The 115,343-nt window shown below is 38.4% G+C and carries 100 protein-coding genes, 1 tRNA gene, 1 pseudogene and 1 riboswitch (2 of these 103 cut by a window edge); of the genes and pseudogenes, 74 read left to right on the forward strand and 28 right to left on the reverse strand.

Translation table 11 applies throughout. The annotated features are described in order from the left end of the window. From WNY98_RS01420 to WNY98_RS01435, 4 genes are all read left to right on the forward strand, one after another. Window positions 1-516 carry the 3' portion of a hypothetical protein gene (locus WNY98_RS01420; RefSeq protein WP_342876918.1) on the forward strand. Its footprint begins 18 nt before the window's first position, so only the last 516 of its 534 coding nucleotides appear in the window; the start codon falls outside the window, past its left edge; its stop codon occupies window positions 514-516. A gap of 456 nt (window positions 517-972) precedes the next feature. Next, complete coding sequence (locus WNY98_RS01425) at window positions 973-1,479, forward strand: hypothetical protein (protein WP_342876919.1); 507 nt, start codon at window positions 973-975, stop codon at window positions 1,477-1,479. A 2-nt stretch (window positions 1,480-1,481) separates the two neighbouring features. Further along, on the forward strand, window positions 1,482-1,994 hold the full coding sequence (locus tag WNY98_RS01430) for a hypothetical protein (RefSeq protein ID WP_342876920.1): 513 nt from the start codon (window positions 1,482-1,484) through the stop codon (window positions 1,992-1,994). Window positions 1,995-2,089: 95 nt separating this feature from the next. Then, on the forward strand, window positions 2,090-2,596 hold the full coding sequence (locus tag WNY98_RS01435; RefSeq protein ID WP_342876921.1) for a hypothetical protein: 507 nt from the start codon (window positions 2,090-2,092) through the stop codon (window positions 2,594-2,596). 35 nt (window positions 2,597-2,631) lie between these two features. Here the strand turns inward: WNY98_RS01435 and coaD are convergent, their stop codons facing one another. Next, window positions 2,632-3,123, reverse strand: a complete 492-nt coding sequence (gene coaD / locus WNY98_RS01440; protein ID WP_170071792.1) for a pantetheine-phosphate adenylyltransferase — start codon at window positions 3,121-3,123, stop codon at window positions 2,632-2,634. Window positions 3,124-3,321: 198 nt separating this feature from the next. On the opposite strand from coaD, the gene WNY98_RS01445 reads away from it, so the two are divergent. Then, window positions 3,322-3,975 carry a TetR/AcrR family transcriptional regulator gene (locus WNY98_RS01445; protein WP_007581663.1) on the forward strand — a complete coding sequence of 218 codons (654 nt, stop codon included), beginning with the start codon at window positions 3,322-3,324 and terminating at the stop codon, window positions 3,973-3,975. Window positions 3,976-4,071: 96 nt separating this feature from the next. Then, on the forward strand, window positions 4,072-5,529 hold the full coding sequence (thiI, locus tag WNY98_RS01450; protein WP_024598607.1) for a tRNA uracil 4-sulfurtransferase ThiI: 1,458 nt from the start codon (window positions 4,072-4,074) through the stop codon (window positions 5,527-5,529). Between the two features lie 10 nt (window positions 5,530-5,539). Here the strand turns inward: thiI and WNY98_RS01455 are convergent, their stop codons facing one another. Both WNY98_RS01455 and WNY98_RS01460 read right to left on the reverse strand, forming a co-directional pair. Beyond that, the gene (locus tag WNY98_RS01455; RefSeq protein WP_342876922.1) at window positions 5,540-6,457 is read right to left on the reverse strand and encodes a 2-dehydropantoate 2-reductase; all 918 of its coding nucleotides are present in this window, start codon (window positions 6,455-6,457) and stop codon (window positions 5,540-5,542) included. After that, a complete protein-coding gene (locus WNY98_RS01460; protein WP_076923583.1) occupies window positions 6,450-6,803 on the reverse strand; it encodes a VanZ family protein in 354 nt (117 codons plus the stop codon). The genes WNY98_RS01455 and WNY98_RS01460 overlap by 8 nt, the downstream gene beginning before the upstream one ends. A gap of 152 nt (window positions 6,804-6,955) precedes the next feature. Between WNY98_RS01460 and WNY98_RS01465 the strand changes: the two genes are divergently transcribed. The 3 genes from WNY98_RS01465 to WNY98_RS01475 all read left to right on the forward strand — a co-directional run bounded on the left by WNY98_RS01465 (window position 6,956) and on the right by WNY98_RS01475 (window position 10,509). Further along, window positions 6,956-7,438: a YajQ family cyclic di-GMP-binding protein gene (locus WNY98_RS01465; RefSeq protein ID WP_024598605.1), complete on the forward strand. Its 483-nt coding sequence runs from the start codon at window positions 6,956-6,958 to the stop codon at window positions 7,436-7,438. Between the two features lie 159 nt (window positions 7,439-7,597). Then, window positions 7,598-8,383, forward strand: coding sequence for an ABC transporter substrate-binding protein (locus WNY98_RS01470; protein ID WP_076923582.1), 786 nt, complete (start codon window positions 7,598-7,600; stop codon window positions 8,381-8,383). 98 nt (window positions 8,384-8,481) lie between these two features. Then, a riboswitch (cobalamin riboswitch) is annotated at window positions 8,482-8,646 on the forward strand. A 36-nt stretch (window positions 8,647-8,682) separates the two neighbouring features. After that, window positions 8,683-10,509, forward strand: coding sequence for a TonB-dependent receptor (locus WNY98_RS01475; protein WP_342876923.1), 1,827 nt, complete (start codon window positions 8,683-8,685; stop codon window positions 10,507-10,509). Between the two features lie 77 nt (window positions 10,510-10,586). On the opposite strand, the gene msrA is transcribed toward WNY98_RS01475, so the two are convergent. The 3 genes from msrA to WNY98_RS01490 form a co-directional block, all read right to left on the reverse strand. Beyond that, a complete protein-coding gene (gene msrA / locus WNY98_RS01480; RefSeq protein ID WP_342876924.1) occupies window positions 10,587-11,123 on the reverse strand; it encodes a peptide-methionine (S)-S-oxide reductase MsrA in 537 nt (178 codons plus the stop codon). A gap of 85 nt (window positions 11,124-11,208) precedes the next feature. Then, entirely contained in the window at window positions 11,209-14,307 is a 3,099-nt protein-coding gene (locus WNY98_RS01485) for an efflux RND transporter permease subunit (protein WP_342876925.1), read from the reverse strand. Window positions 14,308-14,310: 3 nt separating this feature from the next. Next, window positions 14,311-15,363 (reverse strand): efflux RND transporter periplasmic adaptor subunit, encoded by a 1,053-nt coding sequence (locus WNY98_RS01490; RefSeq protein WP_024598600.1) that lies wholly within the window; start codon window positions 15,361-15,363, stop codon window positions 14,311-14,313. Window positions 15,364-15,609: 246 nt separating this feature from the next. Here WNY98_RS01490 and WNY98_RS01495 point away from each other — a divergent pair, with 246 nt between their 5' ends. The 6 genes from WNY98_RS01495 to WNY98_RS01520 all read left to right on the forward strand — a co-directional run bounded on the left by WNY98_RS01495 (window position 15,610) and on the right by WNY98_RS01520 (window position 21,048). Beyond that, window positions 15,610-16,314 (forward strand): DUF2982 domain-containing protein, encoded by a 705-nt coding sequence (locus WNY98_RS01495; RefSeq protein WP_024598599.1) that lies wholly within the window; start codon window positions 15,610-15,612, stop codon window positions 16,312-16,314. A 22-nt stretch (window positions 16,315-16,336) separates the two neighbouring features. Continuing rightward, window positions 16,337-16,669: a hypothetical protein gene (locus tag WNY98_RS01500; protein ID WP_342876926.1), complete on the forward strand. Its 333-nt coding sequence runs from the start codon at window positions 16,337-16,339 to the stop codon at window positions 16,667-16,669. Window positions 16,670-16,738: 69 nt separating this feature from the next. Further along, window positions 16,739-18,388, forward strand: coding sequence for a DUF1566 domain-containing protein (locus WNY98_RS01505; RefSeq protein WP_342876927.1), 1,650 nt, complete (start codon window positions 16,739-16,741; stop codon window positions 18,386-18,388). A 9-nt stretch (window positions 18,389-18,397) separates the two neighbouring features. Then, on the forward strand, window positions 18,398-18,916 hold the full coding sequence (locus WNY98_RS01510) for a DUF1566 domain-containing protein (RefSeq protein ID WP_076923575.1): 519 nt from the start codon (window positions 18,398-18,400) through the stop codon (window positions 18,914-18,916). 165 nt (window positions 18,917-19,081) lie between these two features. Then, complete coding sequence (locus WNY98_RS01515) at window positions 19,082-19,999, forward strand: AAA family ATPase (RefSeq protein ID WP_024598595.1); 918 nt, start codon at window positions 19,082-19,084, stop codon at window positions 19,997-19,999. Between the two features lie 11 nt (window positions 20,000-20,010). Then, on the forward strand, window positions 20,011-21,048 hold the full coding sequence (locus WNY98_RS01520) for a general secretion pathway protein GspB (RefSeq protein WP_342876928.1): 1,038 nt from the start codon (window positions 20,011-20,013) through the stop codon (window positions 21,046-21,048). 53 nt (window positions 21,049-21,101) lie between these two features. Here the strand turns inward: WNY98_RS01520 and WNY98_RS01525 are convergent, their stop codons facing one another. Together WNY98_RS01525 and putA are read right to left on the reverse strand one after the other, a co-directional pair. Then, the gene (locus WNY98_RS01525; RefSeq protein ID WP_342876929.1) at window positions 21,102-22,295 is read right to left on the reverse strand and encodes an HD-GYP domain-containing protein; all 1,194 of its coding nucleotides are present in this window, start codon (window positions 22,293-22,295) and stop codon (window positions 21,102-21,104) included. 117 nt (window positions 22,296-22,412) lie between these two features. Further along, window positions 22,413-26,216 (reverse strand): bifunctional proline dehydrogenase/L-glutamate gamma-semialdehyde dehydrogenase PutA, encoded by a 3,804-nt coding sequence (putA, locus tag WNY98_RS01530; RefSeq protein ID WP_342876930.1) that lies wholly within the window; start codon window positions 26,214-26,216, stop codon window positions 22,413-22,415. 169 nt (window positions 26,217-26,385) lie between these two features. Between putA and WNY98_RS01535 the strand changes: the two genes are divergently transcribed. Further along, the gene (locus WNY98_RS01535) at window positions 26,386-26,868 is read left to right on the forward strand and encodes a winged helix-turn-helix transcriptional regulator (protein ID WP_024598591.1); all 483 of its coding nucleotides are present in this window, start codon (window positions 26,386-26,388) and stop codon (window positions 26,866-26,868) included. 78 nt (window positions 26,869-26,946) lie between these two features. Here the strand turns inward: WNY98_RS01535 and WNY98_RS01540 are convergent, their stop codons facing one another. The 7 genes from WNY98_RS01540 to WNY98_RS01570 all read right to left on the reverse strand — a co-directional run bounded on the left by WNY98_RS01540 (window position 26,947) and on the right by WNY98_RS01570 (window position 34,765). Further along, window positions 26,947-27,936 (reverse strand): sensor domain-containing diguanylate cyclase, encoded by a 990-nt coding sequence (locus WNY98_RS01540; protein WP_342876931.1) that lies wholly within the window; start codon window positions 27,934-27,936, stop codon window positions 26,947-26,949. Between the two features lie 183 nt (window positions 27,937-28,119). Continuing rightward, entirely contained in the window at window positions 28,120-28,500 is a 381-nt protein-coding gene (locus WNY98_RS01545; protein WP_121954205.1) for a DP-EP family protein, read from the reverse strand. A gap of 20 nt (window positions 28,501-28,520) precedes the next feature. Next, the gene (locus WNY98_RS01550; protein ID WP_342876932.1) at window positions 28,521-31,775 is read right to left on the reverse strand and encodes a winged helix-turn-helix domain-containing protein; all 3,255 of its coding nucleotides are present in this window, start codon (window positions 31,773-31,775) and stop codon (window positions 28,521-28,523) included. Between the two features lie 162 nt (window positions 31,776-31,937). Continuing rightward, window positions 31,938-32,774: a mechanosensitive ion channel family protein gene (locus WNY98_RS01555; protein ID WP_024598766.1), complete on the reverse strand. Its 837-nt coding sequence runs from the start codon at window positions 32,772-32,774 to the stop codon at window positions 31,938-31,940. 38 nt (window positions 32,775-32,812) lie between these two features. Continuing rightward, window positions 32,813-33,556 carry an LrgB family protein gene (locus WNY98_RS01560; RefSeq protein ID WP_024598765.1) on the reverse strand — a complete coding sequence of 248 codons (744 nt, stop codon included), beginning with the start codon at window positions 33,554-33,556 and terminating at the stop codon, window positions 32,813-32,815. After that, window positions 33,549-33,902, reverse strand: coding sequence for a CidA/LrgA family protein (locus WNY98_RS01565; protein WP_342876933.1), 354 nt, complete (start codon window positions 33,900-33,902; stop codon window positions 33,549-33,551). The genes WNY98_RS01560 and WNY98_RS01565 overlap by 8 nt, the downstream gene beginning before the upstream one ends. 71 nt (window positions 33,903-33,973) lie before the next feature. Beyond that, window positions 33,974-34,765 (reverse strand): crotonase/enoyl-CoA hydratase family protein, encoded by a 792-nt coding sequence (locus WNY98_RS01570; protein ID WP_197184697.1) that lies wholly within the window; start codon window positions 34,763-34,765, stop codon window positions 33,974-33,976. 368 nt (window positions 34,766-35,133) lie between these two features. On the opposite strand from WNY98_RS01570, the gene WNY98_RS01575 reads away from it, so the two are divergent. The 3 genes from WNY98_RS01575 to WNY98_RS01585 are packed head-to-tail and all read left to right on the forward strand — an operon-like array spanning window position 35,134 to window position 36,817. Next, window positions 35,134-35,454 carry an HI1450 family dsDNA-mimic protein gene (locus WNY98_RS01575; protein WP_007581697.1) on the forward strand — a complete coding sequence of 107 codons (321 nt, stop codon included), beginning with the start codon at window positions 35,134-35,136 and terminating at the stop codon, window positions 35,452-35,454. Between the two features lie 42 nt (window positions 35,455-35,496). After that, on the forward strand, window positions 35,497-36,309 hold the full coding sequence (locus WNY98_RS01580) for a DUF481 domain-containing protein (protein WP_024598762.1): 813 nt from the start codon (window positions 35,497-35,499) through the stop codon (window positions 36,307-36,309). A 25-nt stretch (window positions 36,310-36,334) separates the two neighbouring features. Continuing rightward, window positions 36,335-36,817 carry a hypothetical protein gene (locus WNY98_RS01585; protein ID WP_342876934.1) on the forward strand — a complete coding sequence of 161 codons (483 nt, stop codon included), beginning with the start codon at window positions 36,335-36,337 and terminating at the stop codon, window positions 36,815-36,817. Window positions 36,818-36,860: 43 nt separating this feature from the next. Here the strand turns inward: WNY98_RS01585 and WNY98_RS01590 are convergent, their stop codons facing one another. After that, window positions 36,861-37,346 carry a peptidylprolyl isomerase gene (locus tag WNY98_RS01590; RefSeq protein ID WP_007581704.1) on the reverse strand — a complete coding sequence of 162 codons (486 nt, stop codon included), beginning with the start codon at window positions 37,344-37,346 and terminating at the stop codon, window positions 36,861-36,863. Window positions 37,347-37,358: 12 nt separating this feature from the next. Next, window positions 37,359-38,270 carry a folate-binding protein YgfZ gene (locus tag WNY98_RS01595; protein ID WP_024598760.1) on the reverse strand — a complete coding sequence of 304 codons (912 nt, stop codon included), beginning with the start codon at window positions 38,268-38,270 and terminating at the stop codon, window positions 37,359-37,361. A 164-nt stretch (window positions 38,271-38,434) separates the two neighbouring features. On the opposite strand from WNY98_RS01595, the gene WNY98_RS01600 reads away from it, so the two are divergent. Together WNY98_RS01600 and WNY98_RS01605 are read left to right on the forward strand one after the other, a co-directional pair. Beyond that, on the forward strand, window positions 38,435-38,686 hold the full coding sequence (locus tag WNY98_RS01600) for a succinate dehydrogenase assembly factor 2 (RefSeq protein ID WP_024598759.1): 252 nt from the start codon (window positions 38,435-38,437) through the stop codon (window positions 38,684-38,686). Window positions 38,687-38,741: 55 nt separating this feature from the next. Further along, window positions 38,742-39,098, forward strand: a complete 357-nt coding sequence (locus WNY98_RS01605) for a hypothetical protein (protein ID WP_342876935.1) — start codon at window positions 38,742-38,744, stop codon at window positions 39,096-39,098. Here the strand turns inward: WNY98_RS01605 and nadB are convergent. After that, window positions 39,073-40,683 (reverse strand): L-aspartate oxidase, encoded by a 1,611-nt coding sequence (gene nadB, locus WNY98_RS01610; RefSeq protein ID WP_342876936.1) that lies wholly within the window; start codon window positions 40,681-40,683, stop codon window positions 39,073-39,075. The genes WNY98_RS01605 and nadB overlap by 26 nt on opposite strands. A 246-nt stretch (window positions 40,684-40,929) precedes the next feature. Between nadB and rpoE the strand changes: the two genes are divergently transcribed. The 10 genes from rpoE (at window position 40,930) to pdxJ (ending at window position 49,635) form a co-directional block, all read left to right on the forward strand. Then, entirely contained in the window at window positions 40,930-41,511 is a 582-nt protein-coding gene (gene rpoE / locus WNY98_RS01615) for an RNA polymerase sigma factor RpoE (RefSeq protein WP_002958721.1), read from the forward strand. 1 nt (window position 41,512) lies between these two features. After that, window positions 41,513-42,127 (forward strand): RseA family anti-sigma factor, encoded by a 615-nt coding sequence (locus tag WNY98_RS01620; protein WP_342876937.1) that lies wholly within the window; start codon window positions 41,513-41,515, stop codon window positions 42,125-42,127. A 4-nt stretch (window positions 42,128-42,131) separates the two neighbouring features. After that, window positions 42,132-43,082 (forward strand): MucB/RseB C-terminal domain-containing protein, encoded by a 951-nt coding sequence (locus WNY98_RS01625; protein WP_024598755.1) that lies wholly within the window; start codon window positions 42,132-42,134, stop codon window positions 43,080-43,082. Between the two features lie 19 nt (window positions 43,083-43,101). Next, a complete protein-coding gene (locus WNY98_RS01630; RefSeq protein WP_024598754.1) occupies window positions 43,102-43,551 on the forward strand; it encodes a SoxR reducing system RseC family protein in 450 nt (149 codons plus the stop codon). Window positions 43,552-43,826: 275 nt separating this feature from the next. After that, window positions 43,827-45,614, forward strand: a complete 1,788-nt coding sequence (gene lepA / locus WNY98_RS01635; protein WP_008134818.1) for a translation elongation factor 4 — start codon at window positions 43,827-43,829, stop codon at window positions 45,612-45,614. Between the two features lie 16 nt (window positions 45,615-45,630). Beyond that, window positions 45,631-46,566 carry a signal peptidase I gene (lepB, locus tag WNY98_RS01640; protein WP_342875715.1) on the forward strand — a complete coding sequence of 312 codons (936 nt, stop codon included), beginning with the start codon at window positions 45,631-45,633 and terminating at the stop codon, window positions 46,564-46,566. A gap of 2 nt (window positions 46,567-46,568) precedes the next feature. Beyond that, window positions 46,569-47,246 carry a ribonuclease III gene (gene rnc, locus WNY98_RS01645; protein ID WP_024598752.1) on the forward strand — a complete coding sequence of 226 codons (678 nt, stop codon included), beginning with the start codon at window positions 46,569-46,571 and terminating at the stop codon, window positions 47,244-47,246. Next, window positions 47,236-48,168: a GTPase Era gene (era, locus tag WNY98_RS01650; RefSeq protein ID WP_024598751.1), complete on the forward strand. Its 933-nt coding sequence runs from the start codon at window positions 47,236-47,238 to the stop codon at window positions 48,166-48,168. Before rnc ends, era begins: the two co-directional genes overlap by 11 nt. A 20-nt stretch (window positions 48,169-48,188) precedes the next feature. Continuing rightward, window positions 48,189-48,881: a DNA repair protein RecO gene (gene recO, locus WNY98_RS01655; protein WP_024598750.1), complete on the forward strand. Its 693-nt coding sequence runs from the start codon at window positions 48,189-48,191 to the stop codon at window positions 48,879-48,881. A gap of 22 nt (window positions 48,882-48,903) precedes the next feature. Then, on the forward strand, window positions 48,904-49,635 hold the full coding sequence (gene pdxJ / locus WNY98_RS01660) for a pyridoxine 5'-phosphate synthase (protein WP_076923564.1): 732 nt from the start codon (window positions 48,904-48,906) through the stop codon (window positions 49,633-49,635). Between the two features lie 79 nt (window positions 49,636-49,714). Here pdxJ and barA read toward each other — a convergent pair whose 3' ends face one another. Next, entirely contained in the window at window positions 49,715-52,489 is a 2,775-nt protein-coding gene (barA, locus tag WNY98_RS01665) for a two-component sensor histidine kinase BarA (RefSeq protein ID WP_342876938.1), read from the reverse strand. A gap of 109 nt (window positions 52,490-52,598) precedes the next feature. Here barA and rlmD point away from each other — a divergent pair, with 109 nt between their 5' ends. The 5 genes from rlmD to eno all read left to right on the forward strand — a co-directional run bounded on the left by rlmD (window position 52,599) and on the right by eno (window position 60,260). Beyond that, complete coding sequence (gene rlmD, locus WNY98_RS01670; RefSeq protein WP_076923562.1) at window positions 52,599-53,924, forward strand: 23S rRNA (uracil(1939)-C(5))-methyltransferase RlmD; 1,326 nt, start codon at window positions 52,599-52,601, stop codon at window positions 53,922-53,924. A gap of 8 nt (window positions 53,925-53,932) precedes the next feature. Further along, window positions 53,933-56,089: a GTP diphosphokinase gene (gene relA / locus WNY98_RS01675; RefSeq protein WP_076923561.1), complete on the forward strand. Its 2,157-nt coding sequence runs from the start codon at window positions 53,933-53,935 to the stop codon at window positions 56,087-56,089. Window positions 56,090-56,091: 2 nt separating this feature from the next. Then, window positions 56,092-56,889, forward strand: a complete 798-nt coding sequence (gene mazG, locus WNY98_RS01680; protein ID WP_342876939.1) for a nucleoside triphosphate pyrophosphohydrolase — start codon at window positions 56,092-56,094, stop codon at window positions 56,887-56,889. Window positions 56,890-57,051: 162 nt separating this feature from the next. After that, window positions 57,052-58,686, forward strand: coding sequence for a CTP synthase (locus WNY98_RS01685; protein ID WP_154903495.1), 1,635 nt, complete (start codon window positions 57,052-57,054; stop codon window positions 58,684-58,686). A 275-nt stretch (window positions 58,687-58,961) separates the two neighbouring features. Continuing rightward, a complete protein-coding gene (gene eno / locus WNY98_RS01690; protein WP_024589994.1) occupies window positions 58,962-60,260 on the forward strand; it encodes a phosphopyruvate hydratase in 1,299 nt (432 codons plus the stop codon). 276 nt (window positions 60,261-60,536) lie between these two features. Here the strand turns inward: eno and mutH are convergent, their stop codons facing one another. Then, complete coding sequence (gene mutH, locus WNY98_RS01695) at window positions 60,537-61,208, reverse strand: DNA mismatch repair endonuclease MutH (protein WP_101217577.1); 672 nt, start codon at window positions 61,206-61,208, stop codon at window positions 60,537-60,539. 530 nt (window positions 61,209-61,738) lie between these two features. Here mutH and rppH point away from each other — a divergent pair. From rppH to WNY98_RS01855, 32 genes are all read left to right on the forward strand, one after another. Continuing rightward, complete coding sequence (gene rppH, locus WNY98_RS01700; protein ID WP_002958704.1) at window positions 61,739-62,257, forward strand: RNA pyrophosphohydrolase; 519 nt, start codon at window positions 61,739-61,741, stop codon at window positions 62,255-62,257. A gap of 30 nt (window positions 62,258-62,287) precedes the next feature. Continuing rightward, window positions 62,288-64,552 carry a phosphoenolpyruvate--protein phosphotransferase gene (gene ptsP / locus WNY98_RS01705; RefSeq protein WP_076923556.1) on the forward strand — a complete coding sequence of 755 codons (2,265 nt, stop codon included), beginning with the start codon at window positions 62,288-62,290 and terminating at the stop codon, window positions 64,550-64,552. A gap of 90 nt (window positions 64,553-64,642) precedes the next feature. Continuing rightward, window positions 64,643-65,452 carry a sulfite exporter TauE/SafE family protein gene (locus WNY98_RS01710; protein ID WP_024598744.1) on the forward strand — a complete coding sequence of 270 codons (810 nt, stop codon included), beginning with the start codon at window positions 64,643-64,645 and terminating at the stop codon, window positions 65,450-65,452. 13 nt (window positions 65,453-65,465) lie between these two features. Beyond that, the gene (gene lgt / locus WNY98_RS01715; RefSeq protein WP_024598743.1) at window positions 65,466-66,269 is read left to right on the forward strand and encodes a prolipoprotein diacylglyceryl transferase; all 804 of its coding nucleotides are present in this window, start codon (window positions 65,466-65,468) and stop codon (window positions 66,267-66,269) included. A 10-nt stretch (window positions 66,270-66,279) separates the two neighbouring features. Next, entirely contained in the window at window positions 66,280-67,131 is an 852-nt protein-coding gene (locus tag WNY98_RS01720) for a thymidylate synthase (RefSeq protein ID WP_182197707.1), read from the forward strand. A gap of 23 nt (window positions 67,132-67,154) precedes the next feature. Further along, window positions 67,155-68,033, forward strand: coding sequence for a UTP--glucose-1-phosphate uridylyltransferase GalU (galU, locus tag WNY98_RS01725; RefSeq protein WP_342876940.1), 879 nt, complete (start codon window positions 67,155-67,157; stop codon window positions 68,031-68,033). Between the two features lie 650 nt (window positions 68,034-68,683). Next, window positions 68,684-69,367: an SPOR domain-containing protein gene (locus tag WNY98_RS01730; protein ID WP_342876941.1), complete on the forward strand. Its 684-nt coding sequence runs from the start codon at window positions 68,684-68,686 to the stop codon at window positions 69,365-69,367. A gap of 161 nt (window positions 69,368-69,528) precedes the next feature. Further along, window positions 69,529-70,083: an SPOR domain-containing protein gene (locus WNY98_RS01735; RefSeq protein ID WP_342876942.1), complete on the forward strand. Its 555-nt coding sequence runs from the start codon at window positions 69,529-69,531 to the stop codon at window positions 70,081-70,083. 115 nt (window positions 70,084-70,198) lie between these two features. Next, window positions 70,199-70,801 (forward strand): DUF4402 domain-containing protein, encoded by a 603-nt coding sequence (locus tag WNY98_RS01740; RefSeq protein ID WP_197116633.1) that lies wholly within the window; start codon window positions 70,199-70,201, stop codon window positions 70,799-70,801. Between the two features lie 3 nt (window positions 70,802-70,804). Next, window positions 70,805-71,287, forward strand: coding sequence for a DUF4402 domain-containing protein (locus WNY98_RS01745; protein WP_007583135.1), 483 nt, complete (start codon window positions 70,805-70,807; stop codon window positions 71,285-71,287). Between the two features lie 9 nt (window positions 71,288-71,296). After that, on the forward strand, window positions 71,297-72,127 hold the full coding sequence (locus WNY98_RS01750) for a fimbria/pilus periplasmic chaperone (RefSeq protein ID WP_342876943.1): 831 nt from the start codon (window positions 71,297-71,299) through the stop codon (window positions 72,125-72,127). 34 nt (window positions 72,128-72,161) lie between these two features. Continuing rightward, a complete protein-coding gene (locus tag WNY98_RS01755) occupies window positions 72,162-75,059 on the forward strand; it encodes a hypothetical protein (RefSeq protein WP_342876944.1) in 2,898 nt (965 codons plus the stop codon). A 10-nt stretch (window positions 75,060-75,069) separates the two neighbouring features. Beyond that, on the forward strand, window positions 75,070-75,699 hold the full coding sequence (locus WNY98_RS01760) for an SPOR domain-containing protein (RefSeq protein ID WP_342876945.1): 630 nt from the start codon (window positions 75,070-75,072) through the stop codon (window positions 75,697-75,699). Between the two features lie 56 nt (window positions 75,700-75,755). Further along, window positions 75,756-76,349, forward strand: coding sequence for a FlgO family outer membrane protein (locus WNY98_RS01765; protein ID WP_007583140.1), 594 nt, complete (start codon window positions 75,756-75,758; stop codon window positions 76,347-76,349). 13 nt (window positions 76,350-76,362) lie between these two features. Next, window positions 76,363-77,055, forward strand: a complete 693-nt coding sequence (locus WNY98_RS01770; protein ID WP_024598733.1) for a FlgO family outer membrane protein — start codon at window positions 76,363-76,365, stop codon at window positions 77,053-77,055. Window positions 77,056-77,062: 7 nt separating this feature from the next. Next, entirely contained in the window at window positions 77,063-77,731 is a 669-nt protein-coding gene (locus WNY98_RS01775) for a FlgO family outer membrane protein (protein WP_342876946.1), read from the forward strand. A 72-nt stretch (window positions 77,732-77,803) separates the two neighbouring features. After that, window positions 77,804-77,878: transfer RNA gene (locus WNY98_RS01780), tRNA-Arg, on the forward strand. A 259-nt stretch (window positions 77,879-78,137) separates the two neighbouring features. Beyond that, on the forward strand, window positions 78,138-79,376 hold the full coding sequence (locus WNY98_RS01785) for an integrase domain-containing protein (RefSeq protein WP_342876947.1): 1,239 nt from the start codon (window positions 78,138-78,140) through the stop codon (window positions 79,374-79,376). Between the two features lie 10 nt (window positions 79,377-79,386). After that, entirely contained in the window at window positions 79,387-80,229 is an 843-nt protein-coding gene (locus tag WNY98_RS01790) for a DUF6387 family protein (RefSeq protein ID WP_342876948.1), read from the forward strand. A gap of 128 nt (window positions 80,230-80,357) precedes the next feature. Further along, window positions 80,358-80,558 carry an AlpA family phage regulatory protein gene (locus tag WNY98_RS01795; protein WP_342876949.1) on the forward strand — a complete coding sequence of 67 codons (201 nt, stop codon included), beginning with the start codon at window positions 80,358-80,360 and terminating at the stop codon, window positions 80,556-80,558. Then, complete coding sequence (locus WNY98_RS01800) at window positions 80,558-80,938, forward strand: hypothetical protein (RefSeq protein ID WP_342876950.1); 381 nt, start codon at window positions 80,558-80,560, stop codon at window positions 80,936-80,938. The genes WNY98_RS01795 and WNY98_RS01800 overlap by 1 nt, the downstream gene beginning before the upstream one ends. A gap of 8 nt (window positions 80,939-80,946) precedes the next feature. Next, entirely contained in the window at window positions 80,947-81,831 is an 885-nt protein-coding gene (locus WNY98_RS01805) for a hypothetical protein (RefSeq protein ID WP_342876951.1), read from the forward strand. Window positions 81,832-82,272: 441 nt separating this feature from the next. Then, on the forward strand, window positions 82,273-84,747 hold the full coding sequence (locus WNY98_RS01810) for a DEAD/DEAH box helicase family protein (protein ID WP_342876952.1): 2,475 nt from the start codon (window positions 82,273-82,275) through the stop codon (window positions 84,745-84,747). Window positions 84,748-84,864: 117 nt separating this feature from the next. Then, window positions 84,865-86,337 (forward strand): N-6 DNA methylase, encoded by a 1,473-nt coding sequence (locus WNY98_RS01815; RefSeq protein WP_342876953.1) that lies wholly within the window; start codon window positions 84,865-84,867, stop codon window positions 86,335-86,337. After that, window positions 86,337-88,133, forward strand: a complete 1,797-nt coding sequence (locus tag WNY98_RS01820) for a restriction endonuclease subunit S (protein WP_342876954.1) — start codon at window positions 86,337-86,339, stop codon at window positions 88,131-88,133. The genes WNY98_RS01815 and WNY98_RS01820 overlap by 1 nt, the downstream gene beginning before the upstream one ends. Before the next feature lies 1 nt (window position 88,134). Next, window positions 88,135-89,805 carry an AAA family ATPase gene (locus WNY98_RS01825; protein ID WP_342876955.1) on the forward strand — a complete coding sequence of 557 codons (1,671 nt, stop codon included), beginning with the start codon at window positions 88,135-88,137 and terminating at the stop codon, window positions 89,803-89,805. Continuing rightward, window positions 89,802-90,659, forward strand: coding sequence for a hypothetical protein (locus WNY98_RS01830; RefSeq protein WP_342876956.1), 858 nt, complete (start codon window positions 89,802-89,804; stop codon window positions 90,657-90,659). Before WNY98_RS01825 ends, WNY98_RS01830 begins: the two co-directional genes overlap by 4 nt. Window positions 90,660-90,676: 17 nt before the next feature. After that, window positions 90,677-92,710 carry an AAA family ATPase gene (locus WNY98_RS01835; protein WP_342876957.1) on the forward strand — a complete coding sequence of 678 codons (2,034 nt, stop codon included), beginning with the start codon at window positions 90,677-90,679 and terminating at the stop codon, window positions 92,708-92,710. A 42-nt stretch (window positions 92,711-92,752) separates the two neighbouring features. Continuing rightward, window positions 92,753-94,099 (forward strand): McrC family protein, encoded by a 1,347-nt coding sequence (locus WNY98_RS01840; RefSeq protein WP_342876958.1) that lies wholly within the window; start codon window positions 92,753-92,755, stop codon window positions 94,097-94,099. After that, on the forward strand, window positions 94,089-97,388 hold the full coding sequence (locus tag WNY98_RS01845; RefSeq protein ID WP_342876959.1) for an ATP-binding protein: 3,300 nt from the start codon (window positions 94,089-94,091) through the stop codon (window positions 97,386-97,388). Before WNY98_RS01840 ends, WNY98_RS01845 begins: the two co-directional genes overlap by 11 nt. Beyond that, complete coding sequence (locus tag WNY98_RS01850) at window positions 97,375-98,052, forward strand: DUF4433 domain-containing protein (protein ID WP_342876960.1); 678 nt, start codon at window positions 97,375-97,377, stop codon at window positions 98,050-98,052. Before WNY98_RS01845 ends, WNY98_RS01850 begins: the two co-directional genes overlap by 14 nt. An 18-nt stretch (window positions 98,053-98,070) precedes the next feature. Then, on the forward strand, window positions 98,071-99,105 hold the full coding sequence (locus tag WNY98_RS01855) for a macro domain-containing protein (protein WP_342876961.1): 1,035 nt from the start codon (window positions 98,071-98,073) through the stop codon (window positions 99,103-99,105). Window positions 99,106-99,475: 370 nt separating this feature from the next. Here WNY98_RS01855 and WNY98_RS01860 read toward each other — a convergent pair whose 3' ends face one another. From WNY98_RS01860 to WNY98_RS01880, 5 genes and pseudogenes are all read right to left on the reverse strand, one after another. Beyond that, window positions 99,476-101,203: an AIPR family protein gene (locus WNY98_RS01860; protein WP_342876962.1), complete on the reverse strand. Its 1,728-nt coding sequence runs from the start codon at window positions 101,201-101,203 to the stop codon at window positions 99,476-99,478. A 346-nt stretch (window positions 101,204-101,549) separates the two neighbouring features. After that, window positions 101,550-101,789, reverse strand: coding sequence for a hypothetical protein (locus WNY98_RS01865; RefSeq protein ID WP_342876963.1), 240 nt, complete (start codon window positions 101,787-101,789; stop codon window positions 101,550-101,552). Window positions 101,790-102,192: 403 nt separating this feature from the next. Continuing rightward, window positions 102,193-102,789, reverse strand: coding sequence for a DUF4303 domain-containing protein (locus WNY98_RS01870; RefSeq protein WP_342876964.1), 597 nt, complete (start codon window positions 102,787-102,789; stop codon window positions 102,193-102,195). Between the two features lie 121 nt (window positions 102,790-102,910). Continuing rightward, window positions 102,911-103,843: an exopolyphosphatase gene (locus tag WNY98_RS01875; RefSeq protein ID WP_342876965.1), complete on the reverse strand. Its 933-nt coding sequence runs from the start codon at window positions 103,841-103,843 to the stop codon at window positions 102,911-102,913. A gap of 146 nt (window positions 103,844-103,989) precedes the next feature. Then, window positions 103,990-104,142: pseudogene (locus WNY98_RS01880) on the reverse strand (dihydrolipoyl dehydrogenase); the annotation flags it as partial. Window positions 104,143-104,962: 820 nt separating this feature from the next. Between WNY98_RS01880 and WNY98_RS01885 the strand changes: the two are divergent. Together WNY98_RS01885 and WNY98_RS01890 are read left to right on the forward strand one after the other, a co-directional pair. Beyond that, window positions 104,963-106,636: an FMN-binding glutamate synthase family protein gene (locus WNY98_RS01885; protein WP_220490830.1), complete on the forward strand. Its 1,674-nt coding sequence runs from the start codon at window positions 104,963-104,965 to the stop codon at window positions 106,634-106,636. Beyond that, entirely contained in the window at window positions 106,636-108,348 is a 1,713-nt protein-coding gene (locus tag WNY98_RS01890) for a thiamine pyrophosphate-dependent enzyme (protein ID WP_165723556.1), read from the forward strand. Before WNY98_RS01885 ends, WNY98_RS01890 begins: the two co-directional genes overlap by 1 nt. A gap of 206 nt (window positions 108,349-108,554) precedes the next feature. Here WNY98_RS01890 and WNY98_RS01895 read toward each other — a convergent pair whose 3' ends face one another. Continuing rightward, the gene (locus tag WNY98_RS01895; RefSeq protein WP_024598729.1) at window positions 108,555-110,003 is read right to left on the reverse strand and encodes a dihydrolipoyl dehydrogenase; all 1,449 of its coding nucleotides are present in this window, start codon (window positions 110,001-110,003) and stop codon (window positions 108,555-108,557) included. A gap of 82 nt (window positions 110,004-110,085) precedes the next feature. Beyond that, complete coding sequence (locus WNY98_RS01900) at window positions 110,086-110,814, reverse strand: glutathione peroxidase (protein ID WP_342876966.1); 729 nt, start codon at window positions 110,812-110,814, stop codon at window positions 110,086-110,088. Between the two features lie 112 nt (window positions 110,815-110,926). Here WNY98_RS01900 and WNY98_RS01905 point away from each other — a divergent pair, with 112 nt between their 5' ends. Then, complete coding sequence (locus WNY98_RS01905) at window positions 110,927-111,826, forward strand: LysR substrate-binding domain-containing protein (protein WP_342876967.1); 900 nt, start codon at window positions 110,927-110,929, stop codon at window positions 111,824-111,826. Here WNY98_RS01905 and WNY98_RS01910 read toward each other — a convergent pair. Further along, window positions 111,823-113,016, reverse strand: coding sequence for a flagellar assembly protein FlgT (locus WNY98_RS01910; protein ID WP_342876968.1), 1,194 nt, complete (start codon window positions 113,014-113,016; stop codon window positions 111,823-111,825). The genes WNY98_RS01905 and WNY98_RS01910 overlap by 4 nt on opposite strands. 130 nt (window positions 113,017-113,146) lie before the next feature. On the opposite strand from WNY98_RS01910, the gene WNY98_RS01915 reads away from it, so the two are divergent. The 3 genes from WNY98_RS01915 to WNY98_RS01925 all read left to right on the forward strand — a co-directional run. Continuing rightward, window positions 113,147-113,605 (forward strand): flagellar biosynthesis protein FlgP, encoded by a 459-nt coding sequence (locus WNY98_RS01915; RefSeq protein WP_342876978.1) that lies wholly within the window; start codon window positions 113,147-113,149, stop codon window positions 113,603-113,605. Between the two features lie 130 nt (window positions 113,606-113,735). Next, window positions 113,736-114,443: a transglutaminase-like cysteine peptidase gene (locus tag WNY98_RS01920; protein WP_024589974.1), complete on the forward strand. Its 708-nt coding sequence runs from the start codon at window positions 113,736-113,738 to the stop codon at window positions 114,441-114,443. Further along, window positions 114,443-115,343, forward strand: partial view of a LapD/MoxY N-terminal periplasmic domain-containing protein gene (locus WNY98_RS01925; protein ID WP_342876969.1) — the 5' end (the start) only. The gene runs 1,055 nt beyond the window's last position; 901 of the gene's 1,956 nt are visible here — the first part of the coding sequence; its start codon is at window positions 114,443-114,445; the stop codon falls past the right edge of the window. The genes WNY98_RS01920 and WNY98_RS01925 overlap by 1 nt, the downstream gene beginning before the upstream one ends.

Here is a 115,343-nt window from a genome sequence, read left to right on the forward strand (position 1 = left end):
TTTGGTTTTTTTTCGCTATCAGCTTTTGCCTCGTGGGGCTTCTTGATGGCATTCTTTTTTAATGTTTTTGTTTTTTCATTAGGCATAAAAAGAAATACAACTTTATTGCTCAGTTCTTTAATTATGATGTTTTCTTATTCAGCATCAGACTATTTTTTTTCATGGTTATCAGTCGAAAGCTCACTTTATCTTGATTGGGCACTTTATGATTATGCTACTGTGAGTGCCTTATTATTAGTTTATTTACTATTAAAAAAAACAACTCCTTCATTTATGTATTTATTAATAGGTCTTATAGTTAATTCATTATTGAGTTTGTGTATGTACTTAGATATGTATGTTTACAATAACAGGGAACCTTGGTTTTTATGGGACTTGTATACATTTTCAGTCAATATAATCGACCTTATAATGATTGTTATTTTGATTGTAGATAGGGACTTACTTGGTCTTCATAAATTAAAAAACAAGCTCCTTAATTACTTCAAGCCAAACGATACCCACAAAGTCACTTAGCTTTAATGTACGTTACTGAACCCCTGATGATTTATGTAAAAGCCTTCACTCAGTGGGGCTTTTTAATGGCCTTCCTGTACTGTTTGGCCTCTACGATAAATAAAGAAAATAAGTCTCCTGTTTATTTATCTGCCCTTATGCTGTGCTCATATGTTTTTAGTGGTTATATAGACTTATTAGAAAGTCTATATTTAAACTCGATGCTCTACGATTTTATTACAATTTTAGCTTTATTAATTTTAGATCATTTAAAAGTACTTCACCGTTCTATAGCCTTTCAGTTCATCATCTTTGCGTTAACAATAAATGCTGTACTCACCTTAATATTACATTACGATCTATACGTTTTATATAACTATGAGCCTTGGTGGTATTGGAGTGTTTATTCTGTTGGCGTTAATATGTTCGATGTTTTAATGATTCTGTCACTAGTATTCAATAAAAATCTCAAAAATAATGGATAATATTCTAGTTAATCCAGCAATTTCTTTTTACATAGGTGCATTTGTACAGTGGGGCCTTTTAATGGCCTTTTTGTACTCATTAGTTGTAAGTATTAACACACCTAAAAAAGAAGCTGTATGGTTATCATTTGTTATGTCAATTTCTTACTCCTCAAGTCTGTTTATCGATATACAACACATATCGTACCTTCAGCTCTTTTTGTTTGATATAGCAACTATTTTAGCCATCTTTATTTTAAGGTTTTTCATTATTGAAAATCTTATATCGATCTACTTGTTGTTAGGGTTGACTATAAACTCATCATTATTTCTTGGTATGTATATAGATGTGTCAGTTTTTAATAATTACGAACCTTGGTGGTTTTGGTTTTTTTATTCAATTGTTGTTAATTTAGCCGACTTCATGATGGTAGCTATATTTTTTATAAACAAAGATTTTTTAGCTTTAGCTGCAATTAAAACATGGTTCCACAATAGTATTATGAAAAGGAATAAATAGTAGTGGCTGACATACTATGGGCTCTGGTAGATTTAGGGTATAACGTAGCAATACTATTTACATGGTTCTTCCTAATCGCATTTTTATATAACCTATCAGCGAGTATTAATAAAAATGATAAAAGTAGAACGCATCTTTCATTTATAATGATGGTCTCATATATATCTAGTCTTTTTATGGATCCACTTATTGAAAATCCTCATCTAAATTACTTCTATTATGATCTTGCTACTATTAGCGTCCTGATACTTTGGCGGTTTATATATAAAAAATTAGTACCAATTACTTTTTACTATTTAATTGTTGGGCTTTTTATTAATGCATGTTTATTTTTAGGCATGCATTACGATATTGAAATTGCAGGTACTCTTTACTATTGGTGGTTTTGGACTGTTTATATTTTTGGAATGTACTTTGTCGATTTTACAATGGCATTGGTATTAATCATCAATAAGGATGTTTTAGGCTTAAACAAGCTCTTAAAGAGTTTTAAAAAGTTATATTTAAATGGGTGAGGCGGTAAAGTTCAACTGAATACAACAGTGGTTTTATGCCTTTTTGATGTTGCCGTAAAGCGGCATAATTTTTATTTATCTAGTGTTGGAGTAAGATGGTTGAGCTACTTTTAAATACAAATATCTCTTTTTATATAGGTGCTTTTGTACAGTGGGGCTTTTTGATGGCTTTTTTATATTCTTTAGTAAGCTCTATAAATAGCGCAGATAAAAGCATTGTTTGGCTATCTTTCATCATGGCACTTTCTTACTCTTCTAGTATTTTTATTGATATGGATGCGATAACTTACTTCGATTTTTTCTTATTCGATATTATTACTCTATTTGTTATTATTTTATCTGGCTTTTATATAAAGGTTAGCGGTGTATACATTTATTTATTATTTGGTTTAGGTATAAACACCTTACTATTTTTTGCAATGTATATAGATAATGATGTTATGCACCATTATGAATTTTGGTGGTTCTGGTGGGTGTACATAGTAGGTATGAATTTTACAGATTTGACCATGGTTTTGGTTTTCTTTATAGGTAAAGATGTTTTAAAACTTGCTTGGTTAGAAGGAAAGCTAAATAAAGTGTTTAATAAAAGGACCTATTAGTAATGGTTTTCAGTGCTAACAGGCCTTATTTATTATTAACTGGCACCACAGCCCAGTTTAGTTTTTAGAGCTTTAACAATTACAGGGTTTACAAATTCGCTTACGTCACCATTATGGCGAGCGACTTCTTTAACTAGTGTTGATGAAATAAATGAATTTTGCTCTGCGGGTGTTAAAAATACGCTTTCTAAATCAGGGTTTAGGCGGCGGTTCATATTCGCTAATTGAAATTCATAGTCAAAATCAGATACAGCTCTAATACCGCGAATAAGCACATTAGCATTGTGATCGCGGGCAAGGTCAGCCAATAAACCAGAAAAACCAATTACCTTAACATTGTCTAAGTGGTTTAAAATAGTGTTTGCAAGTTCAACACGTTCTTCAAGGCTAAAGCAGGGTTTTTTACTTGGATTATTAGCAACAGCAACTAATACGGTATCAAACATTTTAGCCGCACGTTGAATAAGGTCTGTGTGCCCGTTAGTTAATGGATCAAAGGTGCCTGGGTAAATTGCAATAACTTTCATAATATTCACTGTTTATTATTTTAGCGCTAGTTTAACAGTGTTTTTGCCACAAAGCAGCCTAGCTAAAAAACCATATAAACACTTACTTTCTTTATACAGGTCAGTCCATGGTGGGAGTGTTTTAATGATTCATATTTGTTTATACTGTTTACCTCTTTTGAGTGTAATGTAGCCTATAGATAATTTGAGTATTAGCATATGAATACCAAGGATAAAATAATACACACCAGTATTTTGTTGTTTAACGAAAATGGTGAGCGTGCAATAACGACAAATCATATTGCATCAAACTTAGGGATGAGCCCGGGTAATCTTTATTATCATTTTAAAAATAAAGAAGACATTATCCGTCATATTTTTGCGTTGTATCGCGATCATTTAAATACTCACTTTAAACCAATAAATAAAGATGATGATGCATTTAATCATTTAACGGCTTACCTAGATTCGTTATTTGAGCTGATGTGGCGCTATCATTTTTTTTACGACAATCTCGGTGATATTCTCTCTAGAGATGCTGATTTAAAACAAGCTTATATTGATTTTCAACTCGAATTACTAGAGCAAGTTCGTAAAATTATTTTAGGACTTCGCGACAGTGAAATGATTGCTATTGATGAGCAGGATGTCATTGATTTAGCACATACACTAAAGTTAACGGTTAGTTTTTGGACACCTTATATTAAAGCCCGTAGGCCAAGTGGTACGCTTGCTGAGCAAGATATATATCATGGTATTTTAAAAGTACTTACATTATTTAGAGCGTACAGTACCGATAAAAGCATTGATAAAATGAACCTGCTACGTGAAAAATATACTGAATTAGCACAACAAGCCCCAACTGTTGTTTAGCCTTTGCTCTTGGTTGTTTCCTAGGCGCTGAATTTTTTGCTATAATCCCGCGCCAAATGCCTGGGAGCGCGAATTCCCGCAGTCTAAGAGTGAACTATGCTTAAATTTATCGTCAAACTACATCCTGAAATAGCCATTAAAAGCCGTTCGGTCCGTAAACGCTTTACTAAAGTGTTAGAAAATAACATTAAAATTGTATTGCGACGTGTTGACGAAAAAGTACAAGTAAGAAATAACTGGGATAACATTTCAGTTGTTACGAAACTTGAAGACGCACAAGTTCGTCTTGATTTTATCGATAGCCTTAAACGCATCCCTGGCATTGTTCAATTTATTGAAGTAACCGAAACACAATTCGAAACTCTTGATGATATCTACCAAAAAACAATAGCGTTAGTTGGTCATACAATTGTAGGTAAAACCTTTTGTGTTCGTGCAAAGCGTATAGGTCAACACGACTTTACCTCAACTGATTTAGAGCGTTATGTTGGTGGTGGATTAAATCAACATATCGAAGGTGCAAGCGTAAAGCTTAGCCGCCCAGAAGTAACAATACGCTTAGAAGTAAAAGATGATAAAGCTTACATTGTTTCGCAAACACATTTTGGTATGGCTGGTTTTCCGCTGCCAACGCAAGAAGATGTGCTTTCGCTTATGTCGGGTGGTTTTGACTCTGGCGTAGCAAGTTACCAAATGATTCGTAAAGGCGCGCGCACACACTTCTTATTCTTTAACCTTGGTGGCGCAGCCCACGAAATTGGCGTTAAGCAAGCAAGTTACTACTTATGGAAAAAATACAGCTCTACGCATAAAGTTAAATTTGTAACGGTTGATTTTGAACCTGTTGTTGCTGAAATATTAGAAAACGTTGAAAACAGCCAAATGGGTGTTGTACTTAAACGTATGATGATGCGCGCGGGAAGTGTAGTTGCCGAAAAGTTAAACATTCAGGCACTTGTCACTGGTGAAAGTATTGGCCAAGTATCTAGTCAGACATTAGCGAATTTAAGCGTGATTGACCGTGTTACTGAAACGCTTATCTTACGTCCGCTTATTCAACACGATAAGCAAGAAATTATTAATATTGCTCGCCAAATAGGTACCGCCGAAATGGCAGAAACAATGCCTGAATACTGTGGTGTTATTTCTAAAAAGCCAACGGTTAAAGCCAAAATAGACGTTATTCTTGGTGAGGAAGAGAAATTCGACTTTGATGTGCTTGATACTGTTGTAAATAATGCACGTATAATGGATGTGCGTGATATTGATGTAGAAGCCAAGCAAGAACTTAAAGAAGCTGAGTCGGTTGCTGATTTACCTATAGGCTCTGTAGTAGTTGATATTCGCTCTCCTGAGGAAGAAGAAGCTGCACCCTTAGAAATTGATGGTATTGAAGTGGTGCATTTACCGTTCTTTCGTCTGGCGACTAAGTTTGGTGATTTACCAAAAGACACTGACTATTATTTATATTGTGATAGAGGTGTAATGAGCCAACTACAGGCACTTATGCTGCACGAACAAGGCTTTGAAACTGTAAAAGTTTATCGTCCGTAAAGTAAAAAACTTATATAAGCGTGGTTAATACCACGCTTTTTTTTGCCTGAATTTTAGCAAATAACTCATCGTTGTAAGGTGTAGGAATACTGTGAAGTTTACCTTGTTGGCTAATATAGCCACATATAGCTGATATTTCAGTTTCTCTGCTATGCGCTACGTCTTGCTGCATTGAAGAGTAATTGTCAGACGTTAATTCCATTATTTTATAAGCGGTATTAAGTGCTTTAATCAATGGGATATTAAGCCCTTGTACCTTTGCTATATTGCATGCTTCAGTGAGTGCATTAAAAATTATAGCGTTGTACTTAGGCGCGCGTAATTCACCATTTTTTACATTATTTAAAGCGCTTAATGGGTTAATGGCAATATTTACGAGTAGTTTTTCAAAGCGAAGCTGCTGAATGTTATTAGTAAACTTTAGGTTGGGTATTACTTTAAAAATATCAGCTATTGGCGCACTATTTTGAAAAGCTAATTCATTACAAGCACCAATCACGCTTTGCCCTTCACCAGTGTGCTGCACAATGTATTGGTTTGATTTAAAGCCCGCTATGCTTGTAGTTAAAAAGTAGAGCGCTTGGTGAGTGCTTAGTTGGCTATTTACCTCATCAACATTACCCATTCCATTATGCGAAAGTACAACAGAGCAATGATTTGGTAAAAGCGGCTTTATTTGTGAAAATGCATCAAGTACTTGAAAGGCTTTAACGGTAAATAAAACAACATCAAATTCAGCTGCTTTATTTAGCTGATTTAATGAAATAAATTGTGCGTCAATTTTTTTAGATGCGCTTTTACCTCGACTATAAAAGCGGGTATTTGTTGGGCTCTTGCGAGTTAAAACACTGACATTATGCGACGCGCTTAGAAAATGGCTAAGTAACAAGCCAATAGCACCATCGCCAACAATTAAAATATTAGCCATATGGGTTCTTTTTTCGAGGTGTAAAAATTACTCTAAGTAAAAAGTAGCTTGCAGCACCTGCAAAATCAGCAAAAAAATCACCGAGTGATGCTTGCCTATATGGAAGTGCATCTTGCATTATTTCTATAGAAGCGCCATAACCAGCCAATAAAAGTATTTGCGCATATAAAGGAAGCTTAAACGCTTTATCCATTATTATGGCTAGTATAAAAAAAATCCCAAAATGGGCGACTTTATCAACATGAGGAAATAAATTTACAACGCCACCTTTTACTTCTTTGGCAAATAAAAAGGTAAAAGCTACTATGCTGATTAAAAAAATTGCTTGATAAACACGCCTTGTCACGACAAATCCTAAAATCGCTTAAAAAAGAAACTGGATTATATCAAACTAAATTAGTATCGCACCTGAACAAGATGCAGAAAAATGTAAATATTTATAATTTTAGCGTTATAATTGCGACATAAAATTAAGATTAAATAGTTAGGAGCAAACCAATGCCTTCATTTGATATTGTATCTGAAGTAGAAATGAACGAAGCTAAAAACGCAGTTGATAATGCAAATCGTGAGCTAGAGACCCGCTTTGACTTTAGAGGGGTTGATGCATCTATTGAGCTAAATGATAAAACAATTAAGCTTAAAGCTGAAGCAGACTCTCAGGTTATGCAATTATTTGATATTTTAGCAAGCAAGATATCTAAGCGTGGTATGGATGTATCAAGCTTGGAGCTTCAAGATATTAGCCGTGCAGGTAAAAATGTTTTTCGTAATGTGGGCTTAAAACAGGGCATCGAAAAAGATATGGCTAAAAAAGTAGTTAAAGCCATTAAAGACTCTAAAGTTAAAGTTCAAGCTGCTATTCAAGGTGAAGAAGTACGTGTAACGGGTAAAAAACGTGACGATCTTCAAGAGGCTATGCAAGTAGTACGCAGCGCTGAGCTAGGTCAGCCTTTTCAGTTTAAAAATTTCCGCGATTAATAAAGCTTTATAAGCTTTGTAATAAAGCGCGCTTTGATTTTTTACTTTTGATTAAAGCCGCTTTATATATTCCCTTCTAAAGACCTTTCTTCGATTGATCCGCTTTTTAGTATTTAAGCTACTATATTTATTACATGTGATTTTTATACAAGGTATTAAATGAAAGCCTATCAATTATTTTTGCTATTTCTGTTAGCTCTATTTACGCAGCCTAGTTTATCAAAAGCAATTGATATTAATATATTGGTTGAAGATGGCTATTTCCCGATTGTTATTGATGCACAAACACAACGGGGGCTTGCACCTGAGTTTATAAAAATATTGAATGACTCACAGAGCGAATTTAACTTTATACTCAATTCCTTACCTGTTAAAAGGCTATCAAAGTCTGTTGAACAGGGGCATTTTGATGTTCTATTCTTAATGGCATTGCAATGGATCCCGCAATCTATGCGCTCGAATGTGATGCAAAGTAGTTTTTATATGATTACAAAAAATGAGTTATATGCGCTTAAAGAAAATGCAATAAATCAAGCTTATTTTAATGATTTACGAGCACTAACAAAAGTAGGGGTTTTAGGCTATTCGTATCACTTTGCTGGCTACAATACTGATGCATATTACTTAAGTGAGGAGCACAGTGTTAGCCTTACTATAGACGAATACAACGTGGTAAAAATGTTGTTACTAAAGCGTGCCAACATTGGCGTACTAAATAGCATTGCGTACCAGTATTTTAAAGACCAAAAAGCTTTCGATATGAGTTTGCTATACAAAAGTGAAATCCCCGATGCCGTTTTCGATACTCACTTTTTAGTTAATACTCAGCAAAGCAAAATATCAGCGTCTAAAATTGATGCTATTCTTAATTCTTCAGCTATTAAGTTCCAGATCAAAAGCCTGCTAAATAAATACGGTGTTTCTTCAAGTTTTAATATTGAGTAATACTTATAGTTAAATTGTTTTAGCTGTATAGACGTCCGTTGACATTTGTAAACAAAATGCTCACAATAGCCGCATATTTTTGAGGTGCTTGCTTAATGCTTATGCATTGGTTTTAAGGTATTGAAACTAACAGCAAGATAATCGGGAAGTTGGTGAGTTTTCATGATGACTACAAGCCCAACACTGCCCCCGCAACGGTAAAGTATTGCATATTTTTATGTGCTTACTGAGTCCGGAGACCGGCCTTGATGCAATCTTACTTACTTAAATCTTTGCGGTGGGCAAAGGTAGGGGACATCATGTTAAACAAAACAACTCTAGGCGTTGCTATTTCTGCTGCGCTTTCATTTTCTGTGTCTGCTGCAGATAATTCAATTGAAAAAATAACCGTTACTGCTAATAAATTTGAGCAATCAATCAATGACGTTTTAGCGAGTGTAAGTGTTATTGAACGCGCTGAAATAGAAGCAAGCAACGTACGCGATTTACCAACCTTATTAAGCACGCGAGTTGGTTTTCAGGTTAATCCAAACGGTGGTTTTGGCCAAAATACAGGTGTGTCACTTCGTGGTACTGGCTCTGGCGATACGCTAATTTTGATTGACGGTGTACGTACGGGGTCTGCAACACTTGGTCAAAAAGCATTAAATAATGTTCCTCTAAATAGTATCGAACGCATCGAAATTATTAAGGGCTCTCGCGCGGCTGTTTACGGCTCTGATGCACTTGCTGGCGTAATCAACATTATAACGCGTGAATCAGATAACTTATCTTTGAGTGCTACGTTTGGTTCTGATTCTTATCAAAATTATCAAGTGGCAGGCTCTGTAAAATCAGGCGATATAACAACAGCATTTAATGCAGGATTTGAAAAAACAGATAACTTTGATGTACTGCAAGGCGTAGCACCCGATGAAGATGGCTATGAAAATAAAAATCTTGGTTTTAAAGTAAATTATTCTGATGCACACTACGGCGACTTTAAGTTATTAGGTCAATACAGTGAAGGTTTCGCAGATTACGACAGTCGCTTTAGTCCAGCCGACAGTACGATTGAACGAGATGATTTTAAAAACTACCAGCTTTCTGCAGGTTGGAGTAAAAACTACACTAATCAAACGCACAGTATTGATTTAGCGCTAGCAACGGATGATTCAGACAATACATATGTCGATTTTTCAGTTGGACCAACAACAAGTACTTTTATAACTAAACGCACACAGGTTGATTATAACGGCCAATACCTACTATCTGATGAGCTTAACATTAGTGGTGGTGTTAACTGGTACAACGATGATGTATCTCATAGTTCGCAACTATTTGTTGAAGACAGCCGAGATGTACTTGCTGTGTTTGTAGGTGCTTACTACGATGCAGATAAAGTATTGGCTAATTTAACTGTTCGCCAAGATGATGACGAGCAATTTGGCGACGAAACAACGTATACAGCTGCTGCAGGTTACCATTTATATGAAGATGCAACATTTCGTATAAGCCAAAGTACTGGCTTTAAAGCCCCTACATTTAACGATTTATATTTCCCACTTTATGGTAACCCTGATTTACAGCCTGAAAAATCAGTAAACCGTGAGTTAGGTTTGAGTGTGGACTTTGATATTGCGCAAGTTGATATTGCAATATTTAGAAACGATATTGAAGATAAAATTGATTACGATGCAAACTTTGCATTAGCTAATATCGATGAAGCACGTTATGAAGGGGTTGAATTTAGCTTATCTCAGCAGTTTTTTGGTTTTGATAGCAACCTTAACTTTGCTTATTTAAGTGCAGAAGACGAAGAAACGGGCGCAGAGTTACGTAATGTTGCTAAACGCACATTTAACTGGGAACTTGCAAAACAGTTTGGTGCTTTTGATGCAAGGTTAGACATGCAATACCGTAGCGACCGAGAAGGTGCAGTAACGCGTTTAGGCTCTTACACGCTGTGGAATTTAGCGGGTAATTACCAAGTAAATGAACACATTGAGGTTTCGCTTCGTGTAGAAAACTTATTTGATAAAGAGTATAACGCGGTTGACTCAAACGCTGATTTTACAACGGGTCAAGTGTATTACTACAACACACCAGAGCGCCGCTTTTTTGCAGGCGCAAGTTACCAGTTTTAATCGCTTTCAATAGTTAAAGAGTAAAAAAGACAAAAGCCCGATTTAAATCGGGCTTTTTACTATGCGACTAAACTTAGTTACTCAGTTAAAAACTCTTTAAATACGGTTTCAAACTTATGTAATTTAGGTGCGATTAAAATACTGCAGTAACCCTGCTGTGGGTTTTCGTTATAGTAATCTTGATGGTAATGCTCTGCTGGATAGTATGTAGTAGCAGGGCTGACTTCTGTCACAATTGGCTCACTCACATGGCTTTGCAGTTGAGCTATCATTTCATTGGTTTGCTTTAGCTGAGCTTCATCGTGATAGTAAACAACGCTTCTATATTGTGTGCCTATGTCGTTACCTTGTCGATTCAGCTGTGTTGCATCATGCAAAGTGAAAAACATTGCCAGGAGTGTTTCAAAGCTAACGACAGTTGTGTCAAATTCAACCTTAACAACCTCAGCGTGCCCTGTTGTGCCAGAGCATACAGAGTTATAGGTTGGGGCATCGGTTTCGCCGCCTGTATAGCCAGAACTCACATCTAATACGCCATTTACACGTCTAAATGCAGCATCTATACACCAAAAACAGCCGCCACCAAATGTTGCTACTTGCGTTGTTGAGCTCATAAGTATTCCTAAAATGTATATGGAGTTTAAAGGCGAGCATAAATTGTATGCGCCGCAACAACAAGGTTACGGCGCAATAAAGAGATTAGATCTCTTCGAAAGGTTTTTCAGCAGCTTGTTTATTCAGCTTTTGTTGTAAAAACTCAGGTGACTGAGTATTTCTCGACAGAGCATAATACGCAGCAGGTACAACAAAAAGAGTCAGCAGGGTAGATACAATAACCCCTGTAAACACAACTACACCAATTACCATACGGCTTTCGGCGCCGGGGCCTGAGGCAAAAACCAAAGGAACAGAGCTCATAACGGTTGTTAGTGAGGTCATTATTATTGGGCGAAGGCGCTGGGTAGCTGCTTGTAGTATTGCTTCACTAAACTCAACGCCTTTATCGCGTAATTGGTTAGTAAATTCTACAATCAAAATACCATTTTTAGCACTTAAGCCTATGAGCATGACAATACCTATTTGGCTGTAAATATTTAAGGTAAGTCCTGTAGCCCAAAGCCCAAACATAGCGCCCATTAAACCAAGCGGTACGGTAAGCATAATTACAAACGGGTGCATAAAGCTTTCAAACTGCGCAGCAAGTACTAAAAAGGTAACGGTGAGTGCAAGTATAAATACGTAGGTCATCGCTGATGCGCCTTCGTAATAAAGCTGCGATTCACCTTTGTAATCTACTGCGCCATCTATATCGTTTTCCTCAGCGGCTACCTCGTTTAAAAAGTTAAGCGCTTGCTCAAGTGTATAACCATCGGCTAAGTTGGCGCTTAATGTAATTGCGCGCATACGGTTGTAACGGTTTAAGCGTGAGGCTGTTGCTTCTTCTTTTAAGCTGATAAGGCTATCAAGTGGTACTAGTTCACCGCTTCGTGATTTAAGGTATATATTTGAAATATCAGTAGGGTTGGTGAAATCTTCTTTAGTCCCTTTTAAAATCACATCGTATTCTTCACCGCGGTCAATAAAGGTTGTAACACGGCGCTGGCCAAGCATTGTTTCTAGTGTACGGCCTACATCAGATACCGACACGCCTAAATCGGCGGCTTTGTTTTTATCTATGCTGACTAAAAACTGTGGGAAGGTTTCTTTATAATCATGATCGATTCTTACTAAACCAGGGTTTTGCTCAGCACGCTTTATTATACGGTCACGCCAATCGGCAAGTTGTGCATAGTCATTACCCTGCAGCACAAACTCAATTGGGCGAGATGAACCACCACCACCAATGCCACGGCGCATAATGGCAAATGCACGAACATCGGTAACTTCTTGCATTTTACCGCTTATTTCATCCATTACTTCCCACGTTGAGCGTTTGCGTTTATCCCAATCGGCCATACCCACAATCGCAACACCGCCGCTGCCACCCCAACCAGGTACCCGAACAAGTACGCGACTTAGCTCACCTGCTTGCGAATAAGGCATTAGGCGTTCTTCAATTTTAGCCATATTAGCGGCGTTATTTTCGTAACTTGCGCCTTCAGGGCCGCTCATCATAATAAAGAACGTGCCACGGTCTTCTTTTGGTGTTAGCTCAGAAGGAACTTGTAAAAACAACGAGTAACTAACAAAGCCAGCTAATAACAAGCTCACCATTAAGCCCCATTTTCGGGTTATGTTAGTGGAGAGTGAATTACGGTAACTTACTTCAATTTTAGTAAATTGACGGTCCATCCATTGGCTAAATTTATTTGGTTTGTCTGATACTTTAAGTACTTTAGAGCACAAAGCTGGTGCGAGAGTAAGTGCTGTAACACTTGAGAAAAATACGGCAGCACTTACCGCCATAGCAAACTCAGTAAATAATGCACCTATACGGCCATCCATAAATACTAATGGCACAAACACAGATATAAGTACAAGAGTGGTTGCTATTATGGCAAAACCTACTTCACGCGCGCCTCTAAATGCAGCTAGTAACGGCGGCTCACCCAATTCAATACGACGGTGGATATTTTCAAGCATTACAATGGCATCATCTACTACTAAACCAATGGCCAGTACTAAGGCAAGTAAAGTGAGTAAGTTAATTGAGTAGCCCATTGCTAATAAAAACATAAAGCTACCAACAAGTGCAACGGGTACGGTGACCGCTGGAATAAGCGTTGCTCGTATATTGCCTAAAAACAAAAATATAACGAGTACTACTAAACCCATAGAGATTGCTAGTGTGCTGTAAACCTCATTAATAGACTCTTTAATAAATACAGATGAATCGTAGCTGTCTTGGATTGTGGTGCCTTCAGGTAGATTTCGTTTGATTTTTTCAAGCTCGCTACGTGCGTTATCTACTACGGTAAGTGTGTTTGCTTTAGCTTGTTTTACAATACCTAAGCCAATCATATTACGCCCGTTACCACGGAATAAGCTTTCGTCATCGGCAGCTTCTAAGTGTACATCGGCAACTTCACCTAAACGTACTAAATAGCCTTCATCGCCACGTTTAATTACCAGGTTTTTAAAATCGCGTTGATCTTTATAGCTACGTGCAGTACGTACTGTAAAGTCACGATCTATTGATTCTATTTCACCGGCAGGTAGTTCAACGTTTTCTGTACGAAGTGTATTTTCAATATCGCTTGAAGTAATACCACGAGCAGCCATTGCTTGGCGGTTTAGCCAAATTTTCATTGCGTATTGACGCTCACCACCAATACGTACGTTAGATACGCCGTCTACCACGGCTAAACGGTCAACAATAAAACGCTGCGCGTAATCAGATAACTGTAACGAGTCCATTGTTTCGCTGTTTAATACAAACCATGCGATTGGGCTTTCATCACTATTTGATTTAGACACTTCTGGCGGGCGTACCTGATCAGGCAAACTATCAAGTGCACGTGCTACCCGTTCGCGTACATCGTTAGATGCAGCGTCTATGTCGCGGTTAATATCAAACTCAATAGTAATGTTTGAGCGCCCATTACGGCTCGAAGAGTTAATACTTTTGATGCCTTCAATACCTGAAATTCGATTTTCTATTATTTGCGTTATTTTGGTTTCTATAATTTCGGCAGAAGCACCTGTGTATTCAGTGCTGATATTTACAATGGGTGTTTCAATATCTGGATATTCACGAAGTGGCAGCATAGTAAACGCAACCAGTCCAAAAGTAAGCAGCAGTAAATTAATTACAATGGCAAAAACGGGGCGTTTAACACTAGTATCTGTAATTTTCACGTATTACCCCTTTACGCTTACTTTACTTCCAGAGCGAATTTTTATTAGCCCCTCAGTAACAATTTGCTCGCCATCGGTTAAGCCTTCGTCTATAGCAACCCAGCCATTATTTCTGCCGGCTACATGTACTTCAACTCGATTAGCTATTCCGTCTTGAATTTGAAAAACAAAGTGTTTGTCTTGCAAAGGGATTACGGCTTTTTCTGGCACCATTAATGCCTGGTTGCTGCTTAGCTCAAGTGCTGTATTTAATAACATACCAGGGCGAAGTAATCCTGATTTATTAGCAAAACTTGCTGTTACTTCAACACTGCGTGTAACCGAATCAATACGCGAGCTAATATGCGTTACCTTGCCGTTAAATGTTTGTCCTGGGTAGGCATCGTTTTGGGTAAGTACTTTCATGCCCATGTTTAATTGTGCTAAATATTTTTCAGGTACTTTAAAGTCAACTTTAATAATACTAATATCATCAAGTGTTGTGATTATTGTTGTATTACTTACGTAGGCACCTATTGATATTTCACGCTTACCTAACAAACCTGAAAACGGAGCACTAATAGTCATCTCGTTTAATTTAGTTTTAGCGCTTTCTAGTTGGGCCTCTGTTGCATCAACCCGCGATAACTGCTCTTCAAGTAACGATTTTGCGGTTGATTGTGAGCGAGAAAGTTCGGTTAGGCGATCTAACTGGCGCTTTTCTTCACGTAAGTTAATGCCAAGCTCTTTAACTGCAATTTGTTCTTGTTGGCTTTGTAGCTGTACTAGTTTTTGTCCTTTACTGACTAAGTCGCCGTCTTTAAAATATATATCTGTGACATAATCGTTTTGCGCGCTTTTTATATAAATAGCTTGGTTTGCACGCGCGCTACCGATAGCTTCTATCATCACAGCATTTTCCTGTGAAGTAACAGTATGAGCTGTTACCTGAGTAGACATTTGTGATGAATCGGCTTGTTCGCCGTGGCTAGCGGGTAGATATAAATAAACGCTAAATATTAGAAGTAACGTAATAATAAATGGAAAAAGTGCTTTACCTGATTGTCTTGAGTACATTGATTTCATACCTGAAAATGAATTGTAAGTATTGTACGAAATAAGACCGGGAAAAGACGGTTATGTGTCTCATAAATTTGTGCGTTAAGCGTAAAAGTAAATAAGATTTATTCATTGTTCCTATTTTGTTGAGGTAAAAGCGGTAATGTATGAAATTTAAAACTACCTGTAACTTATGTATAACAACAAGAAAGGTCATAATCTGGGCCATTATTATGTTTGTTTTTTATATGGTGTTTTACCAATATGGATAAATCTAACAATGTCATTAAGTTTCGAGCACAAGGTGCGCGAAACGCAATTGAGGTGCTCGCTGTAGGTGCTATAGGCTTAGCTTTTATTATGTTATTCAATATACTAAGGCCAGGTGAAATTAGCATCCTTGAAGTGTTTTTAGTTAGTTTGTGCCTTGCTGCTATTTTTATTGGCTTTTTGAAAACCCAAGAGCCATATCATAGTCTTATTTTAAGTGAGTCGGAGCTTGTTTATTGCCATAAGTACGGGGCTTGGTGTATGCCCCATAGTAACTTTCATCACAGTGGTATACCCAAAGTAGAAGATGGCTTTGATTATTTAGAATTAAATGCAGTGGGTGTTAAGGTAAACGACATAGACGAGTTTTTAACAAGCATAGCGCCTAGAATTGCAGGGAAATTATTAATAGAGCAGCGCAACTTATTCATGCAAGTTGTTCAAAAACATTGCAAAAATGGCAATTGCCCATCAGAATGGCTAATAGAAGATACACATTACACATCCCATAAAGGGATAAGCTATACTGGTCTTATAGCCATGTTTGCCAACAGAACTAAGCACCTTCGACTGTTAACCGGTTACGATTTATTATTGCCAGCCAGTGTGTTGGATAGAGATATCTGGACATTTAGTGCTAACTTAAATAAATGGAAGCGCGAGCCTAGTCAGTTTATAGCGTCGCAAATTAATAATTAAGCTGCGACTGTAGGAAAGAAAAATGAGCCAAGACAGAGCCTTTTTAAAAAGTGGTCGAAACACCATAATACATAAAGATAAAAAGCACGATTTAGTGATTGTAAACTCTGAAATCCATCCCAAAATTAAAGTAACGCAACATGGTTTGGAGCCATTTAAAGAAGAGTTACCCAAAAACCGTCGCGACGCAAAAGAGCGTTATTTAGAGATGGTTTATGTAAGTAGCGCTGATATATTTGGCGAAGAAAAACAGTTATTGTTTATTCAAGCGTTAGATGGTCGAGAGTATAAAATTGATTACAGCAAAATAGGCACAAAGCTATTTGTACGCATTCATCAAGACACATATATGTAGCACTTTAATGGCATCTTTATTGCTTATGATTACACTATAGTAATTATTTGACATAATAAGGAGCTGCGTATGAAAGCGTTTGCTTTAATCCCCCTCATTTCTTGTGGTTTGCTGAGTGCGTGTGGAGGCGGTGGCGGTGACAGCGATAATACAGTTGTAGAAACGTCTGTTAATGCTGGAGCCGATTTACAAATTATCGAAAAAACTGAATTTACCATCACAGCACAAGGTTCCCCTGCGGATGGTACGTTTTCATGGCAACAGGTTAGCGGCCCAAGCTTAGAAGGTTTTCCGCTTGATGGCGCAGAGCAAACACTTACAGCCCCTGACGTAAAAACTGATAGTGAAATAATCTTAAGAGTGAGCTATCAAAGTACGGGTAGTAGCGCTGTTAGTGACGATATTTCTATTTCAGTGAGCTCTAATAATCAACTTCCTCTTGCCGTTGTTACCCAAACCTTACCAGAAACACTCCCTTCTGTTTACAATGATACAGTGACTTTGAGCGCCCTTGAGTCGAGCGATCCTGATGATAATGGCCAAATTGATAGTTACTTGTGGCAATTACTATCAGGTCCTGACTTAGATATTGCGAGCTTTAATGAGTCAACGCTAAGTTTTTCTCATCCATTACTTGAAAGTAACGTAAATTTATCTTGGCAGCTAACAGTCACTGATGATGAAGGCGGTGAGGCGAGTACTCAATATTCAATGACACTTAATAAAACAAATGAACTAGTGGATGCAAATGCAGGCGCTGATCAAAATGTCGAAGAGTTTGAAGAAGTAACGCTTGATGCAACGAATAGCGAAACTGTCACCGATACGTATCAGTGTAAATGGCAACAACTTACCGGTAATAGCGAAACATTAAGTAATAGCGACCAATGTACAACGACATTTTTTGCCTCTGATGTAGATACTGAATCCACGTTGAGCTTTGAAGTAACGGTAACCGACTCAAAAGGACGCACCGATATAGATTCTTTATTTGTTGATGTATCACCAAAAGCGCTTGGGCTTATAAATGATAGTGGTGTTGGTGAGTGCTATAACAACACCCAACGAATTAACTGTGAAAGCGATGACTTTCCAGCGCAAGATGCTGAGCTTGGACGCGATAGCTATGCAAACCGCTTAGATAAGGTTGGCAAAGGCAATTTAGCGTTTGACTACACTAAACTTAATCAGTTTGCTGATGAAGTTGGTGATGATAGTAGTGACTTTACCTGTATACGCGATAATGTTACTGGACTTGTATGGGAAGTAAAAAGTGAATCCTCAGGAGTATTACCAAATACAAGTTTGCGTGAGGGGCAAAATCATTACTTTTGGGATGTAGGGAATACTACTTTTACCGATACCAGTACAGCCAATTCAACTTGTCCGGATGATACGAGTTGTGGAGTACAAAGTTATATAAACGAAGTAAATAACTTAGATTTTTGTGGTGGTACAAACTGGCGGTTACCTACTTATACAGAGCTTTTAGGTTTAATTGATTACGGTAAACAAGGGCAAAGCATATTAATTGATGAGGCATTTTTTCCTAATATGCCCAGTGAAAGTGCATTAAGCCATTTACGTTACTGGACCTCACAAACCGCAGCCGATGGTACAAGTTTATCGCAAGCGTACATTATTGATATGAGTGATGGTAACGATCTTGCTTATCCAAAAGAAAATACCGCGTATGTTCGTTTAGTTAGAAGCCGTTAGGAGAAAATAATGAGATTAAAATTACTCTATGCACTAGCAACTATAAGCTTGAGCTTTAATATTGCAGCGGCGCAAACGTGCTACGACGGTGCAGATACCACAACACCGACGGATAGATTTACTATAAATACAGATGGCACAGTGTCTGATACTGAAACAGGCCTTATGTGGCAACGCTGTAGTTATGGGCAAACTTATAATACAGAGACCCAGCTTTGTGAAGGCTCTACACCTTCTCTTACTTGGCAAGAAGCACTACGCGGTGCTAATAATGATACAACCGCAGATTACGATGATTGGCAAATGCCTAACATTAAAGAGCTTGCGAGTATTTTAGAGCACAGTTGTACCGAGCCGAGCATTAATGAAGAGGTGTTTTTTGGTACTAAGCTTCAAAACTATTGGTCAAATACATCGGGTGTGAGCACGATGAGCTCTGCATGGGTTTATCAATTTGATAGTGGGCTTAATAGCTTACACGCCAAAACCAGTAATGTGTATTTGCGGTTAGTTCGTTACGAAGAATAAAGTACATAGTAAGATTAGACAGATGAAAGTGCAGCCTTAAAACCGCTGCATTTTTTTGTTTTACATAAATTTACGTTATTTCAATAATAAAGCGCTTACAACGTTGTCACTTAGCGCGTTTTTTTGCCATTATAGGCCGTGATTTAATTACGAAGGAACATCACGGTGTATTTAAGCTATTTTGGCCTGAATGAAAAACCTTTTTCAATTTCGCCCAACCCTCATTACTTATTTTTAAGTGAACGACATAAAGAAGCCTTAGCACACCTTACCTACGGATTAGGTGAAGACGGTGGTTTTGTATTATTAACAGGCGAAGTGGGTACAGGTAAAACAACAATTACCCGCAGCATGTTAGAGCAGTTACCTGAAAATACTCAAGTAGCGATGATACATAACCCAGCACTTTCAGAGCTAGAGTTATTAGCCAGTATTTGTGATGAGCTCAACATTAGTTACGATGCTAATAATGCAACGCTTAAAAGTCTTACCGATATTATAAAAAAGCATTTAGAGACCAATAATAAATCGGGTGGGCATACCATACTTATAATTGATGAAGCGCAGTTACTTGCGCCTAATGTGCTTGAGCAATTACGCTTGCTGACAAATATAGAAACCGATCATAAAAAATTATTACAAATAGTATTGGTTGGTCAACCTGAGCTACAAGAGCTTTTAAAGCGCAATGAATTAAGGCAACTCGCCCAGAGAATAACAGCTCGTTACCATTTATTACCACTTACGCAAGGCCAAACAGTAGCTTACATAAAGCACCGTTTACATGTTGCAGGATGTGATAAAGGAATTTTTTCGATGGATGCTATGCAAGCTGTTCATCAATTAACCGGTGGTGTGCCACGATTAATGAACTTGGTCTGTGAGCGAGCTTTGGTAGGCACTTTTGCAAAGCAGCAGTTGATAGTTGATAGCGATATAATAAAAAAATCAGCACATGAGTCATTACCCATGGATTTTGTAGCGCCCGTTAATGAGGCTAACAAAGCAACGTCACTAGTACCATATAGCCTTGCATTCGCTGCTTTATTTGCCGTAGGCATTGGGCTTTCATTTATTTTATAGTTAGGTAAGTTATGTCTTATTTATTAGATGCGCTAAAGCAGTCACAGCAATCAGATATGAGTGCTGAGCAATACGACTTACAATCAGAGCAGTTAAAGCAACAGCAAGCACTTAAGCGTTATAAACGATTAGCGCTAGTATTTGGTACAAGCTTAGCTGCTTTTATTGCGGTAGCTGGTGGGTTTACTACGGGTAAGTGGTTTCAAGGTACTACTTTATTAAACATATCGGAGCCCGCTGTAATTAAGGTGGTTGAAAGTGAAAAATCGTCACCTAAAGAAGAAGTTAAAGAGGTAGATGTTGAAGTTGAAAAACAGCAAATATCTAAGTTAGAGCCTGCTAAAGTAGCTCCAACAAATACAGCAACGATTGAAGGACAACTTGTACATGTGCAAACACCTAATGGTGTACAGCAAATGTTATTAACGCCTAATGGGCAATATATTCCTATGCCATCGAGTCAGGGCGGGAATGCAGCAGGTTATAATCAGCAGAGCGTGCAGCAAGTAATGCCAGTTCAAAATTATAATCAGCCAGTATTTAATCCACAAAGTAATTACAATCCAAATAATATGCAGAACGCTTCGGTATTTGGGCAAAGTCAAAATACAGCATCTGCTCAACTAGATATGAGTAAATATAAAGTCCTGGGTAAGCCAATTAATGGTAGCAACCAATCTCAATTGATGAGCGATCCTGAACTTGATGAGGTGCCTACAACACTTAAAAATGCGTTTGCTCAAGCTATACAAGACGTCGAAAAAAATCAAGATTATGAAGTTACCCAAGCATCAAAAACGTCATCACGTGTTGAGCCTGTAGAATTGCTGCCTGATGGTTTGCAATCAATGTTGCCTAGTATTAAATATCAAGCACATATATATTCATCGAGTGCGGATAAGCGTTGGATCAAGCTAAATGGCCGAGAGCTACATGAGGGTGAGAGGATTGGCGCTTTAACTGTAAGAGAGATTACACCTGAACAAAGTGTACTTGATTTTGATGGTTATGAGTTTAGCTTAAAAGCTTTGCAAGATTGGCCAGAGTAAGCGCTTAGTTATTTAATTGAGAGCTCGGTAGAATGTTGAGCTCTCAATATTGCTTAGGATAATATTGAGTTTTTATAAAAGCGTTCTAAATCAATATTATACTCTTTAGGTTTCACCGCTGATTCAAGGGTATCTAGGGTTTTTTTATTAGATAAATCGATATCTTTTATCTCTGTATAGCGACTATGTTTGGCGCTGTAAAATGTTTTAACAATAGGCTTTAGTGGTGTACTTGGGTTACTCTCGGTCACTAAGCCAACTTTTTGACTCGATAACCTAACAAGCGTTCCTACTGGGTGAATACCAATACATTGAATAAACTTATTAAGCAGCACAGGGTCGAAGCTATCTGGGCATCCATCTTTTAGTATTTTAAACGCTTTTATTGGCTCCATGCCTGCCTTGTAAACACGCTCTGCAGTGAGTGCATCATACACATCTACAATTGACGCCATACGTACGTATTGGCTTATTTCGTCACCCTTTTTACCAAATGGGTAGCCTTTACCATCAAGCCTTTCATGATGCATACCTGCAATATCAACAGCGATACCTGTTAAGCCGGACTCTTCTAAAATTTCTTTACTGAAAAGCGAGTGCAATTTCATTATTTTAAATTCTTCATCAGTAAAGCGACCAGGTTTATTGAGTATTTCATCTGGAATTTTTATTTTTCCAATGTCATGTAAAAGTGCGCCTGTAGTCAGCTCAACGATAATGTTTTTTTCTATACTTAAATGCTTAGCGAAGATCCCCATTAGTATCGATACATTAATAGAGTGCTCAAGTAGATAGGCATCTTTTTGGCGCATTTGAGTAAGGCAGGCTAGGGCATCTTGGTTTCTAAAAACAGAGTCCATAAAGCCACTTGCCAGCTCTTTAAATGGCGCAATATCTATATCGCGGCCTGCTTTTATATCTTTAAATGCTTTTATTTGTAGCGTTTTAGCTTCGTCATACAGCTTTTTTGCCTTTCCCATTTCTTGTTCGGCACTGTGTGTTTTTTGCCAAGGGTCGCGCTTTATTTTTGTTGTAGGTGTTGCGATTTGATCTTTTTCGGGGACTGTATCAATGAGGGTTTTATCAGGGTCTATTTCTATTTCTAGAATGCCTGCTTTTATCAGGTTGTTAATACCTGCCTGAGTTTTAACCCAGCCTTGATTTTTAATTTTGATACTACCAGTTTGCTTGGTAACGCTTTGCACAAACATACCAGGCAGTAACTGACCAACAGGAATTATTTTCAAATTTATTACTTCTATTGTTAATCTTTCATTAAGCTAACAAATATATACGTTACTACCTAATAAAAAAGGCACTTTTCAGTGCCTTTTTTATTTTTTATTTAAAAAGCATTAGCTTAATTATTCATCATCTTCAACAAGCGTCATTAGTGATGTGTTACCACCTGATGCTGTTGTATCAATACTGATTGTTTTTTCAGTAATAAGACGTTTAATCAGTGTATCGTAATACTCAGAACTAATTACTGGTAAAATAGCACCTTTACGCTGTGCAAGCTGTTGGCTAAAGTAGCCCAAGCGAGACGAGCGAGCAGCAACTACCGCACCGGCTAAGTGAGGGTGGGCCAAAATAGCTTGTAGCTGGTTAGGTTTAGCTACTTGGAAAACACCTTCAGCAACACCTGTAGAGATAAATTTATCTTTAAAGGCAACGGCTTCATCATAAAACAGCTCAGACGCTACTGTAATTACCGTATTACCAGCGGCAATAGCAGTAATGATAGACAATGCCCAGAAGTTAAATGATGTGCTCTTATCTGCATAGCACACTACGCAACCACGTGCTTCTAGATGAAGTGTATTAGACTCACCCGTTGGCCCAGGCAGGGTAGTAAATTTACGCATGTGCTTTTCAAGGCGGTTAAGCTGTGCACGAGCTTCTGATAATGTTAATGCTAAATCGTCTGCTAAATCGTCGATAATTTCTACCGTCGCAATTTTAGCAAGCAACTGACGTACAGCCGAAACACGGTCGTTTAGTGGTGTTGCGCGCCAGATTTTTTCATCGCGCATTGAGTTCGTCATTAGCTTTTGAACTTGCTCATTCGCACCGCTGTAGTGGTGTAAATCAAGCTCATCTGGCGTCAGGTTAGTCATTTGTACGTTATCTGGTGATGCTTTTTCTTTTACTAAACGTTGTAGGTAGTTAGGGCCACCGGCTTTAGGGCCAGTACCTGATAAACCACGGCCACCAAACGGTTGCACACCAACAATTGCACCAATCATGTTGCGGTTAATGTAAACATTACCTGCACGTGACATCTTAGCAAGGTACTCACAACGCTCTTCAATACGTGAATGAACACCCATTGTCAGACCATAGCCCGTGTTATTTATTTGATCCATCACATCATCAAGTTCATTCGATTTAAAGCGAACAATATGTACACATGGGCCAAACACTTCACGTTTAAGTACTGATAAATCTTTGATTTCGTATAAGCGAGGGGCAAAAAAGTATGCGCCATTTTGAGTGTTATCAGGGATTTTACACTCGTAATGAAGTATAGAATTACCTTTTAAGTACTCAACGTGTTCATTTAAGTTTTTAAGTGCTTTTTCATCAATTACAGGACCAACATCAGTTGAAAGTAATGATGGGTCGCCAATGTGTAACTCAGCTAGAGCACCTTTAAGCATTTCAATAATGCCATCAGCTACGTCATCTTGAATGAATAAAACACGAAGGGCAGAACAACGTTGGCCAGCACTTTGAAAACCAGAGCTGATCACATCGTCAACTACTTGCTCAGGAAGGGCCGTTGAGTCAACAATCATACAGTTTTGGCCACCTGTTTCAGCAATTAACGGTACTTGAATATCGTTACGTGCAGCAAGTGTTTGAGAAATTAATGTGCCTGTTTCAGTAGAACCTGTAAACATAACCGCTTGAATGCGCTCATCAGGAACGATTGTTTTACCTACTTCAGAACCACGAGCAATAACCGGTTGAACAACATGCTCAGGTAAACCAACAGACAGCATTAGTTCAATAGCACGAAGGGCGATTAAACTTGTTTGCTCAGCAGGCTTAGCAATTACAGTGTTACCTGTAACTATCGCAGCAGCAACTTGACCTAAGAAAATTGCAAGCGGGAAGTTCCACGGGCTAATACATAAAATAACGCCTCGGGCTTCAAAACGCTCATCTTTAGATAACTCTTCAGCGCGCGCTGCGTAGTAACGACAAAAATCAACCGCTTCACGTACTTCATCAATACCATCTTGCGCTACTTTACCCGCTTCTTTAATACAGATAGCGACTAGTTCATCATGATGACGCTCTAAAATATCAGCAACGCGGCGCAGTAAATTAGCACGGTCTTTTACAGGTGTTTGTGACCATGATTCAAGTGCAGCTTCAGCGTTAGCCAGTAATACTTTCATCTCTTCGCCAGTTTGCAATTTAACGTGGCCGATGATTTCTTTGTGATTTGCTGGGTTTTTAACAGCCAATGAGCCTTCTGGTACTTGGCTTTGCTCAATTAAGTGTTCGTTAAACCATGTTTCAAGATTCTCTTTGAAAGGGGTAATAACGTTAATATCGGTTAAATCCATGCCTTTAGAATTAGCACGTTCTTCACCGTATAAATCAATCGGCATTCTGATTTGCGTATTGTACTTATTACGCAAGCCTTGCAGTGTTTCTACAGGGTCTGGTAGTAATGATTCAACAGGTTTTGTTGTATCCACAATGGCGTTTACAAATGATGAGTTAGCACCATTTTCTAACAAACGACGAACAAGGTAAGCAAGTAGGTCTTCGTGTTGACCAACGGGTGCATATACACGACATTGAATTTTTTCTTCGTTAACGATTTGGTCGAATAATGATTCACCCATACCGTGCAAACGTTGAAATTCAAAACCTGTGTTGTCGCCTTTCGCTACTTCTAAAATAGTCGCGGCAGTGTAAGCGTTATGTGTAGCAAATTGCGGATAAAGCACGTCGCGCGCTTCAAGCATTTTAATTGCACATGCTTTGTAAGAAACATCGGTTGTTGCTTTACGAGTAAATACAGGGAAATGCTCTAAACCATCTTGTTGTGTGGTTTTGATTTCTGTATCCCAGTATGCGCCTTTAACTAAACGTACCATCATCTTACGACCAACACGGGTTGCAAGGTCTGTTAGCCATTCAATTACAAAAATAGCGCGTTTTTGATACGCTTGAACCGCTAAGCCAAATCCTTGCCAATCACCAAGATCTTCATCACTAAATACTGCTTCAATTACATCTAGAGAAATATCTAAACGGTCAGCTTCTTCAGCATCAACGGTAAAGCCGATATCGTATTTCTTAGCGGCAAGCGCAAGCTCTTTTAACTTTGGTACAATTTCTTCCATCACACGGTCTTTATGAGTGAACTCATAACGTGGATGAATTGCAGAAAGTTTAACTGAAATGCCAGGGCTCTTAATTGGACCACGACCATTGGCCGCTTTACCAATAGAGTGTATAGCGTTCATGTAGCTGTCAAAGTAACGCTTCGCATCTTTCATTGTGCGAGCGCCTTCACCTAGCATATCGTAAGAATATACATAACCTTTTTGCTCTGTATCGGCAGCACGTTCAATTGCTTCGTCAATGGTACGACCCATAACGAATTGCTTACCCATAATTTTCATAGCAAAATTTACAGACTTACGAATAACTGGCTCACCTAAACGACCAATGGTCTTTTTAAGCATACCGAACTGTTGTTCTTTCGTTTTGTCAGTGTAGTTAACCATTTTACCGGTAACTAATAATCCCCAAGAAGACGCGTTTACAAATAAAGAATCGCTACTTCCTAAATGAGAGCTCCAATCACCTTTCGCTAACTTGTCGCGAATCAGTACATCTTGAGTTGCTTTGTCTGGTACACGAAGCAGTGCTTCGGCCAAACACATTAATACAACGCCTTCTTCACTTGAAAGTGAAAATTCATTTAAAAGCGCATCAACACCGCCTTGCCCATCTTGCTCTTTACGAATGTTTAAAACAATCTGGCGGGCTCTTTCCCAGGCACGACTTCGTGCTTTTACGCCTACTTCTGCAAGCGGTAAAATATGATCAATAACCGCATTTTCATCTATGCGGTAGAAGTCACGGATTCTTTGTCTAATAGGACAAATCGTTGTTAAATCGCCGTTGAATAACATAAGCAACCCTCAGGAGTGTTAAGAATTAAAGTAAAATTAATTACCAATAAATTACCAGTGATATTGTGAGTGCATTCTAATTAAATTTCAGCAGAATATGCTGGTTAAATTTCGCGTTTTACGATAATTTACAGGGCATAAATTTAACTTATCCGCATAAAATTCTGTTATGACAATTCCAAATAGATTACGCATGCTAGATCGTATTGATTTAGCCATACTAGACGTTCTACAAAAGAACGGCAGAATTTCAAATGTTAACCTCGCAAAACAGGTTAATTTGAGTGCAAGCCCGTGTCTTGATCGTGTAAAACGATTAGAGCAAGAAGGCTATATCGAAGGCTATTACGCTAAGCTTAGCGAAGCTAAACTTAATCAGAGCTTAGTAGCGCACGTTCAAGTGTCGCTTGTTGCTTCAAATACAGCTGTATTTAAGGTATTTAGAGAGCATATACTAAGAATACAACAAGTCGTTGAATGTGACATGGTGGCAGGCGGTTATGATTACTTATTAAAAATCCGCGTTTCTAATATGGAAGAATATAGACAAGTTCTTGGCGACTTAGTCGATATTCCAGGCGTGGGCACTCATCATACTTATATGGTGATCGAAAAGATTAAAAAAGACGAAGGGCTGCTAATCGACGTTTAAACTTTTCTCAAGTAACAAAAAACCGCCAAGTGCGGTTTTTATTTCAATATATAAAGGCTATACCAAATAGTGAGTACATCACCTTATACATAATTTATTTCGACCTTCCGACTTCGCTCTATATAAAGCCGTATCAGCCGCGCATATTAATGCCTCAGATGTTCTGTATTGATTATCGTATTCGCAGGCTAAACCCTGGCTTACACTTATCTTTACATTCGCTGGCAAACCAATATCTCTAAAATTAATGTTGAGTATTTTTTCTTGAATACGTTTTGCGATCATTTCTGCATTTGAGACATGTGAGCGAGGTAATACAACAGCAAACTCCTCACCACCATAGCGTGCTACTAAACTATCTTTTGAGGGGAGGCAGTCTTCAATTGTTTGCGCTACTTTTTGCAAACATTTATCACCCTTTACATGACCAAAATTATCGTTAAACAGTTTAAAAAAATCAATATCGATCAAGATAAAACTCAAAGGCTGTTTGTCTACTATGCATTCTTGCCAATTTTTAATAATCGCTTTTTCTAAAGTGCAGCGATTAGCGATACCTGTAAGGTGATCTATTTTGGCTATGTTTTCGAGTACTTTATACTTTTTAACATGCCTAGAAATATCATGCATAATACAAATAAATAGAGGGATATTGTTTGTGGTTGATGCGGGTATACAAGAAATTGAGAGCTCTATATCTAAACAGTTACCATTGTTTTTTATTATTTTAACTTCTTTGGGGCCATGATTGAGTGGTGTTTGATAGTTGTTTTTCCAACTTTCAAACATGTAAGCATAGTCATCGCGATACTGTTCTTGTAAACAATCTTGCCATTTTTTACCTATTAATGAATCAGACGTAACATTAAAAAAACGAGCCGCAACGGGATTTACTGATTCAAACACCCCATCTGCATTAACAATAAAAATAGCATCGGCCATGACATTAGTGACATTAATAATTGCGCTTATTTTTTCATTGTTAACGGTATTAGAAATGCTACTGATTAATGCAGATACAGCATTTTCGGTGTTATTTGCTCTGCTATTTTCATTATTGTTAGACATGGTGTTGCTCATTTTTATTGTTAATGAAACTTTATGTCTAGGAGTTTATTTAATTTATGGGTTTTAAACCTTTCGGTAATCTTCTGATTTAAGTTATTGTTATTTAATGTTTATTTAGGGGCGTTTTTAAAAAATTGCACCGCAATTAATAGGCCTGTGCAATTTAAAAAGAAGCGTTGCTAATTAGAGTTCTTTTTCATTCTTAACTTGAGGATCGGCGCTTTCATATTTTTTGCCATTACACTCAACGTTAAAGATTAAGCATACAGATCCATTATTTTCGTCTGTGTCGGTAATGATAATTGTGTGGCCGTTATCACTTACTTTATAGCTGAAGTCTTGGGCGCATGGTTTTTGTGTGTCGATATCGGTGATAGTAGCGCCAGTAAATACGAAACCATTTTGAATTGTGGCGTCGTCTAAATTGTAGTTACCAGCGGTTTCGGTTCTTACAACACCACCGCCAGTAGCGGGTTCGCCATTTTTTGTATAACTAAAAATAGCTTCACCGTTGTTAAGTTTAATATTTACTTGAAAGTCGACATTTTCTAGGGTGTTATTCATATCATTTCCTTTATGAGTAATTATAGTTGGAAGTTCGTAATGCCTAATTTAACTAGGCTTGCTTTTATTTCTGATATCTCGTCTTCTCTGTTTAAACAGGTATAAGCTTGTACTAGTGGGTATGTTATTTTTACGCTCTGACTTATTTTTGCAGCTTCAGAAATAGCTTTGATAGCACTTAAGCAAAATTGCTCTCGCTGTTTATTAGTTGTAGCTAAGTTTGCTTTGATTAAGTTTATTCTTGTATGTACTAAGTAATCACCAGTTCTAGTTAGGTTGGCTAATTGATGTGTGTAGTTTTCATTATTCTCAAGCTCAGTTAATAACTCCTGCGCTTTGAGTGGTGACTGTCTATTTATAAAATATTGAATCAGTGTAATTTGTGTATTAATAGTGCTGGTATTTTTAAAATTTTGAGATTTTAAAAAATTAATTATTTTTTCAATTGTTGAGTCAGTAGCTTCATCAGTAGATAGCATTAGTGAATGTGCTAAAGAGCGATAATACATAAGCTGAAATTTATTGTTCTTTGGATCTTGTACTAAAGCTTCATTGATAACTTGATTAGCCAAGCTGGCTTTTTTATGAGCCATCCGTTTATCACTCAAATAGCTCAGTAAATAACTTTGTTGCATATATAGGTTTGCTGACGTGTAAAAAAGGCTTGCATCACGAGGGTAGTTAGCAATCAATTTTGTGATTACCTCAACTGCACCTTCCAATATATTAACTGCTTCATTAAAGTTACTTAGCTTCTCTTCTGTTTTTGCAAGCCAACTAATCGTATCGGATTTATCTCGAAGTAAATTTTTGTTATTCGGTTTTAGTTCAAGCGCTTTATTTTTAAGTAAAAGCGACTCTGTAAAGTTCTTTTTTGCAGCGCTGTAGTGAGACTTTTCTATGTATAAAGAACCTAAAGAATTAGATGAATACGACAATTCCATAATGGAGTTAAAATCATTGGCTGCCAGCGCATACATTTTTTTACTGTAAGCGTGGTATTTTTTAAACATTTGCTCAGTAGCTTGATGATCATTTTGATCATAAGCTAATTGACCGAGCCAAAAGGCATTGGCACCTGCAAGCGTGAGTAGCTCTAAGTTGTTAGGCTGTATTTTTAATAATGCCTCAAGGCGGGTGCGGGCGTTTTCAAAGGCGGTAAAGGCTTCATCGGTTTTACCTCGGGAATAAGCTACTTCACCCATTGCCTCGAGGGTTTGTGCGTACTGAAAACGGTTGTTAAATTGTGCTTTATTATCGCTAAAGCTAAAAAGTGAACTTGAATCGTCAGTTTGATCAGTAAAATACTCAAGTGCTTTATTACTAATACCATCAAGTAAGTCCATGCGTTCAACGCTACGTAATTTATCGGCAAAGTCACCCACCATAAACCCTAGTAAGCTTTCGGCCTCAAGCTGTTTTTTTTGCGCATGTTGCTGGGCCTTAAAACTAGTAAAGCTCATTAATAACGCGGTAAATGTAAGTAAGCACAATAAAGCAACGGTCACTCGTTTTATTCTTATTTTTGCTTTTGTTTTTTTAATTGAGATTTTGATAAGAGCGTGCTCGTTATCATCTAATTTAAATAGTTTATCGTTAAGTAATAGCTGCGCTTCTTGTAGCGGTTTACCTGGCGCTAATAGGTAAGCACTACTTTTACCTTCGTCTATCCAATTTTGCGTTTGGTGCTGCAAGCGACTTTTTATTGCTAAGGCATCTTTATGGTCATTAATCCATTGTTTTGCTCGCGGCCATTGACGTAATAATGCCTCGTGAGCAAGGCTAAAACAGGCTTCTTCGTTTTGAAGGTGCGATACAAATAAACGGCTATCGACCATGGCTTGCACAAGCTCTTTTTGGCTTGTGTTCGTTAATGTTTGCCAGCGGGCAGCGCGGCTCGTAATGGTTTTACCATCTGGATTTAAAGTGATCAGTTGTGATAACACGTTTTTTAGTTGCTGTTGTTGCTCGTTGCTGAGGTCAATAAATATATCTTCTGCTTTTTTGCCTATGGCGCCCTCAATACCACCGAGTTTTGTGTAAACACTGTGTAGTAGCTCGTTATTATCACTGCGCTGTAAATACAGCTCTTGCAATGTGTATTGCAGCATGGGCAGTGCATCGGGGTTATTGGCTGTATCGGCACAAAGTATTTCATCCAGTGGTGTTTGGGTTTGTGGGTCATTCGAGAACGTTAAATTAGCGGTTAACGCTGGTAGGCGAATAATTTGTTGAAGCTCTTGGCGGTTTGGCGGTGTTAAATCGTAGTGCGCGCCATGGGCTTTGCCTGCCATTAGGCTGGGTTGTTCAACTACTAAAGGATAAAAGTCGTTACGACACGCACTAAATACAATCACTGTTTTAGAGGTTGCTAAGCGCTCAATAACCGATAAAAAATGGCTGCGTGTTTCGCTACTAAATATAGGCGAAGAAAGCAGTACTTCTAAGCGATCAATAAATAAAAATAACTGTGGTGTTTTAAGTTGTGTAGAGGCTTTGCTAAGTGCAACTTGTATGGCGTTAATTACGCCATCGATTGCCAATTCTAGCTGTTCTGCAAGTGTTTGAGCGCTTAATCCTTCAAACACAGGCTGGGCGTTTATATCCCAATCAAGCAGTACGGAAGCTAAATCTAGAAAAAGTCTATTTTTATGAACATCTGCAAAGTCGAGTTGACTATAAGAAACAACTCCAATGCCATTATAGCCTCGCTCATCAAGTAACTTAGGCAATATACCCGCATTAACAAGTGATGATTTACCCGTGCCACTAGGACCGAGTATTAAGCAAAATGCACGACCAAATTTAACTTGGCTCGATATTCTATTGAGTAACGTTTCTATAGATTGATTGCGGCCAAAGAATAGGTGTGTATCGCTTGGGTTGTAGGCGCTTAATCCTAAAAAAGGAGAGCCACCTTGCCATGTGTTTTCAGTTGTTTTTATGTCTTCAGCTAGAGGAAACTCAAGCTTTGCAATAACGCGGTAACCACGCTTTCGAATAGTTTCTATGTAGGTGGGCTCATTTGCTTTATCACCAAGGGCTTTTCGTAACTGCGTAATTATTTTATGCAGCGGGTTATCGCCTATCTCAACATTTTTCCAGCATTGATCTAATAGCTCGTCACTCGTAACAATTTCGCCTTTTTGTAAGCACAGATGGACTAATACATCCATGGCTTTTGGTTCTAACTGTTTAGTTTTTTCTGCACGCTGAAGAGTATTTGACTGGGGATTGACTTGCCAATCACCTAAATAAAAAGGGCTGCGATTCATAATGGCTCATTATTGTTATTATGTAATTAAAGCGAGTGATTTGCCGACTTTTTTAACCAAGTCTTTATATTACAGATAAAATAACAAACAGATAAAGCGTTTTTACGCAGTAAAAGTGGTTTATTGATGTGGGTAATTCAATATTGAGTTACCCACTGAGTTTTATGACTCTATATCGCTTTTATTTATGGTAACTACGCGTTGAGGGAATGGGATTTCAATATCAGCATTATTAATTGCTTTATAAACACCACCGTTAATAGCCAGCTTAGTTTCGATAATTTTAGTTGTAGGTACCCAATACCTATAACTAATAGTTACGCCGCTATCAGCAAAGCGTTCAATACCCACTTGTGATAATGGATTTTGCGCGACTAATTCATGGGCTTTAAGTACGTCTTCAATAAGGCTAATCGCGTTATCAGAGCAAGCACTATAAGCTATGTCTATTTCACCTTTGACCAATGAGTAACTAAATGAGTTATGAAGTATTTCACCTACTATGTGCTTATTTGGAATGGTAATTTCTACTTTTTCTTCATTAATTAAAATGGTGTAGCCAAGTTCAATCGTTTTAACTTGGCCGCTTACATTTTTAACTTCGATAGTATCACCAACAACAAAAGGTCGAGTGGCTATAATGGCAAGGCCTGCACCATAGTTAGAAAGCATGCCTTGCAGTGCTAAACCTGCACCTAAAGATGCTGCACCAATGGCCGCTACAAATGGCGTAACGCTAATACCTATTTTGCCAAGTGCAATAATTATAACCATTACAATTAGCAGTACTTTTACCACGCTACTGACAAAGTTAGTGAGCGTAATATCAACGTTATGGCGGGTCATTAACGCGGCTACAAATTTGGCAAGCTTTTGTGCTATCCACAAACCAATGAGGACGATAAAAATAGCGCCAACAATTTGCATACTGTAGGTAACCATATACTCAGTAAGCATGGTGTAATATTTTTCAAACTGTTCGATTTCAGAACTGATCATAAAGCGCTCTATGTTAGGGCTATGTTGTATTTTTCCAACTATAGCAAAATGTTGACTAAAAATGGATATAACAGCGGCACTATAATTGCTGTTAATAAAGCACTTAGCGCCATTGCAACTGAGGAGTAAGCGCCTACTTTTGGATGCTCAGCAATAGCAGCAGCAGTTCCAATTGCATGACAAGCTGTGCCCATTGCAACACCTTGAGATTCGTGATTAAAAATATTAATGAGTTTAAAAAGCATAAAGCCAAATAAAGCGCCTAGTAAACCAATAAAAATAACTAAAGCCGCAGCAAGAGAGCTAATACCGCCTAATGAGTCGGTAACAATTAAAGATATTGGGGTTGTAACACTGAGAGCGGCAACAGATGCACTTAGCTGCGCAGGCGCATTAAATAGTATGCTTAGTAAAAATGCTACCACGGTTGCATTAACAATCCCTAAACTACATGTTGCGACTATGAGTAATAGGTTTTTTCGTACGTGTGTAAACTGTTGATATAGCGGAAGTGCTAAAGCCACAATCGCGGGCTCTAATAACCAGCTTAGTAATTTGCTGTGCGAGGCAAATTGCGTATAAGGCAAATTTAGGTTAATTAGTAATAAAGCGATAATACTAATACTTAAAAATACGGGGTTAGTGAGCGATTTAAATACGCTGTTTTTTATACTTTGGTTTACGGCCCTTAGTGCTAAAAATAATACAATAATAAAAGGAATACTTAGCCACCATAAATTAGGCTGTAGCTCTGATATTGTAGAAAAAGTAAAATTATTCATTATTTTCTTTTCCCTTAAAGTACGCAATTACACTGCTAACAAGCAACAAGGTAGTTATAGGGACTAGCACCACAACTGAGACTAAAAATGCCCAGTGTGATTTTATAAGGCCGAGGTGTTCAATAAATCCCACGCCCGCAGGAATGAAAAATATAGGCATAATATTTAAAATAGGGGAGGCGCATGGTTTTACGTGTTGCTCTTTTACAATACTAGATAAGAGTAAAACTAATAGAATAACCATCGCAAGTAATGGTGCAGGAAAGCTTCCACCAATAAAATGCATAATGAGTTTAGCTAAGGCCAAACATAGTAAAATAATAGCGCTACTGAGCAGATATTTCATCAAAGTGGCTCACAGAAAAGATAAGAGCTTAACTTTAACAAATCAAACTCTATTATGCATTGTGCAATAGTCTACCAGTGCTTTGTATTTGCGTAGGTTATATCCGCTTTTCCTTTTGCTTTAGCAATTGCTTTTTTAGTGTTTGGGTTTAGCAATAAGCGGATTTGGCTGAAGGTTTCTTTAGCGAGTATTTTTCGTTGGTTTGGTTTGTAGCTAAGTTGTGTAACACGTTTAATAGCAGCAAGCGTATCTGGTGAACGCTCAAGTAATGTATCGAGCATGTTTTGCGTTGCTTGCTGAGTATCATCGGTAAGTTTAGTAACCAAACCTAGCTCATTTGCTTGTTGTGCAGTGATTGGGTTTGCGTGGCTTGCAAGCCAAAGTGCTTGGTCGCGCTTAACTAAACCGCTCATCATTACATTTGCTCCCATATCGGGGCACAATCCCCAACGCGCTTCCATAATGGCAAGTTTGGCATCAATATTAACAACTCTGTAATCTGCCCCCAACGCTATTTGCAAACCCCCCCCTAAACAGTTGCCATCAATTTGTGCAATAACGGGCACACTCAGTGACTGCCAGCCTAATACTACTTTTTGCGCTAAATTTTGATTGCCAGGTAACCATTTAAGCAATAATTTCACTATGTTCATTGGTGTAGCCATTACTGCAGATATATCAAGGCCTGCACAAAAATGCTCGCCATCGCCTTTTATTACCACAGCACGAATACTGCGATCTCTTTTTATATTTTTAATGGCTTTGTTTAGCTCTACAAACATTTCAAAGCTTAATGCATTTTGTTTTTTTGCTCTGCTAAGCGTGACAGTTGCAATGCCATTTTGTTTTTCTAGTTTTATCATTACACACTCCTCTGACCTGTTGCTTGAGCTTATGTTGTTATAGGAATTAAGTAAAGTGACGGTATTTCTTAAATAAATGGAATTTATTTCTAAAGCTGTAGTCTTAATAAATTGGTTTTAGATGAGAAAAAGCTAAATAATTAGAACTTGAGATAATAAAATTCTTCACGTTGTTATTTTAAGCTTAAATTATAAAAAGTAACCTTTATATTCAATAGGTTAGATGAATTGTTGTTTGTTGTTTTAGTTGTATGCTGAATAAAGCATGACTCGGTTACAAAAAAGTCAGTGTTTTAGGCTTTTTTTTATCAAAATGATGATGAGATTTGATAATATAGTCCAACTTAAAAGCTTAAGGTTAAGCACATATGTCGGGTCCACGTTTATATACGGTAGAAGAAGCAACTCACCAAGCTTATGATATTTTTTTAGAGTTAGCGCCAAATAACTTGAGTGAAAAAGATGTTGAAGACTTTAATGAGTTTAGAGAAGACCTAGGCTTCATTGAAGAAGACGAGCCAGATGATCAGTGGCAAGACTTTGTAGCCCTTGAAATAGAGCCAGAGCACTTTATTCAGGTGTTGGTTGGTTTAGAATTTGAAAATGATGATGTTTTGTTTGCTAAAATTTTGATTAGTCGTGATAAAGATGCTCCGTTTTGTCATATTTTATGGAAAGAAACTGAATAAGCAATACTGCTTATTTTTATAATTGTGTGCAGAGAGAGTGTTGTGCGTAAGTATTTATTTTTAATTTTTTTAATAATTAGCTGCCCAAGTTGGGCCGTTGATCCATTTGAAGATTTTCATGAATATGGCAAGCTCTCTGATGAAGAAATTCATGAGTTACACAAAGGTGAAATGTTTTACGGCGATACCGAATTTGGCTTTATTCTAAGCAAAGGTAACACCAATTCGACCAGTTTTAAGCTCAAAGGTAATTTATATCAAGACTTTGAAAAGTGGCGTAACCAATTCAAAATAGACTCTCTTTATAAGCGCGATGAGAACGACGAAAGCGGTGGCACTGATGTGACAGCTAATCGTATTTTTGTATCAGCGCAAGGTAACTATAAAGTAGGTGTTAAAAACTCTTCATTTTTTATTTACGGCGATTACGAAGAAGATGAGTTTAGTGGACTTGATTTTAAAAGTACGGTGGCGACAGGCTACGGTGCGCGTGTATATCAAGGCTCTAAAAACAAAGTAGATATTGATATAGGACCTGGTTTATATCGTTCAGTAGCTGATGAAGATTCGGATGTGAGCGAAGATGAAATCAATAAAACCGGTTATTTAGTACGTGTTGCAATGCAGTGGGAACGTTTGGTTTCTAAGCGTACTCGTTTTAATCAAGATGTGAGTATAGAGCAGTCGCTTTCAGGTCTTAATTCTCGCTTAAAATCGGAAACCGCACTGATAAGCCAAGTGATTGGCGCGGTATCACTCAAATTTACCTATATGTATCGTTATAATTCAAAACCCGAAGATGATAAACTCAAGTTTGACTCAGAGCTGAGTGCTACATTGGTGTACAGCTTTTAAGTATTTATTTAATTTAGAGAATATTATGTATCAGCATAAACAGTATGCGGTGTTTATCTTTTTTGTATTAGCGTGGATAGGCAGTTTTGTAGCGCTTGCATGGAACTTGTTAGGCGCTGATGGACCTTTAATGATATTTACTGGGGTTTTAGTGCTGGTGGGCTTTTTGTTCCATGGTCTAACAGTAAAAGTAGATGATAAAAAAATTAGCTGGGCGTTTGGCCCAGGCGTTGCAGGGCAAAGCATTGAGCTTGGCGAAGTAGTAGAAGCTAAGGCAGTTCAAAACTCTTACAGACATGGTATTGGTATGCGAATTACTCACGATGGTTGGGTGTATACAGTATCTGGCTTTAGTGCAATACAGCTAACGCTTAAAGATGGCACTTTGTATCGAGTTGGCACAAACGATCAAAAAGGTTTACTAGCCGCTTTAAAAGAAAAGAATGTATCAATCGCGCTGCCTAGTAAGGCAAAAACTGAAACAGTTAAGCGCAACAATATGATATAAAAAAAGCGCCTTAGGCGCTTTTTTTAATTGGTATAACAGTGTATTAGTGGTCGTGACCACACCCACCTTCACCATGTACATGACCATGAGTAAGTTCTTCTTCGGTTGCATCACGTACTTCTAGTATTTCCACATCAAAGTTAAGTGTTATGCCTGCAAGTGGGTTATTACCATCTACAATAACTTCTTCATCTTGGATATCGATGATCATTACTGATTGGTCACCATCGTCTGTTGATGCACGAAATTGCATGCCGACTTCAATTTCCATACCTTCAAACATCGACTTAGGTACAGCTTGCATTAGGTTATCGTGGCGTTCGCCATAACCTTCATCAGGTTCAACTTTTACGCTAAGTGTGTCGCCTGGTTGTTTGCCTTGCAAAGCATTTTCTAGGCCTGAAATTAAGTAGCCTGTGCCAATGATAAAGTGTAGTGGCTCACCACCGAACGAATTATCAATGCTATTGCCATCATTATCCATTACCGAATAATGCATTTTTACCACTTTGTTTGCCGCAACGATCATAGTCATTCCTATTTATTCATCTTCAAGAGAGTAGGGTAGAGGCAGAATGCTTAGCTCCACCTGAGGTGTGTGTTTTGCACGAAGTACCTGAGTTACATCAGTATCGTTTGGCAACACAACAAGGCCGGTTAATTTTTTTGTTTGTTCATTAAAGCTTTGTGCAATAAGTTTACCCGCACGGCGCCAGTTTTCGCCTAATTGGGTTTCCAAGTCAGGCTCTGAAAGTATCCCTTCGCTTTGACCTGAGACTATATACATTGCACGCTTATTTTTACCTAGGTACTTCATGCGAGCCACAGTTTCTTGACCGGTATAACACCCTTTTTTAAAGCTTATACCGCCAATAGCATGTAGGTTTACCATTTGAGGAACATACTCGCCAATTGCATCTGCACTTAACTGAGGTTCACCTGCAAGCATAGATGCTTGTTGCCAAGGAGCTTCGTTATCAAGTGTAGATACGTCATCAGGCATACTAAACTGACTATCAACCATTAATAAAACACGGTTATCAGCTAATTTTAGTGCTTTCCCGTTTTCAAAGTCACACGCGCTCGCATCACCTTCAAAGTTAATATCAAGTTGTGCGAGTACATCCGATAAATCATCACCAATGAGACCAATTAATCGCTTTGTGCATGCACTAATGTCAACTTTTGCAAATACGGCATACTTTTTTAGCTCAGCTAACGATTTTTCTACTTCGTTTTCGCTGCCTGTAAGGTAGTAGCTGTCTTGATAAGAAAATAATTTAAATACGCCCCAAAGTTTACCTTTAGCGCTGCAATGGCCAGCCCACAAATAATTACTGCTGGTTAATTTATTTAGATCTTGAGTGATTTGCCCGTGTAAATAAGATAATTTATCAGCGCCTGAGAGGCTAATAAGTTGATGAGATAACGGACATGCATAAACGCTCGACATAAAAACCTTCTTTGCAATAGAAATGAAGTGACATAATAACGCAGTTGTTACGTATGGTACAGACAAGCGCTTATTGGTGCGGGTTTATTGTTTAATAAGAGATTAATAGCTGCTAAATAGGCTTGTGTTTGTTAAACTTAAGTCAATTAAGTATGAGGTTTAAAATGGTTGAAATTCATAGTAAAGCACGTATTCGTTGGGCCTGTCGTCGTGGCATGTTAGAGCTAGATGTTTTGTTTATGCCGTTTGTAGAAGAAGCATACGACTCTTTAAACGCAGAGCAGCAAGCTATCTTTCAGCGCTTGCTCACAGAAGAAGATCCTGATTTATTTGCATGGTTTATGGGCCATCAAGAATGTAAAGATGAGCAACTAAATAGCATGGTTCAGCTTATCTTAGACCGAGTTCGTGTATAGGTTTACGGTTACAAATAATAAAGCTGACCACAAACCTATTGTGGTCTTTTTTTGTATGCTCGGTTTAATATTATGCCTATTTTTAAGTTCAGTATTAGCCATTATTTTTTGCTTAGTAATGAATGTGACCGCTGGTTTTGTAGTTTGGCAAAAAGTGTTAGCGATTCATCCAACCGATGGCGTTATAATATTAGAGCCTAAGCTATTTAGGTTTGAGGGCGAGGGCTTAAAAATTCAGGGTGAAATTAGTAAAAAAAGCCGTTTTTATGGCAATAATATATGGCTACATATTAAAGGTTTTAGTAACAACCATTGGCTTATAATTTCAGCCAATGGTGTTAATGAACAAAGTTATGCGCGTTTAAAACGTGCTACTTTAAGCGCGGTTAATTGCGTTTTGGAGTCAAAATAGTCGGAGTTGGATTTTCATTTTGTTCAGGGTAATCAATAGTATAATGTAGGCCTCTGCTTTCTTTTCGCTCCATTGCACTTCTGATAATGAGTTCTGACACTTGTACTAAGTTACGAAGCTCAAGCAAGTTATTACTTACTCTAAAGTTTGCATAATAATCGTGTATTTCTTGCTGTAGCAACTCAACTCTATGCAGTGCACGTTCTAAGCGTTTAGTAGAGCGTACAATACCTACATAATCCCACATAAATAAACGTAGTTCATGCCAGTTATGGGTAATAACTATTTCTTCATCAGAGTTACTAACACGGCTTTCATCCCAATGAGGTAGAGCCATTGGCTCTGGTGCTTGTTCAATTTTACTTAAAATATCTTTAGCTGCGGCGTGGGCAAACACAATACATTCTAATAGAGAATTACTTGCCATACGGTTTGCACCATGTAGGCCTGTGTAAGCGACTTCGCCAACTGCATATAAGTTATCGAGATCAGTTTTACCGTTAAAGTCGGTCATTACGCCACCACAAGTGTAATGCGCAGCAGGTACAACTGGGATTGCTTCTTTTGTTATATCAAGCCCTACACTTAGGCATTTTGCGTAAATAGTAGGAAAGTGCTCAATAATAAAGTCTTTATCTTTGTGGCTAATATCTAAATAAACACAATTAGCACCTAAACGCTTCATTTCAAAATCGATTGCGCGTGCCACTATATCGCGTGGAGCGAGTTCTTCACGGCTGTCAAAGTCTTTCATAAAACGAGTACCATCAGGTCGTTTTAAATAAGCCCCTTCACCGCGCATAGCTTCTGTAATTAAAAAGTTTTGTAGCTCTGGATGATAAAGGCTTGTTGGATGAAATTGATTAAACTCCATATTGGCAACTTTACAGCCCGCGCGCCATGCCATTGCAATGCCATCACCACTTGATACATCCGGGTTAGATGTATACAAATACACTTTGCTTGCGCCACCAGTGGCAAGGGCAACAAATTTAGCTGAAATGGTTTCTACCTTTTTAGCTTTTTTGTTCCACACATACATACCTTCAATGTGTGAGCCTGTTTTTCCGGCGCTTTTATCTGTAATTAAATCAATGGCATTGTATTGCTCTAGGAGCGTTATGTTCTTATGAATTTTAACTTGGCTAATAAGTGTGGTTTGCACCGCTTTACCAGTAGCATCGGCTGCATGCAAAATACGACGATGGCTGTGACCGCCTTCACGTGTTAAATGAAAACGCTCTTTTCCTTTGCTATCAAACTCCATATCAAAGGGAACACCTTGATCGATTAACCACTGTAGGCAATCGTGAGCATTGCTGGCAGTATAATGAACAGCGTCTCTGTCGCATAAACCGCCGCCCGCATCGAGAGTATCTTCAACATGAGATTCTATGCTGTCGTTTTGTTTATCAAATACAGCAGCTATACCACCTTGAGCATATAAAGTAGAACCTTCTGTAAGCGCTCCTTTACTGATCACGGTAACGTTACAATAATTAGCGAGAGATAATGCAAGTGATAAGCCTGCTGCGCCGCTACCTATAATAGCGACATCTGCAATGTGATGTTTATTTTGGTTCATGTCAGAGGTACTTTGCGGTTACAATGCCCATATAGAGCAATATTTGTTTTTAATATCTGTAGTTGTACCATATTTGTCATACTACTACGTAGTGATTTTAAAGGCTTAGCGCCGTTATTTATCATCTATTTTATAAAAAAATAATATTAAGCAGAACTTTCTATTCATAAAGAGGTCAGAGTATTTGTGAACAATGACGACAATATGAATAACAAGCAAAAATCAGACATAGGAGTACCGGCTCGAATGAGCGAGCAGGAATTAGATTTAGTGCTAGTAAAAAGGGTCCAGCAAGGAGATAAAAACGCCTTCAACCTATTAGTAAAGAAGTATCAAAACAAAATTGCAGGTTTGATCTCACGTTATGTATCAAACCAAGGCGATATTGCTGATGTAGCACAAGAGGCTTTTATTAAAGCTTACCGTGCACTTCCTAACTTTAGAGGTGACAGCGCCTTTTACACGTGGTTATACCGTATTGCCGTTAATTGTGCTAAAAATTACTTAGTAGCCCAGGGGCGTAAGCCGCCAGCAAATGATATAGACGCCGAAGATGCCGAGTTTTATGATTGTGCAGATTCAATGCGATCTAATGCATCTCCTGAAAACCTACTTTTAAGCGAAGAAGTACGCGCTGTTATTTTTAATACGATTGATAGTTTGCCTGAAGATCTTAAAACCGCAATCACCCTTAGAGAAATTGAAGGGATGAGCTATGAAGAAATAGCAGTGGTAATGGATTGCCCGGTCGGGACTGTGCGTTCGCGTATATTTCGTGCCCGTGAAGCAATAGATAACAAATTAAACCCATTAATAGGCGAGTCTTAGTATGACAAAAGCACACCTTAACAAGTTAGATAACGAAGCGTTATCGGCATTACTTGATGGCGAGCAACATCTGACTGATGCAAAAATTGCAGAGCAAGATGTAACTACGTTTGGCCGTTATGCGTTAATTGGTGATGCGATGCGTGCTCAAAAAAATAATAACGACATACATATTGATATTAGCGATCGCGTTGCATTAGCACTAAAAAGCGAGCCTGTTTATGCTGACTTTAGTCAGTCAAAAACACAGCCTCAAGCAATCACTGAAACGGTACAAGATAATGTAGTGGCTTTTAATTGGCGCAAACCAGTTGCCCAACTAGCAATTGCGGCAAGTGTGGCAATGTTTGCTATTGTAGGCGTTAATACGTTACCTCAAAGTAACAACGAGCAACAAAGCGAAATTCCATTACTACAAACCACACCGCTGACAGGTATGGCATCGCCAGTAAGTTACTCATCTGAGCCTGCGCTTGAAAATGCAGAGCAAGGTTTACGTGAATTACAGCAACAACGTATTGGTGCATTAGTTCTTGAGCATCAACGCCAAGCACGAGTTGCGAATTCTTTAGAAACAGCGCAAACTAATACCAAAGCGTCTGAGGAAAAAAACTAATTAAATGAAAGTAATCACTTTTGTTCTGTCGTTGGTAGTAAGCTTTAATGCATTTGCCAACGACACAAATCCTGCCAAAGATTTATTACTAAAAATGGCTAATGCCGTTCACACCCGTAATTTTGACGCTTCGTTTGTGGTTGTCAAAGGTAAAACAATGGAACCCTACCGATGGGTGCATGCTTTACAAGGTGACACAGAACTTGAGCATTTAAGTTTACTTAACGGTGCTGGGCTTGAAATGGTCCGTATTGACAACCAAGTTACTTATTTTGAACCTCAGTCAGAACCATATTCCCTAAAAACAGATTCAATAGCTGGTCCAATCCCTGAAGTACTTTTTAAAGATATAGATCGCTTAAGCGCGCACTATGATTTTGTACTAGGTGGTAAAGGTCGTATTGCAGGGCGTGCTGCACAACTAGTTCGCATAGAATCTAAAGACGAGTATAAATATAATTATTGGATTTGGCTGGATATGGAATCGTCGTTGTTACTAAAAGCCGCTTACGTTAACCACGAAGGTGAAGCTTTAGAGCAGTTACAGCTTACTCATATTAGTGTGACAGAGCAGCCAGCAGGTATGTTACTTGAAGTGCTCAATCGAAACTTTCCAACGCCGTTACCAAACGATGCACTTGTAAATGAAGATAGTACTGCTACTAATTGGCAAATCAGTTGGTTACCAGATGGCTTTGAATTACTAAAATCAGACAGACATAAGCTCGATTTAAATAACGAATTAACAGACTATTACTTGTTCTCTGATGGTTTTGTTGAAATTTCGGTATTTATTCAGCGTCCATTGCCGGGTAAGCGTTTAAGTGGTGCACTAACCTCTGGTGCAACGACAGTATATGTGCATAATGGCGGTAATTTTGATGTATCGGTTGTTGGTAATGTACCGAGTATGACCGCAAAAGCGATTGCTGAGTCAGTTACCCGCGCATTATAAACGATTCGTAAGGATTGTTATGATTGAACAAACCCTCACTGTTGTGGCCCTCGATGGCCACATTGCTCATTTAGAAGCACAACAAAAACAAGCATGTGAAGGCTGCAATGGTCGTTGCGGCTCACAAGTGTTTGGTAAGCTGTTTGGCACTGCAAAAAAAACCTTCCCTTATAAATTTGAATCCTCTGTTGAAGTAGGACAAAAGGTAACCTTGTCACTTGACGATAGTCACGTCGTTAAGCATGCATTTGCGGTATACATGCTTCCGCTCCTTCTAAGTTTGGTTTTTGCACTGATTGCAGCGCAATTGTTTATGGCTTCCGAAGCTTGGCAAATTTTAGCTGCAGCTTTAGGTGGTGTTACTGGCTTTTTTATAGCTAAAACTCGCGTGAGATCGCTAAAGCACGATATAAAAGTTATAAAAATTCACCCAATTAGTATCCCTTTAACTCAAATAGATGGTGATTGACGCCAATTAAATGTAAAATTGCCGTTTTATACCAAAGTAACTTGGAAATACAGGGAATAGTGGTTTTTAAAATTATTTTATCTAGTTGGGTTATTTAAGTTAAGAAAGCATAACTTATTGTTATTTAATAAATAAAATAATTGTAACCGATCTTAAAAAGCGTGAGTGAAGTCTGTAATTTACAAACTGAGCTTATGGCATCCTAAAGTAAGTATTTTCAAGTCACTTAGGTATTCATATTTAGTCCATTAAAATAGAAGTATAGAATCCAGTTTATGAAGCATATCCGTAATTTTTCGATCATCGCCCATATTGACCATGGTAAATCGACCCTTTCAGATCGTTTGATCCAAGTTTGTGGCGGTTTAACCGACCGTGAAATGCAAAAACAAGTTTTGGATTCAATGGATATTGAGCGCGAACGTGGTATTACCATTAAAGCGCAAAGTGTAACGTTGAATTACAAAGCGAACGATGGTGAAACTTATCAACTTAATTTCATCGATACTCCAGGGCACGTTGATTTTACGTATGAAGTATCGCGTTCTTTAGCCGCATGTGAAGGTGCGCTACTCGTTGTTGATGCAGGCCAAGGCGTTGAAGCACAAACATTAGCTAACTGTTACACCGCTATTGAAATGGAATTAGAAGTAATTCCAGTACTTAACAAAATCGATTTACCGCAAGCAGATCCTTTGCGCGTTGCAGAAGAAATTGAAGAAATTATTGGTATTGATGCCCTTGATGCAGTGCAATGTAGCGCTAAAACGGGTGTAGGTATTGCCGAAGTACTCGAAATGATTGTTAGAGATGTTCCACCGCCAGTAGGCGACAAAGACGCACCTCTACAAGCGCTTATTATCGATTCTTGGTTTGACCCATACCAAGGTGTTGTATCACTTGTGCGTATTAAGCACGGTGAATTACGCACAGGCGACAAAATAAAAATAATGTCGAACGAGCATATACATACTGCTGACCAAGTAGGTGTATTTACGCCTAAACAAACCAACACCGGTATTTTAAGAACAGGTGAAGTAGGGTTTGTTATTGCTGGCATTAAAGAGATACATGGTGCGCCAGTTGGCGATACTATTACTCATCAAAAAAATGCTGCTCCACTTCGTTTACCTGGTTTTCAAAAAATTAAGCCACAGGTTTATGCAGGTATGTTTCCAATTGCATCAGATGAGTATGAATCGTTCCGTGATGCACTTAATAAATTAAGCTTAAACGATGCGTCGTTATTCTTTGAACCAGAGAATTCAACTGCACTAGGTTTTGGTTTCCGCTGTGGCTTTTTAGGTATGCTACACATGGAAATCATCCAAGAGCGTTTAGAGCGTGAATACGATATTGATTTAATTACAACGGCACCTACGGTAATCTATGAGATAGTTACTAAAGAAGGTACATTCCAGATTGATAACCCGTCTGATTTACCTGCAGTAAACGATATTGTAGAAATTCGTGAGCCGATTGTTGAAGCTAATATTTTGGTACCACAAGAATACTTAGGTAATGTTATTACTTTGTGTATTGAAAAACGCGGTAGCCAAACAAAAATGACTTATCACGGAAAGCAAGTAGCTGTTACGTACGAGCTACCTATGGCTGAAGTGGTAATGGACTTTTTTGATAAATTAAAATCAACAAGCCGTGGTTTTGCATCGCTTGATTATAACTTTAAACACTTTCAAACATCAGATATGGTGCGTGTTGATATTTTAATCAATAGTGAGCGTGTTGATGCACTTGCGATTATTGTTCATAGAGATGGTGCGCAGTCTCGTGGTCGCCAGTTAGCTGATGCATTAAAAGAGCTTATTCCACGTCAAATGTTTGATATTGCGATTCAAGCAGCGATTGGACAACATGTTATTGCACGTACTACGGTAAAACAGTTACGTAAAAACGTAATTGCTAAGTGTTACGGTGGCGATGTGAGTCGTAAGAAAAAGCTACTTAAAAAGCAAAAAGATGGTAAAAAACGTATGAAGCAAGTAGGTAATGTTGAAGTGCCTCAAGAAGCGTTTTTAGCTATTTTAAAAGTTGGTAAATAAAAACAAAGGATTATAAATGGCTGGTTATTTTTCAGTTTTATTGGTGCTATTAACCTTAGGCTCAGGCTTAATATGGTTAATAGATCACTTAATGTATGCACCTAAAAGACAGGAGCGTTTAGCGATAGCGCAAACGTCTGCTGGAGCTCCGTTAGATGAAGAAACTGCGGCATTAATTGCACCAGAACCAGTACTAACAGAAACAGCAAAGTCGATTTTTCCGATGATTGCAGCAATTACTATTTTTAGATCATTTATTTTTGAACCGTTTCAAATTCCATCTGGTTCAATGATGCCTACACTGTTAGTAGGTGACTTTATTTTAGTACAAAAGTATTCATATGGAATAAAAGACCCAGTTTGGCGTACTCAATTAGTTGATATTGGTGATCCTGAACGTGGTGATATTGTTGTTTTTAAATACCCTTTAGATGAAAGTGTTGACTATATTAAACGTACGATTGGTTTACCTGGCGATAAAATTGTTTATCGTGATAAACGTTTATATATTCAACCAAACTGTAAAGAAGGCGAAACCCAACAGGGTGAGCTTTTATGTAATGAATTCAATAAAATTGATTTTAAACTAATTAATGATAACGAATTTAAACAAGGCCCAATGCCTCTAGCTCGTGTGAATGAAAATTTAACAACAGTTACGCATGATATATTAATCAACCCACAAGCGCCTGAGAGAAAAGGGCGTTACTATCAGCAACCGGGCACACCTTCTGATGAATGGACTGTTCCTGCTGATCATTATTTTATGATGGGTGATAACCGCGACAACAGCCAAGATGGTCGCTTTTGGGGCTTTGTACCAAAAGAAAACTTGGTGGGTAAAGCTGTCTTTATATGGATGAGTTTTGAATTTGAGAATGGCCCTGATGATATTTTACCAGGATGGGTTCCAACTGGTGTTCGCTTTGAACGCCTAGGTAATATTCAGTAACGATGAAAAAAAATGTAACAGAATTATATAAAAAAATTGGCTATGAATTCGCTGATCAAGGTTTACTTGAGCAAGCAATGACGCACCGCAGCCACAAAGGCCAACATAATGAGCGACTAGAATTCTTAGGCGACTCAATTTTAAGCTTTGTGATTGCCAATGCACTTTATGCCAAATTTCCTAAAGCGCGTGAAGGCGATTTAAGCCGCATGCGTTCAACACTTGTGCGTGGTCAAACACTTGCCGAGTTTGGTCTTGAATTTGGTCTAGGCGATTATTTACGCCTAGGGCCGGGTGAGCTTAAAAGTGGCGGATTCCGTCGCGAGTCAACGCTTGCTGATGCAGTAGAAGCTATTATAGGCGCTGCATTTTTAGATTCAGGTATCGACAGTTGTGGCGATCTTATATTGGCGTGGTACCAATCACGTTTGGATGCTATTTCACCAGGGCTTAACCAGAAAGATCCTAAAACCCTGCTGCAAGAGTATTTGCAAGCTCGTAAATTATCGTTACCGGGCTACACGGTTGTTGATACTAAAGGCCAAGCACACAATCAAACATTCACGGTCGAATGTATTGTTGATGGAATGGATAGCATAATTTCTGTTGGTAGCTCGCGCCGTAAGGCCGAACAAAAAGCTGCCGAAAAAGCATTGAAGATACTTAAAAATGAACCTTGATACCTTAATACAACCTCATGAACGTGATGTAGATACATTTTGTGGAATGGTTGCGATTGTCGGTCGACCAAACGTAGGTAAATCGACTTTGCTTAATGAAATCATTGAGCAAAAAGTGAGTATTACCTCACGTAAACCACAAACTACACGTCACCGTATTATGGGTATTCATACTGTAGATAAACACCAAGCGGTATACATAGATACACCGGGTCTACACGTTGAAGAAAAGCGTGCTATTAACCGTCTAATGAACCGAGCAGCGTCTAGTTCTATTGGCGATGTGGAACTTATTATTTTTGTTGTTGAAGGCACGCATTGGAATGCTGATGACGATATGGTACTTAATAAAGTATCACAAAGTGGTAAGCCTGTATTATTAGTAATTAATAAAATTGACCAAGTTAAAGACCGTGATCTTGTATTGCCTCATATGAAGTGGTTAAGTGACAAGTTTGATTTTGTTGGAATTATGCCAGTATCGGCAACGCAAGGTAAAAACGTTGATTTAATCAAAGAAGAAGTAACTAAGCGCTTACCTCCTTGCGAATTTTACTTTCCTGAAGATTACGTAACTGACCGTTCGATGCGCTTTATGGCAGCTGAAGTTATCCGTGAAAAGCTAATGCGTTTTATGGGTGAAGAGCTACCGTATTCTGTGACTGTTGAAATTGAGCAGTTTAAATGGCAAGACAACGGTATTTGGCACATAAATGGGTTAATTCTTGTTGAGCGCGAAACACAAAAACGCATGGTTATTGGTAATAAAGGCGAAAAGCTAAAAACCATTGGCCGTGAAGCCCGTAAAGACATAGAAGAAATGCTTGATAACAAAGTGTTTTTAGAACTTTGGGTTAAAGTTAAGTCGGGTTGGGCTGATGATGAGCGTGCACTAAGAAGCTTAGGTTACAGTGAAGACTAAACCAAGCAGTAGCTTAGTGAATGGATAGCGACTTCTACACCGCGTATTTATTACATCGGCGTCCTTATAGTGACTCCCAAGTAATGTTAGATATGCTTGTAGAAGGCGTTGGTCAGTTAAGAATGCTGGCCCGAATTAGTGGTCGCCAGGCCACTAAGCATAAAGCACAACTTCAGCCGTTTCAGGCACTCCTTGTTAATTACAGTGGCAAGTACGATTTAAAATACATCAATAAGTTTGAACTGCATGGTAATTCGCACTTTTTAAAAGGTGATGAGCTTTATTGTGGTTTTTATTTAAATGAGCTGACTAACCGCATCGTTCCTGTTAATGAGCCAATTGAACAAGTATTTGAGCTATATAAATCCCACCTAGGAAACCTAAACAGCGGAGCTAATTTACAAGAAGTACTTCGCTCGTACGAATTTCAATTATTGGAATTACTCGGTTATGGTGTGGATTTTAGTTTTGATGCCAATGGTGAACCAATTGATGAAAAGCAGACGTATAGTTATTTCCCCGAACTTGGTTTTTTAGTACAAGAAGATACGCGTTCTGGATTTAGTGGCAAACAACTCAACGCCATAGCAAATCATGACTTTAGCCAAAGTGATGTGCTATATATGGCAAAGCAATTAAGCCGCTATTTATTAAAACCCTTATTAGGTAGTAAACCATTAAAAAGCCGTGAGCTATTTATGGCCTCTCAATAAACGTAATTTTACAGGTAAGAAAATGAAAGATATTCTTTTGGGTGTAAACGTAGATCATATTGCAACACTTCGCCAAGCGCGTGGAACAAGTTACCCAGATCCAGCTCATGCAGCCAGTGTAGCAGAGCATGCAGGCGCAGACGGTATTACGATTCACTTACGTGAAGACAGACGCCATATTCAAGATCGCGATGTTTATGTGATGGCTAAAACTATCCAAACTCGCATGAATCTTGAAACCGCTGTTACCGATGAAATGATAAAAATAGCACTTGAAGTAAAACCTGAGTACGTGTGTTTAGTACCTGAAAAGCGCGAAGAGTTAACCACCGAGGGCGGCTTAGATGTAGCGGGTAATATAGATAAAATTAAAGCCGCAACAAAAACGCTTACCGATGCAGGTATTAAAGTATCGCTATTTATTGATGCAGATAAAGCCCAATTAGATGCAGCTAAAGAATGTGGTGCTCCTTATGTAGAAATACACACAGGCGCGTACGCTGATGCAACAAATGATACTGATTTACACAAAGAGTTAGAGCATATTCGTGAAGGTGTTAAATACGCAGCAAGCTTAGGCTTGATTGTTAACGCTGGCCATGGCCTTCATTATCATAACGTTAAACCCATTGCCGCAATGTCTGAGATTTACGAGCTAAATATTGGCCACGCTATTATTGCTCGTGCAGCAATAGATGGACTCGATAAAGCCGTACGCGACATGAAACGCTTAATGATTGAAGCAAGAATGTAATACGAACTTACATAAGTATTCAAATAGCTTAATTAAAAACGCGGTAAATACCGCGTTTTTTTGTATCTAAAATAAAACCTTACCTTTGCAGTTCGGTCACACTTGCATCTGCAAGTAGGTTTTCAAGCTCGTCCTGTAACTCAAATAATTCAGGTTCAATATTCTCTAACAAGCATTTATTTTTAAGTGAGGTTTCAATTGTTTCTGCGAGTGATTTAAGTTTTGGTACACCAGTGTAGCAACATGCGCCATGAAACTTGTGGACAATACTTAAGACTTGCTGACAATCGTTACCCTCTATCGCTTTAGCAAGCAATGTAAGAGTTTCAGGGACGCTTAGAAGTAGCATATTAAGCATCTCTAGCGCTAACTCGCTCTTTCCGCCAGCACGCTGTAGGGCTTGCGCCCAATCAATTCGGCTACTTTGAAATGGTGCAGGGCTTTGTGGTGTATCTGTTTTTGTTTTATCACGATTAACCGGGGTCTGTGGACTATGGTCGCTAATAATTTGTTTAAGCATATCTTCATCAATAGGCTTAGTTAAATAGCCTTTAAAGCCATCTTTTAGTAGTTGCTCTTTTTCGCTTTGAAGGGCATGTGCCGTTACAGCTATAATTGGTGTATCTTCATTAAGTGATGATTCGCGAATAAGCTTGCATGCGGTTATACCGTCCATAATTGGCATTTGTATATCCATAAAAATTATGTCGTATTTATGACTTTTACTTAAGCTGTATGCTTGTGAACCATTATGAGCCGTTTCTATTACTTCAATTTGTTCACTTAATAAAGTATGGAGAAGTTTTAAGTTGGCATCGTTATCATCAACAACCAATACCTTTAACGGCAGCAAAGCTTGATCGTTTTGTTCAATATTATGAGTAGGGTGGTCAAGCCTGTAAGGTGCGGCAAGTACTTCACATAACTTACGGTGATTCAGTGGTTTACTTAAACACGCATCAGCACCGCTACCTATAAAGGCTTCTCGCATATTGTGCGATACAGTATTAAGCATTAAATATAAGTAATCAGTAGATTCACGCACGGCTTTTACATAGCTTTTTAGTTGCTGCATATCATCAACTGATGCCATGTGGCCAATTAAGCAAACATCATATTTATGTTCAGTATTTTTTATAGCGTCTAAAAAGCTAGTCTCGTTAAAACATGCCGTCACGCTTGATTCCCACTGAGTTAATAACGAAAGTACAGCGTGATGTGTATGCTCGTGTGGCTCTAAATACAAAATACGTTTACCAATGAGCGATTTAGTCGGTAAGTCGTTAGTAAATACATGATTTGGCAAACTAAACACACTATTAAATGTAAAACAGGTACCGTTACCTGGCGCAGAATTTAGTGTTATGCGGCCACTCATCGCTTCAACAATATGTTTGGTAATAATAAGACCAAGACCTGTACCACCAAACTTACGTGTAATGCTTGAGTCTGCTTGCCCAAATGGAGTAAATAAAGAGTCTTGCTTATCCATAGGTATACCCACGCCAGTATCTGTTACTGACACAAGTAAAGAAGTGCGTTCGTCGTCGAGTAACCGATGGCTTATATCGACCTTAATTGAGCCTTTTTCGGTAAATTTAATCGCATTACTTAATAGGTTTATCAGAACTTGTTTAAAGCGAGTGGGATCGCCCGTTAAGTCATCCGGTACTTGTTGGTTAATGTAAATGGATAGCTCTAATTGCTTATCGTGTGCGCTAGGAGCGAGTAGCGTCATCACTTCATTTACAGCATCACGAAGTTGAAACTGAATCGACTCAAGTTCCATTGCACCCGCTTCTAGTTTGGAGAAGTCTAGAATGTCGCTAATAATAGTCATTAAACTATTTGCTGATAGCATAATAGTGTCGAGATAATCTTTTTGATGCTTGTTTAGTGGTGTTTTATAAAGCTGGCGTGTAAATCCAATAACACCATTTAACGGAGTACGAAGTTCGTGGCTCATTTTAGCTAAAAAGTCTGATTTTACGCGGTTAGCATCTTGAGCTTCTTTTTTTGCAAACGAGAGCTCTATATTTGAAGTTTCGTATTGCTCTAGTGTTTCGCGGTAGTCGCTAGTTGCTTGATCAATATTTTTTTGCATTTCATCTTTTTGCATCACCATAGTGTGAGCAATGGTGTTTAAGCCTTCTCGCAATAGCTCAAATTCACCTATCATGTTGTCGTTAAGGCCAGTACTTCTTTTACCTTCGACTAACTTGTCGGTTGCAAGTACTAACTTATTAAGCGGCGTCATAAACATGCGGCTTAACCTTAAAGCTAAAATTGCTGCAAATACCAATGATAAAATAATTACAATACCGCTAATTAATAAAGCACGTTGCTGCCCTATAACTGCCTGGTCTTTGTTTAGCTGTATAATAACGGTGCCCAAAGATGACTGAAAAGCCGATGGGTCCCATTTAGAGTCGTGACTTGTATGGTTAATAATGGGCGTGAAGAATGTAACAAGCTCATCTGACTTTTGCACACGGGTCGTTTTTAAATTTATGAGCGTTTTTTGATTAATTAACTTTTCAAATGAGCGGTGATAATTACTGGTCATTAATAGCGCATTATTTTTATCAAAAATAGCAATCGACTTAATTGTAGGGGAGTGCTTGTTATGCGTGTAGCTTATAAGGCGATTCAATAGCTGTTTGTTTTTTTCGAGCATGGGCTGCTCAAGCGCAATAGCAAGGGGCTCAGAAATAGTAGTACCTTGCTGATATAAAATTTCATCAAGCTCAATGTAACGATTTATTGTAAAATAGCCACCAAGTAGTAATCCTATGATCACCGTTGGGATCAGGGTCAGTGTTAAAACAGAATCGCGTAAGCCTAATTTGGTCATAATGGGAGCGTTTTATCGTTATTAGTATGATTTGAGTATATACGGTTCAACACGCATTCTAAAGCATCTAAATATAGGTGCTTCATAAATAAACTGAAGGTAATGCCTAATGGCGCAAATTTTTAAAGCGAAAAAAAAACCGCTTAAGCAACAAACATTAGAATTAAATATAACGGGAATGGATCATCAAGGGCGTGGTATTGCGAAGCATAATAATAAAGTATGTTTTGTAAGCGGTGCATTACCAAATGAAACAGTTAAAGCGACGCTCGTTGAAGATAAAGCTAAATACAGCAGTGCAAAAGTAATTAAAGTTATTAAAGCGAGTGAATCAAGAGTAGACGCTTTTTGTGAGCACTATAATCAGTGTGGTGGTTGCCAATTACAGCATTTAGAAATAAGTCAACAAGTTGTAGAAAAACAAACTGCAGTTACTCAGTTATTTAGTAAGTTTGCTAAATTAAACAGCTTAAACTGGCAAGCTCCATTATTAAGTAAGTCTGTGCATTACAGGCGCAGCGCCCGCATAGCCGTTATGTTTGATAAAGCAGCTAAAAAAATGCGTGTGGGTTATAGAGCCAGTGGTTCAAAAAATATTGTGAGTATTAATAAATGTGCAGTACTTGATGAAGTATTTGCGGATGTTTTTACACTTTTTGACGGTTTAATTAATCAACACAAAGCGCTACACAGTATAAGCCATTTACAGTTATGCCAAAGCGATGATAAAAACTTTGTTGTTATTCGTCACACTAAAGCAATTAACGATGATACAAAGGCTTTGGTTGAGCACATAACAAAAAGCCAACAGTTTGAAGTTGTATGGCAAAGCGAGAGCGATGTAATTGAGCATTCACACTTAGCCATGCCGTTTTATTATCTTAAAGAGTTTGATCTAAAATTTGAATTTGGTTTAGGTAATTTTATCCAGGTAAATGCGCAAGTTAACGAAGCTATGTTAAAGCAAGCCGCAAATTGGCTTGATTTAAAAGGTGATGAAAATTTATTGGATTTATTTTGTGGCATTGGTAATTTTTCATTAGTGTTGGCAAAACAAGCAAAATCTGTAATTGGCGTAGAAGGTGTGACTTCAGCGGTTGCAATGGCTGCTCAAAATGCGCAAACTAACTCTATTACCAATGCGCAGTTTCATTGCTTTGATTTAACGCAAAGCATACAGAGCGCCCCATGGTTTAGTAAAAACTTAGATGTGCTTGTACTCGATCCTTCTAGGACTGGTGCAATAGCTGTATTAGAGCAATTATCTTTAAAGCAGTTTAAAACTATTTTATATGTATCTTGTGACCCTGTTACTTTAGCCCGTGACAGCGCAATTATTTCACAAGCTGGCTTTGAACTTAATAAAATTGGGCTAATGAATATGTTCCCTCATACAGGGCATATTGAAACTATGGCGTTATTTCAACGGAGGTAGAACGCATTATGGTAGCTACACGACAATCACATCAACAAGATGAGACAACAGATTTTAGCACTCGGCTTTCATTTCTTGCTTTGTCTGAAGAAAAAACAGAGCTACTTACTAAAGCGCAAGCGCTATGCGTAAAATGTGATAATGAAAGCAGGCAAACTACTGCAATCGAAATGGTTGAAATTTTAGCTGAGCTAAATCTCGATCCCGAATCGTTAGCTACTGCGTATTTAACCCCGTATTTTTTAAACGATTTAATATCACTTGAAACCATAGAAGAGCAGCTTGGTAGTAATATAGCCATGCTGTTAACTGGGGTTGCACAAATGGCCACTATTAGTACTTTATCTCATCAAGGTAAAGGAACTATGCAAGTTGATAATATTCGAAAAATGTTATTAACCATGGTTGAAGATGTGCGCGCCGTGGTCATTAAGCTTGCCGAGCAGGTATGTCATTTACGTGATGTAAAAAATGCGGATGAAGAAGACCGCGTCATTGCCGCTAAAGAAACGGCTGATATTTTTGCACCATTGGCAAACAGATTAGGAATAGGGCAATTAAAATGGGAACTGGAAGATTTATCGTTTAGATATTTGCACCCAGGCACCTATAAAAGTATAGCCAAACAACTTGACGACAAACGCCTTACGCGCGAAGCCTATATGGAAGATATGGTTGAGCAAGTAAAAAGCCGTTTAAGTGAAGCGGGCATAGAGGCCCAAGTTTATGGCCGCCCCAAGCACATTTACAGCATTTATAAAAAAATGCAGCAAAAAAACTACGAGTTTGATCAGCTTTTTGATATTCGTGCAATGCGTATTGTTGTTGAACGCCTACAAGATTGTTATGGAGCGCTGGGTATTGTGCACACCAATTGGCGTCATCTAAATAAAGAGTTTGACGACTATGTAGCAACTCCAAAGCAAAACGGCTATCAGTCAATTCATACCGTGGTATTTGGGCCTGAAGGTAAAACAGTAGAAATACAAATTCGTACTAGCGATATGCATCAAGATGCTGAGTTGGGTGTGGCTGCACACTGGATGTACAAAGAAGGTGCATTACCGGGGCGCGGCTCGGGTTATGAGCAAAAAATTAGCTGGCTACGTAAGTTACTCCAATGGCAAGAAGAAGTAGTTGATGGTGGCGATTTAGCAGAAGAGCTTAAAAACCAAGTAGTAGAAGACCGCGTATACATATTTACCCCAAGCGGCGATATTATCGATTTACCACTTGGCGCTACACCGCTCGATTTTGCTTACTACATTCACTCAAATGTAGGGCATCGTTGTATTGGCGCAAAAATATTCGGCAAAATAGTGCCGTTTACGCATCAACTTACAACTGGGGATCAGGTAGAAATACTGACCCAAAAACAACCAAATCCAAGTCGTGATTGGTTAAATCCGTCATTAGGGTACATTAAGTCATCGCGCGCTAGAGCCAAGATTCATCACTGGTTTAAACAGCTCGACCGCGACAAAAACTTAAGTGCGGGTAAAGAAATTCTCGACAGTGAACTACAAAAGCTTAATTTAACATACAAAGATTTAGAGCCAGCCATCAAGCGTTTTAACTTTAAAGAACTTGATGACTTAATGGTTGCGATTGGTGCGGGCGATGTACGCCTCAATCAAATGCTTAACTTTGTAAGTGATCGGACAGAAGATGAGCCGGTTATTCGTATTAAAGCACCTAGCAAAGTAACTGGTGACAAAAACGGCATAGTGGTTGATGGCGTTGGTAGCTTAATGAGCCATGTAGCCAAATGCTGTCGTCCTGTACCTGGCGATGAAATAATAGGTTATATAACGCAAGGTCGAGGAATAGGTGTTCATAAGGAAGACTGTGATTCGTTTAATAACTTAAAAAATCAGCATCCAGAACGTGTTATTTCAGTAAGTTGGTCTGATGATATCAACGGCTCGTACGCACTAAGTATTAAAATAGAAGCCACCGATCGTTCAGGGCTAATACGCGACATAAGCTCAGTACTTGCTAATGAAAAAGTAAATGTTTTAAACATGAACGTAAATACAGTTGAGGATAATCAGTTAGCTATATTTACGATGCAAATAGAAGTACATGACTTATCGGGTACTAACCGTGTTCTTTCTAAGTTACACCAAATTGAAGGTGTACACGATGCCAAGCGTGGTCATTAATCATGAATGATAATACAGCGCTTACACAGCTTCTTAGCATAATGAAAACACTGCGAGATCCCAAGGGCGGTTGCCCGTGGGATCTCAAACAAGATTTTAAATCTATTGTGCCGCACACACTAGAAGAAGCGTACGAAGTTGCTGACTGTATTGAGTCAGGCAACTTAGGTGAGCTTAAAGGCGAATTGGGTGATTTGTTATTTCAAATTGTTTTTTATGCGCAGCTTGCACAAGAGCAAAATCTATTTGATTTTAATGATCTAGTGGAGCAATTAAACGATAAGCTTACCCGTCGTCACCCGCATGTATTTGGTGACAAAAAAGAGCTAACAGACGAGCAGCTATCGCAGCAGTGGCAAACAATCAAAGCCCAAGAACGCAGTGCTAGAGCGCAAACCGAATCACCTTCTTTTTGGCAAGGTATTCCTGCAAATATGCCAAGTTTAAGTAAAGCTAAAAAAATTCAACAACGCGTTGCCGCACTTGGTTTTGACTGGCCAACGTATCATGGTGCACTTGATAAAGTGAGCGAAGAAGTGCTTGAAGTAAAAGAAGCGATTGAGCAAGACCCGTTATCTGATCATACAGCGGAAGAGCTCGGCGACTTACTTTTTGCCACTGTTAATGTTGTACGCCATGTTAAACGAGATCCTGAGCAACTGCTTCGTAGCGCTAATGATAAGTTTTCAGCGCGTTTTGAAAAGGTAAACGCTTATTTGCACGCGCAAGGCAAAAGCTTAGATACAGCCACCTTTGAAGAGATGGATAGTGCGTGGGATGCGATTAAAAAAGTAAAATAGACTTAATGTTAAATAATGCACATTTTTTGTGCGCGTATTAGCTAATTTTAGCTGGATTGATAAGCAGTGTTTTGGTACAATTTCGCCCCGTCTTGATGATATACCCTTAGGCTCTTCTTTGGGTGTTATATTCCTTTTAATTCCTGATATTCTAGGGTTCGCATGAGTACAAAATTTATCTTCGTTACTGGCGGAGTTGTTTCTTCGTTGGGTAAAGGTATTGCCGCAGCTTCACTGGCCGCTATTTTAGAAGCCCGTGGTTTAAATGTTACCATTTTAAAGCTGGATCCTTACATCAACGTTGACCCAGGCACAATGAGCCCAATTCAACACGGTGAAGTTTACGTTACAGAAGACGGCGCAGAAACTGACCTTGATTTAGGTCACTACGAGCGTTTTATTCGTACCAAAATGACTAGTCGTAATAACTTCACACAAGGCCGTGTATATGAAGACGTATTACGTCGTGAGCGCCGTGGTGAATACCTAGGTGCTACTATTCAGGTTATTCCACATATCACTAACGATATTAAGCAACGTGTATACGACGGTGCTGAAGGTTATGATATTGCTATTGTAGAAATTGGCGGCACTGTAGGTGATATAGAATCACAACCGTTTATTGAAGCAATTCGTCAGATGGGAACTGAAATTGGCCGCGAACGCGCGCTATTTATTCACTTAACGCTAGTGCCATTTTTAGGCCCTGCCGGTGAAGTTAAAACGAAACCAACACAGCACTCTGTTAAAGAGTTACGCTCAGTAGGTATTCAACCAGATATTCTTATTTGTCGTTCAGACCGTAAACTACCTAATAATGAGCGTGCAAAAATCTCATTATTCACAAACGTAGAAGAAAAAGCGGTTATTTCACTACCTGACGTAGACAGCATTTATAAAATTCCTGCGTTATTAAAAACACAAGAATTAGATAACTTCGTATGTCGTCGTTTTCACTTAGATCCACCAGAAGCTGATTTAGCTGAGTGGGAACAAGTACTTTATCAAGAGTCTAACCCAACGGGTGAAGTGACCATTGGTATGGTTGGTAAGTATATTGAATTACCAGATGCGTACAAATCGGTTAACGAAGCATTAAAGCATGCGGGCCTTAAAAACCGTTTAACAATTAATATTGAATATGTAGATTCACAAGACTTAGAAAGCAAAGGTGTTGAATTACTTTCACACTTAGATGCTATTTTAGTACCTGGTGGATTTGGCGGACGTGGTGTTGAGGGTAAAATCTTAGCGGCTAAATACGCACGCGAAAATAAAGTACCATACCTAGGTATTTGTTTAGGCATGCAAGTAGCATTAATTGAATACGCACGTAATGTTGCAGGTTTAACGGATGCAAATTCTACAGAGTTTAATGCAAAATCAGAAGCGCCAGTAGTTGGTTTAATTACTGAATGGCTAGATGCTGAAGGTAATGTTGAAACACGTAGCGAAAAATCTGATTTAGGCGGCACCATGCGTTTAGGTGCACAAAAATGTCATTTAACGCCAGGCTCTAAAGTTCATGAAGTATATGGCAGCGACGAAATTGTTGAACGTCATCGTCATCGTTACGAAGTAAATAATAACTTTGTAGAAATACTTGAAAAAGCAGGCTTAAGCTTTACTGGTTTATCAGAAGATAAAAAACTGGTAGAAATTATCGAAAATAAAGATCACCCATGGTTTATTGCCGCGCAATTCCACCCGGAATTCACGTCAACTCCACGTGATGGTCATCCGTTGTTTGAAGGGTTTGTAGCAGCCGCGCATATCCACCAAAAAGCGAATTCGTAATTTTAAAAGCCGTGCATATTGCATGGCTTTTTTGTTTTAAGGGCTGACTGATACCAATTTTATTAAAAACATGAGCATTGTATCGCATTAAATAACTCACTCACTGCGTTAAAAATTACTCATATAGAACAACTATATGTCATAATTTCAGCCTTGTTATTGAGCTATTTTCTTAGCGCTATAATAGCTCACTAATTAAATGCAATTGGTATAAACTATATAAAACGTAGTAAAGTTAGCTGAACTCACCATTTTGGGAATATAGAGGAATCAAGATGTCAGAAATCGTAAAAGTAATCGGTCGCGAAATTATGGACTCGCGTGGTAACCCAACTGTTGAAGCAGACGTACATTTAGCAGATGGTTCTTGGGGTCGTGCAGCAGCACCTTCAGGCGCATCTACTGGTACTCGTGAAGCATTAGAGTTACGCGACGGTGATAAATCACGTTACTTAGGTAAAGGTGTATTAAAAGCAGTTGGTTATATCAATAACGAAATTGCTGATGCTTTAAAAGGCCAAAGTGCATTAGATCAAAGCGCTGTAGATAAAGTGATGCTAGATTTAGACGGTACCGAAAATAAAGAAAAATTAGGTGCAAACGCAATCTTAGCTGTATCACTAGCAACCGCGAAAGCAGCTGCACAGTCTAAAAAAGTTGAGCTTTATGAACATATCGCTGACTTAAACGGCACGCCAGGTGTTTACTCTATGCCACTTCCAATGATGAACATCATCAATGGTGGTGAACATGCAGATAACTCTGTAGATATTCAAGAATTCATGATCCAACCTGTTGGCGCTAAAAACTTCCGCGAAGGCCTACGTATGGGCGCTGAAGTATTCCATAGCCTTGCTAAAGTACTTAAAGCTGATGGTCATTCAACAGCGGTTGGCGATGAAGGTGGTTTTGCACCTAACCTTGCATCTAACGAAGCGGCTCTTGCTGCAATTAAAGTAGCTGTTGCAAACGCAGGTTACGAGCTAGGTAAAGATATTACTTTAGCGATGGATTGTGCTGCATCTGAGTTCTACGACAAAGAAGCAAACATCTATGACCTTAAGGGTGAAGGCAAAAAGTTCACTTCTGAAGAATTTAACTTCTTCTTACAAGATCTTACTAATCAGTACCCAATCGTTTCTATTGAAGATGGTCTTGATGAGTCTGATTGGGATGGCTTTGCACATCAAACTAAACTAATGGGTGATAAAATCCAATTAGTAGGTGATGATTTATTTGTAACAAATACTAAGATTTTAAAGCGTGGTATCGACAACGGTATTGCTAACTCAATCTTGATTAAGTTTAACCAAATCGGTTCTTTAACTGAAACTTTAGCTGCAATCAAAATGGCTAAAGATGCTGGTTTTACTGTTGTTATTTCTCACCGCTCTGGTGAAACTGAAGATTCAACAATTGCTGATTTAGCTGTTGGTACTGCTGCAGGTCAAATTAAAACAGGTTCATTGAGCCGTTCTGACCGTGTTGCAAAGTACAACCAATTGCTTCGTATTGAAGAGCAATTAGGTGATAAAGCACCGTACAACGGTCTTAAAGAAGTTAAAGGTCAGTAATTACTGCTCTTTAATTTACAATTATAAAATCCTCGCTCAGGCGGGGATTTTTTATGCCAAATATTTCTACTCAAAGAGATGAAAATTTATTGTAGGCGTTTAGCTTGCTGACGCGCGCACGCAGTGCGAAAAGGGTGAACAACAAAAACGAAAACTCTTTATTTAAACCTCAAACTATTTTATTAAAAAGGTGAAATACCTTGTAGGCGTTAAGAACGCTGACGCGCACGAAGTGCGAAAAAGGATTTGCTTAACTCATAATATTTTCTGCACAGCTCAAAGCTGAAACTGCTGCTTTAAAATATCACCTGTAAAACTGGTTTTTAAGTAAAAGCCACGGGGTAGGGTTTTAATTATTTGCCCATTTGGACCAATAGCATCAGTCACTATTTTACTATGAGCAGCTTTAGGGCGTATTTGCATCGCATCGCCTAAATGGCCTGATATTTCGTCGACTCTACCTAGCGCAATTAGCTCCATTTGCTCTTCCCAGTCGCGCTGTAATAAAGCGTCTTGTTCAGGTGTGGGTTGCCACAAAAAGCCGCTGCCGATGGTTCTATCAAACGGGGCAATATCACGTTCGCTTAAAATTGGCAGCCATAAAACATGATTTAGTTTTTTACGCACAGAGCTGGTATGCCAAGTCATTCCTGTAACGTTCATTAAAGGTGTAACCGATACAAACGTAGTTTCCAGTGGCCTACCTTTATAAGAAATAGGCAATGTTTTTAGCTCAATTCCTAAATCTTCAAAATCCGGAAGTGGTTTTGAGCCCGCTGTAGCACCTAGTACGTATTCAATCAACTGGCCAGTCCAACCTTTTTCGCGCAGTAAATCATCTGGCGTTTTAAAATTATACTTGTTAGCAAGCTGCCCTAGCGTTAATCCGGCAATATTATTAACGCGTTGCATTAAATCGTTTATTGAGTGTGGTTTTGTAGGTCGCATATTCTTAATTTCGGTTGTATAAATACCATAGCCATGATAGCAAATAGGCTAAGCCGTGGATATCTTTAGGGTTGTACGTTTTTTGCCCTTCTTCTGTTTGTGTTAATTTTGCACATATTGAAATTAAGCTACTTTACTTTAAGTTACTGACGCTGCAGGTTTTTTTAAATTTGCACGTTCAGTTTTGATTAAGCCATTTAAAAGTTGTAAGGATAAATACAACTATATGAACATGTTTATCCACAGAATCTGTGGAGAAGCCAAGTTTTAAGATCTAATATTGTGGATTTGTTTGCAAAATGAGCGTGTTTTACAAAAGTTATGCACAAACTGTGAGTAACTAGAGGAAAACAAGAACCGCAATAGCCTTGTTAAGTTATTTTCTAAATATTTACCTATTCTCCATTAATTTATCAATGTACTAAAAGCCTAAACTTAGCTTACTAATCGGGTTGGGTATAATAGTATTTGCCGTATTGCGGCTAATGTGGAACAATCATTAAAAATCGACTTACAAATGAGGCACTAAGGTGATTGATGCCGAAGGTTTTCGTGCCAATGTCGGAATTGTGATTTGCAATAATCAGGGACAGGTTTTTTGGGCCAGACGTTATGGTCAACACTCTTGGCAATTTCCCCAAGGTGGTGTTGATGATGGTGAAACTGCAGAACAAACTATGTACCGTGAATTACACGAAGAAGTAGGATTGCGACCAGAAGATGTAGAAATAGTCGCAAGCTCAAAACATTGGTTACGCTATAAATTACCCAAACGATTAATCCGCCGAGACTCTAGTCCGGTGTGTATTGGGCAAAAACAAAAATGGTTTTTACTAAAATTGCGCTGTAAAGACGAAGATGTAAATTTACTTAAAACCCATCATCCTGAATTTGATGATTGGCGCTGGGTAAGTTATTGGTATCCTGTAAGACAGGTTGTATCGTTTAAACGGGATGTTTATCGACGTGTAATGAAAGAGTTTGCTCCTTTCGCCATGCCTTTTAATAAGAGAGAACAACATAAAGATCATTGGCGAAGTAAAAGGTAGTAATTTCTCTATAGAATAAAGGAGCAGGACATGCTGGCTACACTGAGATCTATTGCGGAGTCTGTATCGCGACAAGCGAATTTAGACAGTGCATTAGTGTGCTTTGTGCAAATGGTTAAAGATGCCATGAAAACCCAGTGCTGCTCCATTTATTTTGCAGATTACAGCCAAGACAATTTTGTACTTATGGCAACCGAAGGGCTAAACCCCGATGCGGTAGGTAAGTTTAGAATTGGTTTTACCGAAGGTTTAGTTGGCCTAGTAGCGCAACGCGAAGAACCTATTAATATTGCATTTGCTAAATCGCATCCTCGTTTTAAGCTCTCCCCCGAAGTAAATGAAGAAGGCTACAACGCTTTTTTATCAGTGCCCGTTGTTCATCAAAAAAAAGTATTGGGCGTTATTGTTGTCCAACAAAAAATGGCACGTGTATTTAGCCAAGACGAAGAGTCGTTTTTAATAACGCTTTCTGCTCAACTTGCGTCACAGTTAGCGCATGCTGAAATTAAAGAAATACTACGCCAAGATGAGTCATCTCATCAAACGTCTGTTTTAAAAGGTGTATCGAGCGCGCCAGGAATAGGTATAGGACAAGCATTTGTTGTATTACCAAAACTTGACTTTAAATCTATAGAGCTTTTAAAAGACAGTGACGTCACTGAGCAGCGCCGTTTATTTACTCAAGCTGTAGCTGCAACGCGCAAAGAATTTAATACCCTATCGATGACGCTAAGCGACTCGATTCCGCATGAAGCTCTTGCGGTATTTGATGTGTATCAACAACTGCTTGATGCTAAAAGTTTAGGGCATAATGTTGAAATGCAATTACAAGAAGGCTGGTGTGCTAAAAGCGCCCTAAAAATTGTAATAGAGCGTTTAATATCTCAATTTAATGCCATGCAAGACCCTTATATAAAAGAGCGTGCTGTTGACGTTAAAGACATTGGTCTTCGTGTATTACATCATCTTGTAAATACCGAGCACGCTGTTAAAAATTATCCGCCCAACACTATTTTAATTGCTAATACTTTAACACCCGCCATGCTTGCTGAAGTGCCAAAAGGTCACTTAACAGGCGTTGTAAGCGTAAATGGCTCTGCAAATAGCCATGCTTCTATATTAACGCGTGCGATGGGGATCCCTGCCATTTGGGGTATAGAAGATTTACCTCTACTGCAGTTTAATGGCAAACCGATGATTTTAGATGCATTTGCTGGGCGTTTATATATATCGCCTTCACAAATGCTGATGGATGAATACACAGAGTTACAGCATCAAGATAACCTACTAAATAACCGCTTTTTAGCTGAGCAAGACTCAGAATCAATTACGCTTGACGGTGAACATGTTAGCTTATTATTAAACGCAGGCCTTGAGCTTAATACTGAGCAAAGTAGCGCGCATATTTGTGACGGTGTGGGGCTTTATCGAACCGAAGCCTGGTTTATGCAAAAGGGTCAGTTTCCTTCGCAATCAGAGCAAGAAAATTGGTACCGAGAAGTACTAACTAGCTATCATCCTAATCCTGTGGTTATGCGTACATTGGATATTGGGGGCGATAAGGTACTTGATTACTTTAATATTACCGAAGAGAATCCATTTTTAGGTTGGCGTGGTATTCGTATTAGCCTTGATCATCCCGAGTTATTTTTAGATCAACTAAAAGCGATGCTTAAAGCAAATATTGGTTTAGGTAATTTAAAAATAATGCTCCCTATGATCAGTGGCACTGAAGAAGTTGATGAGTCACTTGCGTTATTTGAACAGGCTTATTTTGAATTAAGTGAAAAATACCCAGAGCAAACCATAGAAAGACCCGACATAGGTATAATGCTGGAAGTACCTTCAAGTGTATTTATGCTTCCTGAGTGGTCAAAAAAAGTCGATTTTTGCTCAGTAGGCAGTAACGATTTAACACAGTATTTATTAGCAGTAGATAGAGCTAACGCACGTGTAGCCGAACTTTTTAACCCTTATCACCCAGGTGTACTAAGAGTACTAAATAAAGTGGCGCACGAATGTGAGCAATATGAACTGCCATTTAGTTTGTGTGGTGAACTAGGCGGCGATCCTGAAGGGGCTATTTTACTTATTGCCATGGGTTACAGACGCCTTAGTATGAACTTATCATCGCTCAATAAAGTGAAGTGGGTACTTAGGCGTTTAAATGTCAGTGACATGGAACAACTACTAAGTGAATGTTTAGCGCAATCCACAGCCAAACAAGTACTACGTTTAACGCGAAGCTTTATGCTAGAGCATAAATTAGGTGATTTGTTTTACACCCCAAAATAAGCTCGTACGCCTAATTAATTGCAATACACAGATGCTATTAGTTTTATAATCCTTTAATATATAAACCTTAAAAAGGTATTTGAGATTACTATGTATGACTTAGGTTTGTTAGTCGCAAGCTGCGCACTACTAGGCTGTATTGTTGGGTTTTTAGCTGGATTACTAGGCATTGGCGGCGGTTTAATTATCGTTCCAGTACTAAGCACTCTGCTACTCTCATTTAATGTAACGTCGGCTGATCATGTATTAGTAATTGCTATTGCAACCTCACTCGCTTCTATTTTATTTACTTCAACGTCTTCAGCGCTGGCTCATCATAAAAATGATAACGTGCCTTGGGCAATTGCACCATGGGTTATGTCGGGTGTGGCTTTAGGCGCACTTGTTAGTGGCTTTGCAGCAAGTTTAATCCCTGAACAAATATTACGTACAGTGTTTGCTATAAGCGTTGTATTTATTGCAGCAAGAATGGTGCTCTCCGCGCGTAATAAACAGATGTCAGAAAAACCGTTGCCGGCAGGTCCTATTTTAGGGGGCGTTTCTGCAATAATGGGCGGATTATCAGGTTTAATAGGGATTGGCGGAGGAGCTTTAATAGTACCTATGCTTAATTATTTTTCGGTTGATATAAAAAAAGCAATTGGCTGTGCGGCAGCGTGCGGAATTGTTATTGCATTATTTGGCTCTATTGGTTACATCAGCGCAGGCTGGCATGTTACCGATTTAGAGCATGGTTTTGCCGGGTTTGTTTACTTACCTGCATTATTTGGGATTGTTATTACCTCGTGGTTTGTTGCGCCTATTGGCGCCAAAGCAACTCACTATTTACCTGTTAATACAATTAAGAAAGTTTTCGCGGTGCTGCTTGTAGTTATCGCAATTAAAATGGTTTTTAGCTAAAGGTTTATTTTTTATGGCACTTGAGTTTCCTCAAATTGATCCAATTATTTTTTCTGTTGGACCGCTAAGCGTACGTTGGTATGGCTTAATGTACTTAATAGGTTTTGCATTTGCGATGTGGTTTGCTAATCGTCAAGCGTCAAAGCCAAATTCGGGTTGGACTAAAGACCAAGTAAGCGATTTACTGTTTTACGGCATGTTAGGGGTAATACTAGGCGGGCGTATTGGCTACGTATTGTTTTACCAGTTTAGTTATTTTATAGAAAACCCACTGTATTTATTTAGAATAGATCAGGGCGGTATGTCGTTCCATGGTGGCACACTTGGCGTTATAACCGCCGTCGCAATTTTTTCGTGGACGCGTAAAAAGTCACTGCTTCAAGTGGGCGACTTTGTTGCACCACTCGTTCCTGTAGGACTTTTAGCTGGACGTATTGGTAACTTTATAAACGGTGAGTTATGGGGCCGAGTTACCGATGTGCCATGGGCAATGGTATTTCCAACGGGCGGTCCGCTTGCGCGTCACCCATCGCAATTATACGAAGCATTTTTTGAAGGCTTAGTGCTGTTTTTAATCCTGCAATGGTTTATTAAAAAACCACGTCCAGCAGGGAGTGTAGCCGGTGTATTTTTATTAGGTTACGGCGTGTTTAGATTCTGTATTGAATATTTCCGCCAACCCGATGCACAACTCGGTTTATTTGCCGACTTTATTTCAATGGGACAAATACTTTCACTTCCAATGATAGTGGGTGGTTTAGGCTTATTAATTTGGGCATATAAGCAACCACAACACGTTACACCAGCTAAGGCATAATAAGAAAAGCATGAAACAATATTTAAAATTATGTCAGCGTATTGTTGACGAAGGTCAGTGGGTCGAAAACAAACGTACAGGTACACGTTGTTTAACCGTTATTAATGCCGATTTAGAATACGATGTGGCTAATAATAAGTTTCCGATGATCACGACGCGCAAAAGTTACTACAAAGCAGCTATTGCTGAGTTACTAGGATATTTACGTGGTTACGACAGCGCTGAGCAGTTTCGTGAGATTGGCTGTAAAACGTGGGATGCTAACGCAAACGATAACAATGCATGGCTTAATAATCCTCACCGTAAAGGCGAGGACGATATGGGCCGTGTTTACGGCGTACAAGGCCGTGGTTGGCAACGACCAGATGGCTCAACGCTTGATCAGCTTTCCAAAGTTATTAATAACTTAAAAAATGGCATTGATGACCGTGGTGAAATAATCACGTTTTATAATCCAGGTGAGTTTGAGCTTGGTTGTTTGCGCCCGTGTATGCATACGCACACTTTTTCACTACTTGGCGATACGCTATACTTAACGTCATACCAGCGAAGCTGTGATGTACCGCTTGGCCTTAATTTCAATCAAATTCAGTGTTTTGTGTTGCTTGCGTTAGTGGCTCAAATTACCGGCCACAAAGCGGGTAAGGCGTACCATAAAATTGCTAATGCACATATTTACGAAAACCAACTTGAACTGATGCGAGATGTGCAGTTAACGCGTGAGCCATTTGCGTCACCTCAGTTAAAAATTAATCCAAAAATTAAATCATTAGAAGACATAGAAACGTGGGTAACACGAGACGACTTTGAAGTAACAGGCTATCAATGCCATGAAGCGATTCAATATCCATTTTCAGTATAATAAAAGATTAAGGAAAACATAAAATGAAAGCAGTGATCCCAGTAGCGGGCCTTGGTACTCGTATGTTACCAGCCACTAAAGCAATTCCTAAAGAAATGCTTCCAGTGGTAGACCGTCCTTTAATTCAATATGTAGTAAACGAAGCCGTTGCTGCAGGAATTAAAGAAATAGTGTTAGTAACGCACTCAAGTAAAAATTCAATCGAAAATCACTTCGATACGAGCTTTGAACTAGAAGCTACTTTAGAAAAGCGTGTTAAGCGGCAATTACTTGCCGAAGTGCAAGCAATCTGCCCTAAAGACGTAACCATTATTCACGTACGCCAAGGTGAAGCAAAAGGCTTAGGCCATGCTATTAGTTGTGCAGCGCCTATTATTGGTAACGAACCGTTTGTAGTTATTTTACCAGATGTAATTATCGACGATGTAGAGAGCGATCTTAAAAAAGATAACTTAGCAGAAATGATCGCTAACTTTGAGAAAAATAAGCACAGCCAAATTATGGTAGAACCAGTACCAATGGCACAAGTGAACCAGTTTGGTGTGGTTGATTTAGGTGATGTTGACTTAAGGCAAGGTGAAAGCTCGCCAATTCTTAATATGGTAGAAAAGCCGCCAGTAGATGAAGCGCCATCAAACTTAGCTGTAGTGGGTCGATACGTATTAAGCGAAAATATCTGGCCGTTACTTGCAAAAACGCCGCAAGGTGCAGGCGACGAAATTCAATTAACTGACGCAATTGCGATGTTAATGGAACACGAAAAAGTAGATGCATACGCAATAAAAGGCCGTAGCCACGATTGTGGAAGTAAAATTGGTTACTTAAAAGCAACGATTGAGTTTGCACTTCGTCGCGATGAATTTGCCGATGAATTAAAATCATTTATTAAAAAGCTGATTTAACAGTTAACGTAAAACATGAAAGGCGCCTATATCGGCGCCTTTTTTATGAGTTTTGTTAGAGTCTGTTTATCTTTCGAGGTTAAATTTACAGCAGGCTGTTTGGTATTTAGGCAAGGCAGAGCCTATGAAGTGTGGTTATTCCCCATAAATAGGCGATAACGTAGCATAAATGCCAAACATGCGCTGCCCGAAGGGTTCTGCCTAGGGGCAATTTACTCTTTGTTACTCGGTTTTTACTTATTCTTACATGGATGTAAGCCATTAGAATAACGCAGGAGCAGTTATCGAGCCCACTAGGTTACAAACCTCGCGCCGCGATTAAATAGCCTCTAGATTGAACAAATTTTAATCCTGAAAGGTCAACAGGCCCTAGAATTAGAAAGTGAGGCTCTCTAAAATAAAAGTTTTTAGGTCATTACAGACATATTGTTATTTATGTTGTAAAGTTTGTGTTAATTGGCATTGAATTTGTATTAAATAATGCTCTCAAGGAAGGGGTGGAGTATGCAACGTTGTGTTTTACGAAACACTGACAAGCATGCGAAGAGCTAAGTTTTATAGCTCACAGCTTAAATAAAGTTAAACGCTTTCTTGTGAGAATGTTTAACTGAAATGTAGTGTAAGAACACTGCTTTCAGGACAGCAAATATATGTTTATATATAAAAAAAATAACATTGGGTTTTTACTCAGCTTGCTAATGCTTTTATTTGGCACAGCATGCAGCGTTACGCCTGAAATAAAAACTATTGATGAACAGCCTCAAAGTAACTCGCCTGACTACGTATCAATTACAGCCCTTGAACTTGCTCAGCTAAAAGATGCCGCAATGCAGTGGCAACAAGCTCGTGAAGGCATAGAGCGAATTTTAAGGTTAGAAAAAGAAATAACTTATCTCGTAAATCATATTGATATTATAAACAGCAAAGCAATAGCGCAGTCTAATCAAGGGTATAGCAGCAAGTCTGTACGTTCACCACGAAACACACGTAATGTTAAGTCACGCCAACAAGTTAAACAAAACTACAGTAATAAAAAACAAACTGTAAAATTAAATAAGCCTAAGCATGTATTTGCTTTGCAAGTCGCTTCGGTTGACTCAGAGCAAGGTGTGGCTAAAGCATGGCAAGAGCTAAATACTAAAGCAGCACCGTTGTTTAGAGACAAAATATTGACTAACGTAGAAACCGCCAAAATAAACAACAAAATGTTTTACAGGCTGAAACTTGGCTCTTACCAAAATTTTAAAAATGCAAAAGCAGACTGTGCCGTATTCAAGCTGTATAAACTCGATTGCATAGTAAGTAACTACACAGATAAACCTGTAAAGCTTTAACTTAAAGCGTGTAAAGTGGCGCAAAATTTGCTTTGATTTATTATCTTGGTTAGTAGAGTGCTTTTGCAATGCGGTATTTTAAGTCTTGTCATTTAATATCAGTTTTATTCTTATCTTTTTATTTATATGGATGTAGCAGCGCAACTGTAAATAATGAGAGCGTGCAGCATTCTTTAATAACTGATAAACAAGTAAAAGAGTATGTTTTGCAGTGGCACTTACAGCAAGAAAGCATTGGTCGTTTAACTGCTATGGAAGATGATTTACAGCTGTTAATTATGGCGTTATCGTCTCAAAGTGAATTAACTGAAAACCCTCCTTTACTCATGCAAAGTAAAACCGATATCACCTATGGTAATCAGCCTTCACAGAATTTGGAACCGACGGCACTAAATAACACTCCCGAAGTAAAAACACCAAACTTACAAAATTCAGAACTCACCTTAACAGATGAAACTAAAATTGGAGCACAGCTTGGTTGGTATTTAAAGCCAGAGCTTGTTAAAGCAAGAGTCGAAAGGCTTAAGCAATTATACCCCAGTGCATTTACTCAATTTAATTTTACTATGTTTGAACGTAAAAATAATAATATGACTTTGTATGGATTACGTGTAGGTCCATTTAAAAACGATGCTCAAGTAAGTGCGTTTTGTTATTTAGCTAATCAGCTTGATCAAGTATGTAATATTGCTGCTTTTGTCGGAAAACCAATATAATTAATAAATTAGGCTTTTTAAACTTATATAGTATTAAAGTATTTGTACTAATAGTCGATACTAACTATAGTTGGGCAAATATTTGATAAAGCCCATTTTCTTATAAGGATTTAGCATGAAGTTTTATTTATCTGCATTAGCTGTAGCCACCGTGGTCAGCTCGTTTAGCACTTATGCTGCTACAGAGTCATTTGAAGCGAAAGTAACAGTACAAAATGCTGTAATACTCACAAAAGATAACGATTTAAATTTTGGTACTATTCGTGCTATTTCAGATCCATTAGGCGCCGAACAAGCAACGTTGACAGTTAATCCTGATCCAGCTGCGAGCCCTGTTACTTCAAAAGAGAATCCAACTGGTAACGCTGCGAGTATCTCAATAATTGAAGGTGGTGAAGCGGGTGCTTTTAGTGTGTCAGATGTAGTACCAAACTCTATTTTAACCATTAGCGACCCAGTAAATACTTTAATACTCCCCTTAGCTGGCCAAGGCTTAAATGAACCTGATTTTACTGTAGATGCTTGGACTTACTTTATAACGAGCGGAACAAATGCAGGAGCGCTTTATACGCAGGGTACTCCTAACCTACAAGCTGGTGTTGATGGCGCTGTATCATTTAATATAGGCGCGACTCTTTCTACTTCATCAAACGCATCAAGTGTGGATTACCCTGATGGTGAGTATTCTGGTAGCTTTAATATTGAAGTGTCATATTAATTAGTGTTTAAACAAACAATGCGCTTTTTGTATGTTTCTGCTTGGCTTTCGTTAATGTTTAGCGAGCAAGCCTATAGCGCAAGCATACAACAAGAAGCGCTTAATTTTGGCACTTTAGTAATCCCTCAAAATAATACTTTAAGTTCTATAACCATTAGCCATGAAGGTGAAACAACCACATTTGGTAATATTTACGTATTAACTGAGGGGAATCCCGCAGAACTTTTATTTACCGATTTACCTCCCCTTACTCAAATATCGTTTAACAAAACGAGTGATTCTACATTGCAAAGTGAAGTACTTGGAGCTAATAGTGCCAAGTTTTCGGTTGTATTAGTGGATTTACCAAGAACGCAAACTAGCGATGAGTTTGGAGAACTTTTACTCAAAGTAGGTGGCCGTCTAATAACGACAGGGACTAGCCAAAGTTACTTAGATGGTAGTTTTATTACTGACACCCAATTAGAAATTACGATTGATTACTAAAGGAAAAACATGCTTTATAAAGTTGTAGTGCTGCTCGCACTGAGTGTATGTATTTTAGCAAAAAATGCATACGCAAATTTACTTATCTCTCCAACCCGTATTAGTTTTGATGAACGTCAACGAACCGCTAAAGTTACCGTAATTAATACGGGGGATGAATATCAAACATATCGTGTTTTATGGAGTGAGAAGCAAGCGCAACCTAGCGGTGGCTACATACAGTTGGCAGAGGCTACAAGCGAAAGTTTAAGTTCAATGGCACGTTTGTCACCAAAACAAATGCGTTTAGCACCAGGTGAAAAACAAACAGTAAAAATAGCAATACGTAAACCTAAAGGCCTAGCTTCTGGTGAGTACCGCTCTCATCTTCTATTTCAAGCATTGCCTAGTGAAAATACTAATAAAACAAGCTCAATAAAAGTTAATATGATTATGAGCTACAGCATTCCTATTTTGTTACGTAAAGACATGAAACAGCCAGAAGTTGCCATAGAGCAAGCTAAGCTAGTGCTAAATGAAAGCAATCAACGTCCTCAGTTTTTATTGAATATAAAACGAGAAGGTAAGTTTAGTAGCTACGGTAAATTGAGTGCTTACTTTGTTGATAGCAATAACGATCAAGTTAAAATTGCAGAAATTGGTAATTTAAGTATTTATCCAGAAGTGGATAATGCATTTGTAACCCTTAGTTTATTTAGTGACAAAAATTTAGATAAAGCAGGAAAAGTTATTTTTAAATATGAAGGCAGTCAAGAATATAAAGACCTTACATTTGCACAATACACCCTGCCTTTAACTTCACAATTACTTAATGTTTTAACAGTGAATGACGCGAAATAATTTATTGTATGCACTATTACTAAGCATAAGTAGTTTGCTTAGTAATAGTGTAATAGCTAATCCCAATTCTTCCGTAGGGGATGCTTTAACAACACTACGCGCAATTGAACTAAAGCTAACTAAGCCCGTTGAAGTAATTGATTATAAAAACAAAGAAAATCAGCAACAGCGTATCGCCACAGGCGAGTTATTAATACTTTCGCTTTATTTAAACTCATACTACTTAGGTGAAGTTGCAGCAATTAAAAGCGAGCAAAGTGTACAAGTTAGTTTAAGCGACTTATTTGATATTCTACAATTTGCAATGAATGTTGATGCTAGCAATCGAATTGCTCAAGGTGTTGGATCAAATCAACAACCTCTTTCTCTAAATGCAGCGGTTACACCCGCTGTATTTACTAGTCCTACACAGAGCTACTTATTAGCAAAAAATCAAATTACCATTGAAGATGATATTTATGTAGATATTCAAAGTTTACATAATGCTTTAAATCTAGAGTTTAATATTGATTACCCAGATTTAGAATTACTTATAAGCTCAGAGAGCCCCTTACCGGTTGAACAACAAAGATACAGACAGTCGCGCAACCTTAAATCACCTAACAAAAGATCGCCACCTACGCTGCCATGGAAAGCTAGCCCATATAAAGCGCTATCTTCTCCGGTTGCCGACTTACAACTAAATTTTACCGCGAGCGATGATAGACATTCTACGAACTATTCACTTTTAGGCACTCAAGACTTTGCGTATTTATCTGCAGAGTATTTTTTGTCTGGACGAAGTACTGACTTACTTACCAACTCTAGGTTAACGTTTACAAAGCAAAACTTAGACAAAGAAATAAAAAACGGCTTCATGCCTACTGAAATATCTTTTGGTGATGTTATCGCCACGCAAGTTGGTAATAGCTACAGTAGTCAGTATGCCCGTGGTGTTAAAGTTTCTAATAATGTAACCAATAGAAAAATAGTCAATAATCAAATTAACTTAAGCGGTGCTATACAGCCAGGTTGGGATGTAGAGCTGTATCGTAATGAAATATTAATAGACCAGCAGCTTAGCCTCGCAGATGGGCGTTATATTTTTGATAATATAAACCTATTATTCGGAGCTAATAATTTTGAGCTTATTTTTTATGGGCCTCAAGGTCAAGTTGAGCGTAAAAGTGATTATTACTTTGTGGACGGAAATCAACTTAAGCAGGGACAGGGTAACTATGAATTGTCGGTTACTGAACAAGGCAAGCAATTACTAAATAACAATGTTTCAAGCTCGCAGGGGCAGGGTTGGCAAGTTGCGGGTAGATATGAGCAAGGGCTTACAGATAATATATCTGTATACACTGCTGCATCAGGTCAAAAAAACACAGATGACGATCTACTTAAGTATGCATTTGGCACCAACATAAGCTTATTTGACCGATTATTATTAAATGCGAATATTGAAAAAAATAATAATAATGAACAAGAATTTGAATTTACAGCCCGAACTCAAATTGCCGAACAATCACTACTTTTTAGCGCTACAAATCGTACCGACGAACAGCAGCAAGATTTTAATAGCTACCAAATAAATTTAGCTGGTGGGCTAATGAATAATACCTATGGACGCCTTTCTTATCAAAATAACATCCTATATGACGAGAGTGATACTAGAGGGCGTTTTAAGCAAGTACGTAACCAGTTCAACTACTCATACTCAGGGTTTGCACTAAGTAACCAATTGCTGTGGCAACAAGACGATAGCTCTAAGAGTACTTTTGGAACAACACGTTTTCAAAAGCGCTTTGGGAGAACCTACACAAGGTTTGGTATAGATTATAGTATATCGCCAGTAAGTGAGCTTGTTAGTTACGAGGCTGAGTTTAGCCGCAACTTGGGCCGAGATTTACAAGCCGAACTGACTTTAATTGATTCACTTCGTAATAATATTCAATCGGCCGAATTAGGGCTCAATTGGCAAAGCGACAAGTTTAGTTTAACGAGTAACTTAAACTACAACAGTAACGATGATTGGCGGCTCGGTATTTATAGCCGTTTTAGCTTAGGTTTTGATGTTGAACACAATACATATTTTGTCTCTAAGCGCAGCTTAACTAACACGGGTAGCTTAATGTTACGCGTATTCTTAGATCAAAATAATAACGGTATTATGGATGATGATGAGCACGGCGTTGCCGGCGTAAAAGTAAAAGGCGTTCACAATTATCGTCAAGCAATTACAGACGAACACGGCGTTGCGCTATTAACTTCAATGCCAGCAAATCGTACAACAGATATAATACTTGATAGAAATAGTTTTGAAGATCCGTTTTTAATATCAGCTAACGAGGGTTTTTCTATTACCCCAAGGGCTGGTTTTGTAGAGTATATGGATTTTGCATTAAATAATGCAAGTGAAGTGGAGGGAGTTGTTTATCAACAAAAAGGTGATACAACACAGATCCAACCCTTTGCAAATATAGCGCTGTTGAATGAAAAAGGGGATCAAGTTGCACAAACTCAAGCAGCATATGATGGCTATTATTTATTTACAGACCTTAAACCGGGGCAGTATAAAGCAGTAATTGATGATGAATATAAACAACGCAAGCAGCTAAAAAACACTCAAAATATAACAGTTAATTTATCGCCTCAAGGAGATGTAGTAATGGGCGTTGATTTAACGTTAAAGGCGCTCAGTGCAACAACTGGAAGCATTGCCAATGCAGGAAGTTTTAGTTCGTTAAATATCTTAAAAATTTATTACCGTTTAATAGCACCACGAATAGAGCAGCAAGAAGCTTTTTATATGCATGATAAAGCTAAAAATAAATTTATTTTAGCCTTAGCGTACGCAACAAACAGTTCGCCAGAGCTTATCTCTGTATGCGACTCAGTAAAAGCGCAAGGATTAAATTGTGTTGTTGAAACACATAAAATACTCCATTAAAGGAATTAGGATGAAAAGAGTTCAATATATATTTTTAATCAGTGCAATGTTGCTAAGTTATGGTTGTGCGAATAATAAAGCAATTGATGAGAGTGCTACTCAGACCAACATAACTGACGAAAAAAGCTACGTAAAAATAACAAAGCAGGAACTTGAAACTCTAAAAATGAGCTCCCAGCAGTGGCAAAATATGAAGCCAGAACTTGCGCGTTTATTACTTATTGAAGAAGACTTAAGCTTACTAATATCGCAACTCAATACAATTGCAAAAGAAAATGAGCAGAAAAACGCACCCGTAATAAAAGCAGAAATCGTTCATACCAACACAATTAATCGCTCCAATTTACAATTAAAAAAACCAGTTGATCCTAAATTTGCTTTACAAGTGCTTTCAATAACGCAAAAAGAACAACTCTCTTTAGCTTTTAGGCAGCTACAAAAAAAGCTTCCTAGCTTACTAGACGATAACTTTGTGATGAATGTTGAAACAATAAATGTAAAAGGAGTTATGTATAACCGTTTAAAGCTAGGCGCATACATAGACAAAAAAAACGCTATGGCTGACTGTCAAAAATTAAAGAGCCAAAATATAAATTGTTTAGTTAGCTATTACGTAGATCAGCCCTTTATCGCACAATAGCTAAGTCGGCATACAAATTGCTTCATCCTCAGTATGTTTTGAAGAGGATGGCAATTATGCGCCTTTTACTGCCTTTATTATTTTTAAATTTAGCTGCTTGTAACTTGGTGCCGCCGCCAGAACCAAGTGTGCCTACAGATGCACCTAAAGCAGCCATGGCTCCTTTTACGGTTAATGACTATGTAGTTAATTTAACGTCGCAACTTAACCACCTAAACGGAGCATTAAATGCTAATGCACGTGTTGGCGTTAGTAGCTTCTTTTATGCAGATGCACTAGATACAAAATTAGTGACAGGGCAGGCCTCAGGCTTAAGTCAGCAGATCCAAGAAAGTCTGCTTACACAATTTACTCAACTGGGTTATCACACCGTTGAGTACAGACTTGGGAATAACCTCTCTTTATCAGAAAACTCAGACAGTATTTTAAGTCGCGATTTAAGTAAATTACGTAATCGCCAAAATATTGACTTAGTTATCACAGGCACAGTGACTCGCCAGCAGCATGCATACATAGTTAATGCACGGCTTGTGAATATAGAAAATAAACAGGTGCTCTCTGCGGGAAGTACCGAGATCCCAATTAATGTAATGTGGGGCAATGAGAAAATTCAGCAGCGTGACGGACTTTTATACCGAAGCGAATACTAATTTGGAGCACAAAATGAAAAACCTATTAATTACATTATGCTTACCACTGGGCTTTGGTTGCTCTCAAATACTAGGCACAATGAATACAGACACCACAACACCACAAAGTGAGCAAAGCAACCAACTGGTGAGTAACCAACGCGACGTTGCAGCGCCTGTTTCTGACGATAACTTATTTCAGTCAGGAATGGCTCCACAGGATAACTACACAAAAGCAACACCGCCAATGCGCAAAAATATTAACCATTATGTGCGCGGCATAATGCAAGACATGGTTGAAAACTTACAGTACGTAAGTGAACAAACACCGTTAGCTGTTTCGAGTTTTGTTTTTTTAGATGAAGACTACAACGATGGTAGCTTACTAGGGAACCAAATTGCAGAAAGCTTCATGCATGAATTACACAGCTTTGGTGTACCCGTTATTGATTTTAAAACAACTGATTATATGCGTGTTACCTCAACAGGCGACTTTGTATTTAGTCGCGACTATTTAGAGCTAAATCAAGATCAAAACTTTAAATATGTACTTGCCGGTACGCTTGTAAACCATCAAGGTGGTGTACTTGTTAATGCACGTATTGTTGGGCTAGAAAGTAAGGCCGTAGTAGGTTCTGCACAGGGGTTTATTCCACAGTCGGTTGTTGATGCGCTTAATAGTAGCTATCGCACTGATGGCATAATGTTAAAACAAGCAAGCAAGTGAGATAATTATGTATAGTAAATTATTTAACCGCTTTATCGTTTTTTTTGCTTTAGCTAATTTAACTGGTTGTGCCTTTACTCAAAATAGTGAAAGTGCTGAAATTAATACGTCTTCAACCACACAAGTAAATTATGACCTAGCAAGTATGCTTAAAACAGCCGAGCAAAAATCAACTCAAGACGATGCTAACGGTAATCAATTTACACCACTTCAGCACCATAAAACACTTGTGAACTATGTAGAGCAAATGGCGCTTGATTTGGTTGATACGCTTGAGTTTGAAAGTGATACCGACACCAATATTAATATTGCCGTTACTACCTTGGTCGATCTTGATTCATCGCTTACTAAGAGTAATCAATTGGGCAATCAAATTTCTGAAACGTTAATTCATCAGTTACAAAAGTTTGGTTATGGCGTGGTTGATTTTAAAACAACCCAAACAATAGATGTAAATAGCCGTGGTGATTTTGCTTTTTCGCGCGATATTGAAAAGCTTAGCGAAGAGCAAATGGCGAGCCATGTATTAGCGGGTACATTAATTTATCGCAATGATGCTGTTGTTGTAAATACACGTGTAATTAACGCGCATACAAAAAAAATCGTCGCGAGTAGTCGAAAACTAATCCCAATTTATGTACTAAATAAAGAAGATATATACTTATCAAGCAATTAAGTTCAGTTGTTGCTTGATATAAAAAACCAGATGCCGTTATAATTCACATCTCTAAGCACACAGCTTATTTGTGGCCTCTTAGTTAAATGGATATAACGGCCCCCTCCTAAGGGGCAGTTGCAAGTTCGATTCTTGCAGGGGCTACCAAAAACACATTTCATACCACTTCACGTTGTACCAAAAAACTCTTGAAACCCATTAAAATAAAGGCTTTTAGCTTTCACTCTGTTTCAGGAGGTATCGCCATAGTGCAATTTTTTAGTTACACTGGATGTTACACCGATCATATTTTGTACTTTCGGTGTAACATTAAACCGTAACCAAATGAAAATTATAGAAAGAATTAAGATTTTTATATTTTTTTGCTTTATAAGCGTTGGTTGCCCGTTCGACAGTGGAGCGTTAGATGCCTAAATTAGTTACCCCATTAAATGACACGCAAATCAAAAAAGCTAAACCAAAAGATAAAGAATATCTTTTGGCTGATGGCAAAGGTCTTGCTTTACGAGTTAAACCCAATGGATCAAAAATGTGGTTGTTCACATACTCCAAACCTTATACAAAAAAAAGAGCCCAGATTAGTTTTGGTATGTACCCAGATGTAACTTTATTTGATGCTCGAAAAAGCCGAGGCGAGGCTAGGGCTCTATTAGCAAAAGATATAGATCCCAAAGAGCATAAAGAGGCATTTAATAATGATAAGGCTGCTGAAGCTAAAAATACGTTTGAGGCAGTAGTTAGAGAGTGGATAGCCCTCAAAGAGCCAAAGGTAACTGCGAAGTATGCTTTTAATTTACGCAGAGGTTTTGAGCTTCATCTTTTCCCTTATTTGGGCAAGGTACCTATAAGTAAGCTATCGGCACAACAAACTATTGAGACATTAAAGCCTTTAGCCGCAGCTGATAAGCTAGATATACTTGGGCGTATATGCCGTAGGATTAACGAGGTGATGGAATTTGCTATAAATACTGGACGAATACAATCTAATAACTTAAGTGGCATCAATAAAGCATTCGACTCAGCTACCCATGAAAGTATGGCTAGTTTCACTCCACAAGAGCTTCCTAAACTTATTAGTATAGTGAATAACGCGAGTATTAAGTTAATGACGCGATGTTTATTTGAATGGCAACTACATACTATGGTTCGTCCAGGAGAAGCAGCTGGCACAGCTTGGCATGAAATAGACTTCGAAAATAAGCTATGGAATATTTCAGCCGAACGAATGAAAAAGCGTAAATCCCACGCGGTACCACTCACCCCGCAAGCATTAGCTATACTCGAATATCTTAAGCCTATTAGTGCTCATCGAGAGTTTATATTCCCTGCGGATAAAGATCCTAGAACACATGCTAGTCGTGAAACATTGGGCGCAGCATTTAGACGTATGGGGTTAATAGGTAAACAAACTGCGCACGGTTTACGAGCGCTTGCAAGTACGTCGTTAAACGAGCAAGGGTTTGATCCTGATGTTATAGAAGCTGCTTTGGCGCATGTAGACAGTAATAAAGTGCGCGCTGCTTATAATCGAACTGATTATTTAGAACGCAGACGTAAAATGATGTGCTGGTGGTCTGAACACATTGAAGAAGCTAGTAAAGGTAATTATTCTGTTACTGGTAGTCAGTATTTAAAAGTAATTTAAGGAGATGACTTTGAAACGGATAGACTCAACAAAAGATATACCTTGGTTCAGAATTGAAAATTATAACTATATATCTGAACTAAGTGATATTGATTTATTAAATGAATTTTCAAGGCGAAGAGAGCTTTACAATAACCGAGATACGATTTTGATGGAAATTGAGCTACTTAGTTGTTATTGGAAAGGAATATTAAGTGGTAAGCCCAATACTAATGCTTTATTAGAGAAAAAGTTTTCAGATGAAGATGAAGACTTTAATAACTATATAAAGACTCTCCCAGAAGATGAGCAAAAAAACTATCAGTCTAATGAGCATCTATTAGATGATGTGTTGAGTTATGATGAGGCCATATCACCAATAGAAATACTTCAAATCATTGAATATAACAAAAAGATAGAAATTAAAGGCATTTATAAAAAGGATAAAGAATTTAGTTACTTCAAAGATGATACGCTCTACAGTTCAATTTCCAAAATATTTAATGACGACGTAGTTGCTTGTGAGATAGACCTGAGCTCACACACAGATGACGAGATAATAGCTTCATTAAAGGGACACTTGCCTAAATGGCGAGAAAAAATGGAAGTTCCTGAGCCAGAAAAACGATTTATTAAATCTTCAGAAGTCTCAAAGATTAAAGCTTATAAAATAATACCATTACTAGATCTTATGATATGGGAAGGTCAAATTGATAGCGTGATACCCAAACGAGTTCTTGCATCCTGTGTATATCCTTTTGGGGAAGTAATTGGCAGTGAAGATTTATCAGGTGGTAATGCAAAGGTAAGTAAATTACTAAATACACTATTATGTGACAATTTATCACTTACCAATATTACCGGAGAATTTTAAATTTAATTTTTCAGGTAGTTTTTCATATTTATTTTTTCACTGAGAAAAAATACTTTTAAATCACTCTCGTTCATTTTTTTGAATCAGGAATAATCGCCTTGAACTATTAAACAACAAGGCGAATTACAATGAGCAATAAAATATTACGTATTCAAGAAGTAACAGAACTTACAGGCTTAAGTCGCGCAACTATTTGGCGTAAAGAGAGAGCTGGGATATTTCCTATCAGAAAGCAGTTAGGTTTAAATTCGGTGGGTTGGCTTGAAAGCGACGTTCAGCAATGGCTTACAAACCTACCTAATTTTAAACACCACAAAGAGGCACTATAATGAGTGCTTTCAGCGGAATTAAAGCCGCTAATCTTGCCCCTAAAAATTCACAGTCTAAAACAGAGCGCGCTAATTTATACATTCTAGCTCACCCAAAGGGCGCAACTGAATTAGATATTTTACGTAATGCTGGTTTATCGAGTGGGAGAAACTACTTTACAGATCTTGAGCGTAGCTATGGCTTTACATTTACTCGCGAAAAAACACCAAATTCAGATGGTATCGGTAGTCATTATAAATATAGCTATAGCTCATTAGATATTGCTGAAATTATCATTAAAGCTATAAAAAAAAGCCGTATTCATCGCAAATTAGCTGAATTTACGCCAGAACAAAAAGGTGAGTTTTTAAAACCAATAAAGCACCTCCTGGGGAATTAGGAGGTTATATGGTTAAGCTTAATGATTTAATTAACCGTGGTGACGTTATTAGCATCGCTAACGGTCAATTAAATATTATCCCCAAGAGTGGCAGGCCGGTGCCAGATGGTTGGTTGTATAGCAACCAAGGCTATTTGCTTAAGCAGGTTTGTGATGTGGTTCAGCAACCAATATATCAGTTCTTAGAATTTACAGTGGGACGATACTCAAATAGGTTTGATGGCCTAACAATGAGTTTTATTGATCTACACACCCATGAAGATTACTTCACAATATTTAATGTATCGCTGAACCGCAAAACAAAGCACGGACGCTTAACTGGTAAGCGTTTTAATCCACCAGCTAAAGGAGCGCTATTAAAGTTTTGGAATCGATCTAACTTACCAAAACCTAGAAGGCCCAGCGAGCTTTATAAGAAGATAAGCATAATGAAAAACTATGTTTGGCAAGCTGAAGTTAGTAAAGGTAGTAAGCTAGATACTCAAACACTTTGCTTAGCAAATATTACACATGAGCAAATACTTGAGGCATTTAGCGGTGGCATATCAGTGGCAAATAGGGGGCTAGGCAGTGGCATTCTAGCGGCATCCACATGTGGCAGTTCAAGGGGGCAAAGTGAAGTGGCATCCGGTAGTGGCAAGGAATCATTCAATAACCATACATGGCAAGGCGTAGCGAAAGATCAAACTACGTGTATTGATAGCTACGTGCATAATGAACCACGGGCATTAACTACTACGGGTTCTAATAACTACGATATAAGTAATCAAGGTGATGCGGTAAGAGGTAATACCTTTCCCCCTATAGCATCACTAAAAGAGGGTAAGAAAGCAAAGCCACAGGACCAAACTAATGCTGAGTGGTTAGCTGATTACGGAGAGCTAGATACCTAAACATTTAGTGTAGCTAAGACTCCATGAAGTAGTACCTAGGCAAACTTAAATTTACTTTGGTTTGCCGGTTCTTCAAAACTTTCTAAAATCAAAACATTTCAAAACATTTGATGGTATATAAAATGTCATCACCAGCTATAAATTGCCAACTAAAAGCTACGAAATATTAAATTGTAGGTAGCTGCGAATTTATAAGCGAATTTGGTTAGAGTTAAACGGAACAGTGCGGAACAAATATGGAACACATCTTTTCCTTAGGCTATGTAAGTATAGTGGTTTGTTTACATAGAAGAACAAAGTTAGCACTAAATAAACGATTTGTTCTACCTTTTATTTTTGCTTATTTACCCTATTTTATATAGCATCACTAAATAGCATGAAACGCGTTGAATCAACGAGTTGTGCGCACTCATAGCGTAGTATTTAGGGATAGTTTAAGTTATGGATAAAAGAAAGCTCAGCGAAACCGATATAATCAGCAAGTTTATTCTACCCGCAGTTAAAACCGCAGGGTGGGACGACATAACCCAAATACGCCAAGAGGTTAAACTACGTGACGGTAAAGTAATCGTCCGTGGGCAACTTGGTGTACGTAAAACGGTTAAATCGGCTGACATAGTACTTTACCATAAACCCAGTATGCCGCTTGCTGTAATTGAGGCTAAAGCCAATAAGCATGAAGTAGGTAAGGGCATGCAACAAGCCCTCGATTACGCCAACTTACTTGATGTGCCTTTTGTATTTGCCTCTAATGGTGATGGCTTTATATTCCACGATAAAACCACCTTAATTTCAAATGAAAGTGGCACGCCTGATGCGCATAACCTTGAAACCGAAATACGCTTAGAAGACTTCCCATCACCTCAAGAACTGTGGACAAAATACTGTGCCTACAAGGGCTATACAGAATCGCAACTACCTATAATAAACCAAGCCTATTATGACGATGGCAGCGGCAAACACCCGCGTTACTATCAGCTTCAAGCAATTAATAAAACAGTAGAGGCTATATCGTCAGGTAAAGACCGCGTGCTCCTCGTCATGGCAACAGGAACCGGTAAAACTTATACCGCGTTTCAAATCATTTGGCGCTTATGGAAGTCACGCGCTAAAAAACGCATATTATTTTTAGCCGACCGAAACATATTGGTTGATCAAACTCGTATAAATGACTTTCAGCCGTTTGGTACTTCAATGACCAAAATTACCGGCAGAACAATCGACCCAGCTTACGAAATACATTTAGCACTTTACCAAGCACTAACAGGACCAGAAGAGTCTCAAAAAGCCTTTAAGCAGGTTGACCCAGACTTTTTCGATCTAATAATTATTGACGAGTGCCACCGTGGTAGCGCAAGTGAAGATAGCGCTTGGCGTGAAATACTCACTTACTTTAAAGGTGCTGCTCAAGTTGGCTTAACCGCAACACCCAAAGAAACCGAAGAAGTATCAAACTCAGACTACTTTGGCGACCCAGCCTATACATACTCTCTAAAAGAAGGTATTGAAGATGGCTTTTTAGCGCCATACAAAGTGGTACGTGTCGATCTTGATGTAGACCTACAAGGCTGGCGACCAACAAAAGGGCAGGTTGATAATAACGGTGAAGTAATACAAGACCGCATATACAACCAAAAAGACTTTGACCGCACAATGGTAATTGACGAGCGAACACAGCTGGTGGCCGAAACCATTACCAACTATTTAAAACGTACAGACCCTATGGCTAAAACCATCGTGTTTTGTAACGACATAGATCACGCCGAACGTATGCGCCGTGCCATTGCCAACTTAAACCCAGAGCAAATGGCAAAAAACGACAAATACGTGATGAAAATCACTGGCGATGACGAACTAGGTAAAGGCCAGCTCGACAACTTTATAAACCCTAAACGCCCATACCCAGTCATTGCTACCACCTCAGAGCTTATGACCACAGGAGTAGACGCTAAAACTTGTAAGTTAGTAGTGCTTGATCAAAACATACAATCAATGACCAAGTTTAAACAAATCATTGGTCGTGGTACCCGTATTGACGACCGCTACGGCAAGCTATGGTTTACCATACTCGACTTTAAAAAAGCCACCGAGTTGTTTGCCGATGAACGCTTTGATGGCACGCCAGAAAAAGTAATTAAGGTAACGCCCATCGACATTGAAGACGAAGACGTTGATCTTGAATCACAAGAAGATACAACCGGTGTCGAGCAGACTGATAGCGTATTCGATGATCAATCAACCGCTGACGATACAACCGATGCCAATAACGACACAATTAACGACCCTAAAGGCGATGGCACGCTTGATGGCGAATGGGACGACGAAACTAACAAAATGGTTAAGTACCGCGTATCAGGTGTTACCGTTAATAAAGTGGCAGAGCGAGTACAGTATTACGATACCGACGGTAAACTCGTTACCGAGTCATTTATAGATTACACCCGTAAAACCATGAGCAAGCAGTTCAGTTCACTTGACGACTTTGTAAAGCGTTGGAACGAGTCAGATCGCAAACAAGCAATCATCGACGAGCTTTCCGAAGAAGGGATTATTTGGTCAGCGCTTGAGGAAGAAGTAGGCAAAGACATGGACCCATTTGATATGATCTGCCATGTAGTTTACGACCAACCACCACTTACCCGTAAAGAGCGCGCAGATAACGTACAAAAGCGTAACTATTTTACTAAATATTCGGGTACCGCACACATCGTACTTGAAAACCTTCTGTTAAAATACGCCGATGTAGGCGTGCAAGAAATAGAATCTATGCAAGCACTTAAAGTGGCGCCATTTAACGAAATTGGCAGTCTAAGTGAAATAGTAAAAAAAGGCTTTGGTGGCAAACCACAATATGAGCAAGCACTTAAAGAGCTCGAGGCCGAAATTTACCAAATGCCAGTGCCTAAAACAGCCTAAAGTTATGTTTGCTGATGCTATGTATTAGCGTCAGCAAATATTAACCCATTTAAAGTAAACAGCTTTCATAGTCGCTTTTAGCCGCTGTTTATAAAAATAATCAAACAAGAGAATACTATGTCTATCAGTTCAGCTATTAAATCCATTCAAGATATTATGCGTAAAGACGCCGGTGTCGATGGCGACGCACAACGCCTTGGCCAAATGTCGTGGTTACTTTTTTTAAAAGTGTTCGACGCGCAAGAAGAAGAGCTAGAGCTTGAATTAGACGATTACCGCGAGCCAATCCCCGAGCAATTTTTATGGCGCAATTGGGCGGCCGATAACGAAGGCATAACCGGCGATGAGCTCTTAGAGTTTGTAAACGACAAGCTATTCCCAGAGCTTAAAAACCTAACCGCACCGATAGATAAAAATCCACGCGGCTATGTAGTTAAAGAGGCCTTTAGCGATGCTTTTAACTACATGAAAAACGGCACGCTACTGCGCCAGGTTATTAATAAGCTAAACGAAATAGACTTTACCGACTCAAAAGAGCGCCACTTATTTGGCGACTTGTACGAGCAAATACTAAAAGACTTACAAAGCGCAGGTAACGCGGGCGAATTTTATACCCCGCGCGCCATTACTAAATTTATAGTGGCAGTAACCGACCCAAAACTAGGGGAGTCAATCATGGACCCGGCGTGTGGTACCGGCGGCTTTTTAGCGTGTGCGTTCGACCATGTAAAAGCAAACTATGTTAAATCGGGCGACGACCACCAAATACTTCAAAAGCAAATACACGGCGTAGAAAAAAAACAACTTCCGCACTTATTGTGTACTACCAATATGATGCTTCACGGCATTGAGGTACCGGTACAAGTTAAACACGGCAATACCCTAAATAAACCGCTTTCAAGCTGGGATGACCAAGTAGATGTAATCATCACTAACCCACCATTTGGCGGCACTGAAGAAGACGGCATCGAAAAAAACTTCCCAAGCGACATGCAAACCCGCGAAACAGCCGACTTGTTCTTACAGCTCATTATAGAAGTGCTCAACACTAAAGGTCGCGCTGCGGTAGTATTGCCAGATGGCACCTTGTTTGGTGAAGGCGTTAAAACTAAAATTAAAAAGCTATTGGTAGAGGAATGTAACTTACATACCATAATACGCTTACCTAATGGCGTATTTGCCCCGTACACAAGCATTAAAACCAACATACTGTTTTTTACCAAAGGCACACCAACAAAAGACGTGTGGTTTTACGAGCACCCGTACCCAGCCGGTGTAAAAAATTACAACAAAACCAAACCAATGAAGTTTGAAGAGTTCAAAACGGAGCTCGAATGGTGGGGCAAAGAAGCAGATGGCTTTGCAAGCCGAACTGAAACAGAGCAAGCATGGAAAGTATCAATCGACGATATTATTGCCCGTAACTACAATCTCGACATTAAAAACCCGCATGTAGGCGAAGTAATCAGCCACGACCCACAAGAGCTATTAGCTGACTACTCAAAGCAGCAAGCCGACATACAAGCACTGCGCGATCAGCTTAAAGGTATATTGTCAGCAGCGCTTTCTAAAGATGTTGAGGGCAAGTAGTGGCTGACTCAAAAACACCAAGCACAAACGGTGAGCAGTTAATCACCGAGCATCTTGATATTTGGACGACCGCCATTGAGCAAAAATCGTCAGCAGGTCGAGGCTCATCTAAAAAGTTTTCACTTCACGGCATAAAAAAACTCCGCGAACTTATTTTAGAGCTCGCCGTACGTGGCAAATTAGTGCCACAAGATCCAACCGACGAACCTGCCTCAGTACTGCTTGAGCGAATAGCCGCTGAAAAAGCACAGTTAGTTATAGATAAGAAAATTAAAAAGCCAAAAAAACTGCCAGAGATTAATGAAGATGAAAAACCATTTGAATTGCCGAAAAGATGGGAGTGGTCGAGGTTAGGCGAGATAGCAAAAAAGCTGACGGATGGCTCTCATAATCCTTCTAGAAATAACGGGGAAGGATACCCTATGTTAAGTGGGCAAAACGTAAATTATGGCAAAATCGATTTTGCAAATCCTTCGAGGTACGTAGATCAAGAAAATTATGATAAGGAACACTCTAGAACCCTAGTTCAAGAAAATGATGTTCTACTCACTATCGTCGGTTCAATAGGGCGCTCGGCAGTTGTACCGTCAATGGCACCTAAGTTCGTATTGCAAAGAAGTGTTGCTGTTATTAGTACAGATTTAATCCCTGAGTTTATATGTAATCAATTTATATCTCCTATTTGTATGAGGTACTTTGATAAACACGCAAAGGGCACTGCTCAAAAGGGGATATACTTAGGGAAACTATCGCAAATGCTACTTATAATCCCACCATTGGATGAGCAACGACGCATCGTTACTAAAGTCGATGAGTTAATGGGCTTGTGTGATGCGCTTGAGGCGCAAACTGAAAATAGTATTGCGGCACACCAAACTTTAATTGAAGTGCTGTTAGAGGCCTTGCTGCAAGCGCCAGAGCAAAACGCAACATCCGAACAAGCCACAGTACAGTTCCAACAAAACTGGCAACGCTTAAGCGAGCACTTCGACACGCTATTCACCACCACCGCCAGTATCGACACGCTAAAGCAAACCATTTTACAACTAGCTGTAATGGGCAAACTCGTTCCACAAAACCCTGTTGATGAACCCGCCGGCAAACTCCTTGAGCGCATCGCAGCAGAAAAAGCCCAACTGATTAAAGATAAAAAAATCAAAAAGTCAGTTTCTACAGACTCAATTATTACTGAAAACTGTGATTGGTTACTAGCGGAAGGTTGGTTATCGGCAGAGTTACAAGACATTTGTAGGTTTATCGATTACAGAGGTAAAAACCCTAAAAAGTCATCGAGTGGTATACGAATTATCACAGCAAAAAATATCCGAAATGGATTTATAAAAAATGAGCCTGTTGAGTATGTATCTGAAGAATTATATGAGCAATGGATGGTTAGAGGTTTGCCTCAAAAGAGAGACGTGTTGTTCATTACTGAAGGCCACACAATGGGTTTTGTTGCACAAGTTGATCTAGATTACAAATTTGCCTTGGCACAACGAACTATATGTCTACAGCGTTTTTCAGACTTCAGCCCTGAGTATTTTCGCATTGCATTAACATCGAGCCAGTTTCAAAAGTCTGTTAAAGATAATGAAACAGGCTCTGCCGCTGGGGGAATTAAAGCGAGTAAGTTAAAGCGATTAAAGCTACCAATCCCTCCACTCGAAGAACAACACCGCATAGTCACTAAAGTCAATGAATTAATGGCACTCTGCGATCAACTCAAAGCGCGTTTAAACGACGCACAAACTACTAAGCTCCATCTCACCGACGCCTTAGTCGAACAGGCATCATAAGATGGAATCTAACTCATATAACGTTACTCTGTTTCCTAATAATGTGAACTTACCAAACCCTTTAGCAGGAATGATCTTAATACAACAATCAAGTAGCTGGAATGACTTTAGTTATTTGATAAATGCTAAATATAAAGCTCAGTCTAAAGAGAGTGCTGTACCAATTGAAGGCGATTTACTTATTGGGTTTATTCCTAAGGTAGAGACGGAGTCTGAGTTAAACGCCTTAGATAACGAGCAATATGAGCTATTAGGTAGCATTGATAAAGCTTTAATGTATAAATCAAATGGTGTTCAGTTTGATTTTTTTACCCACTTTCCGAATATGCAAGAATATCGCAAAGTTATAAAGGAATTGGGGGTAGAAGAAGCTCAACGTTTTCTATATTCATTGAATAATATAGTATTTCTTGGGCAAGATAAGTCTATTGAAGCGCAGTATAAATATAAAAAAATAACGCAGTTAGCGGTTTTTAGAAGAGCTTTTATGAGAAATTCGGAAGCTTTCTTTGCTTTCCATAACGCTGAAACCCTTTTGGCTGGAGTAGAGTTTGAAAATTACTCAGCGATAAGCAATCAATTTGATCTTCAATTTCAATTAGGTGGTTTTGAAAATGAGCATAAAATTAAATTCCGTTTTGGAGTTAATTCAAATCCAATTATCCCACATAGAATTAATGTTTTAATAGGTAAAAATGGACTAGGTAAAAGTTTAACGCTTAACAAGCTATGTCGAGCTATTTTACAAAGAGAAGAGCCAAGTTCTACAAAGCTTAATGATATTAATCATGATGAAGCTAAATTAATGTTGAATCGTCTGATTGCACTTGTAAGCCCAGGTGAAGCTAGTACAACTTTTCCTGGTGAATATGCGAACAATCAGAAAACTTATTATCGCAAAATTAACTTAAATAATAATGTTCCTGCGAAAGAAAGAAACTATATAGGACCACTGCTTGCTCAGCTATCAAGAAGTGAAGACTTGATTAGAGATGAGTATAGAATTGATATATTTAAGAGAGCAATATCAAAAGTTATTGATGTAGGCTTATTGTATATTAAAGCTGATGAAGAGCAATATCACCCACTAGAAAGGCTTGGAATAACAAGTGGCTTTTATGAGCAAGGCTTAATAATTAATGAAAATATTCAAACAAGTAAGCAGGTATTAATTAAAATAAATGATAGTTTCTTTCCATTGAGTAGCGGTCAATTAACATTTTTCCAGTTTGCCCTACAGTGTTGCTTATATATTGAAAATGGAACTCTTATAGTCTTAGATGAGCCTGAAACACATATGCACCCTAACTTTATGGGTGAGTTTATTGAATTGCTAGATTATATTTTAGAGCATACTGGTTCTTATGCTGTTATAGCCACACACTCACCCTATTTTGTTCGAGAGGTTGGGCGTGAGCAGGTCCATATTTTTTCAGCTAATAGTGAAGGCGTTATTAATATATCCACGCCTAGGTTAAGAACTTTTGGTGCTGATATAGAATCCATTTCACAATTCGTTTTTGATGAGGACATTGAAAACCGTTTAACCGATAAAATTTTTGAAAAAGTTAAGCATAAAAGCTTTGAAGATGTTGAGAAGGATCTAGGAGAAGAATTATCGCTTGGTGCTTTGATGGATTTAAAAGCTAGGTTTGAGGAACTTGAACATTGAAAAAGCTGACTCCAGAGACAGTGAGGGATCTAAGTCATTTAGATAAGTTAGCAGAGAATGATAAGCTACACCTAACATCATACCCAGAGCTGAGTAGGCAGAAGGAGTTAGTTGTTCAGGCTTATAAAGACTATGACACTAATTGTGGAAATCCTTGGTTAATCACAAGCCCTATAATTTGTGAAAAGTTAAAAGCAGGACTACTTTCTCATTATTCATCCCCGCCAGGCTCTATAGATTATTTTGACAAAATTACTAATTCATCGCCTGATGTATGCCCTATGTGTGGTGGGTTTAAGCCGTTTACAAAGGATCATCTTTTACCAAAAGCCGATTATCAGGTTTGGTCTATTTTTTCAAAAAACTTAGTGCCTGCGTGTGACTGTAATTTAAAGCGAGGTTCCGCTTTAAAAGGTGACGCAGCTACTCAGGCAAGGGTTTTGCATCCATACTATGATCAATTTCTATCTGACAGACTACTGAGTTGCAAAATAATACCCCGTAATAATTTTAAATTTTTTGATTTGAAGCTGATATTTATAAGCCCCGAACATCCTGAAATAGCATCAATCAAATTTCATACTTACAACATTGTTATAAAATCTGGAGTTGAAAGTTGGTTAAAGAGGCAGCTAGGTAAATTAAAAATAAAACCATCCAATGTCATACAAACACTACCAAGGCGAAAGCAAGTTACAGAAGTAGACGTTATTGAGGCTCTTAAAGATTGCTTAGAAAGATACGACGAACAAACAGGTACATGTAATAACTGGTATTCAATACTTTGCCACGGACTACTTAACTCTGAAGGTATGTTGGGTTGGCTGATGGAAATGCACAATAATACTCTCTAAGATTAAGGAAAATAAAAATGAATGATTTTAGAAAACGTCTCCTTGAGGGGCTCAGTAAGCCATTTGAGGTTAAGCCTGTTTCTGATAATTCGGCAGATAACTATTTATCAGGCTTAAATCGTATTGAGGAAGATTACGGCAGTAAAGTATTTAACTTAGAAATACCTGCTTTAATTGATTTATATGACATATATAAAGTTAATGGTAATAAAGAAGAAGTTGGAAATACTTATAATGGTGCCGCTAGAGCAGCACTAAAAAAGCTATTAGATTTTAAAGTTGCTGATTTTTTTATCCACTTTATTGGTCAGAAAGAGTTTGTCGAAGTTATTCAAAATGAAAAGCATAGGAATGAGCTAGCAAAATTTATATATACACTTCATAAAAAGGGTTTTGATTGGTTTTTTACAGATAATAAAAGATCACCATTGAAAGCTGGTAGAAAAAAGAAGAGAAAAAAAATTGCAACACAGGGGTTTGTAAAAATCGCCTATTCTAAAAGTAGTTATACGGTTAGTTACACTTCTCCAAGCGTAAAAAGTGAGTATGGAAAAGAGCCGTTTGATCTAGAAAAGATTGATTATAATGATATTAAAAATGAAAGTTATGGCGCGAATTTTTTAGCAAAATGGCCTCCTTATGATGGTATAGGGTTGCTGCCTGCTGGCTACTCTAAAAATAGAGAGCTAACGAAAAATTCAGAGGGAAAACCTGTTTCTTCTCCGAACGGCAGATTAAAGGAAGTTAAAATGAGCAAGAACGTTATTTACTTCGGCCCACCAGGTACTGGTAAAACATATACTCTTCAAAAACGTTTAAAAGAAAAATATACAGGAACAGGAACTTCTGAAGAGCTAGGTGTTTGGTTAAATAGTAAATTAAACGATTTAAGTTGGTTTGAAATTATTACGCTTATTTTGTTGGCTGCAGATAACGATTTATCTGTAACAGATATTGTGAATCATGAGTATTTTACAAAGAAGTTAGCGCTTAATGGCAGAACTGCACAGTTCCGTCAAACTGCTTGGTCTGCATTGCAAGTCCATGCGATCAGAGAGTCTAAAACTATAAAGTATGAAAAGCGAACTGAACCTTTAATTTTTGATAAAACTGAAAAGAGTAATTGGTTTATAGTTAATAAGGGTGATGAGCTATTAGTGGGCTATAAAGAGCTACTAAATGAGCTTAAGGCAGGTCCCCCTGTCGAAAAAGAAATAAAGCGCTTTGAATTTGTGACCTTTCATCAATCGTATGGGTATGAGGAGTTTATTGAAGGTTTAAGGCCAGTTACTAATGATGATGGCGATATTAGCTACGTTGTAAAGCCTGGTATTTTAAAGCGCCTATGTAAACGTGCGGAAGCTGACGCCAACCATCAGTATGCACTAGTGATTGATGAAATTAACCGAGGCAATATTAGTAAGATATTTGGTGAGTTGATAAGTCTTATTGAAATAGATAAACGGGCTGGTGAAGAACATTCACTTACAGTTACTTTGCCATACTCAAACTTACCTTTTTCGGTACCTAGCAACCTCGATATTATTGGTACTATGAACACGGCTGACCGCTCTTTAACTCATATAGATATTGCGTTAAGACGCCGCTTTGAATTCATAGAACTAAGAACTAAATACAAATTATTAAAAAGTGATGTAGATGGTATTGATGTAAGAAAGCTCTTATTTACTATTAACAAACGGATAGAACTTTTATTAGATAGAGAGCACATTATTGGCCATGCTTTATTAATGAAAGTTAGTAACTTAGCGGATCTTAAACAAGTATTTATCACTAATATTATACCGCTACTGGAAGAATACTTTTTTGAAGATTGGGACAAAATTAAGCAAGTATTTAACGGCAACAGATTTGTTTCAGAGCTCAAAGATGCTCATACAACTTGGCTTGGTGACTCTGATGAGTATGCAGCGAAGTCTTACTTTGTAGACCGTAAAGCTTTTGACGAGATTGAAAACTATACAGCTGTTTATCAAGGTATTGATGACAAAAATTTTGCCGCGCTTTTTTCTGAACAAGAGCAAAACTAAGGAAGGTTTATGCGTACATGGTCTGTTTATGAGTTTTCTCGCTTGTATAAAAGTAATATTACTAAATATGAGGGTGATCATTTAGACCTAGAGCACTCTCAATTTGAAGCGCTCAAACAGCTGTTAACTTGCAGTGAGGCAGACCATGATAAGTTATTTAGATATGGATTTGAAAAGCGACAAGAGGTATTAGTTTGCCAAAACTACGTTGGTGTAATTTGCTTACCTTGCGGCGACCAAATTGAAATATTGCCTAAAACACATCGAAAAAGCGTAAATAGTGAGAGTGATGAAAGTGGTATTGATAGTAATCGCTCTAACCTCATAAAGATGTTAAAGGCAACACAGTATTTACCAGGTAAGGTTGCTGACGATGCATCGTTAGATATGGCTAAAATGCCGTTACTTGATGTATTCATACAATTGTTTTTGCAAGAAGTAAGCTTATTAATTAAGCGTGGTGTTGCAAGGCAGTATGAAACGCACGAGAGTAATGAGCCTTTTATTAAAGGTAGAATACTGGTTAGCCAGCAAATCAGGCATAACTTAGTTAATAAACACCATCACTTTATAGCCTTTGATGAGCTGACTACTAATCGCCCTGAAAACCGTTTAATTAAAAGTGCTTTGCTCTGGTCGCTCAAGCGCGTGACAGCAAAAACGCAACATCTTTGCAGGGAGTTACTATTTCATTTTGAAGAAGTAACAAGCTCAAAAGCTATGTGGCAGGATCTCAATGCTTGGCAACGGGGCAGGCATTTGTCTCACTATGAAGCGATTAGGCCGTGGATCGAGATGATTTTTAAAGATCAAAGCCCTACATCGATAAACGGTTCTAAAAGTATGTTGTCTATATTATTTCCGATGGAACGCGTATTTGAGGATTACGTACCAATTTGTTTAAAAAAACAATTCAAAGAATATGACATTAAAACACAAACTCGCAGTCAATATTTAATAAGCCATACGCCTAGTGATAATAAAAAACGCACTAAAAATGGTAAGCTTTTCAAATTAAGGCCTGACTTGCATATTCAAGCGGAAAATAAATTAATTATTGGTGATACTAAGTGGAAGGTGATTGATGAAAACTTACCTAAAAAAAAGTATGGAATAAGTGAGGGCGATATATACCAGATGCTGGCCTATAACCAAACTTACCAGAAGGGTGAATTAGAGCCCGCAGTGATTTGGCTGATCTACCCTATGACAGCTAAGTTTTTAAAACCTTTGCCTGATTTTATTTTTGATAATGGGCTTACACTCAAAGTATTACCTTTTGATATTGATGGGTCGGTTTTGAAACTTATTGATAGAAATATCATTTCAGATACTTTAGATGGGCCAGTAATAAAAAATGAAAAGGATCTTCTATTTAATGAATTTTGATAAAAACCATGCATTAAAGGTTCTGCAGTTTTGGCTGCAAACTGAGTTTTTTAATACCTTTGATTTAAAAAATATGCTACCAGGCGCTGATGATGGTTTTTTACAATACACAGCAAGTGATTTAAAAAACGATCCAAATAGTTTGCCTTGGTTTAACCGTCAGCAAATTCGTTTGGCTGGTAAAGATTATCATCCGAATAAAGCATATAGCTATACTCTTTATATTGGCATTTTTAATCGTAACGAGTTTGCACAGCAGACAAAAGAGTACTTTAAAGGTTTAGCCGATAATCACTCCATAAATTTACAAAAAGAGGAGGACTGGGAACAGCGACGTGATGATGGCGGTATTACTTGCTGTGCTAAAATTAAACTAAATGCACAAGCGGAACTTAAGCTCGACTCTCTTGAAATGTCTACTGCGCCATGGGCTTTAGGGAAATTGTTAAAGGGTGAAATAGATAGTCTGCGAAAAAGTGACTTTGACCAGGATGTAGAGGGCTTTTCTGATAAATTAAAAAAAATTCATCAGTTAGCTAGTAACATCAAACACGAAACGAATATAAGTGATGCATTTACCCATTTTGAGCTATTTGAAATCTTAAAGTTTTTGTCCCAGTGGGCGGGATTCAAACCAGATCAAACATGTTATTCCTTAATAGTGCAATTAAACAAAGCACCCAGGGAGCCCGCCCCTGAAAGTTCAAAATTGATTTCTGATGCTGCCTTAGAAAAGTTACGTAAACTTACTGATTTATTAAAAGAAGATAGCTCGGATGTTGAGGAAGTAGCCGCAGAATCTGTCGAGCAGCTTGATTCTTCCACTAATGAAAATGATGTACCTATACTCAATAGTTTTTTTATTGAAGATATAGCCCGTTCTATCAAATTGGTTGAAAAGAATGAGCTAGATACTAGTTCTCCGTTGTATTCATATTTACTTAATAAACCTAACTATTATGCAGATTTATTGAGTAAATCAGGCGAGAGTATCATTAAACAAAAGCTTTCTCATGATTATACGCCCTTAGGGCGATGGCCTGATAGTGCTAAGCATACTATGAGTTTAATGCAGCAGTTTTCGATAAATACAGCTAGTGAACATATAAAAGCTGGTGGCTTATATTCAGTGAACGGTCCGCCAGGTACTGGTAAAACAACTATGCTGCGAGATATTATTGCGGCTAATATTGTAAAGCGCGCAAAAGTGCTGTCTCGATTAAAAAGCGCTAAAGGTGCATTTTCTAAAACAAAGAAAATAAAAATAGGTGATGAGGCCTCTTCAATACAAGTACTGAAACCTGCACTCACCGGTTTTGAAATGGTTGTTGTTTCTAGCAACAATAATGCTGTTGAAAATATCACGAAGGAGCTGCCTCAAATTAAGGCGCTAGGGAATGAGTTTAATTGCTTAACCTATCTTCAATCAGTGGCTCAAAAAGTAGCAGCCGATGTTGAAATAAAACAAAAACGTTTAATAGGTCTTGAAGAAAAAGATAACTGTTGGGGCATGATTGCAGCTGCATTAGGAAATAGTGGCAATAGAAAGCGCTTCACGAATAAAGTGTTCTTCGATAAAACAGATAAGATGCAGACCGATGAGGTCTCTAAAAGCTATACAACTTTGGTTGATGGTATTAAATTATTAAGCCAAAAAGGCGAACCTGAAACATTATTTAAAGATGCACAACAGCTATATGTAAAAGCGGAAAAGGCGGTAAATAAAGCGATAGCAGATTTACATCGTTTAGAGGCGCTTACTGGGTTAAAGCATAGTTTAGAGCAACTAAAGCAAAAGTGCTTAGAGGGTGAAGTCAGCTATAAAAAATGTCATTTTTTTGCATCAAAGCTTCATCAGAAATGTTTGCCTTGGTGGCATTATCGTATCTTTAAAAGCTGTAAACTAAGGGTGTTATATAGTGTATTCTGTTTACGAGTTGAACAAAGAAAGAGAGCTTTTGAAGCTTTAAAAATCCAAGTAGTAACACTCGAAGCTAAAGTACATGCTGAGGAGAGTGCGTGTAAAGAAATTCTGGCGCTTCATCCTGATGTGATGTTTGTATCAGCTAACGATGACTTAGATACAACAGTCCACCAGCGCAAGGCGTTTGGGCACAGTCAAGCACTTAATAAACTTCGCTCTGAATTAACGATTGCAGCTTTTAACCTGCATGAAGCTTGGCTAGTGGCGAGTTACAATAATGGCCTGAGTCAAACTCTCAATAAACTCCCTGATTTATTGCAAGACAAAATTACTAAATCAGACGATGCGAAATTAATGTGGCAATTGTTTTTTATGATCTGTCCGGTAGTCTCTTCTGCGTTTGCATCGGTAACGAATCAGTTTTCAAGCTTTGGGCAAGGTGATATAGGTTGGTTATTTATCGATGAGTCTGGCCAAGCCGCACCGCAGCTAGCCGTTGGGGCATTATTACGAGCAAAACGTGCTGTAGTTGTTGGCGATCCACTACAAATTGAGCCTGTATTTACTATACCGCCAGACATAGTTGAATTTTTGGGAGAGCGTTTATTACAAGATGATTGGCTTGACTGGTCGCCCTCTTTGACTTCAGTGCAGGAACTTGCCGATAGAGTAAACCCTTACGGAACTTCGCAAATAGCATATGATAAATGGCTGGGTAGCCCTTTGCGTGTGCATCGTCGTTGTAGTGATCCTATGTTTTCAATATCAAATCAAATAGCTTATAACAATAAAATGATTCATGGTTTAGATGATATAGCTGAGACAGAGTCATTTATATGGGGCCCTAGTAGCTGGTTTGACGTTAGTGGAGCAGAGCAGAGTAAACATTTTGTCCCTGAGCAAGCTGAATATGTACTCTCAATGCTTTATGATTTCATCAATAGAGAAGATCATTTACCTGACTGCTATATCATTTCGCCATTTTCGAATGTTAAAAAGGGCGTGATTAAATACCTCAATAAACATTTTTCACACCAGCAATTTAGTGAGTCCGAGTTTAAAACTTGGCTAGTTGGGCGTGTAGGAACTGTTCATACGTTCCAAGGTAAAGAAGAAGAATTAGTAATTTTTGTTTTAGGTGCAACTGATAGTGCAGGGGCTGCTAAGTGGGCTGCTAGTAAACCTAATTTACTCAATGTTGCTGTTACAAGAGCTAAAAAGCGAGTTTATATAATTGGCTGCTATAACCAATGGGCTGGACTGCGGTATTTCACTGATGCAATAGGTTTGCTAGAACCTGCGGATAAAATACATGCCGATAAAAGAACCCTTTTAAAAGGACAAATCGTTTATGACCATGCCTAGACCTGTACGAATATTTCATATTACTGCGATTGATAACTTGTCGATGATTTGTCAGCACGAAGCATTGTGGAGTAAAACGAAGTCAACTGGATTAGGTATTACATACAATAATATTGCACATAAAGGCGCGCAAAGCACTCGTGCTAACAAAAAGGTGATTAACCCTCCTGGTGGAAGTATTCATGATTATGTGCCTTTTTATTTTGCACCACGTTCACCAATGTTATCTGCAATTCATAATGGGCGAGTAGAGGGATGTAAGTATAGTCAAACAGATATTATTTATTTCGAATTAACAATCGAGGAAGCTTATCGCTCAGGTATGCGTGAGTATATATTTTTTGATCGAAATGCGACTATTGCGTATAGCAAACCAAGTACGGACTTAAAACAATTACATACATTAATTGACTGGGAACTTCTAACTGAACAGCCTAGTTTAGATGGATATTGTAAATTTTTTCATGCAGTGCCTACTAACCCTCGATATACACAAAGGCTAGAAAAACGTATGGCGGAATTTTTGATAAAAGAGCAAGTACCACTTAATTGGGGAGTACGAATTTGTGTAGCTAACCAAACAAAAGCGCAAGAAGTTAATGCTATTTTGAGACGCTTTGAGTTAGACTTGCCAGTAGTTGTTATGCCAGCTTGGTATTTTTAAGAGTTATTTTGGGGCTGTATGAGTATTAAATCAGTAGAGGGCAATCTTTTACAACAGCAAAATGTTGATGCTATAGTCAATACCGTTAATTGTGTTGGCGTTATGGGTAAAGGTATTGCGTTACAGTTTAAAAAGAAATGGCCAAGTAACTACAAAGCTTATGCGACAGCCTGTAAAGCTGGAGACGTTGCCCTAGGTAAAATGTTTATTTTTGAACTGGGTGCACTTGTCACTCCTCGGCTTATTATTAATTTCCCAACAAAAGGTCATTGGTGCAGTGATTCTCGCTTAAAAGATATTGAGGCGGGTTTACAAGATTTGGTTGCTTGCATTAAAGAGTTAAATATTCAATCTATTGCTATTCCACCTTTAGGTTGTGGTAATGGTGGACTCGATTGGGAAATAGTAAAACCTTTAATGTTAAGGTATCTGACTAACATTCCAGAACTTGATGTTTATTTATATGAACCGACAGATTCTATAAAAGCACAAGACATGCAAACAAGTACCCCTAAGCCAAAAATGACTCCAGGTAGGGCTGCAATTTTAGCTCTATTACAATCGTACCAATCAGTTAGTTATGGCTTATCAAAAATTGAAGTGCAAAAGCTTGCCTACTTTTTACAGGCAGCTGGTGAAGATATGCGACTTAACTTTGTTAAAGATAAGTTTGGTCCTTATGCTGATGCGTTAAGGCATGCTTTAAATGCAATGGATGGTCATTATATTCAAGGTGTTGGTGATGGGGTTGTTGAGTCAGAGATCCGTCCAGTTGAAACTACACTCGAAGATGCAAAGTTATTTTTAGCAAGCTCTAACCCTGAAATAAGTTCTAGAATAGCGCGTGTTACAGATTTAATTGAAGGGTATGAGTCACCATATGGTGTAGAGTTATTAGCGACAGTTCATTGGGTTGCTAAACAAGAGCATGCAAACACACCTGAGCAAGCATTTATGGCTATTCAAAATTGGAATGAGCGTAAGAAGAGCTTAATGTCTTTAGAGCATGTAACTTCCTCGTGGGAGCAACTTAAGGGTCATGGTTGGTTATAGCAGATAAAGTTAAAGCTGCGCCTTTTATAGGTGCAGTATTTCTTTATGCCCCAGTAATTAAATATAGAAACTTCCATAACTATTCTTCGATATTCAATTTTTAATTATTTTTACTTATTTTCTTACATCGCATTTCAAACGAGTGGAAATGAAATTTTGTTACACTCTATGTTACACCTTTCGGTTTTAGTGTTTGCTAAATAACTTTAAATCAACAGCTTGGCTTGTTGTTTTGGTGGTTGCAGGGGCTACCGATTAAATCAATGACTTACATTTATTTTTCCTTCTTATTTAATTTCTGTGTAGAACATATGTAGCAGTTGCAAAGGTTAAAAACCAGTGTAGGTTTTAACTAAACTGGTCACTTATTTTATTTTTTAGTTAACTCTTTATCGAATTCAGCTACGAAGCTTTCAGTTCTTATATGGTCTCTCACTTTCTCGCGGGCTGTAATCGTAATGCCTGATTTTTCAATAATTGTTTCGAGAATATTTGCCACTTGTTCTATATGCTTAGCAAATTGTTCGTGATTTTTAAGAGTGGTAGTTAAAAAATTGATTATAGGTTTTTGTGTTTTACTTGTAGCTTCCAATAAATCTGGTTGATCTTTATGAATTCTGACAAGCGCATATAGAGCATAGTATTTAAATATTGCTCTAGTTCTATCAACTTTGCCAGTTCTAATAAGGTAATCGAATTTATAGAGTGCTAAGCCTGCTAAATGATAGAGTTCTACATTGTGATCTTCTGAAAATATTTTACTAGAAAACTCTTTTCGGATTCCTCTATAATCTCGAGCAGCTCTATTTGGTTGATAAAAGAACATTGCTGCAACTACTTTCATCAAATCAGTTGGTTTTAAAATCCTTGTTCTTTCAATTTGAATGTCTCTATATTGATTATCTCTCCTCTCAATATAGATTTTTAGCTCTGCCACTTGAGCTGAACTGTATTCTTCGAGATCTTTCATGAATGGTCTTAAAGCCCAAAATTGATCCTCTCTTACTTCATTCTGTTGATTTGTTCCAATTATTACGTTTGAGACAAACTCTACATCACTACAACCGATTAACCTCAATGGAACAGAAATATTTTCTACTTTATCTCGCATATGAGCTAATATATTTGTAGTCTGACAACCATTTATTATTTGATAATCTTCAAGAGTAAAGGTATCACTTTTACGATCAATACTTTTTGAAACGACTGTTATACCATTGTTTTTAAATACAAAGTCACTCCCGTCGCCAGAGTTTATTTCAGCAGCAATAGCTTTATTAATATCGGATTCAGGGTTGAAGTCACGCACATTATCGTAGAACAAGCTTTTGTTTATATGGCGGTTACCTTCATTATCTTCTTCACCAAGAACAATCCCCAGTATTTCCGATGCTGGTACATAGCCAATATACGCTTCATCAACTTTCTCATGGCTAGGCATGGTTACAGCCTTTTGAAAATTTAATTTAGCAGATGAGGAGTTTGTTGCTGAACGAAAGCCGTTTTGTATTACTTTGGCTCCAGGGCATTCAATATATATTTCATCGAAAATATTTAATTCATTTAATCGTTCTTTATTGGAATCAATAAGCGTTTGTATTGGACTTGCTATTTGACCTGATCCTGTTGTGCAGTAAAAACATCTTAAGATGGGGCTAGTTTTGGCTGCTTTTGAGTATATTTGATCTTTAATGTCACTTAATTCTTCAAGTTGACTACCAATGAATAAGTTTTGATCAGTAAAAAAATCGTTAATAGCATCTAGAAACTTTGAAATATTACCGTAGTCTAACTTATCAGATGTTTTAGATTGAAAAAAATGAAATTCTGCAGTGTGATTTTTACCATGTGAAAGTACTTCTTTTGCTTCTTCTATATCTGTGCAAAGAGAACCTTGTATGTAGATAGCAATACCATCAATTCCGAATTCAGAGCCTTTTAAATGTACTCTAAAAGGGTCTATATTCTCACTTAGAATCCCGTTCTCAACTGAGAAAATAGACATAACTTCGAAAGAATCAGCCTCATTCAAATTTTCATTTGGGTTCATTTCTTTGAAGTTTTTTAGTTGAGCATTAATTATTGGATTAATAGCCATATTTAATTCCTTATAAATTAGATCTTTACCATACGCTAACAATATTTATAGTCAATAATATGGCATCAATAAATTATCAGTACAGTTATTTACAGAACTTCAAGTAAGAGCCTTTTTGCCATTCTGGCAAATGGTAAGTTAAAGGTAATTTTTGGCTTTTTACTGGTGTTCGATATGATCAAAGCTTAGTTAAGAGCTTTAGCTATTTGAGATGTTAAATTTAACTGCAATTTTATTTAAAAGTGATAGCTTTAGCTCTTATTGGGTAATGAGGAGCTTTAGCTAATACGTTCTAGCTTTAGGTTATGCTTTTTCGGCCTTCCATAAATAGTGCTGCCTAGTGCTACTACCTCGTAAAAGCGGCTTTACCTGCGAACCACAGTTTAAGTATGAGTTCACCATCGTAATAGCTTTGTAAGCACTCGCCAGTTTCCTCTACTATGTTTAAATTGGTGTGTAATTTGTTAGGTCTATCTTTTAGCTTTGTGTGTAAACCGCCCATAGCGAGTATATAGCCTTTCCAATCGCTGTTATCAGCAGCAAAGCGAGCTTGTTCTAATAGGCTATCTTTTTTATCATTAAACATAGAGCGCAAACGTCTTAATTCGCGCCAAACTGATACGCTAGCACCGCCAATTTGTTGAAACTGACGTATGCACCAACACGATGCCCACGCATCAATACGTTGCGCTACAAGAAGCGAATCGTTACCGAATTTATCTTCGCCTACACCTTCACCATCTATATTTTTCGCTATGTATTTTAAAATATAGCCAGTTGCAGAGCCTTTGTTTGGGTCTATTTATTTAAAGTCACAGCGGTTTTCGGCTGCGCCTTTTTCGTCACCATCAACTTCTAACGCGTAATGGCGAATAATTTTTTTAATGCGTCTAGCTTTTCGCTCTCAATAAAAAACAGCACATGCTAATGCGGTGTTTTATTTACCTTCCCCATACTTCATGTATAGCGCATGTGTAGTAGTGTTGCACTTATTGATTAAAGGCGTTTAAAGCTTCTTGCTCACATTTTTCACGCTCTGAAACCATGGCTTCAAAGTCGGCTTGAATTTGTGCTAGAACAGTTGGTGGGTTAAGTCGTTTGATTCTTTTAAATTGAATGCTTTCTTCTTCATCATAGGCGAGTATTGCTAAAGTGATTTTTTCGCGTTTGATACCATTTGAAAATATTCCTTCGGCATCTAATTGTATGAGCACTTTTTCCATTGTCGTAAGCCATTGATGCCAATTATCCATTGCTTCTATATCTGATTGAAACAAATCAATGCTGTCTTCTAGTTTTTGGCACTCTAGAGTTGTTTCATCAAAGTATTCGGAATAATCCTCAAACATCGGGTAGTCTTCTGGATTCCATTTAGCCATGTAAAAGCTACTTACATCGTTGTTGTACTCTGCTTCAAATACTTTTTTTAAATCCGATAAGGTATTAAACATTGGCAGTAGTGAGTAGCTACCTGTGTGGTAAAAGCCCATTACATAAAGATCGTTACCGTATTTTTGTATAATGTTTTTAAATGCTTTTTTGGTATCTTGATAAAGTGTTTTTTCGAAGTTTTTAGTATCTAACATGAGTTCATTATTTCTTTTATTATTACAGAAATTTATATGGAAAAAGTGAGTGATTAAAACTCACCATACTAAAATAAAATAACCAGAGCTATTATATAACTCTGGTTATTGTAAGTTAATATTAACCATCACTTGTAATTGTATCAATTAATTCACTAAGCACGGCTTCAGATTGACTTGTTTCTACTTGGCAAGTACCTGCATTTAAATGACCACCACCGCCGTATTTAAGGCACAGTTCGCCAACATTGGTGCTTGAGCTGCGGTTAGTGATTGATTTACCAACAGCATACACTACGTTTTGCTTTTTAAGGCCCCACATTTTATGAATCGAGATATTGCAGTCGGGGTACATGGCATAAATAACAAATCGGTTTGTGGCGTAAATTGTTTCTTCTTGGGTTAAATCAAGGACGACTAAGTTTTTATGGACGGTAGCGCATTGAGAGATTTGCTCTTTGGCTTTTTCGTTATGCTCGTTATATAAAGCAACACGTTCGGCTACGTCTTCCATTTGTAGGATTTCTTCGATGCTCTGATCTTTACATGCATCAATGAGTTTCATCATTAATTGATAATTTGAAATTTTAAACTCGCGAAAACGGCCAAGGCCTGTTCGCGCATCCATAATAAAGTTCATTAATACCCAGTCGGTCGGGTTTAATATTTCATCTTTTGAAAACTGAGCAGCATCGCCTTTATCTACCGCGTCCATCATTTCAACAGAAATATTTGGAAGTTTTTCAGCGCCGCCATAATAGTCATAAACTACGCGAGCTGCTGATGGGGCTTCTGGGTCAATAATATGATTTTTTATGTCGCTTGAGTTACGTACTGTTTCGCTAAGATGATGATCGAATGCTATGTGACAGCCTGCAACGTAGGGGAGGTTGGTCGTAATGTCGTTTTCGGTAATGTCTATTTTGCCATCTTGCATGTCTTTTGGATGAACAAATAAAATATCATCAATTAGGTCTAAGTCTTTAAGCAATACGGCACAAACTAAGCCATCAAAATCGCTGCGAGTGACTAGTCTAAATTTATTATCGGGCATAGCTATTCCATCTTTTTTAATTGAATTATCAATTAAGTGTAACAGCTAAAATTTTTTTTGAGAGGTCGGCTTAAAAAAATTATAAAAAAAAGCCAAAACGTTAGTTTTGGCTTTTGCTTAGCAAGTTTGTATGTGTGGTAAATAGGCTATGCGTCTGGGCCACATTCCATACATGAATTTACAATGTCTGGGCCAAATTTAAGTTTGGCGTTTAAGTCGCGAAGGGCGGTACGTAACCCTTCTTCAATTACAGGGTGGTAAAATGGCATATCAAGCATTTCTGGTACGGTCATTTTGTTGCTACCGAGCTTATAACCAAGATGACGCATATAACAACTTTACACCGATAATAAGTTTTTAGTGGACTGTTGAACAATGTCCATTTGTTTGTGCATTAAATCTCGAACAGCCCTGAGTTCTCGGGGATAAATATAGCCTCCAGAGAGTATATCTAGACTTAGCATTTCAGCTAACCGGCGTGCATCACTATGCTCGTTGGTATATTTTTAACCAGAGTATTGCTGGGTTGCAGCTGGATTCGCTAAGTGAAGTTTAAACTTTGCAGCTATTAATGCATCAACTAACCAATACAAATTAAATGTTGATTCAACAACAAGTCCTGCTAGCTTGTATTTATAAGGGGCTAAAAAGATAAAATGACAGAGATGTCATTATTTAAACGATTGCAGTTAAGCGTTTCACCCTGTTCATTAATGATAGGAATTACACTATTATTTGAATGCAAGTCAACTCCACCCCACCATATAGTTTTATACTAAGCTCCTCTGATAACGTTTATGTCTTGGTCAACACAACTATATCGAAAAACTCTAGGAGCTTTGTATATGATCATCAAATTTTGACTTTATACATCACAATTTTGCCTTGTCATTGTGCTATTTTCTTAGCGCTATAATAGATCACTTATTTAATGCAATTGCTATTAGTTGATTGAGCGTAACCCATTTTTGTTTGTTCCTTTTTTAGTCTCTTTCATCAGTTTTTGTTCAGTTTGCTTATTATAGTGTGTCCCTAGAGTAGATTATTAATTGCTCGAGCTTGGGTTAGTATATGCTTTCACCTTGCTTTTGCTCACTCAAAAGAAAGGGAAATACGATAATGAAACAAATGGCTTCTTTTTTTCATTTATTAATGCGCGCTTTTTTACCGATCAGTGCATTGATTGTGTTAGTGCTAGTTCTGTTTTTAAATCCTTATAATTACCTCTCAATATTCGTCATCATTATTGCTGGTTTTTTTGTGGCACTAGGCATTAAAGACAGGTTGCAAACTAGTAGCACGTTGCTTAGAAATTATCCGGTAATAGCATGGATAAGGCACATATTTTACGACTTACGACCATTTTTACGCCAATACATTGTGGAGGATGATTTAGAAGGTACACCTTACAGTTTTGAAGCGCGTAATCTTATTTATGCTCGCTCGCAAGGTAAAAGTGATACGCGGCCTTTAGGTACAGAACGCAACGTAAAAGAAGATGGTTATACGTGGGTTTGCCACTCTATGGCACCTAAATCTCAGCCAGATACTAAGCCAAGGGTAACTATTGGTAATGAGCAATCTAGCCAACCTTATGAAGCATCCTTATTAAATATATCGGCAATGAGCTTCGGCGCATTATCGGGTAGAGCAGTTGAGGCATTAAATAAAGGCGCTAAAATAGGTGACTTTTATCATGATACCGGGGAAGGAGGGCTTAGTGAGTATCATAAAAAGCATGGTGGCGACATTGTATGGGAGTTAGGCACTGGCTACTTTGGTTGTCGCGACGAGCACGGCAATTTTGATCCAAAGCAGTTTGCTGATACTGCACAAAGTGAACAAGTAAAAATGACTGAAATAAAACTCAGTCAAGGTGCTAAACCAGGCCATGGTGGCTTGTTACCAGGCTCTAAGGTAACTGAAGAAATAGCCCGCACCCGTAAAGTTCCCGCTCATGAAGATTGTTTGTCGCCCGCTGGGCACTCTGCTTTTTCAACACCCGTTGAATTACTTGAATTTGCACAACATATGCGTGAGCTTTCTGGCGGTAAGCCAGTAGGGTTAAAGCTGTGCGTTGGTATGCCCCACGAGGTTATGGCGTTGGGTAAAGCTATGCTTAGCACTGAAATTTACCCTGATTTTATTGTGGTCGATGGCGCAGAAGGCGGTACGGGCGCTGCACCTAATGAATTGTCGGATTGGGTTGGTATGCCTTTAGAGGATGGTTTAGTAATGATGCAAAATATGTTAGTGGGTACGGGGTTAAGGAAGCATATAAAGCTCGGTGCCAGTGGTAAAATTTATAATGGTATGGGCATGGCTAAGCATATTGCTTTAGGCGCTGATTGGTGTAATGCCGCGCGTGCGTTTATGTTTTCCATTGGTTGTGTGCAAGCTAAGCGTTGTGACAAAGGGACGTGCCCTACGGGGATCACCACCCAAGATCCACAGCGCCAACGCTCGTTAGATATAGAAATACAATCACAAAGAGCAGCGCTGTTTCATTCTAAAACGTTAGCTGCATTAGGTGAAATTGTGGGCTCCTGCGGTGGCGTTCATCCTAGTGAGTTAGATCCCCATCAAATTATAACGCGCATAGATGCAGCACAATCTAAGTCAATTATGGAAGTCCATCCATTTTTACCTCCTAACAGTTTGCTTGATACCCCTGGCGATACAGCGTATTGCGATTGGTGGGAAGCTGCTTCTAAAGATACATTTAAGCCAATTAAAAATTTAACCGATGCAATGGGAACAACGTTATTAGCACATAAAAGAGGACATTACTAATGAGTACAACAGTTTCACACGTTATAGCAGACACTCTCGTACAAGCGGGAGCAAAACGTTGTTATGGTATTGTTGGCGACACAATAAATCATTTTACTGATGCGATTAGGCACACCGATTTAAAGTGGGTCAATGTACGTCATGAAGAAGTAGGTGGCTTTGCCGCCGGTGCAGAAGCTTATATGACAGAGCAGCTTGCTGTTTGTGCTGGAACGTGTGGACCTGGCAGCTTACATTTTGTAAATGGTATTTTTGAAAGCCACCGTAATGGTGCCCCTGTTGTTTTAATAGCCTCCAACATTGATAGGGCGGAGGAAGGAATGGATTTTCCACAAGAGTTGGACCAAACCAAAATTTACGAGCAGTGCTCTGTATTTTGTAAGCGTATTAGCCACCCAGATCAAGCTCGGCGTATCGTAACCCAGGCAGCTCAAGCGGCATTGGCACATAAGGGGGTGGCGGTGGTTGTAGTTAATGGCGATGTATTTAAGGAGAAAATAGATGATGATTTGCCTTGGTCGGTTCACCAGCCTCAACCGGTTATTCGTCCAAGTGACGACGAACTCAAAAAGCTTGCTGGTATGATTCTCGATGCAAAGCGCATTACCATTTACGCAGGTATTGGCGCCCGAAAGGCGCATGATCAACTTATTACTTTGGCAAAAAAGTTAAACGCTCCGATAGCTCATAGTTCGCGAGCAAAAGAATTTGTAGAGCCTAATAACCCTTTTAACATTGGTATGACAGGGATTTTAGGAAATCTTGCAGGAGTGCAAGCAATGAGCGATTGCGATTTGTTAATTTGCTTAGGTTCTGACTTTGCCTATACCCAATTTTATCCTGAAAAAGCCCGTATTGTGCAAATCAATAAAGAGGCTAACCATTTAGGGCGCCGTTCGCCTATCGAACTTGGTTTAGTGGGCGATGTTAAAGATACTTTAGCTGCGTTAACCCCACTACTTGAACAAAAATCAGATAATAGACATTTGAATGAATCGCTTGAGCAGTGGAAAAAAGACACTCAGGGCTACAATAAAAAGGCAAAACACGACTCTGACCTTATTCACCCGCAGTACCTGGCGCAGCTACTCAGTGAACAGGCCACTGATAATGCTATTTTTACCGCCGATGGAGGAAGTCCAATGGTTTGGTTATTAAGGCATTTAAAGGCTACAGGAGAGCGCCGTTTTTTAGCCAGTTTATTGCATGGTACTATGGCAAATGCGTATCCTCAGGCATTAGGAATTGCAAATGCATATCCTGATAGGCAAGTAATAGCAATGTGTGGCGATGGCGGGATCACCATGTTATTGGGAGATTTACTTACCTTAGTGCAAGAGAAAATAGCAGTTAAAATTTTAATTTTTAACAATGACTCACTCGGCTTTGTAGAAATGGAGCAAAGGGTAGAAGGCTTACTTGATAGTTACACAGGTCTCTCGAACCCTAATTTTGCTCTATTAGCACAGCAAATTGGCTTGCACAGTTGGCAAGTATCAGACCCTGATGAACTGCCTTCAACGATGCGCGCATGGCTAGATGCAAAAGGACCGGCTTTATTAGAAGTAAAAGTAAATAGAATGGAGTTAGTCATGCCGCCTAAAATAGAAGCAGGGCAGGTAGCCTCTACGGCTTTATTTGGCCTTAAAGCAGTACTAAATGGTCGTACTAACGAAGTAGTGTCGTTACTCAGAGATAACTTTATTAAATAATACAAATCTGCTTATATAGAGAGTCTATCTAACGTTAAGAAAATTGCGCTAGAACTAGGTGATGTTTTTATCTTTTTTGATTCGATTAACAATTAAGTGTAACAGCTAAAATTTTTTTTGAGAGGTCGGCTTAAAAAAATTATAAAAAAAAGCCAAAACGTTAGTTTTGGCTTTTGCTTAGCAAGTTTGTATGTGTGGTAAATAGGCTATGCGCCTGGGCCACATTCCATACATGAATTTACAATGTCTGGGCCAAATTTAAGTTTGGCGTTTAAGTCGCGAAGGGCGGTACGTAACCCTTCTTCAATTACAGGGTGGTAAAATGGCATATCAAGCATTTCTGGTACGGTCATTTTGTTTTGTACAGCCCATGCTAGTAAGTGAGCAATGTGTTCGGCTTGTGGGCCAATAAACTCAGCACCTAAAAATAAGCCTGTGCCTTGCTCTGCATATACACGCATATGACCTTTGTTTTTAAGCATTACTCGGCTTCGGCCTTGATTTTCAAAGCTGACTTCGCCTACTTCAAAACAACCGCATGGGCCTAAACGGTCGGTAATTTGCTTGTAGCTTTCGCCGACCATTGCTATTTGTGGGTCGCTAAATACGGCTGCAATTTTTGCTCTACGCAGACCTATTCGTACATCTGGGAAGCGCCCTGCATTTTGACCTGCAATAGCACCTTGGTCTGATGCTTCGTGTAACAATGGGAGCATGTTACTCGCATCGCCTGCTATAAATATGTTTGACTCACCACACTGCATTGTATGTGTGTCTGCGTGCGGTACGCCGCGTTCATCAAGTTCAATGCCTGTGTTTTCAAGGCCTAGTTTATCTACGTTAGGTACTCGGCCTGTGGCTGCAAGTACGTAGTCAAACTGTTCGGTGTGTTTTTCACCTTGTTTGTCGGTGTAAGTTAGCTGTGCTTTGTCACCAACTTGCATCATGTCAGATACGTTTGAGTCGGTATCTACAAAAAATTCTTCAGCAAAAACAGTATTTGCATAGTCTTTTACTACTGGGTCTGTAAGTGGGCCAATTGCGCCGCCTACACCAAATAGTTTTACATTTACGCCTAGTCGGCTAAGTGCTTGGCCAATTTCAAGACCTATTACACCAGGGCCAAATACAGCGACTGATTCTGGTAGGTCATCCCAATCAAATACGTCGTCGTTTATAATAAGTTTGTCGCCAAAGTTATTAAATACGCCGGGGTATGAAGGGCGTGAGCCGGTTGCAATTACAAAGCGTTTTGCTGTAATAATTGTGTGGTCGTCTATTTGTACGCGGTTTGTGTCTAAAAATTTAGCGTAACCACGAATTTTATCACCCTCTGGTAATTCATCTACGGCTTCTACTACGAATCCTGCAAAACGATCTCGTTCACTTTTAACGCGTGCCATAACTGCTTTGCCATCAATAACTGGCTTTGAGCTATGAACACCAAATGCAGGTGCCATTTCAATTGCGTGTGCGGCTTCGGCGGCTGCAATCAATAACTTGCTTGGCATACAACCAACACGTGCACATGTGGTGCCGTATGGGCCTGATTCGATCATTAATACATTTTGTGTGAACTGTTTAGCATTACGATAAGCACTTAAACCAGCAGTGCCTGCGCCTATAACAACAACATCGGTTTGCAATTCTTTCATAGTATTTTTTCCTCTAATAAATAGGGGCATAAAAGCCCCTATTTTTTACCTACTTACGTTAGGCATTTAATTTACTTATTGATTAAGCAAAGTATTTTTCTAAGTCGTCTGAACCACCGATGTGTTTACCACCAATGAATATTTGTGGAACAGTTTCACGACCAGATACAGCTTTTAGACTTGTTAGTGATGCGCCTGCACCCATAACAACCTCTTCATATGCGAAACCTTTTTCTGCAAGAAGCTCTTTCGCTTTTTTACAGAAAGGACAGCCAGGTTTAGTAAAGATGCTTACTGGTTCTGGTTTAGCTTGCTTAGGGTTGATGTAATCAAGCATTGTGTCTGCGTCAGATACTTCAAACGGGTCACCTGGTAAATCTGGTTCGATAAACATTTTGTCAATCACGCCATCTTTAACAAGCATAGAGTATCTCCAGCTGCGCTTACCAAAGCCTAGGTCGTTTTTGTCTACTAACATGCCCATGCCGTCAGTAAATTCGCCGTTGCCGTCTGGTAATAAAGTAATGTTTTGCGCTTCTTGATGCTCAGCCCATGCGTTCATTACAAAGGTATCGTTTACTGATAAACATACAATTTCGTCAACGCCGTTTTGCTTAAGTACGCCTGCTAATTCGTTATAACGTGGTAAGTGAGTTGATGAACATGTCGGTGTGAATGCACCTGGTAGTGAAAACACTACAACAGTTTTACCTTTAAAAATGTCATCTGTTGTTACTGATTTCCAATCATTATTTTCGCGAGTTGCAAATGTAACACTTGGGATTGTTTGACCTTCGATATTGTTTAACATAGTTTTTGTTCCTCTTGATTTGTTGATAGCCATTATGGTGAATAATTAAATATAGTTCCAATCGTTTGTTTGTATTAAACTGATAGTTATAAACTATCACGTAGAGCTGAATATGAACTTAAAAGATTTTGAATATGTAAAAGCAATAGCGCAATATAAGCATTTTCGCAAAGCTGCCGATGCATGTTTTGTTAGCCAGCCTACATTAAGTGGTCAAGTAAAAAAACTCGAAAATGAGCTTGGCGTTACTTTGTTTGATCGCTCAACCAAGCAAGTCACCTTAACAGCAAAAGGTGAATGTTTGTTGACGCAAATAGAAATTATTTTAGAACAAACGCAAATACTCAAAGAACTTGCTGCTACTTCTAACGAGCCTCTACAAGGTAAATTAACTATTGGTATTATCCCTACCATTGCGCCTTATTTGTTGCCTGCGTTATTAACATCAATGAAAGCGGCATTTATTGATAGCCAGTTTTCGTTTATTGAGATGCAAACAGCAACAATTTTAGAAGCTTTAAACAAGGGTGAACTCGACTGTGCTATTCTAGCTGATGTGCCAGAGCTTATTAATTACCATACGGTTGCTTTATACAAAGAAGATTTTTTAGTGGCGGTATCACACGATAACGCGCTTTCTAAGCATAAAAAAGTAGCGCTGAGCGATCTTCAAGGATGCAGCCTATTAATGTTAAGTGATGGTCATTGCTTTAAAGATCAAGCCCAAAAGTTTTGTTTTTCCGCAGGGGTCGATGTATCTAACCAGTATAAAGGTAATAGTTTAGAAACATTATTAGCGTTAGTGGCTATGGATGACGGTATTACATTTGTACCAAAGTTAGCATGTACCGACCGTGTAGGGATTGATTACTTGCCTATATTCCCTAATCAGCAGCGTAACGTGGTGTTTGCATGCAGAAAGCATTATCCGCATTTATCGGGTGTAGAACAATTGGGCGAGTGGTTATCGGCTCACCCTAATTTAAAAGCTAAATTGAGTAAAAAACTCTAAAGATCTTGGCTGATTATTTCTACTACATCGTTAATTTGCACGCCAGGTAGTGGTTTGTCATCAATACTGACTGCTACTGCGGTTTGCTGATAAAGCTGCTCTACGCGAATTTTATTAAGCGTGGTGATGGTGTGCGGCATTACATTACCTGCCGCGTCGGTTAAATAGTTATGGTGCGCAATGCTTAGCATTTGGCCTTTTTTTAACCCATGAGCTTTACCCAAGTTAATAACGATTTTGCTATTTTCCATATGCATTATTTTGCCTTGTGTAGGTAGGCATGCCATGGCTGCTTGAATATCATAACTCACTGATTGGTTGATATCGGTTATGCTTTGCCCATAAGGCGATTGCCAAAACCTATCACTATTAACATCCACTATGGTTGTTTTTTCAAATGGCCAAATTGCTTGAGTATGGTAACTATTTTGCCAAAGCTGCTCATAGGTAGTGCCATCAAATAGTGCAAACTCAATGTTGTAACTGCGCTCATACGCCTCGTCCTGCCAAAATGCATAATCGTTATTGAGTTTGTCGCTAGTCGAAAGGCTGGTTATTTGGCTAAGCAATACATATTGAGCGTTACTGCGCGAAGATATTTCTTCTAATTGAGCGTTTGAATAGTCGTGCTGCTGCGAAAAGTATTTATCAACGCTTATTGCATTATTATAGTAAGCAATAGGCACTGCGCTCATTTTTGATTTTTGCAGTGAGGTAAAAATATTTTTGCTAATCGCTTTACTTACGTCAAATATTTGACCCATTTTAGCGTGTTCACGATGAACAAGTTGGCTTTGTGTAACGGCCACAAACTTATTAAAGCTATTTTGTGGGCATTGCTCTGTTTGAGAAAAAATATCGAGTCGTAATGTAATAGCAAATTTATTGTCGTATTTATTTTCGCTGACCAGTTCAATTTTTTGAATTTCGCCGTGGCTGCTAATTTTTAGCTGATCTTGCATTAACACGCCATCTACCAAGGTTTGCACCGAGCTAACCCGTGCGCCAGAGAACACTAACGCTTGTGTAATCGCATCTTTTATAGCGGCAGATTTGGCAGCGCTCGTCTCACCATTTTGAACGTTCGCATGGCCCGTTGATTCATACCACTGCGCTTTAGTAAAAGGGGAGAACGTTAATAATGCCGTTGCACTTAACCCTGCAAATGCCAATGATAAAAACGACTTCATACTTTTACTCCAATTAAACGTTAGCTATTAACTAGGTAGAGCAAGGACTGTACCAATGTTATTTGGTAATACTATAAATGGCATTAAACGTGCATATGTACTGCTAATTACTATACGAGGGCTAGATGCTATGCGAGCGATTTCATTACTTATTATACTTGGGTGTTTAACCTTAGGTGGTTGTAGCAGCGTTTTTGATAAGCACGTTGAATATAAATATGTAGAGCCAAATAATTACCCAGTTTTAAAAGCGATAGGGTATGCACCTATTAGCTTACAAAAAGGCGCTAACGCGTCGCAAAAGCAACTTATGGCAATTAAAGCTTCTAAGCTTGAGGCTTACCGCGAGCTTACTGAACAAGTATATGGGCAAAAAATTACCGCAGGAACAACGGTGGAAGGTTCAATTGCTCAAGACGATTACTTAGAAAGTAAAGTGCAGGGGCTCATTAAAGGTGCGCAAATTATAAAAACGTATGCTGTTGATGATATCTATGTAACCGAGCTTGAGCTCAACATGAAGCGTGTGCACGATTTATACATAGGTGAAGTAAAACCACGCGAAGTTAAAAAAGTAACGTACTACTAAAAAAGCTATTCAAAATATCTCATCCTCTTATATTGAGTGCTATGCTGTTGTTAGGATTAATTTTTAAGTAGATTGCGTAGTGCTCAACAGATGTATTTTATTGCCACTTATATTAACAGTGGCTCTGTAAATGGCGTTTAAGCCAACTCATTTAAATCCTAAATTATTTATATGGTGCAAAGCCAATTTGCGCTACCTATTGCTGTTTTTTGTACTCTCTAGTGGCGTGCTTGCAAGCCGACTAACTATTCAATTTAATACCTTTATTGAGCTGATGGGTCAAAAATATGGACCTGCGCGAGCGGCTGTTGCACGTAACTGGCAAAGTATGTTGGTACAAACTCAAAATAAACCAGAACAACAACAAATTCTTATTGTTAATGATTTTTTTGCGCGTAATTTACGCTATCAAACTGATATTTTGCTATGGAAACAAAACGATTACTGGGCAACCCCTTTAGAAACATTAGGCAGAGGCTTAGGTGATTGTGAAGATTACGCAATAGCAAAGTATATAAGCTTAAGAGCCCTAGGGGTGAGCGACGACAAGTTACGTCTTATCTATGTAAAAGCAAAAATTGCGGGCACTAACAAAACGCAAGCACATATGGTGCTAGGTTATTTTGCTACACCAAACGCTCAGCCACTTATTTTAGATAGTTTAATAACAAAGGTTTTACCTGCTGCAAAACGTGTAGATTTAAGCCCAGTGTTTAGCTTTAACAGCCAAGGTTTATGGGCTAATAATTCAACCAAAAGTGTAGCCAGCCCAACAGCAAGACTTTCACGCTGGCGTAAAATTTTGGAGCAGACAACCAAAGAAGGAGTTATGTGGTAATGGCATCATTTTCCTTATCTAAGTACCTTAAAAAACGAAAAATAACACTCAGGCAAGAGCTATGGATTGCTCTTTTAATTGTTATTTTTGTAGGCTTTATAAGTAGTGTTTTAATTAGCACTAATTCGGCTAAAAGTTATTTTTCGACCCAGCTGTACTTAAAAAATGTAGATAACGCCAGTTCACTTGCGTTAATGATTAGCCAATTAGATAAAGACCCCGTTGAGCTTGAATTATTAGTATCGGCCACATTTGATACCGGTCACTATAAGCGAATAGAACTACAAGACCCTAATGGTGAGGTGATTGTTAAACGCACGTTTACCGATGAACTTAAAGCGACGGCTCCACAGTGGTTTAGATCAATTTATGCATTAAATGTAGAGCCAGGGGTTGGGCAAGTAAATGATGGTTGGCAGCAGTTTGGTACTTTGTTTATAGAAAGCCATAGTCAATATGCTGAGCAAGCCTTATGGGAAAGTGCGCTTAAACTATTTTTCAGTTTTTTAATTGTTGCTTTTTTTGCTTGTATAGTTAGTGCTTACTTTTTAAGTAGGATATTAAAACCACTAGATGATGTTGTGTATCAGGCTAATGCATTTGGTGAAAAACGTTTTATTAAATCGAGCGTTCCTCGCACTTTTGAGTTTGCCCGTTTAGTGCAATCAATGAACCAGTTATCTACTCGTTTTAGCCGTATTATTAAAGAAGATAATAAACGTTTAGAAGAGCTTAGATTTAAATCGCAACACGATGAGCTAACTGGTTTAGCAAATAGAGAGTACTTTGGTGCAACGCTTGAGGCTCACTTACAAAAGTCGAAAGATCATGCTCATGGAGCCTTATTTTTATTTAGAGTTGTGAACCTAGATAAAATGAGCGAACAAATTAGCCGTGTAG

This window comes from Pseudoalteromonas sp. AS71 (genome assembly GCF_038900275.1).
Lineage (GTDB): Bacteria > Pseudomonadota > Gammaproteobacteria > Enterobacterales > Alteromonadaceae > Pseudoalteromonas.

Excerpts from the sequence above, each read along its gene's own strand:
- WNY98_RS01570 (WP_197184697.1), bottom strand. The coding sequence starts at position 34,765 with ATGATAAAACTAGAAAAACAAAATGGCATTGCAACTGTCACGCTTAGC.
- WNY98_RS01495 (WP_024598599.1), top strand. The coding sequence starts at position 15,610 with ATGGATAAATCTAACAATGTCATTAAGTTTCGAGCACAAGGTGCGCGA.
- WNY98_RS01625 (WP_024598755.1), top strand. The coding sequence starts at position 42,132 with ATGAAAGTAATCACTTTTGTTCTGTCGTTGGTAGTAAGCTTTAATGCA.
- WNY98_RS01555 (WP_024598766.1), bottom strand. The coding sequence starts at position 32,774 with ATGATCAGTTCTGAAATCGAACAGTTTGAAAAATATTACACCATGCTT.
- ptsP (WP_076923556.1), top strand. The coding sequence starts at position 62,288 with ATGCTGGCTACACTGAGATCTATTGCGGAGTCTGTATCGCGACAAGCG.
- WNY98_RS01435 (WP_342876921.1), top strand. The coding sequence starts at position 2,090 with ATGGTTGAGCTACTTTTAAATACAAATATCTCTTTTTATATAGGTGCT.
- pdxJ (WP_076923564.1), top strand. The coding sequence starts at position 48,904 with ATGAAAGATATTCTTTTGGGTGTAAACGTAGATCATATTGCAACACTT.
- WNY98_RS01860 (WP_342876962.1), bottom strand. The coding sequence starts at position 101,203 with ATGGCTATTAATCCAATAATTAATGCTCAACTAAAAAACTTCAAAGAA.
- WNY98_RS01870 (WP_342876964.1), bottom strand. The coding sequence starts at position 102,789 with ATGTTAGATACTAAAAACTTCGAAAAAACACTTTATCAAGATACCAAA.
- WNY98_RS01475 (WP_342876923.1), top strand. The coding sequence starts at position 8,683 with ATGTTAAACAAAACAACTCTAGGCGTTGCTATTTCTGCTGCGCTTTCA.
- rpoE (WP_002958721.1), top strand. The coding sequence starts at position 40,930 with ATGAGCGAGCAGGAATTAGATTTAGTGCTAGTAAAAAGGGTCCAGCAA.
- WNY98_RS01810 (WP_342876952.1), top strand. The coding sequence starts at position 82,273 with ATGGATAAAAGAAAGCTCAGCGAAACCGATATAATCAGCAAGTTTATT.
- WNY98_RS01775 (WP_342876946.1), top strand. The coding sequence starts at position 77,063 with ATGTATAGTAAATTATTTAACCGCTTTATCGTTTTTTTTGCTTTAGCT.
- WNY98_RS01425 (WP_342876919.1), top strand. The coding sequence starts at position 973 with ATGGATAATATTCTAGTTAATCCAGCAATTTCTTTTTACATAGGTGCA.
- WNY98_RS01720 (WP_182197707.1), top strand. The coding sequence starts at position 66,280 with ATGAAACAATATTTAAAATTATGTCAGCGTATTGTTGACGAAGGTCAG.
- barA (WP_342876938.1), bottom strand. The coding sequence starts at position 52,489 with ATGACCAAATTAGGCTTACGCGATTCTGTTTTAACACTGACCCTGATC.
- lepA (WP_008134818.1), top strand. The coding sequence starts at position 43,827 with ATGAAGCATATCCGTAATTTTTCGATCATCGCCCATATTGACCATGGT.
- WNY98_RS01785 (WP_342876947.1), top strand. The coding sequence starts at position 78,138 with ATGCCTAAATTAGTTACCCCATTAAATGACACGCAAATCAAAAAAGCT.
- nadB (WP_342876936.1), bottom strand. The coding sequence starts at position 40,683 with ATGAACCAAAATAAACATCACATTGCAGATGTCGCTATTATAGGTAGC.
- WNY98_RS01545 (WP_121954205.1), bottom strand. The coding sequence starts at position 28,500 with ATGAATAACACCCTAGAAAATGTCGACTTTCAAGTAAATATTAAACTT.
- WNY98_RS01835 (WP_342876957.1), top strand. The coding sequence starts at position 90,677 with ATGAATGATTTTAGAAAACGTCTCCTTGAGGGGCTCAGTAAGCCATTT.
- WNY98_RS01740 (WP_197116633.1), top strand. The coding sequence starts at position 70,199 with ATGAAGTTTTATTTATCTGCATTAGCTGTAGCCACCGTGGTCAGCTCG.
- WNY98_RS01800 (WP_342876950.1), top strand. The coding sequence starts at position 80,558 with ATGAGTGCTTTCAGCGGAATTAAAGCCGCTAATCTTGCCCCTAAAAAT.
- WNY98_RS01890 (WP_165723556.1), top strand. The coding sequence starts at position 106,636 with ATGAGTACAACAGTTTCACACGTTATAGCAGACACTCTCGTACAAGCG.
- WNY98_RS01445 (WP_007581663.1), top strand. The coding sequence starts at position 3,322 with ATGAATACCAAGGATAAAATAATACACACCAGTATTTTGTTGTTTAAC.
- WNY98_RS01905 (WP_342876967.1), top strand. The coding sequence starts at position 110,927 with ATGAACTTAAAAGATTTTGAATATGTAAAAGCAATAGCGCAATATAAG.
- WNY98_RS01500 (WP_342876926.1), top strand. The coding sequence starts at position 16,337 with ATGAGCCAAGACAGAGCCTTTTTAAAAAGTGGTCGAAACACCATAATA.
- WNY98_RS01520 (WP_342876928.1), top strand. The coding sequence starts at position 20,011 with ATGTCTTATTTATTAGATGCGCTAAAGCAGTCACAGCAATCAGATATG.
- WNY98_RS01730 (WP_342876941.1), top strand. The coding sequence starts at position 68,684 with ATGTTTATATATAAAAAAAATAACATTGGGTTTTTACTCAGCTTGCTA.
- WNY98_RS01875 (WP_342876965.1), bottom strand. The coding sequence starts at position 103,843 with ATGCCCGATAATAAATTTAGACTAGTCACTCGCAGCGATTTTGATGGC.
- WNY98_RS01595 (WP_024598760.1), bottom strand. The coding sequence starts at position 38,270 with ATGTCGAGCGTTTATGCATGTCCGTTATCTCATCAACTTATTAGCCTC.
- rnc (WP_024598752.1), top strand. The coding sequence starts at position 46,569 with ATGAAAAAAAATGTAACAGAATTATATAAAAAAATTGGCTATGAATTC.
- relA (WP_076923561.1), top strand. The coding sequence starts at position 53,933 with ATGGTAGCTACACGACAATCACATCAACAAGATGAGACAACAGATTTT.
- WNY98_RS01490 (WP_024598600.1), bottom strand. The coding sequence starts at position 15,363 with ATGTACTCAAGACAATCAGGTAAAGCACTTTTTCCATTTATTATTACG.
- WNY98_RS01795 (WP_342876949.1), top strand. The coding sequence starts at position 80,358 with ATGAGCAATAAAATATTACGTATTCAAGAAGTAACAGAACTTACAGGC.
- WNY98_RS01865 (WP_342876963.1), bottom strand. The coding sequence starts at position 101,789 with ATGTTTAATGATAAAAAAGATAGCCTATTAGAACAAGCTCGCTTTGCT.
- msrA (WP_342876924.1), bottom strand. The coding sequence starts at position 11,123 with ATGAGCTCAACAACGCAAGTAGCAACATTTGGTGGCGGCTGTTTTTGG.
- WNY98_RS01600 (WP_024598759.1), top strand. The coding sequence starts at position 38,435 with ATGGTTGAAATTCATAGTAAAGCACGTATTCGTTGGGCCTGTCGTCGT.
- WNY98_RS01630 (WP_024598754.1), top strand. The coding sequence starts at position 43,102 with ATGATTGAACAAACCCTCACTGTTGTGGCCCTCGATGGCCACATTGCT.
- WNY98_RS01585 (WP_342876934.1), top strand. The coding sequence starts at position 36,335 with ATGTATCAGCATAAACAGTATGCGGTGTTTATCTTTTTTGTATTAGCG.
- WNY98_RS01535 (WP_024598591.1), top strand. The coding sequence starts at position 26,386 with ATGACAATTCCAAATAGATTACGCATGCTAGATCGTATTGATTTAGCC.
- WNY98_RS01765 (WP_007583140.1), top strand. The coding sequence starts at position 75,756 with ATGCGCCTTTTACTGCCTTTATTATTTTTAAATTTAGCTGCTTGTAAC.
- era (WP_024598751.1), top strand. The coding sequence starts at position 47,236 with ATGAACCTTGATACCTTAATACAACCTCATGAACGTGATGTAGATACA.
- galU (WP_342876940.1), top strand. The coding sequence starts at position 67,155 with ATGAAAGCAGTGATCCCAGTAGCGGGCCTTGGTACTCGTATGTTACCA.
- WNY98_RS01750 (WP_342876943.1), top strand. The coding sequence starts at position 71,297 with ATGCTTTATAAAGTTGTAGTGCTGCTCGCACTGAGTGTATGTATTTTA.
- WNY98_RS01825 (WP_342876955.1), top strand. The coding sequence starts at position 88,135 with ATGGAATCTAACTCATATAACGTTACTCTGTTTCCTAATAATGTGAAC.
- WNY98_RS01620 (WP_342876937.1), top strand. The coding sequence starts at position 41,513 with ATGACAAAAGCACACCTTAACAAGTTAGATAACGAAGCGTTATCGGCA.
- WNY98_RS01815 (WP_342876953.1), top strand. The coding sequence starts at position 84,865 with ATGTCTATCAGTTCAGCTATTAAATCCATTCAAGATATTATGCGTAAA.
- WNY98_RS01470 (WP_076923582.1), top strand. The coding sequence starts at position 7,598 with ATGAAAGCCTATCAATTATTTTTGCTATTTCTGTTAGCTCTATTTACG.
- WNY98_RS01845 (WP_342876959.1), top strand. The coding sequence starts at position 94,089 with ATGAATTTTGATAAAAACCATGCATTAAAGGTTCTGCAGTTTTGGCTG.
- lgt (WP_024598743.1), top strand. The coding sequence starts at position 65,466 with ATGGCACTTGAGTTTCCTCAAATTGATCCAATTATTTTTTCTGTTGGA.
- WNY98_RS01900 (WP_342876966.1), bottom strand. The coding sequence starts at position 110,814 with ATGTTAAACAATATCGAAGGTCAAACAATCCCAAGTGTTACATTTGCA.
- WNY98_RS01910 (WP_342876968.1), bottom strand. The coding sequence starts at position 113,016 with ATGAAGTCGTTTTTATCATTGGCATTTGCAGGGTTAAGTGCAACGGCA.
- WNY98_RS01685 (WP_154903495.1), top strand. The coding sequence starts at position 57,052 with ATGAGTACAAAATTTATCTTCGTTACTGGCGGAGTTGTTTCTTCGTTG.
- eno (WP_024589994.1), top strand. The coding sequence starts at position 58,962 with ATGTCAGAAATCGTAAAAGTAATCGGTCGCGAAATTATGGACTCGCGT.
- WNY98_RS01855 (WP_342876961.1), top strand. The coding sequence starts at position 98,071 with ATGAGTATTAAATCAGTAGAGGGCAATCTTTTACAACAGCAAAATGTT.
- WNY98_RS01895 (WP_024598729.1), bottom strand. The coding sequence starts at position 110,003 with ATGAAAGAATTGCAAACCGATGTTGTTGTTATAGGCGCAGGCACTGCT.
- WNY98_RS01510 (WP_076923575.1), top strand. The coding sequence starts at position 18,398 with ATGAGATTAAAATTACTCTATGCACTAGCAACTATAAGCTTGAGCTTT.
- WNY98_RS01770 (WP_024598733.1), top strand. The coding sequence starts at position 76,363 with ATGAAAAACCTATTAATTACATTATGCTTACCACTGGGCTTTGGTTGC.
- WNY98_RS01805 (WP_342876951.1), top strand. The coding sequence starts at position 80,947 with ATGGTTAAGCTTAATGATTTAATTAACCGTGGTGACGTTATTAGCATC.
- WNY98_RS01915 (WP_342876978.1), top strand. The coding sequence starts at position 113,147 with ATGCGAGCGATTTCATTACTTATTATACTTGGGTGTTTAACCTTAGGT.
- lepB (WP_342875715.1), top strand. The coding sequence starts at position 45,631 with ATGGCTGGTTATTTTTCAGTTTTATTGGTGCTATTAACCTTAGGCTCA.
- WNY98_RS01850 (WP_342876960.1), top strand. The coding sequence starts at position 97,375 with ATGACCATGCCTAGACCTGTACGAATATTTCATATTACTGCGATTGAT.
- putA (WP_342876930.1), bottom strand. The coding sequence starts at position 26,216 with ATGTTATTCAACGGCGATTTAACAACGATTTGTCCTATTAGACAAAGA.
- WNY98_RS01710 (WP_024598744.1), top strand. The coding sequence starts at position 64,643 with ATGTATGACTTAGGTTTGTTAGTCGCAAGCTGCGCACTACTAGGCTGT.
- WNY98_RS01590 (WP_007581704.1), bottom strand. The coding sequence starts at position 37,346 with ATGATCGTTGCGGCAAACAAAGTGGTAAAAATGCATTATTCGGTAATG.
- WNY98_RS01465 (WP_024598605.1), top strand. The coding sequence starts at position 6,956 with ATGCCTTCATTTGATATTGTATCTGAAGTAGAAATGAACGAAGCTAAA.
- WNY98_RS01540 (WP_342876931.1), bottom strand. The coding sequence starts at position 27,936 with ATGTCTAACAATAATGAAAATAGCAGAGCAAATAACACCGAAAATGCT.
- WNY98_RS01920 (WP_024589974.1), top strand. The coding sequence starts at position 113,736 with ATGGCGTTTAAGCCAACTCATTTAAATCCTAAATTATTTATATGGTGC.
- WNY98_RS01505 (WP_342876927.1), top strand. The coding sequence starts at position 16,739 with ATGAAAGCGTTTGCTTTAATCCCCCTCATTTCTTGTGGTTTGCTGAGT.
- coaD (WP_170071792.1), bottom strand. The coding sequence starts at position 3,123 with ATGAAAGTTATTGCAATTTACCCAGGCACCTTTGATCCATTAACTAAC.
- WNY98_RS01605 (WP_342876935.1), top strand. The coding sequence starts at position 38,742 with ATGCTCGGTTTAATATTATGCCTATTTTTAAGTTCAGTATTAGCCATT.
- WNY98_RS01575 (WP_007581697.1), top strand. The coding sequence starts at position 35,134 with ATGTCGGGTCCACGTTTATATACGGTAGAAGAAGCAACTCACCAAGCT.
- WNY98_RS01550 (WP_342876932.1), bottom strand. The coding sequence starts at position 31,775 with ATGAATCGCAGCCCTTTTTATTTAGGTGATTGGCAAGTCAATCCCCAG.
- WNY98_RS01455 (WP_342876922.1), bottom strand. The coding sequence starts at position 6,457 with ATGGCTAATATTTTAATTGTTGGCGATGGTGCTATTGGCTTGTTACTT.
- thiI (WP_024598607.1), top strand. The coding sequence starts at position 4,072 with ATGCTTAAATTTATCGTCAAACTACATCCTGAAATAGCCATTAAAAGC.
- WNY98_RS01885 (WP_220490830.1), top strand. The coding sequence starts at position 104,963 with ATGAAACAAATGGCTTCTTTTTTTCATTTATTAATGCGCGCTTTTTTA.
- mazG (WP_342876939.1), top strand. The coding sequence starts at position 56,092 with ATGAATGATAATACAGCGCTTACACAGCTTCTTAGCATAATGAAAACA.
- mutH (WP_101217577.1), bottom strand. The coding sequence starts at position 61,208 with ATGCGACCTACAAAACCACACTCAATAAACGATTTAATGCAACGCGTT.
- rlmD (WP_076923562.1), top strand. The coding sequence starts at position 52,599 with ATGGCGCAAATTTTTAAAGCGAAAAAAAAACCGCTTAAGCAACAAACA.
- WNY98_RS01560 (WP_024598765.1), bottom strand. The coding sequence starts at position 33,556 with ATGAATAATTTTACTTTTTCTACAATATCAGAGCTACAGCCTAATTTA.
- WNY98_RS01760 (WP_342876945.1), top strand. The coding sequence starts at position 75,070 with ATGAAAAGAGTTCAATATATATTTTTAATCAGTGCAATGTTGCTAAGT.
- recO (WP_024598750.1), top strand. The coding sequence starts at position 48,189 with ATGGATAGCGACTTCTACACCGCGTATTTATTACATCGGCGTCCTTAT.
- WNY98_RS01565 (WP_342876933.1), bottom strand. The coding sequence starts at position 33,902 with ATGAAATATCTGCTCAGTAGCGCTATTATTTTACTATGTTTGGCCTTA.